Source organism: Paracoccus fistulariae (assembly GCF_028553785.1).
Lineage (GTDB): Bacteria > Pseudomonadota > Alphaproteobacteria > Rhodobacterales > Rhodobacteraceae > Paracoccus > Paracoccus fistulariae.
The window spans coordinates 2,462,422-2,574,349 of the sequence record NZ_CP067136.1; the positions used below are offsets into that span (position 1 = coordinate 2,462,422).

107 protein-coding genes, 1 pseudogene and 1 riboswitch (1 of these 109 cut by a window edge) are annotated in these 111,928 nt (G+C 61.6%); of the genes and pseudogenes, 54 read left to right on the forward strand and 54 right to left on the reverse strand.

Annotation, left to right across the window (positions count from 1 at the left end):
- The 4 genes from JHX87_RS12140 to JHX87_RS12155 form a co-directional block, all read left to right on the forward strand.
- Window positions 1-271, forward strand: partial view of a TRAP transporter substrate-binding protein gene (locus JHX87_RS12140; RefSeq protein WP_271883954.1) — the final stretch only. The gene continues 698 nt to the left of window position 1, outside the view; 271 of the gene's 969 nt are visible here — the last part of the coding sequence; its start codon lies off the left edge, out of view; its stop codon occupies window positions 269-271.
- Between the two features lie 7 nt (window positions 272-278).
- Window positions 279-773 carry a TRAP transporter small permease gene (locus JHX87_RS12145; protein ID WP_271883955.1) on the forward strand — a complete coding sequence of 165 codons (495 nt, stop codon included), beginning with the start codon at window positions 279-281 and terminating at the stop codon, window positions 771-773.
- A complete protein-coding gene (locus JHX87_RS12150; protein WP_271883956.1) occupies window positions 766-2,055 on the forward strand; it encodes a TRAP transporter large permease in 1,290 nt (429 codons plus the stop codon). Before JHX87_RS12145 ends, JHX87_RS12150 begins: the two co-directional genes overlap by 8 nt.
- A 90-nt stretch (window positions 2,056-2,145) precedes the next feature.
- Window positions 2,146-2,487 (forward strand): DUF2853 family protein, encoded by a 342-nt coding sequence (locus JHX87_RS12155; RefSeq protein ID WP_271883957.1) that lies wholly within the window; start codon window positions 2,146-2,148, stop codon window positions 2,485-2,487.
- On the opposite strand, the gene JHX87_RS12160 is transcribed toward JHX87_RS12155, so the two are convergent.
- A complete protein-coding gene (locus tag JHX87_RS12160) occupies window positions 2,478-3,098 on the reverse strand; it encodes an enoyl-CoA hydratase/isomerase family protein (protein WP_271883958.1) in 621 nt (206 codons plus the stop codon). The two genes, JHX87_RS12155 and JHX87_RS12160, sit on opposite strands and share 10 nt — an antisense overlap.
- Window positions 3,099-3,174: 76 nt before the next feature.
- On the opposite strand from JHX87_RS12160, the gene JHX87_RS12165 reads away from it, so the two are divergent.
- From JHX87_RS12165 to JHX87_RS12175, 3 genes are all read left to right on the forward strand, one after another.
- Window positions 3,175-4,818, forward strand: a complete 1,644-nt coding sequence (locus tag JHX87_RS12165; protein WP_271883959.1) for a hypothetical protein — start codon at window positions 3,175-3,177, stop codon at window positions 4,816-4,818.
- Window positions 4,819-4,956: 138 nt separating this feature from the next.
- The gene (locus tag JHX87_RS12170) at window positions 4,957-6,285 is read left to right on the forward strand and encodes a TldD/PmbA family protein (protein ID WP_377776081.1); all 1,329 of its coding nucleotides are present in this window, start codon (window positions 4,957-4,959) and stop codon (window positions 6,283-6,285) included.
- The gene (locus JHX87_RS12175; RefSeq protein WP_271883961.1) at window positions 6,272-7,066 is read left to right on the forward strand and encodes an inositol monophosphatase family protein; all 795 of its coding nucleotides are present in this window, start codon (window positions 6,272-6,274) and stop codon (window positions 7,064-7,066) included. Before JHX87_RS12170 ends, JHX87_RS12175 begins: the two co-directional genes overlap by 14 nt.
- On the opposite strand, the gene JHX87_RS12180 is transcribed toward JHX87_RS12175, so the two are convergent.
- From JHX87_RS12180 to JHX87_RS12210, 7 genes are all read right to left on the reverse strand, one after another.
- Window positions 7,063-7,701: a PqiC family protein gene (locus JHX87_RS12180; RefSeq protein WP_271883962.1), complete on the reverse strand. Its 639-nt coding sequence runs from the start codon at window positions 7,699-7,701 to the stop codon at window positions 7,063-7,065. The two genes, JHX87_RS12175 and JHX87_RS12180, sit on opposite strands and share 4 nt — an antisense overlap.
- Before the next feature lie 12 nt (window positions 7,702-7,713).
- Window positions 7,714-9,783, reverse strand: coding sequence for a PqiB family protein (locus tag JHX87_RS12185; RefSeq protein WP_271883963.1), 2,070 nt, complete (start codon window positions 9,781-9,783; stop codon window positions 7,714-7,716).
- A gap of 6 nt (window positions 9,784-9,789) precedes the next feature.
- On the reverse strand, window positions 9,790-10,458 hold the full coding sequence (locus tag JHX87_RS12190; protein ID WP_271883964.1) for a paraquat-inducible protein A: 669 nt from the start codon (window positions 10,456-10,458) through the stop codon (window positions 9,790-9,792).
- Entirely contained in the window at window positions 10,458-11,135 is a 678-nt protein-coding gene (locus tag JHX87_RS12195; RefSeq protein WP_271883965.1) for a paraquat-inducible protein A, read from the reverse strand. Before JHX87_RS12195 ends, JHX87_RS12190 begins: the two co-directional genes overlap by 1 nt.
- A 57-nt stretch (window positions 11,136-11,192) precedes the next feature.
- Entirely contained in the window at window positions 11,193-12,983 is a 1,791-nt protein-coding gene (locus JHX87_RS12200) for a sensor histidine kinase (protein WP_271883966.1), read from the reverse strand.
- Between the two features lie 8 nt (window positions 12,984-12,991).
- On the reverse strand, window positions 12,992-13,543 hold the full coding sequence (locus JHX87_RS12205; protein WP_271883967.1) for an RNA polymerase sigma factor: 552 nt from the start codon (window positions 13,541-13,543) through the stop codon (window positions 12,992-12,994).
- Window positions 13,544-13,604: 61 nt separating this feature from the next.
- Window positions 13,605-13,751, reverse strand: a complete 147-nt coding sequence (locus JHX87_RS12210) for a NepR family anti-sigma factor (protein WP_271883968.1) — start codon at window positions 13,749-13,751, stop codon at window positions 13,605-13,607.
- 106 nt (window positions 13,752-13,857) lie between these two features.
- On the opposite strand from JHX87_RS12210, the gene JHX87_RS12215 reads away from it, so the two are divergent.
- Window positions 13,858-14,661, forward strand: a complete 804-nt coding sequence (locus JHX87_RS12215) for a response regulator (RefSeq protein ID WP_271883969.1) — start codon at window positions 13,858-13,860, stop codon at window positions 14,659-14,661.
- A gap of 34 nt (window positions 14,662-14,695) precedes the next feature.
- Here the strand turns inward: JHX87_RS12215 and JHX87_RS12220 are convergent, their stop codons facing one another.
- From JHX87_RS12220 to JHX87_RS12235, 4 genes are read right to left on the reverse strand one after another with little or no spacing between them, the layout of a single operon-like run.
- Window positions 14,696-15,577 (reverse strand): YihY/virulence factor BrkB family protein, encoded by an 882-nt coding sequence (locus JHX87_RS12220; protein WP_271883970.1) that lies wholly within the window; start codon window positions 15,575-15,577, stop codon window positions 14,696-14,698.
- A gap of 45 nt (window positions 15,578-15,622) precedes the next feature.
- A complete protein-coding gene (gene dnaQ / locus JHX87_RS12225) occupies window positions 15,623-16,324 on the reverse strand; it encodes a DNA polymerase III subunit epsilon (RefSeq protein ID WP_271883971.1) in 702 nt (233 codons plus the stop codon).
- Window positions 16,317-16,904: a dephospho-CoA kinase gene (gene coaE / locus JHX87_RS12230; protein ID WP_271883972.1), complete on the reverse strand. Its 588-nt coding sequence runs from the start codon at window positions 16,902-16,904 to the stop codon at window positions 16,317-16,319. Before coaE ends, dnaQ begins: the two co-directional genes overlap by 8 nt.
- Window positions 16,901-17,755 carry a shikimate dehydrogenase gene (locus JHX87_RS12235; RefSeq protein ID WP_271883973.1) on the reverse strand — a complete coding sequence of 285 codons (855 nt, stop codon included), beginning with the start codon at window positions 17,753-17,755 and terminating at the stop codon, window positions 16,901-16,903. The genes coaE and JHX87_RS12235 overlap by 4 nt, the downstream gene beginning before the upstream one ends.
- 481 nt (window positions 17,756-18,236) lie before the next feature.
- On the opposite strand from JHX87_RS12235, the gene JHX87_RS12240 reads away from it, so the two are divergent.
- The 7 genes from JHX87_RS12240 (at window position 18,237) to JHX87_RS12270 (ending at window position 25,498) form a co-directional block, all read left to right on the forward strand.
- Window positions 18,237-18,683: a CopD family protein gene (locus JHX87_RS12240; protein ID WP_271883974.1), complete on the forward strand. Its 447-nt coding sequence runs from the start codon at window positions 18,237-18,239 to the stop codon at window positions 18,681-18,683.
- Between the two features lie 128 nt (window positions 18,684-18,811).
- Entirely contained in the window at window positions 18,812-20,083 is a 1,272-nt protein-coding gene (rho, locus tag JHX87_RS12245) for a transcription termination factor Rho (RefSeq protein WP_271883975.1), read from the forward strand.
- 9 nt (window positions 20,084-20,092) lie between these two features.
- Window positions 20,093-21,355 (forward strand): tRNA uridine-5-carboxymethylaminomethyl(34) synthesis GTPase MnmE, encoded by a 1,263-nt coding sequence (gene mnmE / locus JHX87_RS12250; protein ID WP_271883976.1) that lies wholly within the window; start codon window positions 20,093-20,095, stop codon window positions 21,353-21,355.
- A 10-nt stretch (window positions 21,356-21,365) separates the two neighbouring features.
- Entirely contained in the window at window positions 21,366-23,225 is a 1,860-nt protein-coding gene (gene mnmG / locus JHX87_RS12255) for a tRNA uridine-5-carboxymethylaminomethyl(34) synthesis enzyme MnmG (protein ID WP_271883977.1), read from the forward strand.
- Entirely contained in the window at window positions 23,225-23,818 is a 594-nt protein-coding gene (gene rsmG, locus JHX87_RS12260; RefSeq protein WP_271883978.1) for a 16S rRNA (guanine(527)-N(7))-methyltransferase RsmG, read from the forward strand. The genes mnmG and rsmG overlap by 1 nt, the downstream gene beginning before the upstream one ends.
- A complete protein-coding gene (locus tag JHX87_RS12265) occupies window positions 23,811-24,596 on the forward strand; it encodes a ParA family protein (protein WP_271883979.1) in 786 nt (261 codons plus the stop codon). The genes rsmG and JHX87_RS12265 overlap by 8 nt, the downstream gene beginning before the upstream one ends.
- On the forward strand, window positions 24,596-25,498 hold the full coding sequence (locus JHX87_RS12270; protein ID WP_271883980.1) for a ParB/RepB/Spo0J family partition protein: 903 nt from the start codon (window positions 24,596-24,598) through the stop codon (window positions 25,496-25,498). Before JHX87_RS12265 ends, JHX87_RS12270 begins: the two co-directional genes overlap by 1 nt.
- A gap of 50 nt (window positions 25,499-25,548) precedes the next feature.
- On the opposite strand, the gene JHX87_RS12275 is transcribed toward JHX87_RS12270, so the two are convergent.
- From JHX87_RS12275 to rph, 5 genes are read right to left on the reverse strand one after another with little or no spacing between them, the layout of a single operon-like run.
- Entirely contained in the window at window positions 25,549-25,902 is a 354-nt protein-coding gene (locus tag JHX87_RS12275; protein WP_271883981.1) for a YbaN family protein, read from the reverse strand.
- Window position 25,903: 1 nt separating this feature from the next.
- The gene (gene hemW, locus JHX87_RS12280; RefSeq protein ID WP_271883982.1) at window positions 25,904-27,091 is read right to left on the reverse strand and encodes a radical SAM family heme chaperone HemW; all 1,188 of its coding nucleotides are present in this window, start codon (window positions 27,089-27,091) and stop codon (window positions 25,904-25,906) included.
- A complete protein-coding gene (locus JHX87_RS12285) occupies window positions 27,088-27,462 on the reverse strand; it encodes a RidA family protein (RefSeq protein WP_271883983.1) in 375 nt (124 codons plus the stop codon). Before JHX87_RS12285 ends, hemW begins: the two co-directional genes overlap by 4 nt.
- A complete protein-coding gene (gene rdgB, locus JHX87_RS12290; RefSeq protein ID WP_271883984.1) occupies window positions 27,455-28,063 on the reverse strand; it encodes an RdgB/HAM1 family non-canonical purine NTP pyrophosphatase in 609 nt (202 codons plus the stop codon). The genes JHX87_RS12285 and rdgB overlap by 8 nt, the downstream gene beginning before the upstream one ends.
- On the reverse strand, window positions 28,060-28,773 hold the full coding sequence (gene rph / locus JHX87_RS12295; RefSeq protein WP_271883985.1) for a ribonuclease PH: 714 nt from the start codon (window positions 28,771-28,773) through the stop codon (window positions 28,060-28,062). Before rph ends, rdgB begins: the two co-directional genes overlap by 4 nt.
- A 75-nt stretch (window positions 28,774-28,848) precedes the next feature.
- Here rph and hrcA point away from each other — a divergent pair, with 75 nt between their 5' ends.
- The 6 genes from hrcA (at window position 28,849) to fghA (ending at window position 33,841) form a co-directional block, all read left to right on the forward strand.
- A complete protein-coding gene (hrcA, locus tag JHX87_RS12300) occupies window positions 28,849-29,904 on the forward strand; it encodes a heat-inducible transcriptional repressor HrcA (protein WP_271883986.1) in 1,056 nt (351 codons plus the stop codon).
- A 5-nt stretch (window positions 29,905-29,909) separates the two neighbouring features.
- A complete protein-coding gene (locus JHX87_RS12305) occupies window positions 29,910-30,440 on the forward strand; it encodes a nucleotide exchange factor GrpE (RefSeq protein ID WP_271883987.1) in 531 nt (176 codons plus the stop codon).
- A gap of 215 nt (window positions 30,441-30,655) precedes the next feature.
- A complete protein-coding gene (locus JHX87_RS12310) occupies window positions 30,656-31,783 on the forward strand; it encodes an S-(hydroxymethyl)glutathione dehydrogenase/class III alcohol dehydrogenase (RefSeq protein WP_271883988.1) in 1,128 nt (375 codons plus the stop codon).
- Between the two features lie 84 nt (window positions 31,784-31,867).
- A complete protein-coding gene (locus tag JHX87_RS12315; protein WP_271883989.1) occupies window positions 31,868-32,500 on the forward strand; it encodes an ATP-dependent Clp protease proteolytic subunit in 633 nt (210 codons plus the stop codon).
- Window positions 32,497-33,003: a GNAT family N-acetyltransferase gene (locus tag JHX87_RS12320; protein ID WP_271883990.1), complete on the forward strand. Its 507-nt coding sequence runs from the start codon at window positions 32,497-32,499 to the stop codon at window positions 33,001-33,003. Before JHX87_RS12315 ends, JHX87_RS12320 begins: the two co-directional genes overlap by 4 nt.
- Window positions 33,004-33,007: 4 nt before the next feature.
- A complete protein-coding gene (gene fghA / locus JHX87_RS12325; RefSeq protein WP_271883991.1) occupies window positions 33,008-33,841 on the forward strand; it encodes an S-formylglutathione hydrolase in 834 nt (277 codons plus the stop codon).
- 51 nt (window positions 33,842-33,892) lie between these two features.
- On the opposite strand, the gene glf is transcribed toward fghA, so the two are convergent.
- Both glf and JHX87_RS12335 read right to left on the reverse strand, forming a co-directional pair.
- Window positions 33,893-35,038 (reverse strand): UDP-galactopyranose mutase, encoded by a 1,146-nt coding sequence (gene glf, locus JHX87_RS12330; protein ID WP_271883992.1) that lies wholly within the window; start codon window positions 35,036-35,038, stop codon window positions 33,893-33,895.
- A gap of 42 nt (window positions 35,039-35,080) precedes the next feature.
- Window positions 35,081-36,100: a glycosyltransferase gene (locus tag JHX87_RS12335; protein WP_271883993.1), complete on the reverse strand. Its 1,020-nt coding sequence runs from the start codon at window positions 36,098-36,100 to the stop codon at window positions 35,081-35,083.
- Between the two features lie 139 nt (window positions 36,101-36,239).
- Here JHX87_RS12335 and JHX87_RS12340 point away from each other — a divergent pair, with 139 nt between their 5' ends.
- Entirely contained in the window at window positions 36,240-37,421 is a 1,182-nt protein-coding gene (locus tag JHX87_RS12340; RefSeq protein ID WP_271883994.1) for a hypothetical protein, read from the forward strand.
- Between the two features lie 81 nt (window positions 37,422-37,502).
- Entirely contained in the window at window positions 37,503-39,344 is a 1,842-nt protein-coding gene (locus JHX87_RS12345; RefSeq protein WP_272833685.1) for a glycosyltransferase family 2 protein, read from the forward strand.
- Between the two features lie 24 nt (window positions 39,345-39,368).
- Here the strand turns inward: JHX87_RS12345 and JHX87_RS12350 are convergent, their stop codons facing one another.
- Complete coding sequence (locus tag JHX87_RS12350) at window positions 39,369-41,708, reverse strand: hypothetical protein (protein WP_271883996.1); 2,340 nt, start codon at window positions 41,706-41,708, stop codon at window positions 39,369-39,371.
- Between the two features lie 157 nt (window positions 41,709-41,865).
- Between JHX87_RS12350 and JHX87_RS12355 the strand changes: the two genes are divergently transcribed.
- Complete coding sequence (locus tag JHX87_RS12355) at window positions 41,866-42,774, forward strand: ornithine cyclodeaminase family protein (RefSeq protein ID WP_271884292.1); 909 nt, start codon at window positions 41,866-41,868, stop codon at window positions 42,772-42,774.
- On the opposite strand, the gene JHX87_RS12360 is transcribed toward JHX87_RS12355, so the two are convergent.
- From JHX87_RS12360 to JHX87_RS12375, 4 genes are all read right to left on the reverse strand, one after another.
- Window positions 42,771-44,399, reverse strand: coding sequence for a Na/Pi cotransporter family protein (locus JHX87_RS12360; protein WP_271883997.1), 1,629 nt, complete (start codon window positions 44,397-44,399; stop codon window positions 42,771-42,773). The two genes, JHX87_RS12355 and JHX87_RS12360, sit on opposite strands and share 4 nt — an antisense overlap.
- Before the next feature lie 96 nt (window positions 44,400-44,495).
- The gene (locus JHX87_RS12365; protein ID WP_271883998.1) at window positions 44,496-45,173 is read right to left on the reverse strand and encodes a 5'-nucleotidase, lipoprotein e(P4) family; all 678 of its coding nucleotides are present in this window, start codon (window positions 45,171-45,173) and stop codon (window positions 44,496-44,498) included.
- 71 nt (window positions 45,174-45,244) lie between these two features.
- On the reverse strand, window positions 45,245-46,489 hold the full coding sequence (locus JHX87_RS12370) for an MFS transporter (protein WP_271883999.1): 1,245 nt from the start codon (window positions 46,487-46,489) through the stop codon (window positions 45,245-45,247).
- A gap of 139 nt (window positions 46,490-46,628) precedes the next feature.
- Complete coding sequence (locus JHX87_RS12375) at window positions 46,629-47,222, reverse strand: LolA family protein (protein WP_271884000.1); 594 nt, start codon at window positions 47,220-47,222, stop codon at window positions 46,629-46,631.
- Between the two features lie 212 nt (window positions 47,223-47,434).
- Here JHX87_RS12375 and JHX87_RS12380 point away from each other — a divergent pair, with 212 nt between their 5' ends.
- Complete coding sequence (locus JHX87_RS12380; RefSeq protein WP_271884001.1) at window positions 47,435-48,034, forward strand: YceI family protein; 600 nt, start codon at window positions 47,435-47,437, stop codon at window positions 48,032-48,034.
- A 42-nt stretch (window positions 48,035-48,076) separates the two neighbouring features.
- On the opposite strand, the gene JHX87_RS12385 is transcribed toward JHX87_RS12380, so the two are convergent.
- Together JHX87_RS12385 and JHX87_RS12390 are read right to left on the reverse strand one after the other, a co-directional pair.
- On the reverse strand, window positions 48,077-49,306 hold the full coding sequence (locus tag JHX87_RS12385; RefSeq protein ID WP_271884002.1) for a UbiH/UbiF/VisC/COQ6 family ubiquinone biosynthesis hydroxylase: 1,230 nt from the start codon (window positions 49,304-49,306) through the stop codon (window positions 48,077-48,079).
- A gap of 49 nt (window positions 49,307-49,355) precedes the next feature.
- Window positions 49,356-50,210, reverse strand: coding sequence for an SDR family oxidoreductase (locus JHX87_RS12390; RefSeq protein WP_271884003.1), 855 nt, complete (start codon window positions 50,208-50,210; stop codon window positions 49,356-49,358).
- A gap of 95 nt (window positions 50,211-50,305) precedes the next feature.
- On the opposite strand from JHX87_RS12390, the gene JHX87_RS12395 reads away from it, so the two are divergent.
- From JHX87_RS12395 to JHX87_RS12405, 3 genes are all read left to right on the forward strand, one after another.
- Window positions 50,306-51,793, forward strand: coding sequence for an AMP nucleosidase (locus tag JHX87_RS12395; protein ID WP_271884004.1), 1,488 nt, complete (start codon window positions 50,306-50,308; stop codon window positions 51,791-51,793).
- 149 nt (window positions 51,794-51,942) lie between these two features.
- Window positions 51,943-52,242, forward strand: coding sequence for an HU family DNA-binding protein (locus JHX87_RS12400; protein WP_271884005.1), 300 nt, complete (start codon window positions 51,943-51,945; stop codon window positions 52,240-52,242).
- Window positions 52,243-52,486: 244 nt separating this feature from the next.
- Window positions 52,487-53,392 carry a DMT family transporter gene (locus JHX87_RS12405; protein ID WP_271884006.1) on the forward strand — a complete coding sequence of 302 codons (906 nt, stop codon included), beginning with the start codon at window positions 52,487-52,489 and terminating at the stop codon, window positions 53,390-53,392.
- Here the strand turns inward: JHX87_RS12405 and JHX87_RS12410 are convergent, their stop codons facing one another.
- The gene (locus JHX87_RS12410; RefSeq protein WP_271884007.1) at window positions 53,393-53,989 is read right to left on the reverse strand and encodes a glutathione S-transferase family protein; all 597 of its coding nucleotides are present in this window, start codon (window positions 53,987-53,989) and stop codon (window positions 53,393-53,395) included.
- Window positions 53,990-54,054: 65 nt separating this feature from the next.
- Here JHX87_RS12410 and JHX87_RS12415 point away from each other — a divergent pair, with 65 nt between their 5' ends.
- Window positions 54,055-54,798, forward strand: coding sequence for a helix-turn-helix transcriptional regulator (locus JHX87_RS12415; protein ID WP_271884008.1), 744 nt, complete (start codon window positions 54,055-54,057; stop codon window positions 54,796-54,798).
- Here JHX87_RS12415 and JHX87_RS12420 read toward each other — a convergent pair.
- Window positions 54,750-56,141 (reverse strand): aminotransferase class V-fold PLP-dependent enzyme, encoded by a 1,392-nt coding sequence (locus tag JHX87_RS12420; RefSeq protein ID WP_271884009.1) that lies wholly within the window; start codon window positions 56,139-56,141, stop codon window positions 54,750-54,752. The two genes, JHX87_RS12415 and JHX87_RS12420, sit on opposite strands and share 49 nt — an antisense overlap.
- Before the next feature lie 91 nt (window positions 56,142-56,232).
- Between JHX87_RS12420 and JHX87_RS12425 the strand changes: the two genes are divergently transcribed.
- The 3 genes from JHX87_RS12425 to JHX87_RS12435 are packed head-to-tail and all read left to right on the forward strand — an operon-like array spanning window position 56,233 to window position 59,291.
- A complete protein-coding gene (locus tag JHX87_RS12425) occupies window positions 56,233-56,709 on the forward strand; it encodes an Lrp/AsnC family transcriptional regulator (RefSeq protein WP_271884010.1) in 477 nt (158 codons plus the stop codon).
- A 30-nt stretch (window positions 56,710-56,739) separates the two neighbouring features.
- On the forward strand, window positions 56,740-57,732 hold the full coding sequence (locus JHX87_RS12430) for a ligase-associated DNA damage response exonuclease (protein WP_271884011.1): 993 nt from the start codon (window positions 56,740-56,742) through the stop codon (window positions 57,730-57,732).
- Window positions 57,729-59,291: a cisplatin damage response ATP-dependent DNA ligase gene (locus JHX87_RS12435; protein WP_271884012.1), complete on the forward strand. Its 1,563-nt coding sequence runs from the start codon at window positions 57,729-57,731 to the stop codon at window positions 59,289-59,291. Before JHX87_RS12430 ends, JHX87_RS12435 begins: the two co-directional genes overlap by 4 nt.
- Before the next feature lie 74 nt (window positions 59,292-59,365).
- On the opposite strand, the gene JHX87_RS12440 is transcribed toward JHX87_RS12435, so the two are convergent.
- Window positions 59,366-60,370: a leishmanolysin-related zinc metalloendopeptidase gene (locus JHX87_RS12440; protein ID WP_271884013.1), complete on the reverse strand. Its 1,005-nt coding sequence runs from the start codon at window positions 60,368-60,370 to the stop codon at window positions 59,366-59,368.
- Between the two features lie 311 nt (window positions 60,371-60,681).
- Here JHX87_RS12440 and JHX87_RS12445 point away from each other — a divergent pair, with 311 nt between their 5' ends.
- Both JHX87_RS12445 and pdeM read left to right on the forward strand, forming a co-directional pair.
- The gene (locus JHX87_RS12445; protein WP_271884014.1) at window positions 60,682-63,057 is read left to right on the forward strand and encodes a ligase-associated DNA damage response DEXH box helicase; all 2,376 of its coding nucleotides are present in this window, start codon (window positions 60,682-60,684) and stop codon (window positions 63,055-63,057) included.
- On the forward strand, window positions 63,054-63,749 hold the full coding sequence (gene pdeM / locus JHX87_RS12450) for a ligase-associated DNA damage response endonuclease PdeM (protein WP_271884015.1): 696 nt from the start codon (window positions 63,054-63,056) through the stop codon (window positions 63,747-63,749). Before JHX87_RS12445 ends, pdeM begins: the two co-directional genes overlap by 4 nt.
- A 12-nt stretch (window positions 63,750-63,761) precedes the next feature.
- Here the strand turns inward: pdeM and JHX87_RS12455 are convergent, their stop codons facing one another.
- Entirely contained in the window at window positions 63,762-64,523 is a 762-nt protein-coding gene (locus JHX87_RS12455; RefSeq protein WP_271884016.1) for an outer membrane protein, read from the reverse strand.
- 311 nt (window positions 64,524-64,834) lie between these two features.
- Between JHX87_RS12455 and uraH the strand changes: the two genes are divergently transcribed.
- Window positions 64,835-65,224, forward strand: coding sequence for a hydroxyisourate hydrolase (gene uraH, locus JHX87_RS12460; RefSeq protein ID WP_271884017.1), 390 nt, complete (start codon window positions 64,835-64,837; stop codon window positions 65,222-65,224).
- A gap of 58 nt (window positions 65,225-65,282) precedes the next feature.
- On the opposite strand, the gene JHX87_RS12465 is transcribed toward uraH, so the two are convergent.
- Window positions 65,283-66,926 (reverse strand): serine hydrolase, encoded by a 1,644-nt coding sequence (locus JHX87_RS12465; protein WP_271884018.1) that lies wholly within the window; start codon window positions 66,924-66,926, stop codon window positions 65,283-65,285.
- Between the two features lie 370 nt (window positions 66,927-67,296).
- Window positions 67,297-69,732, reverse strand: a complete 2,436-nt coding sequence (gene gyrB / locus JHX87_RS12470; protein WP_271884019.1) for a DNA topoisomerase (ATP-hydrolyzing) subunit B — start codon at window positions 69,730-69,732, stop codon at window positions 67,297-67,299.
- A gap of 157 nt (window positions 69,733-69,889) precedes the next feature.
- Between gyrB and JHX87_RS12475 the strand changes: the two genes are divergently transcribed.
- The gene (locus JHX87_RS12475; protein ID WP_271884020.1) at window positions 69,890-71,428 is read left to right on the forward strand and encodes a phospholipase D family protein; all 1,539 of its coding nucleotides are present in this window, start codon (window positions 69,890-69,892) and stop codon (window positions 71,426-71,428) included.
- On the opposite strand, the gene JHX87_RS12480 is transcribed toward JHX87_RS12475, so the two are convergent.
- The 7 genes from JHX87_RS12480 to mutM form a co-directional block, all read right to left on the reverse strand.
- Window positions 71,425-72,060: a LysE family translocator gene (locus JHX87_RS12480; protein WP_271884021.1), complete on the reverse strand. Its 636-nt coding sequence runs from the start codon at window positions 72,058-72,060 to the stop codon at window positions 71,425-71,427. The two genes, JHX87_RS12475 and JHX87_RS12480, sit on opposite strands and share 4 nt — an antisense overlap.
- The gene (gene recF / locus JHX87_RS12485; RefSeq protein ID WP_271884022.1) at window positions 72,057-73,130 is read right to left on the reverse strand and encodes a DNA replication/repair protein RecF; all 1,074 of its coding nucleotides are present in this window, start codon (window positions 73,128-73,130) and stop codon (window positions 72,057-72,059) included. The genes JHX87_RS12480 and recF overlap by 4 nt, the downstream gene beginning before the upstream one ends.
- Complete coding sequence (gene dnaN / locus JHX87_RS12490) at window positions 73,127-74,245, reverse strand: DNA polymerase III subunit beta (RefSeq protein ID WP_271884023.1); 1,119 nt, start codon at window positions 74,243-74,245, stop codon at window positions 73,127-73,129. The genes recF and dnaN overlap by 4 nt, the downstream gene beginning before the upstream one ends.
- A 101-nt stretch (window positions 74,246-74,346) precedes the next feature.
- Window positions 74,347-75,747 carry a chromosomal replication initiator protein DnaA gene (dnaA, locus tag JHX87_RS12495; protein WP_271884024.1) on the reverse strand — a complete coding sequence of 467 codons (1,401 nt, stop codon included), beginning with the start codon at window positions 75,745-75,747 and terminating at the stop codon, window positions 74,347-74,349.
- A gap of 562 nt (window positions 75,748-76,309) precedes the next feature.
- Window positions 76,310-76,579, reverse strand: a complete 270-nt coding sequence (rpsT, locus tag JHX87_RS12500; protein WP_271884025.1) for a 30S ribosomal protein S20 — start codon at window positions 76,577-76,579, stop codon at window positions 76,310-76,312.
- Between the two features lie 165 nt (window positions 76,580-76,744).
- On the reverse strand, window positions 76,745-77,521 hold the full coding sequence (locus JHX87_RS12505; protein WP_271884026.1) for an enoyl-CoA hydratase: 777 nt from the start codon (window positions 77,519-77,521) through the stop codon (window positions 76,745-76,747).
- A gap of 74 nt (window positions 77,522-77,595) precedes the next feature.
- Complete coding sequence (gene mutM / locus JHX87_RS12510) at window positions 77,596-78,441, reverse strand: bifunctional DNA-formamidopyrimidine glycosylase/DNA-(apurinic or apyrimidinic site) lyase (protein ID WP_271884027.1); 846 nt, start codon at window positions 78,439-78,441, stop codon at window positions 77,596-77,598.
- Between the two features lie 102 nt (window positions 78,442-78,543).
- Between mutM and ubiE the strand changes: the two genes are divergently transcribed.
- Complete coding sequence (gene ubiE, locus JHX87_RS12515) at window positions 78,544-79,290, forward strand: bifunctional demethylmenaquinone methyltransferase/2-methoxy-6-polyprenyl-1,4-benzoquinol methylase UbiE (protein WP_271884028.1); 747 nt, start codon at window positions 78,544-78,546, stop codon at window positions 79,288-79,290.
- Window positions 79,291-80,826 (forward strand): 2-polyprenylphenol 6-hydroxylase, encoded by a 1,536-nt coding sequence (gene ubiB / locus JHX87_RS12520; RefSeq protein WP_271884029.1) that lies wholly within the window; start codon window positions 79,291-79,293, stop codon window positions 80,824-80,826.
- Between the two features lie 84 nt (window positions 80,827-80,910).
- Here the strand turns inward: ubiB and pqqE are convergent, their stop codons facing one another.
- The 5 genes from pqqE to pqqA form a co-directional block, all read right to left on the reverse strand.
- On the reverse strand, window positions 80,911-82,038 hold the full coding sequence (gene pqqE / locus JHX87_RS12525) for a pyrroloquinoline quinone biosynthesis protein PqqE (protein ID WP_271884030.1): 1,128 nt from the start codon (window positions 82,036-82,038) through the stop codon (window positions 80,911-80,913).
- Window positions 82,035-82,328: a pyrroloquinoline quinone biosynthesis peptide chaperone PqqD gene (gene pqqD, locus JHX87_RS12530; protein WP_271884031.1), complete on the reverse strand. Its 294-nt coding sequence runs from the start codon at window positions 82,326-82,328 to the stop codon at window positions 82,035-82,037. The genes pqqE and pqqD overlap by 4 nt, the downstream gene beginning before the upstream one ends.
- Window positions 82,316-83,068, reverse strand: a complete 753-nt coding sequence (gene pqqC, locus JHX87_RS12535; protein ID WP_271884032.1) for a pyrroloquinoline-quinone synthase PqqC — start codon at window positions 83,066-83,068, stop codon at window positions 82,316-82,318. The genes pqqD and pqqC overlap by 13 nt, the downstream gene beginning before the upstream one ends.
- On the reverse strand, window positions 83,065-83,946 hold the full coding sequence (pqqB, locus tag JHX87_RS12540; RefSeq protein WP_271884033.1) for a pyrroloquinoline quinone biosynthesis protein PqqB: 882 nt from the start codon (window positions 83,944-83,946) through the stop codon (window positions 83,065-83,067). The genes pqqC and pqqB overlap by 4 nt, the downstream gene beginning before the upstream one ends.
- Window positions 83,947-84,040: 94 nt before the next feature.
- Complete coding sequence (gene pqqA, locus JHX87_RS12545) at window positions 84,041-84,133, reverse strand: pyrroloquinoline quinone precursor peptide PqqA (RefSeq protein ID WP_043131127.1); 93 nt, start codon at window positions 84,131-84,133, stop codon at window positions 84,041-84,043.
- Window positions 84,134-84,375: 242 nt separating this feature from the next.
- Here pqqA and JHX87_RS12550 point away from each other — a divergent pair, with 242 nt between their 5' ends.
- A complete protein-coding gene (locus JHX87_RS12550) occupies window positions 84,376-85,926 on the forward strand; it encodes an alpha-amylase family glycosyl hydrolase (RefSeq protein ID WP_271884034.1) in 1,551 nt (516 codons plus the stop codon).
- 48 nt (window positions 85,927-85,974) lie between these two features.
- Here the strand turns inward: JHX87_RS12550 and JHX87_RS12555 are convergent, their stop codons facing one another.
- Window positions 85,975-86,166, reverse strand: coding sequence for a hypothetical protein (locus JHX87_RS12555; RefSeq protein WP_271884035.1), 192 nt, complete (start codon window positions 86,164-86,166; stop codon window positions 85,975-85,977).
- Between JHX87_RS12555 and JHX87_RS12560 the strand changes: the two genes are divergently transcribed.
- From JHX87_RS12560 to adhP, 4 genes are all read left to right on the forward strand, one after another.
- Entirely contained in the window at window positions 86,165-88,564 is a 2,400-nt protein-coding gene (locus JHX87_RS12560) for a membrane-bound PQQ-dependent dehydrogenase, glucose/quinate/shikimate family (RefSeq protein ID WP_271884036.1), read from the forward strand. The genes JHX87_RS12555 and JHX87_RS12560 overlap by 2 nt on opposite strands.
- Before the next feature lie 82 nt (window positions 88,565-88,646).
- Complete coding sequence (locus JHX87_RS12565) at window positions 88,647-89,594, forward strand: GAF domain-containing protein (RefSeq protein ID WP_271884037.1); 948 nt, start codon at window positions 88,647-88,649, stop codon at window positions 89,592-89,594.
- A gap of 132 nt (window positions 89,595-89,726) precedes the next feature.
- Complete coding sequence (adh, locus tag JHX87_RS12570) at window positions 89,727-91,253, forward strand: aldehyde dehydrogenase (RefSeq protein ID WP_271884038.1); 1,527 nt, start codon at window positions 89,727-89,729, stop codon at window positions 91,251-91,253.
- A gap of 85 nt (window positions 91,254-91,338) precedes the next feature.
- Complete coding sequence (gene adhP / locus JHX87_RS12575) at window positions 91,339-92,364, forward strand: alcohol dehydrogenase AdhP (RefSeq protein ID WP_271884039.1); 1,026 nt, start codon at window positions 91,339-91,341, stop codon at window positions 92,362-92,364.
- Window positions 92,365-92,442: 78 nt separating this feature from the next.
- On the opposite strand, the gene JHX87_RS12580 is transcribed toward adhP, so the two are convergent.
- Entirely contained in the window at window positions 92,443-93,618 is a 1,176-nt protein-coding gene (locus tag JHX87_RS12580) for a Hint domain-containing protein (RefSeq protein ID WP_271884040.1), read from the reverse strand.
- A gap of 227 nt (window positions 93,619-93,845) precedes the next feature.
- Here JHX87_RS12580 and JHX87_RS12585 point away from each other — a divergent pair, with 227 nt between their 5' ends.
- The 4 genes from JHX87_RS12585 to JHX87_RS12600 all read left to right on the forward strand — a co-directional run bounded on the left by JHX87_RS12585 (window position 93,846) and on the right by JHX87_RS12600 (window position 98,467).
- Window positions 93,846-94,175, forward strand: a complete 330-nt coding sequence (locus tag JHX87_RS12585; RefSeq protein ID WP_271884041.1) for a DUF779 domain-containing protein — start codon at window positions 93,846-93,848, stop codon at window positions 94,173-94,175.
- Between the two features lie 70 nt (window positions 94,176-94,245).
- Entirely contained in the window at window positions 94,246-95,172 is a 927-nt protein-coding gene (gene argC, locus JHX87_RS12590; RefSeq protein ID WP_271884042.1) for an N-acetyl-gamma-glutamyl-phosphate reductase, read from the forward strand.
- A 142-nt stretch (window positions 95,173-95,314) separates the two neighbouring features.
- The gene (locus tag JHX87_RS12595; protein ID WP_271884043.1) at window positions 95,315-96,988 is read left to right on the forward strand and encodes a hypothetical protein; all 1,674 of its coding nucleotides are present in this window, start codon (window positions 95,315-95,317) and stop codon (window positions 96,986-96,988) included.
- A gap of 222 nt (window positions 96,989-97,210) precedes the next feature.
- Window positions 97,211-98,467: a calcium-binding protein gene (locus JHX87_RS12600; RefSeq protein ID WP_271884044.1), complete on the forward strand. Its 1,257-nt coding sequence runs from the start codon at window positions 97,211-97,213 to the stop codon at window positions 98,465-98,467.
- Window positions 98,468-98,531: 64 nt separating this feature from the next.
- On the opposite strand, the gene gcvP is transcribed toward JHX87_RS12600, so the two are convergent.
- The 3 genes from gcvP to gcvT form a co-directional block, all read right to left on the reverse strand.
- On the reverse strand, window positions 98,532-101,369 hold the full coding sequence (gene gcvP / locus JHX87_RS12605) for an aminomethyl-transferring glycine dehydrogenase (protein ID WP_271884045.1): 2,838 nt from the start codon (window positions 101,367-101,369) through the stop codon (window positions 98,532-98,534).
- Window positions 101,370-101,456: 87 nt separating this feature from the next.
- Window positions 101,457-101,816: a glycine cleavage system protein GcvH gene (gcvH, locus tag JHX87_RS12610; protein ID WP_271884046.1), complete on the reverse strand. Its 360-nt coding sequence runs from the start codon at window positions 101,814-101,816 to the stop codon at window positions 101,457-101,459.
- A 12-nt stretch (window positions 101,817-101,828) separates the two neighbouring features.
- A complete protein-coding gene (gcvT, locus tag JHX87_RS12615) occupies window positions 101,829-102,953 on the reverse strand; it encodes a glycine cleavage system aminomethyltransferase GcvT (RefSeq protein ID WP_271884047.1) in 1,125 nt (374 codons plus the stop codon).
- A gap of 146 nt (window positions 102,954-103,099) precedes the next feature.
- Window positions 103,100-103,187, reverse strand: a riboswitch (glycine riboswitch).
- A gap of 147 nt (window positions 103,188-103,334) precedes the next feature.
- Between gcvT and JHX87_RS12620 the strand changes: the two genes are divergently transcribed.
- Entirely contained in the window at window positions 103,335-104,774 is a 1,440-nt protein-coding gene (locus tag JHX87_RS12620) for a glycosyl transferase family 90 (protein ID WP_271884048.1), read from the forward strand.
- A gap of 8 nt (window positions 104,775-104,782) precedes the next feature.
- Here the strand turns inward: JHX87_RS12620 and JHX87_RS12625 are convergent, their stop codons facing one another.
- From JHX87_RS12625 to fliK, 4 genes are all read right to left on the reverse strand, one after another.
- Window positions 104,783-105,562, reverse strand: a complete 780-nt coding sequence (locus tag JHX87_RS12625; protein ID WP_271884049.1) for an SDR family oxidoreductase — start codon at window positions 105,560-105,562, stop codon at window positions 104,783-104,785.
- Between the two features lie 54 nt (window positions 105,563-105,616).
- Window positions 105,617-106,303 carry a ribulose-phosphate 3-epimerase gene (gene rpe, locus JHX87_RS12630; protein ID WP_271884050.1) on the reverse strand — a complete coding sequence of 229 codons (687 nt, stop codon included), beginning with the start codon at window positions 106,301-106,303 and terminating at the stop codon, window positions 105,617-105,619.
- A gap of 103 nt (window positions 106,304-106,406) precedes the next feature.
- Window positions 106,407-107,084, reverse strand: coding sequence for a flagellar hook capping FlgD N-terminal domain-containing protein (locus JHX87_RS12635; RefSeq protein WP_271884051.1), 678 nt, complete (start codon window positions 107,082-107,084; stop codon window positions 106,407-106,409).
- A 9-nt stretch (window positions 107,085-107,093) separates the two neighbouring features.
- Complete coding sequence (fliK, locus tag JHX87_RS12640; protein ID WP_271884052.1) at window positions 107,094-108,341, reverse strand: flagellar hook-length control protein FliK; 1,248 nt, start codon at window positions 108,339-108,341, stop codon at window positions 107,094-107,096.
- A 102-nt stretch (window positions 108,342-108,443) separates the two neighbouring features.
- Here fliK and JHX87_RS12645 point away from each other — a divergent pair, with 102 nt between their 5' ends.
- From JHX87_RS12645 to JHX87_RS12670, 6 genes are all read left to right on the forward strand, one after another.
- On the forward strand, window positions 108,444-108,686 hold the full coding sequence (locus JHX87_RS12645) for a flagellar biosynthesis protein FlgJ (RefSeq protein WP_271884053.1): 243 nt from the start codon (window positions 108,444-108,446) through the stop codon (window positions 108,684-108,686).
- Window positions 108,683-109,000: a hypothetical protein gene (locus JHX87_RS12650; RefSeq protein WP_271884054.1), complete on the forward strand. Its 318-nt coding sequence runs from the start codon at window positions 108,683-108,685 to the stop codon at window positions 108,998-109,000. Before JHX87_RS12645 ends, JHX87_RS12650 begins: the two co-directional genes overlap by 4 nt.
- A 172-nt stretch (window positions 109,001-109,172) precedes the next feature.
- The gene (locus JHX87_RS12655) at window positions 109,173-110,015 is read left to right on the forward strand and encodes a flagellin N-terminal helical domain-containing protein (protein ID WP_271884055.1); all 843 of its coding nucleotides are present in this window, start codon (window positions 109,173-109,175) and stop codon (window positions 110,013-110,015) included.
- A 159-nt stretch (window positions 110,016-110,174) separates the two neighbouring features.
- Window positions 110,175-110,441, forward strand: coding sequence for a flagellar biosynthesis regulator FlaF (locus JHX87_RS12660; protein WP_272833686.1), 267 nt, complete (start codon window positions 110,175-110,177; stop codon window positions 110,439-110,441).
- On the forward strand, window positions 110,438-110,842 hold the full coding sequence (gene flbT / locus JHX87_RS12665) for a flagellar biosynthesis repressor FlbT (RefSeq protein ID WP_271884057.1): 405 nt from the start codon (window positions 110,438-110,440) through the stop codon (window positions 110,840-110,842). Before JHX87_RS12660 ends, flbT begins: the two co-directional genes overlap by 4 nt.
- A gap of 7 nt (window positions 110,843-110,849) precedes the next feature.
- Window positions 110,850-111,629 (forward strand): DUF1217 domain-containing protein, encoded by a 780-nt coding sequence (locus JHX87_RS12670; RefSeq protein WP_271884058.1) that lies wholly within the window; start codon window positions 110,850-110,852, stop codon window positions 111,627-111,629.
- 19 nt (window positions 111,630-111,648) lie between these two features.
- Here the strand turns inward: JHX87_RS12670 and JHX87_RS12675 are convergent.
- A pseudogene (locus JHX87_RS12675) lies at window positions 111,649-111,916 on the reverse strand (transposase); the annotation flags it as partial.
- Window positions 111,917-111,928 lie beyond the last annotated feature (12 nt).

A 111,928-nucleotide genomic window follows, 5' to 3' on the forward strand; every position in this document is an offset into this window, starting at 1 on the left:
GCTGATCTCGCCGCAATTCTGGGGCGGGCTGGATGACGACCAGAAGGCGGCGTTTGAAAAGGCGGCGGCGGCCTCGGTTCAGGCGATGCGCGATTATGTCGATGAGGTGGACGAGTCCGGCGTTGCCGCGCTGAAAGAGGCGGGCATGCAGGTCAATGAACTGACGGATGAAGAAAAGGCCGCCTTCCGCGCCGCGCTGGACGAACCCTATGCCGAATATGAGGCGCAATTCGGCAAAGAGCTGCTGGATCGCATTCAGGCGGCCCAGTAAGCCCCGCATGCGCCGGATCGAAAACGCCTTTGTCACGCTGAATGGCGCCGTCCTTGTTCTGGGGCTGGCCTTCATGTCGGTGGTGGTCGGGTGGAACGTCTTTGCCCGCTATGCGCTGCCCAGCGCGCCGCCCTGGGCGGATGAGGTGGCGCGCTATACGATGATCTGGATCACCTTCCTTGGCGCGGGGCTTGCCCTGCGCGAAGGGGCGCATGCCGCCATCGCCAATGCGCAAGAGGCGCTTCCCGGTCCGGCGCAACGGGGCATCCGCATTCTTATCCTACTGATCATGTTCGGCTTTTTCGCCTATATGGTCTGGGTCGGCATCGATTACATGAACCGCATGTCGGTGCAGAAATCGGCGGCGCTGCGGGTGCCGATGAAATGGGTCTATGCCGCGATCCCGGTGGGCTTCGTGCTGATGATCATTCATCTTGCGCTGATCGCGCCGCGCTATCTGCGCGCGGGGTTCCAATATTCGGACGAGGCCCATCTTGGCTGAAATCCTGATCATCGCCTTCTTTCTGCTGCTTGTGCTGGGCGTTCCGGTGGCCTTCTCGCTGGCCATTGCGGCCTTTGCGGCGGTTGGGCTGTCGGGCCGTTATCCGCCCGTGGTCGTGGTGAAAGAGATGTTCACCGGGCTGGACAGCTTTCCGCTGCTGGCGGTCCCGTTTTTCATTCTGGCCGCGGAAATCATGTCGGCGGGCGCGATTTCGCGAATGCTGCTGCGCTTTGCCTCGCAATTCGTGGGGCATCTGCGGGGAGGGCTGGGCTATGCGAATGTGCTGACCGCGACGATGTTCGCAGGTATCTCTGGCTCGGCCTTGGCAGCGGCGGCGGGGCCGGGGGCGATGATGGCCAGGATGATGGAGCGCAGCGGCTATTCCAGGTCCTATGCCGGGGCGCTGACGGTCTCGGTCTCGGTCGTGGATCCGATCATTCCGCCTTCGATCACGATGATCATCTATGCGCTGCAGGATCGGAATGTCTCGGTCGGGTCGCTGTTCATGGCGGGTATCCTGCCGGGCGTTCTGATTTCCGGCGCGATGGCCGGCGTGAACTGGTGGATCAGCCGCAAGCGCGACTATCGCAGCGACGAGGTTCGGCCCGGCGCGCATGAAATGCTGGTCAACACGGTCAAGGCCCTGCCCGCGCTGGCGCTGATCGTGCTGATCATCGGCGGCATTCGCGGCGGTATCTTTACCCCGACCGAAGCCTCGGTCATCGCTGTGTTCTACGCCATCATCGTCAGCGTGGTCATCTATCGCAGCTTCACCTTTGCCGAACTTTGGGCGGCCTTTCTGCGCTCGGCCATCATGTCGGTGGCGGTGCTGATGATCCTGGCCGCCGCGCGGGCCTTTGCCTGGGTGCTGATCATCGAGGGCGTGCCGCAGGCCATGGCGGATGCGGTGATCGCGATGAACCTGTCGCCCATCGCCTTTCTTCTGATGGTGAATGTACTGCTGCTGATCTTCGGCATGTTCATGGATCCGCTGCCGGGGGTGATGATCCTGGTGCCGATCCTGGCGCCCATCGCGCATGGGTTGGGCATTGCGCCCGATCACTTTGCCATCGTGATGATCGTCAACCTGACCTTCGGCCTGATGACGCCGCCCGTGGGCGGTCTGATCTTTGTCGTGGCCACTGCGACGCGCCAGAAGCCTGCGGATATCATTCGCGAATTGCCGCCCTTTTTCCTGGCCGCGATCCTGTGCCTGCTGATCCTGACCTTCGTGCCGGCACTGTCGACCTGGCTGCCCGGTCTGACCCGCTTTACGCCCTGAACGGGCCGCGTCTGCCAAAAAGCTTGATATTGAACCGTTGTGACAGCATCCTTTCGGCGCCAACACCCACGAACAGGGAGCGAGGGAAGAATGAGCAAACGCGAAGAATTGATCGCGAAATACGCGGCGGATATCAAAGACAAGCTGGGCGAGACGGCCGATATGGACCTGCTGACCAAGGTCACCATCGGCTGCGGCCCCTCGATCTACAGCGCCGATTCCGAGACCGTCGCCGCAAGCGATAACGCAGAGTTGGAGCGCGTTCGCGACAATTACCTGATCAAGAAGCTGGGCCTGCCCGAAGGCCCGAACCTGATGGAGGCGATCAATGCCTGCATCGACAAATACGGTCGTTCAAACCGCAACAAATACCGCGCGGTGCTGTATTACATGCTGACGCGGCATTTCGGCAAGGAAGCCGTCTACGGCTGATCCAGCATCGTCTTGATCGCGGCCTGATGATCCGGCGCGGCGGACAGACAATCCGTAGCCAGATCGCGGGCTGCGGCCATCAGGTCACCGCCGGGCACGATCCGGTCGATCAGCCCCCAGGCCAGCGCCTCGGTGGCCTCGATCTTCTGCCCCGCCATCAGGATCATCTTTGCCCGCGCCGGACCGACCAGTGCCGTCAGGCGCGGCGGATCGGCAGGCTGCGGCAGGAAGCCCAGCCTCATCACCGGATAGAAGAACCTGGCCTCGGGCACCGCGATCCGCAGATCGCAGGCCAGCGCCATGCCAAAGGCACCCCCTGCCAGCGTCCCGTTCAGCGCCGCGATGGTCAGGCAGGGCATTGCGGCAATCTGTCGCGACAGGCGATCCCAGACAGCCGAGGTCGCCAGACCTGCCCGCGCCTCCTCCAGATCCGCGCCGGCCGAAAAAACCTTGCCCGCGCCGGTCAGGATCACCGCCCGGCAGTCCTGCCCTGACAGGCCCGACAGACGCTCGGTCAGCTCTGTCAGCATCGCTTCGGTCAGCGAATTGGCTTTTTCTGGCCGATTGATCGTCAGAATCGCCAACCCGTCCTTCAGATCACACAAGATCACGGAATGTTCCCTTTCCCTTGCAGTTCGGCTGTGTCAGACATTCAGCAACCAAACGCATTTTCGAAAGGTATCTTGTATGATCCGCTCGCTTGCAACCTCGGCCATCGCTTTAATCGCAGGCGCGGCACCTGTTCTGGCCGACATGACCCCCGCCGAAGCCTGGGAAAGCCTGATCCAGAATTACACCCGCTACGGTTATGAAGTGACGACCGGTAATATCGAGGATACGGGCAACAGCCTGACCGTGACCGACGCCGTGTTTTCGACCCAGAGCGAACAGGCCCGGACAAACATCTCGATCCCGAAATTCGTCCTCAGCCAGACCGGCGATGCCAAGGTCCGCGGCGTGCTTGAGGGCGATGTCAAACTGACCTCGACCTATCAGGTGCCCGATGAGGAGGCGATGAAAGAGGCGGTTGACGCCACCATCCAGAAACGGCTGAGCAACCCCGCTGAGACGACAGATGAAGAAGGCTCGACCACGATGAAGATGGTCGATCTGGAAATGACCGGCACGATCGCCGCACCCGGGAACGAATTGCTGATTTCGGGCTCGGCCGAGGATGTGCTGTACGAATACAACTATCCAAGCGTGACCCTGGACATGCAGGTTCCGCTTGCGCAGGACGCGAAGGCGACGATGCCGATCAGTGCCGAACTGACCGGTCTGAAGGGGACGCAGCGCAACGTCCAGGATAACGCATCAGAGCAAAGCTTCGACATTGCAGCCGAAACCGCGACCATCAGCACCGATACGACCTTCCCCGAAGACGAGAATGGCGGTTCGGGCAGCCTGAAATATCAGGTCACGCTGAACAATCTCGGCAGTGAGGGCCGCGGCGCCATGCCGGCCGGTGAGTTCGACATGAGCACTCAGATGGCGGAAGCGCTGGCCGCAGGCTTGCAATTCGACGGGACGGTGCTGTTTGACTCGATGGCTGCCAGCTTCAACGTGCAGACGACGGTGAAGGACGGCCCGGAGATGCGGGATCAGAATATCAATGCCGAGATCAAGTCCGGCGCAGGCAATCTTGACTTCAGGATTGCCGAAGACGGCATGAACTATGCTGCGAAATTGATGAACAGCGACGCCAGCATCGAAAATTCCAATCTGCCCTTCCCGATGAATTACGCGGCAGAGGAAACTTCGGTCGATATCCTGTTCCCGGTGCAAAAGGCCGAAGAGGCGCAGCCCTTCAAGCTGGCCTATGCCCTGAACGGGGTGACGCTGGGCGAAGAGATCTGGGCACTGTTCGATCCCAACAACAACCTGCCGCGCGATCCCGCCAGCCTGTCGATGGATGTCGAGGGCGATGCGGTGGTCAGCGAAAACATCTTCGATCCCGCATTCGGCCAGCCGAAACTGGATGCCGATGGCGCCTTCACCGAACAGGATACACCGTTCGAACCCAAGAGCCTGAAGATCAACGGCGTCTCTCTGGAAGCTATCGGGGCCAAGGCCGACGTAACCGGCGAGATCGACTTTGCCGAAAACCCGATGGATCCGACCGGCCAGATGGACGGCACCTTCGTGGGCGTGAATGCGCTGCTGGAAAACCTGGGCAAGACGGGTCTGGTGCCGCAGGATCAGCTGATGGGGTTGCGCATGATGATGGGTCTTTTTGCCAAGCCGGTCGAGGGCAGCGAAGACACGCTGGAAACCGAACTTGTGTTCAAGTCCGGCGGCCAGATCTTTGCCAACGGTCAGCGCATCAAGTGATCTGAGCACTTCCGAATTCAGGGCCGGGGCTGATGCTCCGGCCCTTTTCATTTGCGAAACCCGCCGTGGCGCGACAAAAGAGGCAACAAATAGGAGAGCCGGATGAGCAGTGACGCCAACACGCCCGCAAATCTTCAAATGCTTGCTGAAACCATGATTGCCGCTGCCCGTCGCGCGGGTGCCGATCAGGCCGATGCGCTGACCGTGCGTGGCCAGTCGGTCAGCATCGACATGCGCAACCGCACGCTGGAACATGCCGAACGCGCCGAGGGCGTCGAAATCGGGCTGCGCGTGCTGATCGGCGGGCGGCAGGCCTGTGTCTCGACCTCGGAACACAGCCCGGCGACCATCGCAGACATGGCCGAACGCGCGGTGGCCATGGCCAAAGAGGCGCCTGTCGATGACACCTTGGGGCTGGCCGATCCGGATCAGCTGGCCTCGATGCGCGAGGCCACATCGCTGCAGATTGCGGATGACCGCCCCGATCCGCAGCCGGACCACCTGCAACAGCTGGCCCTGCGTGCCGAAGCCGCCGCGTTGGACCAGCCGGGGATCACCCAGGTCGAATCCGCCAATGCCGCCTTCAGCCGCCGCGAAGTCTGGCTTGCGACCTCGAACGGGTTTTCGGGCGGGTACGGTCGCAGCACGCATGTGATCTCGGCTGTGGCGATCACTGGCGAGGGTCTGGGGATGGAGCGTGACTATGCCGCCGAATCCCGCATCTGGGCCGATGATCTGCCTGAACCCGAAGAAATCGGCCGGCTGGCCGCCCGGCGAACGCTGGAACGGGCGGGTTCGCGGAAACCGCCGACCGGGGCCTTTCCGATCCTCTATGATCGCCGGGTTGCCGCGTCGCTGATCGGACATCTGCTGTCGGCGGTGAATGGCGCGGCTGTGGCCCGCGGCTCAAGCTGGCTGCGCGATGCCCTTGGAACGGCGGTGCTGCCCAAGGGCATGGATCTGGTCGAGGATCCGCACCGGCTGCGCTATCCTTCCTCGCGCCCCTTCGACGCAGAGGGGCTGGCCACGGCGAAACGCAGCATCGTTGCGGATGGCATCCTGCAGGGCTGGACGCTGGATCTGGCAACGGGGCGCAAGCTGGGGATGGACAGCACAGCCTCGGCCGCGCGCGGGATATCCTCGCCGCCTTCGCCCAGCATCAGCAATGTGATCCTGACGCCGGGCGGCCAAAGCCGCGATCAGCTGATCGCCGATATGGGGCGCGGTCTGGTCGTGACCTCGATGCTGGGCTCTTCGATCAACGGGACGACGGGGGATTATTCGCGCGGCGCGGCGGGCTTCTGGGTGGAAAACGGCCAGATCGCCTATCCAGTCAATGAATGCACCATCGCCGGAAATCTGCGGGATATGCTGATGACCCTGATTGCGGCCAATGACGCATTGCCCTGGCGCGGGTCAGAGGTTCCCAGCCTGCTTGTCGAGGGGATGACCGTTGCCGGGGCCTGAGGACGATCTGGCGCTGCTGACCGAGGCCGCGCGCGAAGCGGGGCAGATCGCCCTGCGCTATTGGAAACAGGATCCCGAGACCTGGGAAAAGGCGGATGATGCAGGCCCCGTGACCGAGGCCGATCTGGCGGTGAATGACGCGCTGGCGCGAAAACTGCAGGCGGCGCGGCCCGATTACGGCTGGCTGTCAGAGGAAAGCGAGGCCGATCCTTCGCGGCTGGATGCCGATCATTGCTTCATCATCGACCCGATCGACGGCACCCGCGCCTTTATTGCCGGGCAGGAGGGCTTTTCCCATTCGCTGGCTATCGCGCAGGGCGATGACATTATCGCCGCCGTGGTCTACCTGCCCGCGCGGGATATCCTTTACACCGCCAGCAAGGACGGTCCTGCCTTGCGCAACGGAGATCCCATCGCGCCCTGCGATGCCGATATCGACGGCGCATCCGTGCTGACCTATCGCGCGGCGTCAGAGCCGGGATACTGGCGCGGCGGCACCACGCCGCCCTTTCGGCGCGAGTTCCGGCCCTCGCTGGCCTGGCGCCTGTGCCTTGCTGCGGAAGGGCGCTTTGACGCGGCGCTGTCGCTGCGTGCGGCATGGGAATGGGACATCGCCGCAGGCAGCCTGATCGCGGAACGGGCAGGGGCGCTGGCAACCGACCGCAGGGGCGGACGGATGCGGTTCAACAGCCCGAAGGCGATGGTGGATGGTCTGATCGTCGCCGGGCCGCGCCTGCATCGCCAGATCCTCGACGCGCTGGCCCCGGCGGGACAAGGTTAGAAGATCGGGTCCAGATTGACCGCGAAGGGATCGGGCTGCGATTTGGTCGCAATGCTGCGGCCCGGACCGGACAGGGTCGCGATCTGCTGGGCCAGAATGGAAATCGCCTCTGACGCGGCTGCCGCCGTATAGGCGGGCGACGACCCCTGCATCTGCACCAGAATGTCAAAGCTGCGCGCATGGTTCGCGCCACCGCTGCGATCATCCGCGACGAAATAGCGCCCCGACAGCCGATAGGTGTTATTGGCCTGCGCCAGCGCACGTTCCACCCGCACCTCCAGCACGCGCTGCGGCGGCTCGGCCAGGGGCCACGGCTCTCCGATCACGGTCGCGCCGGACACGTCCGAGATGGCCCGCGCCAGCGACAGCGTGAAGGCGCGTTCGGGATTGTCGGCCCAGAGGTTGTCGGGCGAGGACCGCACCGCGCCATCGGCCGTCTGAAAGGCCAGCTCTTCGTCCGAGGCATATTCCGGCAATGAGACGTCTTTCAGCTCTGCCGTGCCAAGACGGTTCGGAACCTGTGCTGCCACCGGCGGCGGATCAAGCAGATAGCGGGCCGTCTTTTCGGGGTTGGAACAACCGGCAAGGGTCAGAAGCCCGGTCCCGGTCAGCGTTGCAAGACGCAGATGTTTCATCAGCATTGTCGTTTACCGTCCCAGAATGAAGGCTTGCGGATTGCGTTCGATCATCCGCGCCAGTGAACCAAAGGCGGAGGTCGCACGGCGAATTTCACGCAGCATGCCAATCGCTTCGTTGTTGAAGGCCGAGCGGTCGCCATAAGAGGCCAGAACAGCATCCGCCCGCACCGCCGTCGCCTGCAGGCGCTGGATCAACTGCGGCAGATCCTGCACCGCCCGTGCGATCTCATCCGCCGCCGTACTGGCGGAATCCAGTGCGTTATTCAGACTGCCCGCCGCATTGCCGTCCCGCAGATCGTTCAGCAGCCCGGATGCCGCCTCCAGCGTGTCCGAGAGGTTGCGCGGCAGCTGTTCGGCATCCTCGGTCCCCAGCATGGCGCGGATATCGGAAAGAATGCCCTGGGCCTGTTCACCCACCTCGGCGAAACCGAATTCGTCCAGCGAGGTGGCCACGGAATCGATACGCTCGATCAGCGCCGGCGTATCGACAGCGGCCAGTCGGATCGATTCCACGGCAAGCACCGCGCCTTCCAGCAGCAGCGCGGCCTTGGCGGCGGCATTCTTGTCGCGCAGCTCCTGGGCCATGCCGTTGATATCGGTCACCGCGGCCTGCGCCTGATCCAGCGTCGCGCGCAGGCTGCCGGGGATGGCGCGGGTATCCTGCGAGCTGGCAATCGCCGTCACGCTGTCCATCATATCGGTCGCGGATTTCAGCACATCCTCGATCGGCAGGTTGCCGATGCGGTTCAGGACACCTTCGGCGGTGGCGGTGAAATCTTCAAGATTGCCTTCGACCGAGGGGATGACCGGATTGGGATCTCCGGCAAGATCAAGGCTGGCAGGCGCGGCATCGGGGATCTCGACCAGCTCGACCTTCAGGGACAGGCCCAGAAGACCGGCGCTGGCGACGCGGGCGCGCAGCCCGCCCTGCACCGCCTGTTCCAGAAAACGAAGTGCATCGTCGCGGGTGGCGCCCGGCTCTAACCCCAGCCTGCCCGATGAGACGGCCAGCACCACCTGCTGCTTCACCTCGGGCTCGCCATCGGGGTCATCGGAATTCCGGATCACGACCGACAGGCTGCTGACCTGACCGACATTCAGACCCTGGAATTCGACATCCGCGCCCTTCTCCAACCCCTCAAGTGAATCGTCCACATACATGGTCAGTTGCAGGACATCGCCGGGGCTGCCGGCAAAGACGTCGTTGCGGGCGGTCTCTTCGTCCGGCTGGACATAGAAGGTATATCCCGGCTCGATCGTCTGGCCTCCGCTGACCAGCGTGTCAAAGGCGACACCGCCTGTCAGCAGCGATGACAAAGAGCTTACGTTCAGCGACACGCCGCGCAAACCCAGAGAAACCGAAAAGCCAGAGCTGTTCCAGAACACCGTCGAGGTCGTCAGCCGCCCGTCATGAGGTGCTTCGATAAACGCGTCCGTAATGACGGTATCCTCATTCGGCGACAGGCGGACATTTTCCAACCGGCCGACCTGGATACCGCGATACAGGATCGGCGAGCCTTCGGTGACCCCGTCCGCGCTGTCCATCGCCAGCGTCACCCAGGTTCCCTTGGCGTCTTCCCGGATCAGCGGCGGACGGTTCAGTCCGACGAAATTCTTCTGCGGCTCGGTCACCTCCGCGTCCCAGTAGCCTTCGATAAAGGATCCGCTCAGCACGGTATCAAGTCGGGTCACGCCCCGCGCGGTCACCTCGGGACGCACGATCCAGAAGGCGGCATCGGAATCGATATATTCCGCGACATCCTTTTCGACCCGGATCTTGACAATGACCCGCGACAGATCAGAGCTGAAGCTGACCGTTTCGACCTGACCGACGGTGATTTCGCGGAAGCGCAGAACAGTTTCGCCCGGGATCACGCCGGTCGCGTCGGCGAATTCGACCTCGATCAGCGGGCCGCGATTGCTATAGGCGTTCAACCCGATCCCAAGCGTGACGACCAATGCCAGAATGGGCACCAGCCAGATGATGCCAAGCCCTGCCTGAGCGGCGCGTTTGGCAGTCTTGCGAACCGGGCTGGCAGGTTTCAGCGGCTGAGGATCCTGCGCGGACTCGTTACTCATGGGGTCTTATCCTGTCCCTTCATCATCCGTCCGGCTTCGAAGCGGCAGGCCGCGCCAGATCAATCTTGGGTCGAAGCTTTGCGCCGAAAGCATTGTGAACGCAACCGATAGCGCGAAAGAGACCGCCGCCGGACCAGGGTGGATCGAGGCGACAAAGCCCAGTTGGACCAGCGCCGACAGGATCGCCACCACGAAGACGTCGATCATCGACCAGCGGCCGATAAATTCAACGACCTCATAGACATGAAGCCTGCGATGCGCCTGATGGACCGAGGCAGGTCGACCAGCCGCCAGCGCCAGCCAGGCAATCGCGATGAACTTGCCGATCGGCACCACGATCGAGGCGACGAAGACGATCGCGGCAATGTCGTAGCTGCCGTGATGGATCAGCTGCAACACGCCCTCCATGATCGTCGCTTCGCTGTTGCCGGCCAGACCGCCCAGGCTGCGCGTGCTCATCATCGGAAAGATATTGGCGGGGATATAGGTGATCAGCCCGGCCAGCCACCAGGCCCAGACCGCCTGCAACGACCGGCGATCCGGCGGCACCAGCGTCGCGCCGCAGCGCGCGCAATTCGTCTGGGATTCCGGCCAGACGCGCCCACAACTGCGGCATCCCAGCAGGCCAGCGCGGTGCGCGGTCAGCACCGGACGGGTGGTCTTGCCCTCATCCATCAATTCCGGCCTTCAACCATTTCGCGCCCATCGGTGGTCACGCCCGCATCCTCGATCGCGTCCCAGATCGTGGTCTGGCACATGAACCCGCGCGAGGCGAGGTTGACCAGCACGAGGATGCAGAAGGCCCAGAAGGCGGGCCCCAGATGGACCGTCGCCAATCCGGCGACCTTTACCAGCGCCACGGCGGTGCCGATGATGAAGATCTCGGCCATGGACCAGGGGCGCAGCTTTTCGGACAGGCGGAATGCGTTGGCGGCGTGTTTATAGGGGGCAGAGCCCTGTGCCAGTGGGATCAGCGTGTAAAGCAGCAGCGCCGAGCGGAAGATGGGCAGGCCGATCACCAGCAGCAGCAGCACCAGAACCAGCGGCAGCAGAAAGCCCTCGGCAAAGGCCATCGCCACGCCGAAAAGCGAGGTCGTATTGCCGAAACCCATGCGCGAGATTTCCAGGAAGGGGAAAAAGATCGCGCCCATCAGCAGGATGATCGAGGTAAAGGCCAGCGCGATCAACTGGGTAAAGGCGCCGCCCTGCGGCTTGGCCAGCAGGCCGTCGCAGCGCGTGCATTTGGCGGTTTCGCCCGAATGCAATTCGACCTCGACATGCAGGGTGTCGCATCGGGGGCAGGCCAAAAGCCCCTCTCCCGTGGTCAGATTATAGCTTCCTGGCTGAGTCATAGCGATAAGATAAAGCCGATCCGGGCCTGCGCAAGTCCCTTGAGCAAGGCCGTCACGTCAATGTTGCGCGCCCTCGCGCGCGGCTGAGGTCAACACCACGTTGCGCGGATCATTGGCGCTGCCGAAAACGCCGCTGTCAATCGAGAAATCAAGCCGCAGGGTGAAGCTTTCATCATTGGATTCGGTGACGGCCTCACCCTCTAGCTGCGTGGCAAAAGCCTCGATCAGCTGGCCGCCAAGGCCGGTGCCTTCGCTGTGATGGACCCGCGCGCCCACGGAATTGGAAATCTCCAGCGTCGCGCGGCCGGGCTTGTCCGAGGTAAGGCTGACGCGAACCCATGCCCGGTCGGCCCCTTCGGGCACGCCGGCATATTTGATGGCATTGGTAACGGCCTCGGTCGCCAGCAGCGACAGCGGCACGGCCTGATCCGGCAACAGGATAAGCGGCTGGATATCGGTCACGATCCGCAGATCATTCGAGGAATTGATCGAGGCATTGATCATCTGATTGATAATGTCGTCGATCAGCCGGCCGGCCTCGACCGCGTCCAGATGCTCGGCCTGATAGAGGTTGCGATAGATCGTTGCCAGCGCCGCCACCCGGTCCTGCACCGACCGCAGCACCCGCTTGGCATCGGGATCGTCGATCATGCGGCCCTGCATGTTGATGATCGAGGCGATCAGTTGCAGGTTGTTCTTGACCCGGTGATGCACTTCTTTCAGCAGGACGGTCTTTTCATTCACCGCCTCTTCCATCGCCTCTTCATCGCGGATCAGGATGCGGGCCATATTGTGGAAAGTCTGGCTGACATCCGAGATCTCGGACGGGGCGTGGTGCAGCACGGGGGGCGGCTCTGACCGGTTGCCGATGGCGAAGCGGCGCATCTGACCGCGCAACACGTTGATATGGCGTAGGACCATGCGGAACACCGCGAAATAGGCCACAGCCAGCGAGACCAGCCACAAGGCCGCCGGAATGGTGACCGCGCCGAAACGGGACAGCTGGAACAGGCCGGCGCCGGCGGTATTGGGGCTCCAACTGCCCAGGGCATAGACCAGCCCGGGCACAATCGGCACCACGGTAAAGACCCGCATCGCGCCGCCATTGTCACGGGCGCGGAAGGTCGTGTCGCTGCTGCTGAGCAGATTCACCAATTCGGTATTCTGGGGCAGGATCGTGCGGTTCAGCTCTTTGTCATTGCCGTCCAGCGACAGCACCTGACCGCGATGGTTGAAGGTCACGATCCGCGCGCCCTGCGTCCCCAGCGACATGTCATGGGTCGAGCGCAGCAATTCATAGGTCAGCGACAGCGTGACATAGCCCAGCAATTCACGATCCCGGTAAAGCGGCTGCACCACGGCAATGACGGGGCGCCCGCTGAGAGGCCCGTTCTTCAATGAGGTGACCAGCGTGCCGGGTTCGGAAATAAACTCCCGGTAGGCGTCGGAATCGCGAAAATCTATCGGCGTACCCGCCGCCCGGGATGTGCAGTTGCTGATCCCATCCATCGGCACGAAAGCCGCCGCCACATAGGTCGCGCTGCGCTGGATGAAGCTGCGCATCAGTTCCGAACAGAGTTCCGGTTGCTCCATCAGGTCCAGAACGCCGGGGCCAAGCGCATCTGCGGAACCAAGCGCGCTGTGCAGCAGGGCGCGTTCCCCCGCCGCGGCCGAGGTTGTCCGGCCCAGCAGCGCGATTTCGACGCTGCGTTCGGCCGAGCGGACAAGATTGAAGTTCTGAACAAGAGAGATCAGCGCCAGCGGCAGGATGGCCACTGACAGCAACGCGCCCAGACGAAAGCCCAGTTTGCGCGTGAAAGACAGCCTATCGCCAAACCGCCGGAGCACCGGCGACCTTAGCGTGACAGTGATTGATTGGCGGCCATCACGGCAAGCGTGGACGGATCGGTCATTTCCATTTCCTCGCCATCTTCAAGATGCAGAAGCTCGGCCAGTTTCCGGCGGCCACGATTGGCGCGCGATTTGACGGTGCCGATGGCTACACCGGTCATCTCGGCAGCTTCTTCATAAGAGAAACCCGATGCGCCGACCAGTATCAAAGCCTCGCGCTGTTCGTCGGGCAATTGCTCAAAGGCGGCGCGAAAGTCCTTCATCGCCAGCCGCCCGTCATGTTCCGGGCGCGTCGCCTGCCGCGCGGCATGGATGCCATCGGTATCGCTGACCTCGCGCTTGGTCTTGCGGCGGGCCGAATAAAACGTATTTCGCAAAATGGTGAACAGCCAGGCGCGCAGATTCGTGCCGACCTGAAACTTGTCCATATTGGTCCAGGCCTTGACGATCGTATCCTGCACAAGATCGTCGGCCGAAGCCCCCTCGCGCGTCAGGGACAGCGCAAAGGCCCGCAGCGCCGGCAGATGTTCGACCAGCTCGTCCCGAGGATCAATCATATTGGATTTATTCATATTTTCACCATAGCCGAACCGTCCATGCCGTCAGCGGCAAAGGATTTCATTTCTGCTCTTTCAGCTTGTTGAGCAGTTCGAGGAAACGATCCGGTATTTCCTCTGTGATGTCCTGTTCGTAGACACGCCTCAGATTTTCGTCGATTTGCTGCTCGACGGCTTCTTTTCGGCGTTCTTCTCGCTGTGGTGTCATTCTATTGTTAGTCCCGGAAATCTTGTGCGCACCCTTACCAACATGTAGGGGTGAATTATAGTTCCTCGCAATACAGGAATAATACCGGAACAAGGACAAGAAAGAAATGTCTTCTGCCGATCTCGCGAATTCCATCGGACGCGATCTTCCTTATCTGCGTCGTTACGCGCGCGCGCTGACAGGCAGCCAGAGCGCCGGCGACAATTATGCCGCCGCAACCCTTGAAGCAATTCTGACCGACCGTTCGATCCTGGACGGTGAAGAAGATACCCGCCTGGGGCTGTTCCGGGCGTTTCATGCCATCTGGCAAAGCTCGGGCCAGCCGGTTGCCGAGGCCGATCTGTCGGTCCGTGAACAGCGTGCGCAGCAGCATCTCAGCAAGCTGACACCGAATTCACGTGAAGCGCTGTTGCTGCGCACCATCGAGGATCTGCGTAACGACCAGATCGCCCGCGTGATGCAAATCGACGAGGCCGAGGCCGCGCAACTGGTTCAGATCGCTCTGGACGAGATGAGCGAGGCCGTCTGCGGCAAGATCATGGTGATCGAGGATGAGATGATCATCGCCATGGATCTGAAGGGCATCGCCCAGGCGCTGGGCCATGAGGTTACCGGCGTGGCGCGGACCCATACCGCCGCCATCGAACTGGCGGCCAAGGATCGCCCAGATCTGATCCTGGCCGATATCCAGCTTGCCGATGGTTCGTCGGGGGTCGAGGCCGTGAACGAGTTGCTGCAAAAGCTGGGCGATGTGCCGGTGATCTTCATCACCGCCTTCCCCGAGCGGCTGCTGACGGGCGACCGGCCCGAGCCGGCCTTCCTGATCTCGAAGCCCTATAGCGAAGAACAGGTTCGTTCCGCCGTGTCGCAGGCGATGTTCTTTGCCTCGACCGAGGGCATGGAAGCCTGAGGTTTTGCGAAAAACCTGACCGTGAAGGCGCCGGTTATCCGGCGCTTTCCTTTTTCAGCGACTCGCGCGCAGATCTGGCGGCCTTCAGCCGCCGCCTGCGGGCCAGTTCCACATTGATCAACGCGCCCAGAAGCACCGAAAAACCGGCCAGATAGAACCACATCAGCAGCGCGACCACCGTTCCGATTGACCCGTAGATCCGGTTATAGCTGTTGAAACTGCTGAGATAGGCCGAAAACCCGACCGACGCCGCCGCCCACAGCATTGCAGCGAACAGCGCGCCCCAGGTGAAGATCGGCGTGCGCGGGGTTTTGACATTCGGGCCATAGCGATAGATCACTCCGATCCCCAGAATGACGATGGCGAACATGCCGGCCCAGGGCAGCGCGGTCAGCAGCCTTGCCGTGGCCGAGCCCAAAGGCAGGAAGTTCAGGATCAGCGGCACGATCACGATGGTCGCCAGCCCGGCAATGCTGATCCCGACAATGGCGATGGTCAGGATATAGGCCAGAACGAAGCCGAACACGGTGGAATAGCCCCGGACGCCATAGGCCGCGTTAAGGCCACGGATCAGCGCGCCGACACCGGCCCGCGCCGATATTGTCGCAATAAAGAAGGACACGAAGGACGCCCACCCGATCGAGGTGCGGCCGGCGGCGGTCAGGGATCTGATCTGCCCGTCGATGATTTTCGCCGATCCTTCGGGCAGGAATTCATTGGCGACTTCGACATAGGCCATGATGGCCTCGGGATCGAACCACAGGCTCCATAAGGCGATAATTGCTGCGAGGCCGGGAAAAACCGCGAACATTGCGTAAAACGCAACCCCGGCAGCAATCAGCCCCATATGGGTTTTATCCATCCGGTCGAAAATCGCGGACCAGAAAGACCAGAAATCACGAAGCCAGACGATCATGAATCCCACAATTACAGATATATATCGTCTTCGTAATATCGCGGATCAGTGGGAATATCTTGCCCAGATCGCATCTGTGCCCAATTTGGCGACAAATTCCGCATGTGCTGTGGCTTCTTCGTCAGTCATGCGTGGCTTCAGCGGCACAGGACGCTGCGCCCGCGGGCCGCTTTGCCCGGTCTGCTGGACATCCGTCTTTTCCTGACCGGGCTGGTCCAGCACGAAATCGGGCTGCCTGCCACCGATCAGTTCCAGATAGACCTCGGCCAGCAATTCGCTGTCCAGCAACGCGCCGTGCAGTTCACGAGACGAGTTATCCACCCCGAAGCGTCGGCAGAGCGCATCCAGCGAGGCGGGTGAGCCCGGAAATTTCTCGCGCGCGACGGCCAGCGTATCCAGCGCCCGCGCCCAGGGAATTGTGGGAAATCCCGCGCGTTTCAGTTCGGCATTCAGGAATTTCATGTCGAAGCTGGCATTGTGGATCACTAGCTTGGCGTCATCGGCAATGAAATCGATAAATTGCTGCGCTACTTCTGCAAATTTCGGCTTGTCCCGCAGGAAGTCGTCGCCCAATCCGTGCACCTCTAACGCCTCTTGCGGCATCGAACGCTCTGGATTGATGTAAAGATGCAATGTGCGCCCGGTGGGCAGGTGATTGATCAGCTCCAAAGCGCCGATTTCCACGATCCGGTCTGCACCTTCCGCATCAAAACCCGTGGTTTCGGTATCCAGAACGATCTCACGCATCTGATGTGATTTCCTTGATGATCCCGGTGACGGCGGCCTTTGCCCCGTCTAGCGTATCGGTGGGGATGATCCAATCGGCGCGTTCACGCTTTTCGGCATCGGGCATCTGCCGGGACAGGATCAGCGCCAGCGTCTCTGATGTCATGCCCGGCCGGGCCATGACACGCCGCCGCTGAGTCTCGGCGTCGGTCGAGGCCACCGCCACGCCATCCATTTGTGTCTGATAGCTGTTTTCGAAAAGAAGCGGGATATCCAGCAGGATCAGCGGCGCGTCGGCATGATTTTCGATAAAGCTCTCGCGGTCGGCGGCGACCAGCGGATGTACGATGGCCTCCAACCGGTCCAGCGCCGCCGGATCGCGGGCGAGGATGTCGCGCAATGCGTTCCGGTCGATGGCCTGATCGCGCAAGGCGGCTGGAAAGATCTTGCTGACAGGATCGACCGCCGCACCACCGGGCGCGTAAAGACGATGCACCGCCGCATCCGCATCCCAGACCGGCACGCCCCGGTCACGAAACATCTGCGCAGTGGTGGATTTCCCCATGCCGATGCTTCCGGTGAGGCCAAGCAGAAAGCTCATGCCAGGACAGCCTTGCGCAGATCCTCATCAATCTCAGGCCGTTGACCGAACCAGCGCTCGAACCCGGGCGCCGCCTGATGCAGCAACATGCCCAGACCGTCCACGATCTTGCAGCCACGGTCCTGCGCCTCGGACAGAAGGGGGGTCATCAGCGGCGCATAGACCAGATCGGTCACCAGAGTTTGCGGGCTCAGCGCATCCAGCGGCACGCGCAGCGGCTGTTTGCCATCCATGCCCAGCGAGGTCGCATTCACCACCGTCGCCGCGCCGTCCAGCATGTTTCCGGCCTGCGCCCAGTCATAGACGACAAGCCGGGCGCCGAATTCGGCCTTGATCTGTTCGGAACGGATCCGGGTGCGATTGGTGATCCGCAGCTCTTTCACGCCGCTGTCCAGCAGAGAGGCCACAACGGCCCGCGCCGCACCCCCGGCACCGATGATCGCCGCCGGTCCGGCATCGGGCTGCCAGTCAGGCACGGTCTGCCGGATATTCGCGATGAAGCCGTAACCATCTGTATTATCTGCATGAATCTTGCCGTCTGGGCGGAAAATCAGCGTATTCGCGGCGCCGATCAGCGCGGCGCGGTCGGTGATGAAGTCGGCAAGGGCCAGCACGGCCTCTTTATGCGGGATGGTGACATTCACGCCCACAAAGCCCGCGCGGGGCAGCACCCGCAAAACCTCGGCCAGATGTTCGGGCATGACGGGCAGGGGGACGTAATGCCCCTTGATCCCGTAACGCTTCAACCAATGTCCGTGCAGCTGGGGCGAACGGGAATGCGCGATGGGCATACCGATCACGCCGGCAAGCGGAACATTAGGAACAGGCTGCGGGATCGTATCGTCAGGCATGGGCTATCACTCTTGGAGCATCGCCAAAGCATAAGCGCTTGTCCGGGCGGACAAAAGGGTTCGATACAGCTTTGGTTATCGCTTTCAGGCTGTCTGTTTCGGCGTGTGGATAACTTGTCGGAGGAATCGGTCTGTAAGTTGTGTGAATCCGTGGGGACAGTTCGGCACCCGCAAATTCCATCTGGAACCTATCGCGAACGAGTGCCGACTGTCCACAGAGGGACAAACGCAATCGCAAAATTCAGCCTGCTGTGGGTAACCTTCTTTGCCGGATGTTGAGATGAAAGTTATCCATAGATCAAGACTTTGAAATTATTTAAGTATTTTGACATTTCAGGAACTGTACACATAGTTATACACAGGCGATAATTCGTGGATGATCCTGTGCGTTTCTGCTTTATCCGACTGTCCACAGGCCCTACATCAACAACATCCTTTTCTTCTTTTCCTTTTATATATGAAGATTGGGACAGAGGAGCGAATGACTGATCTGCTGAGCCTGCTTTACCCCTACGTGAAATCGCTTCACGTGATGGCCGTGATCTCCTGGATGGCCGGGCTGTTCTATCTGCCCAGATTGTTCGTCTATCACGCGGAACGGGCTGCGGTGGCCGGTGAACCAACGGCCAGCTTCGTCATCATGGAACAGAAGCTGCTGAAGCTGATCATGAACCCTGCCATGATCGTCACCTGGTTGACCGGGCTTTGTCTGGTGCTGACGCCGGGTGTTGTCTCCTGGTCGATGATCTGGCCGTGGAGCAAGGCTGTGGCTGTTCTGGCGATGACCTGGTTTCACATGTGGTGCGCCCGTCAGCGGCGCTTGCTGAAAGCCGGAGAGGCATTGAGCGGACGACGCTATCGAATGATGAATGAGGTTCCGACACTGCTGATGTTCGTGATCGTCCTTTCGGTAATCGTGAAATTCTGACCGGTCGATTGACTTTCACGCGTTCGCGCCTTATCTGCGCCGCAAGCCCTGCCGTCCGGTAAGGGAATTCCCATTGCATGAAGTGACAGACCGGCTGCTCCCGCGCAGCGTGGCCTCAGGTGAATGATATGACCGAAGAACGTTTGAACCTTTCCGATCTCAAGGCGAAGAGCCCGGCCGATCTGCTGTCCATGGCAGAGGAATGGGAAGTCGAAAACGCCTCGACCATGCGCAAGGGCGAGATGATGTTCTCGATCCTGAAAGAGCATGCCGAAGAGGGCTGGGATATTGGTGGCGAGGGCGTTCTGGAAGTTGTCCAGGACGGTTTCGGCTTCCTGCGCTCGACCGAGGCGAACTATCTGCCGGGTCCGGACGACATCTATGTCAGCCCCGAGATGATCCGTCAGCATGCGCTGCGGACTGGCGATACGGTGGAGGGTGTCATTCGCGCGCCTGGCGAGAATGAGCGTTACTTCGCGCTGACCAAGGTGGAGCGGATCAATTTCGAAGAGCCAGAGCGCGCCCGTCACAAGGTCGCCTTCGACAACCTGACGCCGCTTTATCCGAACCAGCGACTGAACATGGAAATCGAAGATCCAACGATCAAGGATCGCTCGGCCCGGATCATCGATCTGGTTGCGCCGATCGGGAAGGGGCAGCGGTCGCTGATCGTGGCGCCGCCGCGTACGGGTAAGACCGTCTTGCTGCAGAACATCGCCCATTCGATCGAGCGGAACCATCCCGAATGCTATCTGATCGTGCTGCTGATTGACGAACGCCCAGAGGAGGTCACCGATATGCAGCGCAGCGTGCGCGGTGAAGTGATTTCTTCGACCTTTGACGAACCGGCCAGCCGTCACGTCGCAGTGTCGGAGATGGTGATCGAAAAGGCCAAGCGCCTGGTCGAGCATAAGCGAGATGTTGTTATTCTGCTGGACTCGATCACAAGACTTGGTAGGGCGTTCAACACTGTCGTGCCGAGTTCGGGCAAGGTTCTGACCGGCGGTGTCGATGCGAATGCGTTGCAGCGGCCGAAGCGGTTCTTTGGTGCGGCGCGGAATATCGAAGAGGGTGGTTCGCTGACGATCATTGCGACGGCGCTGATCGATACGGGGTCTCGGATGGATGAGGTGATCTTTGAAGAATTCAAAGGCACCGGCAACAGCGAGATCGTGCTTGATCGCAAGGTGGCTGACAAGCGCGTCTTCCCGGCCATGGATATTCTGAAATCCGGTACCCGGAAGGAAGAGTTGCTGGTCGATGCGAAGGATCTGCAGAAGACCTATCTGCTGCGTCGGATCCTGAACCCGATGGGGACCACCGATGCCATCGAATTCCTGATTTCGAAGCTGAAACAGACCAAGACCAACTCTGAATTCTTCGATTCAATGAACGCCTGACGAGGCATCATGGATGTGATTTTTGCTGAAGCCACCCCGTCCGGACGGGGTGGCGTTTCCATTATCAGACTTAGCGGTTCCGGGTCGCGGAGCGCTGTTGAAGCGCTGGCAGGCAGCCTGCCACAACCCCGGCAGGTCTACATGCGCGCGCTGAGGGATCACGATGATCTTCTGGATCACGCGTTGGTTCTTTGGTTTGAATCGGGACATAGTTTCACCGGAGAAGAGGTTGCGGAGCTGCAGCTTCACGGCGCGCCGGTTATTGTTCGCCGCGTCCTTCGTTTCTTCGCCGAGCAGGGGATGCGCCCCGCCGAAGCAGGGGAATTTACCCGTCGGGCCTTTCTGAACGGTAAAATGGATCTGGCCGAGGTTGAAGGGCTTGGTGATCTGTTGGAGGCAGAGACCGAAGCGCAGCGCCGGATGGCACTACGTCTGTCGGGCGGCGAATTGGGACGCCGGAGCGAGGATTGGCGCTCGATGCTGATTCGGGCGGGTGCGTTGGTGGAATCCAGCGTGGATTTCGCGGATGAGGAGGTGCCGGAAGATGTGCCTGACGAGGTATTCCGCATTCTGGCCGATTTGCACCAGCAGTTGACGACCCAGATCTCTGGCTTTGCCGCCGCAGAACGCATTCGAGCTGGTTTTGAGGTGGCGGTTATCGGGCCGCCGAATGCTGGTAAATCCAGCCTGATCAATCGCATCGCGAAACGAGATGTCGCTTTGGTGTCGGATATCGCGGGGACGACACGCGATATCATCGAATTACGGATAGACTTGAAGGGTTTAGCCGTGACATTGCTTGACACTGCCGGGCTGCGGGAGAGTTCGGACCATGTCGAGAGAATGGGTGTTGATCGCGCAAGACAACGCGCGATGGCTGCCGACCTGCGATTACATCTGTCGGAGACGGGGGAGTGTGATCCGTCGCTCTGGCAAGAGGGGGATATCCTGGTAAGGAGCAAGGCCGATCTAGACTCAGGGCGGGGTGACGCCATCTCAAGCGTGACTGGTCAGGGGATTGACCAGCTTTTGGAGCAACTACACCTGATCCTATCCGATCGTATATCCGGTGCAGGTCTGGTCAGTCACGAACGGCAACTTCTGTCATTGATGGATGCGAGATTGGCAATTTCCGAGATCGAGGGCCTGCCGCCAGAGCTTTTGGCGGAAGCAATTCGTCGCGCTGCAAATTCACTTGATCGTTTACTTGGCAGAATCGGTGCGGAAGAGTATCTGGATGTCATCTTCACCTCATTCTGTATCGGGAAATAGGGTGTTTCACGTGAAACATTACGATGTGATTGTCATTGGCGGTGGTCATGCCGGCTTGGAAGCTGCCGCAGCCTCAGCGAGGTTGGGCGCGGCGACTGCGCTGGTAACGATGCGGCCCGAGGATATTGGCACCCTTTCCTGCAACCCCGCGATTGGCGGTTTGGGAAAGGGGCATCTGGTACGTGAGATTGACGCGCTGGATGGCTTAATGGGTCGTATCGCAGATCGCGCAGGTATTCAGTTCCGGCTTCTCAATCGCCGCAAGGGGCCAGCGGTGCAGGGTCCGCGTGCGCAGATGGATCGCGCCTTGTACCGGCAGGAAGCCATGTTGGCCGCGGAATCCACCGATGGCCTGTCGCTGATCTATGGTGAAGTGTCCGATCTCATCTCTGACGGCCGTTCCGTGTCAGGTGTCGTTTTGGCTGACGGCACGCAAATCTCGGCCAGTGCGGTCGTCTTGACAACAGGCACTTTCCTGAATGGCGTGATCCATATCGGGGATGTCAGCCGCGCCGCTGGAAGATGGGGGGGTAAGGCATCTAACGGTCTGGCGGACAGGATACGTCAGTTCAATCTGCCTCTTGGCCGACTGAAAACCGGGACACCGCCGCGTCTGGACGGACGGACAATTGACTGGGACGTGCTGGAGCAACAGCCTGGCGACGACGCCCCGACAGTCTTTTCCTATCTGAGCGTCGGGCCAAGCGCGGGTCAGATCTCTTGCGGTATCACCCACACGAATGTCGAAACCCATAGAATTATCAGCGAAAATATTTCTCGCTCGGCGATGTATGGCGGGCATATTTCGGGGCGTGGCCCCCGCTATTGCCCATCAATTGAGGACAAGGTCATCCGCTTTGCCGATAAGGATTCCCATCAGATTTTTTTGGAGCCTGAAGGTCTGGACGATCCGACTGTCTATCCGAATGGTATATCGACCTCACTGCCGGAAGACGTGCAGCAGGCCTATGTCCGAACGATCAAAGGCTTGGAGCATGCCGAAATTTTGCAGCCCGGCTATGCGGTGGAATATGACTATGTCGACCCACGTGCATTGAATGCGGATTTGCGATTGAAAGATGTCCAGGGACTATATCTTGCAGGTCAGATCAATGGGACCACTGGATATGAAGAAGCCGGAGCGCAAGGATTGGTCGCCGGGTTGAATGCTGCGCTGGCGGCGCAAGGACGTGAACCTGCGGTATTCAGCCGCGCAGACAGCTATATCGGCGTCATGATTGACGATCTGACGACGCGCGGCGTGACCGAACCATACCGCATGTTCACCTCACGCGCTGAATTCCGCCTGACACTGCGGGCCGATAACGCGGATCAGCGCTTGACGCCCTTTGGCATCAAGCTGGGATGCGTCGGGGAAAGACGGCGGCAGTATTTCGAGGAACGGCAGCAGCATTATTGCGCCGCCAGAAAAACGGCAGAGGAGGCGGTTTTTTCTCCGACTGAACTCCAGCGTCACGGTCTGAAGGTTCGCCAGGACGGTCAGATGCGTTCAGTTTTTGCGCTGCTCGGGGTGGCGGATGTTGATCCAGATGCGGCTTTGGCGCTTGAGCCAAAGCTTTCTCTGGTGCCGAAAGGGACTATCGAACAGCTGCGAAATGATGCGCTGTACCATCAATACACGGATCGGCAGCAAAAGGATGCGCAGGCGTTGCGCGCAGATGAGGCAGTGCAACTTCCCGATTGGATGGATTACGAGAATATCTCCGGGCTTTCGAGCGAATTGCGCAGCAAGCTGCAGCAGGCGCGGCCACAGACCCTGGCAGCGGCTGCAAAAATCGAAGGGATGACACCGGCAGCTTTGACGTTGATCCTTGCCATTGCGCGCAGCGGGCGTCGCCGGGAAGCGTGATGGACGGTGTTTCACGTGAAACAATGGCCCGCCTGGAGGGCTATGAGGACCTTATCAGGCGTTGGAATCCGCGTATCAATCTGGTCGCGCCTTCCTCGCTGCCGCACCTTCGGCAACGACATATCGAAGATTGCCTTCAAATCACGCAACATATAGCGCCCAGTGGTGGTCTATGGGCTGACCTCGGCAGTGGAGGCGGACTACCAGGTCTGGTCATTGCGATTGTCAATGCGGATCAGGACACGCGATTTCTTCTTGTCGAAAGCGATCAGCGCAAATCCGTGTTTTTGCGCACGGTGATCCGCGAGTTGGGGCTGAAAAACGCCTCTGTCAAAACGGCTCGGATTGAGGAAATAGACCCGCTGAATGCCGCTTATATCAGTGCAAGAGCACTTGCCCCGCTGCCCCGCCTCATGCCATATCTTCAACGTCATCTGGCGCCAGACGGCCAAGCTTGGCTGATGAAGGGCCAGCAATGGCAGTCGGAACTGGCGGAAGCGGGCCAAAACTGGCGATTCAACGTCAATGCCCATCCCAGTTCGACGCAGGACGGGGCAGCAATTTTGGAAATCAGCAGGATTAGCTATGTCTGAGAGCAGTATCGTTGCGATCGCCAACCAAAAAGGCGGGGTCGGCAAGACCACCACGGCGATCAACCTGGGCGCCGCACTCGCAATTTCTGGCCATAAAACGATCCTGATTGACCTTGATCCGCAAGGGAATGCGTCAACAGGTCTGGGAATCGAGGCAGATCAGCGCAAACGGACCGTCTATGATCTTCTGGCAGGTCCGGAAACCCTGCAAGATTGCGCTCAGCCGACCTCGATCAAAAACCTGCTTATCGTGCCGGCGACTTCTGACCTTTCGTCGGCGGATGTTGAATTGGCACAGGCTGAAAATCGGACCCGCCTTCTGCGGCAGAAATTGTCACAGGCCGAGGCTGGCACAATCATCCTGATCGATTGCCCACCCGCGCTCGGTCTTTTGACGCTGAACGCGATGGTTGCCTCGGATGCCGTTCTTGTACCTCTGCAGGCAGAATTTTACGCCCTCGAAGGTCTTTCGCAGCTTCTGACGACGGTGAAGCATGTTCGGCAGACAGGCAATCCGAACCTCAGGATCAACGGGATCCTTCTGACCATGTCGGATAACCGTAATAACCTGTCTCAGCAGGTCGAGGCTGACGCGCGCGCGACCTTGGGTGATCTGGTCTTCCCGACCGTCATCCCCCGCAATGTACGCGTGTCCGAGGCGCCCTCGCATTCCAAACCGGTTATTCTCTACGATCCCAGTTCAAAGGGCAGCGCAGCCTATGAACAGTTCGCAAAAGAATTTGCCCAACGCCTGAAACTCGTGCCGGAGAACGCCTGATGTCTGAGAATAAAGCCGCAAAACGGGGTCTGGGTCGCGGGCTTTCCGCCTTGATGGCGGATATGGATATCGACACCCCGGCCAATGCGCCGGAACAAACCCGCGACCGGACGATGATCCCGATCGAGCAAATCACTGCGAACCCGGATCAGCCGCGCCGTCAATTTGACCCGGATGCACTGCAAGAGCTGGCAGACTCGCTCAGGCAGCACGGCGTCCTGCAGCCTTTGATCGTCCGGCCGCATCCGCGCGATGAGGGCCTTTATCAGATCGTCGCCGGAGAGCGTCGCTGGCGTGCCGCGCAGATGGCGCAGTTGCATGAACTGCCCGTCATCATCCGCCAGTTCTCGGATACCGAAGTTCTGGAAGTCGCCATTATCGAGAATATTCAGCGGGCCGATCTGAATGCCATCGAAGAAGCGGCGTCCTTCCGACAGCTGATGGACCGCTTTGGCCATACGCAGGAAAAGCTGGCGGAAGCGCTGAACAAAAGCCGCAGCCATATTGCCAACCTGTTGCGCCTGCTGAATCTGCCGGATTCGGTGCAGGATTTCGTGAAGGAGGGCAAGTTATCCGCAGGTCACGCGCGCGCGCTGATCACCGCGGAAAACCCCGCGGCGCTTGCGCGTCAGGTGATCGACAAGGGCCTCTCTGTTCGTGAGACGGAAAATCTGGTGCGCAAGAAGTCAGAGCCCAGCGTTGCGAAATCCGCGACCTCAAATCCCCGCCCGGCCGCCGAGAAAGACGCAGATACCCGCGCGCTCGAAGCCGATCTTTCGGCTCATCTGAAGATGAAAGTCGTGATCAATCATGTCGGGCTGGATGGCGGCACCATCTCGATCACCTATCGCGATCTCGACCAGCTTGATCTTCTGTGTCAGGCGCTCGGTGGGGATCGATAGGGCCACATGTAGGGGTATCGAAACCTGTATACCCCTACATATCCGAATTCTTAATGTTCGGGACGCGTAACGACATAGGCGCCGACAGCGGTGCATATGCCCAGTTGCGTCGCAACCCACCAGATCGGCAAGCCGATGAAGAAAGCGATGAAGACGCCGACCGTCATTGCGACGACGGCCCAGATCTTGGCCCAGCGCCCAATCGCGCGGTGGTCTTCCCAGGCACGGATCGGCGGACCGTATTTCGGATGAGACAGGATTTTTTGCCTCAGCCGGGGTGAACTGCGGGCAAAGGCCCAGACTGCCACCAGCAGGAAGGGGACCGTCGGCACAATCGGCAGCAGGATCCCGATAATTCCTGCCAACAGGGCGATGGCGCCAATCGTAAACCACAAAATCCGCATCTTAATCCGCCAACTCTCGCAGGATTGCGTTCAATACCGGACGACCATCCTTGCTTGCCCGCAAACGACCTTGGCCCCGTTCGACCATTCCAAGGTCGATTAACTGCTGAATCCTGTTTTCGTTCAATGGCTTTCCGGCAAGATTTGCATAGCGCGCCTCATCCAGACCTTCGACCAATCTCATCGACATCAGCAGATATTCCGTCGCCTGCTCTTCGTATGACAGCGCCTCGCGAAGGGACTCGGCGTTTCCGTCGCGCTCGACCGCGTTCAGCCATTCGCCGGGCGCCATGAATGCCTCGCTCGCGTAGCGCGTGCCATTCACCGTGATGCGGCCATGCGCGCCTGGGCCAACCGCTGCCCAGTCCCCTTGACGCCAGTAGACAAGGTTATGCCTGCTTTCGGCGCCTGGCCGGGCATGGTTGGAGGTCTCATAGCCGTCCATACCGGAGGCGGCGCAAATATCCTGCGTTTCCAGATACATATCTGCCGACAGATCGTCATCCGGCAGATCGCGCAACTTCCCGGCCGCGGCGCGCGCGCCAAAGGCTGTGCCGGGCTCGATGGTCAGCTGGTAAAGCGACAGGTGGTCGACCGCCATCGACAGCGCCTCTTGCAACTCCGCCCGCCATTCTTGCCGGGTCTGCTGCTGCCGCGCATAGATCAGATCGAAGCTCACACGGTCAAAGGTCGCCCGCGCGACCTCAAAAGCGGCCTTTGCCTCTGCCACGGAATGCATCCGCCCCAGCCGACGCAGATCCACGTCATTCAGCGCCTGAATCCCCATCGACAAGCGATTGACGCCCGCCTCGGCAAAGCCCGCGAAGTGGGTCTTTTCGACGCTGGTGGGGTTCGCCTCCAGCGAAATCTCGATATCGTTGCGAAACCCCCATGCCGCCCGCGCGGCCTGCAGAACCGTATCGACCGTCTCGGGTGCCATCAAAGAGGGCGTCCCGCCGCCAAAGAAGATACTGCCCAGCACGCGCCCCGGCATGTCTTGGCCAAGACGCGCGATCTCGCGGGCCAAAGCATCGCCCCAACGGCGCTGATCGACCGACGCCACCACATGGCTGTTGAAATCGCAATAGGGGCATTTCGCGGCGCAAAAGGGCCAATGGACATACAGCCCGAAACCACCCGCCCGCCAATCCTCGTCGGGCGCGGCGCTATGTGCGGCGGTGACGCTCATCCCCGAAACGCGGTCACTTCGATCTCGACCTTCATTTCCGGCTTGATCAGCCCCGCGATTACCATGGTTGCTGCTGGCCGGATCTGGTCCAGCGCCTCGGACAGGGCGGGGGCGATCCGATCCACCAGATCCGCATCAGTGACGGTATATTGCACCCGCACAATGTCTTCGGCGCCGAAACCGGCCTCTTCCAGAACCTGAAAGATGGTCCTGAAACAATTCCGGGCTTGCGCCGCCGGATCATCGGGCATGGTCATGTTGGCATAATCATATCCGGTTACGCCCGAGACAAAACACCAGTCGCCCTTCACCACGGCCCGGCTATAGGCCATACGTTCTTCGAAGGGCGACCCGGTCGAGATCCTACGCAAAGCTGCCCTCCAGCATCTTGCTGACAGCGCGGGCACGGTGGCTGAGGCTGTTCTTGCGCTCTGCCGACATTTCGCCCAGCGTGACCTCTTCGCCATCGGGCATGAAGATCGGATCATAGCCGTGACCTTCGGCGCCGCGCGGCGGCCAGACCACCTGACCCGGCAGAACGCCCTCGAATACCTCGTCATGCCCATCGGGCCACATCAGCACCAGCGTGCAGCGGAACTGCGCCTTTCGCGGGGCAGGGGCGTCGATCGCTTCCAACTCGTCCCAGGTGCGCTGCATCGCCATGGCGAAATCGCGGCCATTGCCGGTTTCGGCCCAATCGGCGGTATAGACGCCCGGCGCGCCGTTCAGCGCATCGACGCTGATGCCGCTGTCATCGGACAGGGCCGGAAGGCCGGTGGCCTCCACCGCCGAGCGCGCCTTGATCCGGGCGTTGCCGACGAAATTATCCTCGGTCTCGACCGGCTCGCTCAGACCCATTTCGGCGGCGCCGACAACCTCGATTCCGCGCGGCGCCAGCAGTGCGCGCATCTCGGCCAGCTTGCCGGCGTTATGGGTCGCCACCAGCAGCTTCTGCTCGGTGAACTTCCTCATGCAATCGCGGCCTTTTGCGCGGCGACCAGCTCGGCCATGCCGACCTCGGCCAGATCCAGAAGCTGCGTCATCTCATCACGAGAGAAGGTGGCCCCCTCGGCCGACATCTGCACCTCGATCAGGCGGCCACCGCCGGTCAGCACGAAATTGCCGTCGGTGCCGGCTTCGCTATCCTCGGCATAGTCCAGATCCAGAACCGGCTGGCCGGCGTAGATTCCGCAGCTGACAGCGGCAACGTGATCGATGATCGGATCGCTGCTGATCGCGCCGGAAGCCAGCAGCTTGTTCACCGCCAGACGCAGCGCGACCCACCCCCCGGTGATCGAGGCGCAGCGCGTTCCGCCATCAGCCTGGATCACGTCGCAATCCACGGTGATCTGCCGCTCGCCAAGCGCCACCCGATCCACGCCTGCGCGCAGGCTGCGACCGATAAGGCGCTGAATTTCCTGCGTTCTGCCAGACTGTTTCCCTTGCGCGGCCTCGCGCCGGTTGCGGGTATTGGTCGCGCGGGGCAGCATGCCATATTCCGCCGTGACCCAGCCCAGCCCGGTGCCCTTCAGGAACCGGGGCGGGTTCTCTTCCAGTGAGGCCGTGCACAGCACATGGGTGTTGCCGCAACGGATCAGGCATGACCCTTCGGCATGCCGCATCACCCCGGTTTCAATTGAAATCGGGCGCATTTGGCTTAGATTCCGTCCAGAAGGGCGCATGAGGGTTGTCCTTTTTCGTGAAGATTGGCAGCCCAATACCGTCCTGCAACCCTATGACGCAAGCCCGATGGGGAAATGAGCCAAGAAACGCTGCTGAATGAGTTGAACGACAGGTCCCGCGAAGTCTTTCGCCGGGTCGTCGAAAGCTATCTGGACACGGGTGAGCCGGTCGGCTCGCGCACCCTGACCCGCACCCTGTCGGAAAAGGTCAGCGCCGCGACGATTCGCAATGTCATGCAGGATCTGGAGCTGATGGGCCTGCTGAACAGTCCGCATACATCGGCCGGGCGCTTGCCCTCGCATCTGGGCCTGCGGCTTTTTGTCGACAGCATGATGGAGGTGGACAAGGTCGCCCCCACAGACCGCGCCGCCATCGAACAGACGCTGGGCAATGACGATCCGGAAACGGGCGTCCTGCTGGACCGGGTCAGTTCGGCGCTCAGCCTGATCACGGGCGGGGCGTCGCTGGTCCTGATGCCCAAGCATGAGGCGCCGATCCGTCATATCGAATTTGTCAGCCTTGGGTCTGATCGCGCGCTGGTGGTGCTGGTCTTCGATGACGGCCATGTCGAGAATCGCATCTTTACCCCGCCGCCCGGCCAGACGCCTTCCTCGATGCGCGAGGCCGGCAATTTCCTCAACGCCATGGCAGCGGGCAAGACATTGGCAGAGCTGCGCGGTCAGATTGCCCGCGAAATTGCGACGCGGCGGCGCGAACTGGACGTTTTGGCCGCTGAACTGGTCGAATCCGGTCTGGCGCTTTGGAATACCGAAACCACGGATCCGCGCCTGATCGTGCGGGGGCGCGCAAATCTTCTGGACAGCGAAGTGGCCGATCTGGACCGCATCCGCGTGCTGTTCGACGATCTGGAACGCAAGCGCGACATCGTGGAATTCCTGGAACTGACCGAGCAGGGCGAAGGCGTCCGCATCTTCATCGGATCCGAGAACAAGCTTTTTTCACTTTCGGGTTCCGCTTTGGTGGTTTCCCCCTATATGAATTCCGACCGAAAGATTGTAGGCGCCGTAGGCGTCATTGGGCCGACCCGTCTGAACTATGGGCGGATCGTGCCAATCGTTGATTATACGGCGCAGCTGGTGGGGCGTGTGCTGTCCGGCCGGAAAGGATAAATGAGATGACCGATCAGAACGATCAACCGAACGACGATTTTCTGGAAGATCCGCTGGCCGACCCGATGGATGAGGTCGAGCAGATGAAAGCGCAGCGCGATGAGTTCCGCGACAAGTTCATGCGCGCCCTGGCCGATGCCGAAAACTCGCGCAAGCGCGCCGACAGAGAGCGTCGCGACGCTGAACAATATGGCGGCACCCGTCTGGCCCGCGATCTTCTGCCGGTCTATGATGCGCTGCACCGCGCGCTGGATTCCGCGACCGAAGAGCAGCGCAATTCCGCCTCGGCCCTGATCGAGGGGGTCGAACTGACCCTGCGGGAACTGTCGAACGTCTTCTCGAAGCATGGCATCACCGTGATTACGCCAAAGATCGGCGATAAATTCGATCCGACCTTCCATGAGGCCATGTTCGAGGCTGCCGTGCCCGGCACCACCGCCGGCGAGATCATTCAGGTCATGGATAACGGCTTCCGCCTGCATGACCGTCTGCTGCGCCCGGCCAAGGTCGGCGTTTCCTCGACGCCTGCAAGCTGATCCGTACCGCAAGCCCAACCGATCCGCGCCCCGGGATGTCCCGGGGCGTTTTCATGTGAAACGGGCGGGCTGTCGCGCTTCTTTTAGCGCGGTACGTGTCGTTTCCCGGACATGATCCTTCGCTGATCGGCTTGACGTTCCCCCGCATCTGTTCAGAAATACCCGCAAGTCAGGCTGGCAGAACCGGCCCAAATCTGGATGGACAGGAGTTGCAGATGAAAACCCGCGCCGCCGTGGCTTTGGAAGCCGGAAAACCGCTGGAAGTGATGGAGGTCAATCTTGAAGGCCCCAAGGCCGGAGAGGTCCTGATCGAAATCAAGGCCACGGGCATCTGTCACACCGACGAATTCACCCGCTCTGGCGCCGATCCGGAAGGGATTTTCCCCGCCATCCTTGGCCATGAAGGCGCGGGTGTCGTGGTCGAGGTTGGCCCCGGTGTCACCAGCCTGAAGCCCGGCGATCATGTGATCCCGCTATACACGCCGGAATGCCGCGAATGCGCCTCTTGCCTGTCGGGCAAGACCAATCTCTGCACCCGGATCCGGGCAACGCAGGGGCAGGGGCTGATGCCCGATGGCACCAGCCGCTTCAGCATGCCCGACGGCACGCCGATCTACCACTATATGGGCTGCTCGACCTTCTCGAACTATACCGTCCTGCCCGAGATTGCGGTCGCCAAAGTCCGTGAGGACGCGCCTTTCGACAAGATCTGCTATATCGGCTGCGGCGTTACCACCGGCATTGGCGCTGTCATCAACACCGCCAAGGTCGAGATCGGCGCCAAGGCCGTGGTCTTCGGTCTGGGCGGCATCGGGCTGAACGTGATTCAGGGTCTGCGTCTGGCCGGGGCCGATATGATCATCGGCGTCGATCTGAATGACGACAAGAAAGACATGGCCGAGCGTTTCGGCATGACCCATTTCGTCAATCCGAAGAATGTCGAAAACGTCGTTCAGGAAATCGTCGAAATAACCAAGACGCCTTTCGATCAGATCGGCGGCGCCGATTACAGCTTTGACGCGACGGGCAATGTCAAGGTGATGCGCGACGCCCTGGAATGCACGCATCGCGGCTGGGGTCAGTCGGTGATCATCGGTGTGGCACCGGCCGGCGCCGAGATCAGCACCCGCCCGTTCCAGCTGGTGACCGGCCGCGTCTGGAAGGGCACGGCCTTTGGTGGCGCCCGCGGTCGCACCGATGTGCCCAAGATCGTGGACTGGTACATGGACGGCAAGATCGAGATCGACCCGATGATCACCCACACCATGCCACTGGAGGATATCAACAAGGGTTTCGACCTGATGCATTCGGGTGAATCCATTCGCTCGGTCGTCCTTTACTGATCCTTCATGTCTGCTTAGGTAAATGAAGCGGTTGGGGCGCCTGCGCGGCGCCCCGGCCGAAATGACAGAAAAAGGAGCAGGCGGATGCGTCACCAGTGGCTGCATAACGATGATGAGGACGACGACGATGATCGTCCGCAACAAGACGAGGACAAAGGTCTGGGCCTGCCCGAAGGCGACAAGATCGGTAAACTCTATTTCAAATCGCGCACGGTGATCGTCGCAGGCGGCATCACCGACAAGCTGGCGCAGCGCACCGTTGCCCATCTGCTGGCGCTGGCCGAAGAAAGCGATGATCCCATCAATATGCTGATCAGCTCGCCCGGCGGTCACGTCGAATCCGGCGACATGATCCATGATGTGATGAAGTTCATCCGTCCGACCGTGCGGACCATCGGCTCGGGCTGGGTGGCTTCGGCCGGGGCGCTGATCTTTGTCGGCGCGGCAAAGGAAAACCGCTACTGCCTGCCCAATACGCGCTTCCTGATCCACCAGCCCTCGGGCGGAATCGGCGGCACGACCTCGGACATGATGATCCAGGCCGAACAGATCCGTCAGATGCGCGACCGTCTGAACCACATCTTTGCCGATGCAACGGGCCAGCCGGTCGAGAAGATCGAAAAGGATACGCAGCGCGATCTGTGGCTGAACACCAAAGAGGCGCTGGATTACGGTCTGCTGAACAAGGTGATCCATTCCGTGGATGAGCTAAAATGAAACCTCGCGGGGAGGTCTCGGTCCGCCCCGCGACAGAGGCTGATCAGGACGCGATCTGGTCCATTCTGAAACCGGTCTATCGCGCGGGGGAAACCTATTGTGTCCCGCGCGATATCACCCGCGATGAGGCGCTGGCGGATTGGTATGCCAGGCCCTTTTCCGCCTTCGTGGCAGAACATCGCGGTCGCATCGTCGGCACCAGCCATATCGGCCCAAACCGTCCTGCCGGCGGCTCTCATGTCGCCAATGCATCCTTTGCGACCCATGCCGAGGCGCGGGGCAAGGGCGTGGCACGTGCCCTGGCCGAACATGCGAAATCATGGGCGCAATCGAATGGCTTTTCCGCGATGCAGTTCAATTTCGTGGTGTCGACCAATGAGGATGCCGTGCATCTGTGGCAAAAGACCGGCTTTCAGATTGCGGGCCGGCTTCCCGGCGCATTCATGCATCCGACACGGGGCATGGTCGATGCGCTGGTCATGTATTCAACATTGAAGGAGTAGGTGGATGAGCCTTGAAACCTTGTCGGAAAACCGCAGTTTCGGCGGCACGCAGGGCGTCTATCGCCATAAATCGCAGGCCACCGGCACCGATATGACCTTTGCGGTGTTCATGCCCGAGATCGCCGATCATACCCGCGTGCCGGTGCTGTGGTATCTGTCCGGCCTGACCTGCACCCATGAAAACGCCATGACCAAGGCCGGCGCCCAGCAATTTTGCGCAGATGCGGGCATCGCCATGGTTTTTCCAGACACCTCGCCCCGTGGCGAAGGCGTGGCGGATGATGAGGCTTATGATCTGGGTCAGGGCGCGGGTTTCTATGTCAATGCGACGCAGGATCCCTGGAAGCCGCATTTCCAGATGTGGCATTACATCACCCATGAACTGCCCGAATTGATCGGTGATAATTTCGCCGTGGATCGCGACCGCATGGGGATCACCGGCCATTCCATGGGCGGCCACGGCGCGCTGACCATCGCGATGACCCTGCCCGAGCGTTACAAATCCGTGTCAGCCTTCGCGCCCATCGCCAATCCCACGCAGTCGGATTGGGGCCAGAAACAGCTGACCGCCTATCTGGGCAAGGATCAGCAGGCCTGGCAGGCGCATGATGCGACCGTGCTGATGACGGAACGCGGCTTTCCGGGCGACGTGCTGATCGATCAGGGCACCTCGGATCAGTTTCTGGACAAGCTGAAGCCAGAGGCACTGGCCCATGCCATGATGGCGCGTCGGCAGCCCGGCCAGTTCCGCATGCAGCCGGGTTATGATCACAGCTATTTCTTCGTGCAAAGCTTCATGGCCGATCACGTCTACTGGCACGCCGAACGGCTGCTGTGACAAAAAAAGGCGCCCGGTCAGGGGCGCCTTTCCACCTGCGATCTGCGCCTGTCAGCGCGGCGATTTCACGAAAGCGGGCATACGGGCATCCCGCGCCGTATTGCCCAGAAAGACATCGGCGGTATCCAGCGCCTCGCGAATGGTGACATCCATATCCAGATAGCGGTAGGTGCCCAGACGCCCGACAAAGGTGACCTTCGGCGTGTCCTCGGCCAGCGCGATATAATCCTCCAGCAGGGCTTTCTCCTCGACCAGACGGATCGGATAATAGGGGATATCCTCTGGCTCGGCGGCACGGCTGAACTCGCGATAGCAGACGCTGCCCTCGTGGCTTTCCCAGGGCGCGAAATGCTTGTGCTCGGTGATGCGGGTATAGGGCACGTCGCGGTCGCCGTAGTTCATCACCGCGCAGCCCTGATAATCGCCGTCATAGGTGAAGCGTTCGAAATCAAGCGTGCGATAGCCCAGTCGGCCCAGGCGATAATCGAAATAGCCATCCAGCGGACCGGACCAGAAGACGTGATCGGCCTGTTCCGCCATATCAGCGGTGAAGGGCGTCGACAGCTCGACCGTGATATTCGGATGATCCAGAATGGCTTCGATCAGCGGGGTATAGCCCTCGCGCGGCATGCCCTGGAATTTGTGGAAGAAATAATTGTCATCGTAATTGAAGCGCACCGGCAGGCGCTTCAGGATCGAGGCCGGCAGCTCGGTCGGAGAGCAGCCCCATTGCTTTTCGGTATAGCCCTTGAAAAACGCCTCATAAAGATCGCGCCCGACGAAACGCAGGGCCTGTTCCTCGAAGGTCTGCGGATCCGCGATCGAGGTGTCGGCCTGATCGGCGATAAAGGCTTTGGCCTCGTCCGGGCCCATGGTCTTGTCAAAGAACTGGTTAATGGTCAGCAGATTCACCGGCAGCGAATAGACCGCGCCCTGCGTCGTGGATTTCACCCGGTTCTGGAACGGCATGAATTCGGTGAAGCCGTTGACGTAGTTCCAGACTTCTTCATCATCGGTGTGAAAGATATGCGGGCCATAGACATGCATCATCACGCCGGTATCGGCGTCGCGTTCGGTGTAGCAATTCCCGCCGATATGATCGCGGGCGTCGATGATGCGGCAGCTATGCCCGGTCTCGGCCAGCTTGCGACCGATGACGGCGCCGGAAAGGCCTGCCCCGACAAGAAGAATATGCATGCGCGTTATCCGTTCCATCTGGATTGATGTTTGGCCACACCTCTACAGGTTGCGGGTTTGATCCGCCAGCGCCTCTATCTGACGATGCGGCCGGTCCAGCTTGCCCGTCAGCCCGTCGCGCAGCGCCAGATTGAGGATGCGGCGGAACTGCTGTCGCTGATCGCCATAGTCGCGCGCCTTGCGATGCCATTTCGCCACCAGCAGCGGTACCAGCGGCCAGAACAGCGCCCCCGCTGCCACGCGATAGGCGATCAGCGCGTTGCGATACATGTAATAGACCTTCCAGATCGGGCTCAGGACCAGCCCGGTCGATCCCTGCTTTGCCTCGGTATCATGTTCGAACCGGACCTGCGGGGCAAAGCCGATGCGCAGCCCCTTGCGGCGCATGGTCAGGGTGTAAAGCTGATCGTCGCCATAGATGAACAGGCGCGGATCGGGCAGGCCCGCGCGGGCGATCACGTCGCGTGACAGGAACAGCCCGACGAAAGAGGACATGTCGACCTCGACCACCGGGGCATCGGCGGCATAGGACGGATCCTGCAGGTGAAAGCCGTGCCGCCCCTTGCCGCCAAGGGTGCGCAGAAATTCCTGCCGCCGCCAGAACGGGTTGCGATAGGGTCGGTTCATCTCGCAGACATCGCCATTGGGGTGAAAGACCGCCGCGCCGATGGCGTCCCAGCCATTGCGATCCATGGCGCGAAAATCTGCAATCGCACCCGCAGCGGGTCGGCCATCATCATCCATGACCACGATCCAGTCCGGGTCCACTTGCCGCGCCACCTGATCCATCGCCAGCGAAAACCCACCGGCGCCGCCCAGATTTTCGGGGCTTTCATGGATCGTCAGCCGTGGATCATCCAGCGATGCCAGCCATTCCGCCGTGCCATCCTGCGATGCATTGTCGAAGATCAGAATGTGGTCCAGCGGTTCTGCCAGCAGCCGGGCCACCGTGTCGCGCAGTTTGGCCAGTCGCGAATGGGTCACGACCACCGCCGCGATGGTGACGTCATCATCGCGTCCGGCCGGGGAAGTCGCACTGTCAAGGGGCGTGGTTCGCTGCATCAATCCCCCTTACCAACGCGGCCCTGAAGCGGCAACTGACCATTCGGCGATTTGGAAAAAACACCGGAATTGCCGCTTTTGCCGCTGTTGCTGACCTGCTAAGCACGCGGCAAAACGGATTACCGAAGAAGGCTCTAACATGAGGGTCACCTGCCATATCGGTCACCACAAGACCGGTACGACGTCACTTCAGGCATATCTTTCGCAGAATTCCAACGCGCTTCTGCGCGCAGGAATTCTGTATCCGTGGGTCGAGTCGCAGGGTGCCTCGATCGCGCTGGCCAAGGCCACGGCCGCCCGCCCGGTCGAGCGCCGCTTTCTGCTGTCGAAAATCACCGAGAAGGTGCACGGCGCCGATGATGCCAAGATCCTGCCAATCAATTTCCGCGAGGCGCATAACGCGCTGGCCTTTCGCATGCTGGCCGATTTTCAAGAGCCCTGGCGCGTTCCGCATTATCACGCGCATCTGCCACATTCGAACCAGATGCTGGTCGCGATCAGGAACCAGATCAAGCAGCTTCAGCCGGAAGAGGTCGTGCTCTGTTCCGAGGTCATGTCGCATTTCGGCCGCGCAAACCCGGAGCTGATCGAAAAGCTGCACAAGCCGATGGCCGAGGCGAAGGATTTCGTCGTCTGGTGCACCTTGCGCCGCCCGGATGAGCAGGCCGTGTCCTGGCACGGTCAGCAGATCAGGTTCGGGCAATCGCCAAAACCGCTGTCCGACCCGAAGGGCATGGATCTGAAATCGATCCATTTCGATTATGAAAAAGTGGTCGAACCCTGGTTGGCGCGCATCCCGAATGTTCAGCTGATGCTGCGCCCCTATGACCTGGTGATGAGAGAGGGCGGCTCGGTTCAGGATCTGGTCCAGCATTCCGGAATCCGCTTTCCGCAAGGTTTGCTGCCCGCACCGAAAATGAATGTCAGCAGGCCGCCGGCCGTTGCCGGGCTGATCCGGATCGCCAATGGCGCGCTGCCCAAGGATCTGGCCAATGCGTTCAGCGACCAGATCGTAAAAATCTGCGAGAATATCCCGCAGCCTTCCCCGAAGGATGTGGAATATTTCGGCGCGGCGAATCGGCAGAAACTGATGACCAGCTTTGCGCCGATTCATCAGAAACTTGGCCAGATCAGCGGAAGACAGCCATTTTTCGCCGATATCGACCAGATGCTGATTTGCAAACCGATCCCCGAGGCACAGGCAATCCGTCAATTACTTGATCAGCTTGCGGGAAAAGAGACCCTGCTGGAGCAGCCGGAATTGCAGGATTTCCTGCGGGCGCAAATTCAAACCTACGGGTTGGGTCGGGGCGCGGTTTAAGATAGACCGCCTCAATTGCCACGGATGGCAATTGTCATCCGAACACAGATCCGGGTTAATCAGATGAACCAGATATCGACCGTGACTGACAGCATTCAGACGACCGCCCCTGTCACGCTTCAGGGCATGCTGTGGCCAGAGCGGGGAATTTCGACCGAAGGCAAGATCTATTTCCGGCTGACCGGCGCGGCGGGTCTGTCGCAACGTCAGGGAAAGATTATCACTGGGCCGGGCGGAAAGATCGGTTTCGATACGGCGTTCAATCTGTTCAATTACGGCAAATTCCGCAAATTCTGCGGTATCGAAGATATTCTTCTGTCGCTGAAAGGTCGTGGCCGGTTCGAACTGGTGGTTTATCAGGCGCAGCGCGAAAAATCCGCGGACCGGATTTATAACGAGATATTCAGCTTTGACGAAAACGGCGCATTTTCAGTCGATCTGAATGAGATTATCGACCGTCAGCGCGGCGGCATTCTCTATTTCGAATTGACGAGTCTGGAAGAGGGCGAATTGCGCGACGCCCTCTGGCAGACCCGGCAACAGCCGCTGCGACAGCCCCGGATCGCCTTGTCGATCACCACCTTCAAGCGGGAAGAGGCCGTCCGCGAAAGTGCGCGGCGCTTTGATGAATTCGTCAGAACCTCGGCCCTTGCGCCGTTCCTGCAGCTGATCGTCGTCGATAACGGCCAAAGCGCCGAGATCCCGAATTCGGACAAGGTCAGGGTCATCGAGAACGAAAACCTCGGCGGCTCGGGCGGGTTCGCGCGCGGGCTGATCGAGGCGGAAAGCCTTGGCGTGACCCATTGCCTGTTCATGGATGACGATGCCGCAATCCATATGCCGGTGCTGGAACGCGTCTGGACCTTCCTTGCCTATGCGCTGGACGAAAACGCGGCGGTGGCCGGCGGGCTGACCATGGCCAACCATCGCTGGGCGATGTGGGAAAACGGCGCGCATTTCCGCCTCAGCTGCAAGCCGCGCCATCTGGGAACCGATCTGCGCGACTTTTCCCAGGTGCTGAAGATGGAACATGAATCGACCGTCGATGCCGCCACGAACTTCTATGGCGGCTGGTGGTTCTTTGCCTTTCCCATCGCCGCGGCCGGGCACCGTCCTTTCCCGTTCTTCGTGCGCGGCGATGACATCAGCTTCTCGATCGCGAATGACTTCAATATCGTCACGCTGCCGGGGGTGGTCTGTTTTCAGGACGCGGATTTCTCGGATAAGGAATCGCTGCAGACCCTGTATCTGGACCTGCGCAGCCATGTGATTCACCATCTGGCGCTGCCCAATATGGAAATTGGCCGTGTGGCGCTGCTGTCGCTGCCGCCGCGCTTCTTTGTCCGCAGCTTCCTGCAACTGCATTACGAGACGCTGGAGGCGCTGAATATCTCGTTCGAGGATGTGATGCGCGGGCCTGACTTCTTTGCCGAGAACGCCGATATGTCGGCGCGCCGGGCCGATCTGAACAAGATCCGCAAGGATGAGGCCTGGAAGGATCTGGAAGGTCCGGTCCCGGCAGAGAAGATCCGTTTCAACCCGAACAGCGGCTGGGTGCGGCTGCTGATGAAGCTGACGCTGAACGGGCACTTGCTGCCGTTTTTCAGCCATTACGGCAATCGCCGCGTCCTGCGCGCGGGCGAGCGGGGCCGCATCCGTGAAACATGGGCGGCGGCACAGATCACCTATCTGGACGGGTCGGGGAAATATTTCACCGTCCGCCATTCCAAGCGCAAGGCCTTCCGTCAGGGATGGCGCATGGCGCGAAATCTGTTCCGCTTCAATGGCCGGATGGACGATCTGAAAACCCAGTGGCGCGAAGGCTATAACCGTTTGGCAACGGATGATTTCTGGCGTGATCGCCTGAATCTGGATCAGCCTTCCGCGACGGCGGCGGATCACAGGCAGGCAAGCGCGGACTGATCGGCGCGGCCAGCGCGGCGGCGGTCAGATCTTGCTTTGCTTCATCCCGCTTTTGGGGAACAGCCAGTCATATGCGACCTTGATCGGCAGCCTGCGCAGTTTCGCCAGATCTGCCGTGGCTGACAGCAGCGCCTGATCGACCCACCATTGCGGCGCGCCCGCATCCCTGGTCAGTCCCGCATAAAGCCGCCCGAAGATCCGCAGATATTGCTGCGCGCCCTGGCTGGGATTGGCAATCAGAACGCCGCCCATGACATGTCGCCACGGCACCGCCGCCAGATAGCCGCGCTGATTGTCCCGACCCTTTGTCGCCGTCAGCACGATATCGGCCCCTCTGCCGGCCGCGAATGCAGATGCCGGGCTGCCGTGGAAAAACGCATCGGCGTCCGAGGTCATCAGCGGCATCCCGTAACGGTCCAGCAAGGCAGGCAGGCGTAAAAACCGGCTGATCGCGTAATAGCCATTGGTGGCATCTGGCGCATCTTCCGTCGAATAGCGGATGTTGGGGGCGTCGATCAGCTGTGCATCGCCCGCGTTGATGACGTGGAAATGCAGATTGCTGCGCCCGGCAGAGGTCTCGATCAACCTGCGCCCGTAGCGGCTGAAATAGCCGCCATCCAGCCCGATGACGGTGATCGGCAAGGCCGTGTCAAAGGGCTTGTCGCTGGTGAATTGCATGGCGGGCAGGACCGGATCGGGGCCTTCATCCGCCCAGCGGGCAAGGCAGTCCAGATCGCGCAGCGCCAGAAGGCCCCGATTGTGATGGCGCAGGTTTCCCTGCTGCAGCAGAAGCTGCCGCGCCCGGTCAAATTCAGCATAGGCGGGCTTCAATTGGCCGCGCAGGTAATATTCACCGGCGGTCAGCAGGTGGGGCGCGATCCCCGGATCTGCCGACAGATATTCGACCATGCGGCCAACCGCCGGATCAGATTTCGCGATGTCGCGAAGGGTTCTGTTGCGCAAAAGGCGAGGCGTCAGGGTTTTGGCGTGCTGATGGAAAAACAGTTGCACCAGAAATTCGTTCAGCACATCGCGCATCTGCGGCGTTGCCTGATCCATGCGGTCCAGCACCTGATCCAGCGTCAGATCGACATTGGCCGGTTTGACGTTCAGAAAGGCATTGTTCAGCCGCCGAGAGATATTGTTCAGCCGCTGGGGGTCGTCGTCGCGCATGGCGACGGCATTGTCGATCATCTGGACGCTGACGGTGTTCTGCGGCTTGTCTGCCGGTTCCTTTGTCGCGGCTGGTTGCGGGCCATCGCCCTTTGCATCCTCATGCAGCGCGTTCAACCGTCGTTGCATCAAAAATCCGCCCCAATTGCTTTTGCCATTATCCAGCATCGCCTCGGTCAGCCGCGCCATGGTGTTGATCGCGCGCAGCGCCTGACCCGAGAAATAATCCTTCGGATCATAGGATTGCGCCTTTGGTATCGCCTGATCGACCGAGCTTTCAAGATCGCGAAGCAGGACCGGCCGACCGCCAAAGAATTCCGCGTCCATCCACCGGGCATCGTCGTGATAGTCGCGCGAAATCTGCTGTGCAAGCGCCTTGTGCAGCGCGGGCTTGGTCCGTTGTGCCGTCAGGCCTTCATCGGCGGCAAGCCGGGCGACCTCCCAGCCGATATTGTGGCGGATCCATTGCGTGCGGTCGCGCAACTGCCGATGCACCAGCTTCAGCAGCATCAGATCTTCGATGCACAGCGACTCATTCGATGCTGTCAGCGGCAGCAGGCGGATGTTGTCTGCGTCGTCGCCAAAGGTCTGGGCGATGAAATCCTCGACCGCGGATTTATTGCGCAGCTCATCGCGGATCATCGGCCTGACGCGGAAATTCTGGCCAAAGGTCCGGGTCCAGGGGGTCAGTTTTCTTTGATAGAGCAGCCGCCCCTCGCGCAGCATTTTCTGATGATACCGCTCGGGCGTGTCGGCAAAGCGGCCGATCTTGATGTCCTCCGCGAATGTCGAGAGCGTCCGTCCAGCATGCGGCCGGACATAGCAGATCACCAGATGGTCGCTGATGTGAGGTTGCCAGAAATGTTGAATTGTCTGCTGCAACTCGGCGGGTTTCGCGCCCTCGAATTCTTCGCCCGAAATGACCGCGTAATCCCAGGCGCCGTCCTGCAGCATCTGCCCGATCCGCGCGGGTCCCGGCTTTTCCGCATTGCCGGGCATGACCTTGCCGTCACGTGCAAAAGCATCGACCTGCGGCCGAAGGTAATTGTGGTTCAGCCGCGTCGGGTACAGGATCTGCTTGCCGGGAAGATGGATCTTGCCGGTCGCAAATGCCTCTTGGATCGACGTCGAGCCGGTCTTGTGATGCCCGATATGAAAGATCAGTTTCGGTTTCGTGGCTGTCCGGGGCATGTCGCTTCCATTTCCGATGGCCGCGTTGCGCGGGGGCGCTGCAACCTCAATTCGCTGCTGTTTATCCAGCTTTTGCCAGCGCCGCCAGCATCGGTGCGGCCGCTTGCGCAGATGGCTTGCGGCTCCTAGCATGACGGTCACACAGCAAGAGGTTCCCATGACGCCCCTGATGATCGGACCCGAGGCGGAAAGCCGCCTTGACTGGCTGGCCTTGACCGACGCGATCGAGGCCGGGCACAGCCTGCCGCGCGCAGAGATTGCGGACAGCTTTCTGTATCGCGGGGATGATACCTTGCTGACGCGCTCGGCCTGGATTGACGGGCTGGGTCTGGCGGTCAAGCCGGCGACGATCTTTCCGGGCAATCCGGGGCGGGGAATGCCGATGGTCAATGGGTCTGTAAATCTTCTGGATGATGCGGATGGCAGGCTGCGGGCGATTGTCGATTTTCATCTGGTCACGAAGTGGAAGACCGCCGGGGACAGCCTGTTATCCGCGCGCAAGCTGGCCCGCAAGGATGCGCGACGGGTCTTGATCGTCGGTGCGGGCAATGTCGCGGGCAGCATGATCGAGGCCTATCGCGCATTGATCCCGAATGCCGAGGTGCTGATCTGGAACCGCACTGCCGCAAGCGCCGAAAAGCTGGCCGCGCAGCACGGCGCAGAGGTCGCGCCGGATCTGCAGCAGGCGGTTCAGCAGGCCGAGATCATCGCCACAACCACCATGTCCGATCAACCTGTCGTCCTGGGCGAGTGGCTTTCCCCCGGCACCCATCTGGACCTGATCGGCGCCTATCGACCCGATCTGCGAGAGGTTGACGACACCGCGATCCGGCGTGCGCGGCTGTTCGTGGACAGTCGCGATACGACAATCGGGCATATCGGAGAGATCCAGATCCCGCTGGATAACGGGGTGATCCGCGAAAGCGATATCATCGCCGATTTCTATGACCTGCCCAGCGGCGATTACGCCCGGCGATCTGATGATGAGATTACCATCGCCAAGAATGGGGGCGGTGCGCATCTGGATCTGATGACCGCGCGCTATATCCTGGACGCCGCAGGCTAGCCCGACCGCAGGCGCGATTCAACCAGCAGCCCTTCCTCATCCAGAATCGGATGCGCGACCGAGACGATATGTGCGTTGATCCGCTTCAGATCGCGCAGGATATCCAGATGCAGCGAGGAGGTTTCCCGGCTTTCCGCCTTGCCCTCGCGCAGCCTTATCAGGTGGCGTTGCGAGGATTGCCGCTCATGCCGGCGTATCGCGACCTTCACCTCCATCAGTTGCCGGGCCAGATCGCGGTCGCGGGTCATGAACACCGTCTGGGCCATGCGCAGATTTTCCTGCGTCATCAGGAACAGCGCATCCAACTCGCTGTAACCTTCATCCGAAAACCACAGCCCAAGGCCGATTTTCTTGCGCACTTCGGGGGCCAGGCCCTTGTCGATAATGTCGCCGACATGTTCCAGGTTGATCACGTAATCCAGAATGGTGATGGATCTGCGCCGGTCCTCTTCGCTGGCATTGCTGCCCAGACGCGAGAGATAGGCTTTGACCTCTTGCTGGCGGCGATCCACGCGCTTTTCCAGAACGGTTACCTCGGCCAGCGGGGCGTGATCATTGTCGTGAAACGCCTTGCGCGTCTGATCCAGCATGCGTTCGATGGTGTCGCCGATGCCCAGTGCTTCGCGACTGGCACCCGCCAGCGCCAGCGGCGGGGCGTCCAGCTCATCCTCATTCAGCCAGCGGGGCGCAAGTTCGGCTGCGGGATCCTCATCCGGGATCAAGCGATTGACCATGGCGGTGATCAGCCCGGTAAAGGGCCAGATGGCTGCGGCCAGCAGCAGGTTAAAGGCCAGATGCGCCTCAACCGCCAAACCGGCCGTTTGCAGGGGCAAGCGGGTCAGCATCGCGCCGATCTGGGCGGCGAAAGGCATGGCGATCAGGCAGCCGATGCCGCGCACCAGAAGATTGCCGACCGTCAGTCGCCGCGCCGCGACCGGCCCGTTCAGCGTGGCCAGAACCGGCGCCAAGGCACCGCCAAGGTTCGCGCCCAGCACCAGCACGACGGTCAGCGCGGGATCAAGGTTCAGCGACAGGACCAGCAGCACCGCCGCAAGCGAGGATGAACACAGCAGCGCAATCCCCGCCGCAAAGGCAAAGGCCACTGGCCATGCCCCATCCAGCAGCGCGATAAAGGCCGCCATCGCCGGGGATTCGCGCAAGGGTTCTGTCGCCTGTGACAGCAGCGTCAGCGACAGCAGCATCAGCCCGATGCCAATCAGCGCCCGACCGCTGCCCGCGACGGGCGTGCGGGCCTGCCGCGACATCACATAGCCGGTCAGCAGCAGGAAGGGGGCGACCGCCTCAATCCCCGTTGCGACCAGCCAGGCAGTCAGGGCGGTGCCGACATTCGCGCCCAGAAGCACGATCTGCGCCATCTTGCCGTCGATCAGTTTCCGTTCGGCAAAGCCGGCGGTCATCAGGGCAGTTGCGGTCGAACTTTGCAGGCCCAGCGTGGCGACAAGGCCGGACAGAAAGGCCCGCGGGCCGGTGCCTGTGCCAAGGCCAAGCGCGGTTTTCAGCTTGATCCCGAACGCGTCGGTCATGCCATCGCGGATCAGCCGCAACGCAAACAGCAGCAGCGCGACCGCACCGCCAAGCTGGATTATGACCGTCAGCGATGACACCTGTTGCCGGACCCCTTCCTTTGAACTCTTTGTAATCACGGAGTCTTAGGAAAGGATGAAGCGAAACGGCCCGAAGTCAAGCCGCTGCCCGGCGTGCTATTTGTCCCAGGACCGGATTTCGGCCTCCATCCATGTGCCATGGGCGGCATTGGGAAAGACGATCCAGTCATCGCCAAAGCGGTCGGCGTGATCATGGGTCAACTCGTGCTGCCGCTCTAACGGGACATTGGCGAAGGCGCCGTGGAAATCGTGCAGCGTATCGCCCAGTTGCAGGACGATCCTGTGATCGCGTTCGATGGCCGCGCGACGCTCGGCCTTGGGGGGGCCGAAAAGCTGGACGTGATCGGCATGGACCTGTGGCAGGCCAAGCCGGGACAGGGTGGCGATGGTGGCCAGCTTGTTTTCGTTGAACCGGTCCGAGACGTAGAAGATCGTCACGCCCAGCCGGTCGGCCAGATGAAAGAAATCGGCGGCACCCGGGATCAGATGGGGCTGCCCCTCTCTTTCCCAGGTCTTCCAGACCTCGACATGATCATGCTTGCCGTCCAGCGTCATCGCATGGGCCATGACGGCGGTATTATCCAGAATCGTTTCGTCAATATCCGAGACGACGGCCAGACCCTGTCCCGTCCCATGTTCCTCGACTGCCGCCTTCAGGCGCAGCGTTGCCAGCGCGTAGCATTGGCGTTGCAGGGCCTTCACCTCGGCCGAGCGCTGCTGATAGCGGATCGCCATCGCATGTTCGCGCGGATTTCGCCTGGTCTGGTCGGTCATGGAGGATCCCCTTCGGTTGCGCGGCGGAGGCTAGGGCCGCCGCGCCGGAAGGTCAAATCACCCTTGCGGGCTCAGGCGGGCGCCGGTGCCAGACGGGCCGGGGCCTCGCGGATCGGCAGGTGGATCAGCGCGCTGAAGGCGCCGACGCCGACGCCGATCCACCAGACCAGGGTGTAATCGCCATAGACATCATACAGCATCCCGCCCAGCCAGACGCCAAGGAAGGCACCAAGCTGGTGGGACAGGAAGACGAAGCCGTAAAGCGTTCCCATATAGCGCAGGCCATAGATATAGGCGACCAGCCCCGAAGTCAGCGGCACCGTTGCCAGCCACAGCCCGCCCATGACCAGCGAGAAGATGATGACGCTGGTCGGGGTAATGGGCATCAGGATAAAGGTCGCGGCGGCGATGGTGCGCAGCGTATAGACACCCGCTAGCAGGTATTTCTTCGAATAGCGCTTGCCCAGCCAGCCCGCCAGGATCGAGCCCGCGACATTGGCCATCCCGATCAGCGAGATCGCCACCGCGCCAAGGGCCGAGGTGCTGGTGATGCCGATGCTGGCCAGCGTGCCCAGCGGGCTGATCGGGCCGCACATCTCGGTGATCATGGCGGGGAAATGCGCGGTGATGAAGCCAAGCTGATAGCCGCAGGAAAAGAAGCCCGCGAAGATCATCATGTAGGACGGATCGCGAAAGGCGCGGTTCAGCACGCTGCCCATGCTTTCTTCCAGCTCTGACCGGGTGGCGGGTTTGCCATCGCCCAGCATCGGCAGGAAGAACAGGCAGCTGAGGACGATGACGCCGAAGATGATGAAGACAGCCTGCCATGTGTAAAAGGCCAGCAGGATCTCGGCCAGAGGCGCGCCGAAGACCTGCCCGGCAGAACCTGCGGCGGTGGCGATGCCCAGGGCAAGGCTGCGGTTCTCATCACTTGCCGCGCGTCCGACGATGGCCAGAATGACCCCGAACCCGGTCCCGGCGACGCCAAAGCCGACCATGATTTCCAAGAGCTGCATTCCGGCGGGCGTATTGGCATAGGCCGTCAGGATCAGGCCGCTGGAATACAGCAGCGCCCCCAGAATGATGGCCCAGCGATCCCCCCACTTTTCCGCCAGCGCCCCGAAGATGGGCTGCCCGATCCCCCAGGCCAGGTTCTGGATCGCAATTGCCAGCGAAAATTCTGCCCGAGGCCAGGCGAATTCTTCGGCAATCGGGATCTGGAACACGCCAAAGCTGGCGCGCAGGGCGAAGTTGATCAGAAGGATGAAACAGCCGCCGATCAGGACAGGCGTGAAGATACGTGATTGAGATGACATGATACACCAGCTCGGCAAAATCAGAGCCTGCAGCGTTGACCCGTCATCTCGGGAAGATCAAGCCAGATATCGTGATGCGACAGATCAGCCGGGATGATGGATCGCGGCTGATCGTGCAAATTATGCGATGTATTCCGGCCTATCTGCGGCGTTCGATCTCATTGCCGATATTGAAGCGCGAGGCAGGGATCGAACCGACCGCGTTCAGCTCGCCCAGAATGACCGTGGTTTTCTTGCCCGCATCGTCGGTGACGACCCATTGGCGCAGCTGGGTCGGGCTGGAAAAGACCATCTGGATATTTCCGTATTCGGGATGCTCGGGGTCCTGCGCGGTCACGACGGTCGCGTTTTTCGCCTCGGTATAGCCGGTGACCATATTCGCGCGGCCCAGATTCACATTCGCGTCCAGAATGATCGACAGCGGCGTTTTCGCCAGCGGATATTGCTGTGGCCCGCCCGAGGATTTCGGATCGAAGATCGCCACATTGCCGCCCGAGGCCAGCATCAGCGTATTGTCGTTATTATATTCGAACCGGGCGCGGCCCGGGCGCTGCAGATAGACCGTGCCGGTCGAAATCGTGCCGTCCGGGTTCACCTGGGTGAACTCCGACGTGACGGTGCGCAAGCTGTTGAGATAGCGTGAGATCTCGTTCAGCGGGATACGTTCTGCCAATGCCGGAAAGGCAAGAGCAAGGACAAGGGCGGGCGCAAGGGCGAGCGATCTGATGTTCATGCGGCAGATCATATCCTTTTCGTTTCGTTATGCACATCACGATGCACGGATGGATGCAGGCCCGAACACTCGCGGATCTGTGACGGTTCCCGTGAACACGGCGGCTTGAATTCTGTTTCAGCCCGGCGGCGGTCCGGGACGGTTCAGGAACCCCTTTGAAACAGCCTGCGTTGGTCAGGCAACTATCCCTGTTTCAGAAGATGAGGAATGTCATGAAATCTGGATTTATCGTTATGGCGGCTGTGGCAGGCATTGTTGCAACACCGGTCCTGGCGCAAAACAGCATGCCGGTTTCTGGCACCTATGAGTTCGATCCCGAACACAGCTCGATCACTTTCTCTTACCAGCACAATAACGGCATCGCAGAAAGCTATGGTCTGGTGCGCGAGATCCAGGGCAGGATCGTGCTTGATACGGAAAACCTGTCCAATTCCAGCGTCGAGGCCAGTTTTCCGCTGTCCAACTTGATGACCGTGGCACCTGCGCTGGACGAACACCTTCGCAGCGACGATTTCTTCAGTTCGCCGGATGGCTCCTCCATGATCAGCTTCACCTCGACCGAGGTGATCCCGGATGGCGATCACGAGGCGGATGTGAAGGGCGATCTGACCATCAATGGCATCACCAGACCGGTGACGCTTGAGGCAGAGTTCAACAGCTATGGCGAAGGTGTCCCGACCGGCCGGATGACGGTGGGCTTTGACGGCGAGACGACGATCAAACGCACGGACTTCGACCTTGGCATGTTCGCGCCGGTCGTTGCCGATGAGGTCGAAATCAAGATCTCAGTCGAAGCGATGGCCGCAGAATAAGGCGCGACGGCAGGCAGCGGGCGGCGGCGCTTGCCCCTTTCGTCACAGCGCGCGGCCCGTCAGCAGGCGCGGCATCGGCTCGACCGACAGGCCAGCCGCCTGCCGCATGAAGCCGCGACGCAGTGCCGGTATGGCGGTGACAAGGCCCATGCCGATGCCGCGCGCGGCTGACAGGATGGGGTTGTCGCTGCCAAACAGCCGGTTCACGCTGTCCATGCCAAGCGCAAGGCTGGTCGCGTCAAAGCGCCGCCAGGACTGATAGCGTTCCAGCACCAGTTCCGATCCGATATCCTCACCGCGCCTTGCGGCCTCGACCAGAACCTCGGCCAGGGCGGCGACATCGCGCAGGCCAAGGTTCAGCCCCTGACCCGCGACCGGATGCACACCATGCGCCGCATCGCCAACCAATGCGACACGCGGCGCGGCGTAGCGTTCGGCCAGCGACAGGCTGAGCGGATAGGTGAAACGCGTCCCGGCCAACGAAATCTGCCCCAGATAGTCACCAAAGCGGGGCCGCAGGACGGTCAGGAAATCCTCGTCATTCAGCGCGGCGATGGCTTTGGCATTGCGGTTGGTCTCGGACCAGACGACGCTGCTGCGGTTTCCGGGCAGGGGCAGGATCGCCAGCGGCCCGGTGGCCATGAAATATTGCTGCGCGATGCCGTGATGCGGTTCCTCATGCTCGATCGCCGTGACCAGCGCGGTCTGGCCGTAATCCCAGCCTTTGCGGGTGATCCCGGCTCGCCGGGCGACGGATGAGCCGCGCCCATCCGCGCCGATCAGCGCCCGCGCCGTCATCTGCCGCCCATCGGACAGATCGACGGTGACATGGGTTGCATAGACCTGATGCCCGGTGACGGCCAGACCCGGCAGATGGGTCACGGCATCGGACGCGGCCATGGCCGTCAGCAGCCTGCGATACAGAAAGCGATCTTCCAGCATATAGCCGACCGGGCCTTCTTCGATCTCGGCGCTGTCGAAATGCAGAAAGAAGGGCGCGGCACCCTGACCGGGCAGGCCCTGCGAGGCCTTGACCTGCAGGATCGGCTGCGAGGTGGGCGCGAGTTCCGGCCACAGCCCAAGCGCCGTCAGCAGCCGTTGCGAGGCGATGGCCAGCGCATAGGCGCGCCCGTCGAAATCATCGCCCGCCCGCGCATCCGCCGGGCGCGGATCGACCACGGCCACCGAAAGCCCGGCACCCGCCAGCGCCAGCGCCAGCGTCGGACCGTTCAGCCCGCCGCCCGCGATCAGAATATCGACATCGGTTTTCATGGTCGCGATCATGCATGTGCAGCCGCCAAAGGCAATGCGGCGCGAAGCCTCAGCCCTCGGCTTTCAGAATGGCCTGCAATCCGCTGCGATAGTCGGGATAGCGCAGCGTGACCCCCAGATCCTGCCGGATGCGCCGGTTCGAGACGCGCTTGCTGTCCTGATAAAAGGACCGCGCCATGGCCGACATATCGGCGTCGTCGAAATCGACCGCCGGGGGGATCGGCAGGCCCAGCAATTCGGCGGCATAGGCGATCACGTCCTGCGGCGGCGCAGGATCATTGTCGCAGAGGTTATAGGCGGTGCCGGGCGCGGGCGCCTTGATCGAGGCCAGCAGAACCTGCGCAATATCCTCGGCATGAATACGGGAAAAGACCTGACCCGGCTTGATGATCCGGCGGGCTGTGCCCTTGCGGACCTTTTCAAAGGGACCGCGACCGGGGCCATAGATCCCGGCAAGGCGAAAGATATGCAGCGGCAGACCGGCCTTATCGGCCAGGGCGCGCCAGTCGGCCTCGGCCCGGATGCGGGCCTGTCCACGCGGTCCGGACCCGTCCAGCACGCTGTCCTCATCGACCCAACCCCCATCGCGGTCGCCATAAACGCCGGTGGTGGACAGATAGCCCAGCCAGCGCGGCGTGGCCTGTGCCAGCGCATCGCGGAAATCGGCAAGCACCGGATCTCCACGTTCCAAATCAGGCGCGGCTGAGATCAGGATGCCATCCGCCCGCGCGATGGCCTGGCGCAGGCGATCCTCTGACCCCGGCCACAGCAGCGGCGTGGCCCCCGCCGCCGCAACGCGATCCGGATCGCTGCGGGTCGTGCCCGTGACATGCCATCCCTCTGCCCGCAGCAAGGGGGTCAGAAAACCTGCGCTATAGCCGTGACCGAAAACAAGAAATTCCATGACGGCACGGTAACGAAATCAGCCTGCCTGCACCAGACGCTTGCTTGCCTTCGCCGGTGCTGGCAGTTTCACGTCAATCAGAAGGAAGATCATTGATGGATACGGATTCCCGTTTTCTGCCGGTCAAGACGCCCGAACCGGTCGCCCGCGAACAATTCACCGATCCCCGTGCCGCCGTGAAGCGCCTGCAAGAGCTGTATTCAGAGGCGACCGAATTTCTGGTCACCCGCTTTGTCAGCATGATCGAGGGGCAGCAGCCCACGGCGCGCTATCGCGCCTTTTACCCGGAAATTCGCCTGACGGTGAACACGCATCCGAACGTGGATTCGCGCCTGTCTTTCGGCCATGTGGTCGAGCCGGGCAGCTATGTCGCGACCATCACCCGCCCGGATCTGTTTCAGCATTACCTGATCGAGCAGATCGGCCTGCTGATCAAGAATCACGGCGTTCCGGTGACGGTCAGTTTCAGCGACACCCCGATGCCGGTCCATTTCGCCGTGGCCGCCCAGACCGATGAGCTGGCCGTGCCGCAGGAAGGCGTGCTGGAATTTTCGCTGCGCGATGTCTTTGACGTTCCGGACCTGCGGACCATGAACGACGATATCGTCAATGGCGTGGCCGAGGATCTGGCCGATGGCGCGCAATATCTGTCGGCTTTCACGGCGCAGCGGATCGACTATTCGCTGGCGCGGCTGCAGCATTACACGGCCACCGCGGCCGAGCATTTCCAGAATTTCGTGCTGTTCACGAACTATCAGTTTTATGTCGACGAATTCGAAGCCTATGCCCGCCGCATGCTGGCCGATCCGGACAGCGGCTATACCGGCTTTGTCGCGCCCGGAAATCAAGAGATTACCGGACCCGATCAGGAATTGCCGGTTCTGGCAAAGATGCCGCAAATGCCGACCTATCACCTCAAGCGCAAGGACGGGCAGGGGATCACGCTGGTCAATATCGGCGTCGGCCCCTCGAATGCGAAAACCGCGACCGATCACATCGCGGTGCTGCGTCCCCATGCCTGGTTGATGGTTGGCCATTGCGCCGGTCTGCGCAACAGTCAGCGGCTTGGCGATTTCGTGCTGGCCCATGCCTATCTGCGCGAGGATCACGTGCTGGACGACGATCTGCCGGTTTGGGTGCCAATCCCGCCCCTGGCCGAGGTGCAGGTGGCGCTGGAAGAGGCGGTTGCCGAAGTCACCAAGCTGGAAGGCTTCGAACTGAAGCGCATCATGCGCACGGGCACCGTCGCCACGATCGACAACCGCAACTGGGAGTTGCGCGACCATTCCGGCCCGGTGCACCGCCTGTCGCTGTCGCGCGCCGTCGCGCTGGATATGGAAAGCGCCACCATCGCCGCGAATGGCTTCCGTTTCCGCGTGCCCTATGGCACCTTGCTTTGCGTCAGCGACAAGCCCCTGCATGGCGAATTGAAGCTGCCCGGCATGGCCACGGATTTCTATCGTACACAGGTCGCGAACCATCTGTTGATCGGGATCCGGGCGATGGAAAAACTGCGCGAAATGCCGCTTGAACGCATCCATTCGCGAAAATTGCGCTCATTCAGCGAAACAGCATTTCTTTGACCTAGCGTCACCCGGCATGCAAAACGCAGGAATTCGCTGGAAAGGCGAAAAATGCTTGATCTGCCGGGCAAAACCGTGTGTAGCAGGCCCTATGCCGCAAACGGCGCTATTTGTGGGCCCACGAAAACAGGGCAAGAGGAGACAGATATATGGCTACGCCTTCCGCAAAACCGATGACCAAGACTCAACTGGTCGCGACCCTGGCCGAGGAAATGGGCTCGGACAAGAAAACCGCAACTGCCGCGCTGGACGCTATCGCAGCGGTTGTAACCCGTGAAGTCGCCGGTGGTGGCGCAGTGACCCTGCCGGGCATCGGCAAAGTCGCTTGCCGCGCACGCCCCGAGCGTCAGGTCCGCAACCCGCAGACCCAGGAAATGATGACCAAGCCGGCTGACAAGCAGGTGAAGGTGACTGTTGCGAAGGCTCTGAAAGACAGCGTCAACAGCTGATCGCCCAGCACCATCGCATGGATCAGGCCGTACCATCTGGTGCGGCCTTTTTCTGTTGGCGCGGATGGCGTCGCACGACCTGCCCGGCACCGCAGCGCCATCAGCCGCGTCCGATGAACGGCGCCCCCGCAGCCTGATCCGGCAAGGCCGCTTTCCTGCATGGCTGGCTTTCGCCTTTTGCGCCTTTAAGCCGCCAGACCTCTCTGCTAGCCATATCGTATCTTTCGAAAAAAAAGGGGCGGAGATGGATATTCGCGCGATCCTGATGGGTCTGGTCTTTGCGATCATGTGGGCCTCTGCCTTTACCTCGACCCGGATGATCGTGACCGAAATCCCGCCGCTGATGGCGCTGGCGCTGCGATTTGCACTGTCTGGCGGGATCGCGGTGTTGATCGCGCTGGCCTTGGGACAGACCTGGCGCAGCATGACGCGCAATCAATGGCGCGCGGTGATCGTCCTGGGCCTGTGCCAAAACGCGCTTTATCTGGGGTTGAACTGGATCGCGATGCAATGGATCGAGGCCGGGCTCGCCTCGATCATCGCGGCGACGATGCCGTTGATGGTGGCCTTTATCGGCTGGGTCGCGATGGGCGAGCGGCTGCGGCCCCTGGGCGTCGCCGGTCTGTCATTGGGGCTGATCGGCGTCGCGATCATCATGGGCGCGCGCCTGCAAGGGGGCAGTGATCCGGTGGGGATCGCGCTGTGCTTCCTTGCCGCGCTGGCGCTGGCCGTGGCGACGCTCAGCGTGCGGGGGGCCAGTGCGGGCGGCAATGTGATGATGATCGTCGGCCTGCAGATGCTGGTCGGGGCGGTGACGCTGGCCATCATCTCTCCGCTGGTCGAGACATGGTATATCAGCCTTGAGCCGGGACTGGTGCTGGCCTTCCTGTACACCGTGCTGGTTCCCGGACTTGCGGCCACATGGGTCTGGTTCCTGCTGGTCGAACGGATCGGGGCCGTGCGTGCCGCCACCTTCCATTTCCTGACGCCCTTCTTCGGGGTGGCCATCGGCGCCGCGCTGTTGGGGGAACAGCTGGGCGCCGGTGACGTGCTTGGCGTCGGGATCATCATGGTCGGTATTCTGGCGGTTCAGCTGTCCAAGGCCCCCACGGCAAAGGTGCCGCCGGTCAAGCGCCCGCCACCCAGCTGATCAGGGATTATCGGCTGCCGCTGCTGCCCGCGCCGCGTCGCGATCCTGACAGCGCGCCACCCAGTCCCTGATCGCGGGCGTGACGGGCATCTGATCGCCAAACCACGCAAAGGGGCTGGCGCAGAGCAGATCGGCCGCGCTGAACGCATCGCCCAGCAGATAGGGCTGCGCCGACAGCACCTGATCCAGCCGCGCAATGGCCGCGTCATAATCGCGAAATGTCGCCCTCAGCGCCGGGTGATCCAGTTGCGCCCAACGCAGGATGGTCACCGGCTCGAACACGCCCTGATACCAGCCAAGCCAGGACAGATAGCGCCCCCGTCGCGGATCGCCCACCACCGGACCCAGTCCCGCATCGGGAAACCGGTCGGTCAGATACAGCGTGATCGCGCCACGCTCGTGAACGTAATCCTCGCCATCCGTCAGATAGGGGACCTTCCCCTCGGGGTGCGGATTGGCGGGATCTGTCCCGCCAGACCCATCCTGTCGCTGGATGTTCACCGTTCTGATCGCGACCTGATCGGTGGCGCCCAACTCGTCAATCAACTGCAGAATACTGGTCGAGCGGCTGTTGGGGGCATGGTAAAGTGTCAGCATTGGCGTGGCTCCTGTTTCAGTGCTATCCAGACACTAGACCGGCCCTGCTGACAGAAAGAGGCAGCATGCCCCGCACCGACCGATTGATGCGCCTGATGGACGTGATGCGCCGCCTGCCCGCGCCGGTCACCGCCGCACGGCTGGCCCAGGAAACCGGCGTGTCACCCCGGCAGCTTTACCGCGACATCGCCACCTTGCGTGCGGGCGGTGCCCTGATCGATGGTGAGGCCGGGCTGGGCTATACCCTGACCGAGGATCCCGCCCTGCCGCCGCAAAGCTTTTCACGGCTGGAGATCGAGGCCCTGCGGCTGGCCGTCGATGCGCTGTCCGGGATCGGGGATGCGGAACTGACGGATGCGGCGCAAAGCGCGCTGTCGCGGATCATCGCGACGCTTCCCGAACGGCAGGCGCAACAGGCGCTTCACGCCATCACGCGCAGCTTTGCCAGCGCGCCCGACCGCGACCCGCCGCAGGTGGATCTGGCGCTGCTTCGCCATGCCTGCTGGAACGAACTGGCGCTGCGGATCGACTATCGCGACCTGCAAGGCGCGGCCACGACGCGCGAGATCTGGCCGCTGGGACTGTCCTATTCACAACGCACGCTGATGCTGCTGGCCCAGTGCCGGCTGCGCATGGATTTCCGCGTCTTCCACGTCAACCGCATTCAGAAGATGGATCTGACCGGCGACAGCTTTCGCCCCCGCCGTGTGGCGCTGGTCCGCGACTATTCCCGCAAGATGGCCGCCTGCCGCCGCGACGCCTATGCCGCCCGCGGTGAAAAGATCGCCGTCGCGCTGTCGCAGGAATAGCGGCCGCAATAGCGCGGGGCGTGTTTCGCCAGATCGGCAATGGCCGACAAGATCGCGTCGATCTCTGCCTCGGGCGCTGCCCAGCACAGGTTCAGCCGGACAAAACCGGGCTTCTCGATCTCTTCCCCGCGCAGGATCGCGGCACGCAATGCCTCTGACGCCTCATCCCCGATCCCCAGCAGACGATGGACATAGGGCCCCGCGCAGGCGCAGCCGCCCCGGGCCTGAACGCCGTAGAGATCCGACAGCATCCGGGTCGCCAATTGCTGATGGATAAAGCCGCCCTGACCATCGCCAATGCGAAAGGACAGGATCGGCAGGCGCGGCGCCGAAGGGTGCCCCAGCAGCGTCAGGCCCGGCACATTGCGCAGCGATGCCGCCTTGTCCAGCCAGCGGGCATGGGTCGCATCAATCCGTGCCTGCCCCATCCGGTCCTTCAGCGCAAAGACCAGGGCGGCCCGGATATCGCCGATGACATTGGGGGTGCCGGCCTCCTCCCGCGCTTCGACGGCGGTCGCATAATCATGCCCATGCCGGTTCACGAATTTCACTGTGCCACCGCCGGGCAGGCTGGGCCGCGCCGCCACCACCGCATCGCGCCGCAACAGCAGCACACCCGACGCGCCGGGCCCGCCGATGAACTTATGCGGAGAGACGACAACCGCATCCATCCCCAAAGACAGGTCAATCGGCAGATAGGGCGCCCCGCCCGCATAATCCCAGACAACCCTCGCGCCAGCGGCTTTCATCACGCGGGTGATGCCCGCCACATCCGAAATCGCCCCGGTCACATTCGAGGCCGCCGAAAACGCCCCGATCACGTGACCCGAGGCCATTTCCAACGCCGCCGCCAGCGCCGCCATATCGACGCCCCCCTCTTCGGCCTCTGGCAGCTCGATCACCTGCGCGCCGCTTTCGCGCCAGGGCAGGATATTCGAATGATGCTCATAAGGCCCGATCAGAACCGTCGTGCCCGGACCCACATCCAGCAGATGTACCACCCGGTTGATCCCCGCGGTCGCCCCCGATCCGGCAAAGATCACCGCGTGATCGGCCCCGCCACCCGTACAGCGCAGGATCTCGGCCCGGGCGGCACGCCGCATCCGCGTCATCATGCCGCCGCAATGGCTGGCCTCGGTATGGCTGTTGGCATACCAGGGCAGCACCTCTTCCATCACAAAGCGCTCGACCTGCCGCAATGCCCGGCCCGAGGCGACATAATCGGCATAGATCATCGGTTTCGGCCCGAACGGCCCGTCGATGACCGCATCGCGGCCGATCAACCCCTCATGCAGATCCTCTATGGAACCCAGTCCGGCGCGAAACTTGTCAAAAATATCCATGGGGCGACCTCTTTCTTTGATCAGAGAATCGCACAGAGCAGCATAGATTTTGATTTCTTCTTTGCTTAAATATCCATAAAGCCCGGGTCAAATGAACGAGCAACGCTTGCAAATCGACGAAACTGACCACCGCATCCTGTCCGCACTGCAACAGGATGCCTCGCTGTCGCAGCGCCAGCTTGCCGAACGGATCGGCCTGTCGCAAAACGCCTGCTGGCGTCGCCTGCAACGGCTGACAGATGCGGGGCTGCTGAAGGGCAGCCGTGCGCTGATCGATGCGGACAAGGCCGGGCTGCACCTGACGGTCTTCGTGATGATCCGCACCCGCCACCATGACGATGCCTGGGCGCGCCGCTTTCGTGCCCGTGTCGAATCCATTCCCGAAATCACCGAATTCCACCGCATCGGCGGCGAATGGGACTATATGGCAAAACTGGTGACGACCTCGATGGCGGGCTACGATCACTGCTACAAGGCGCTGATCACGGATATGGATCTTGAGCGCGTCACCGGCGTCTTTTCGATGGAAACCATCTTCGAAGGCAGGCCGCTGAATCTGCCACGTTGATTTTCACGAAATGTTCGCCATCTTGGTGCCATGCGTGCCGATCAGATCCTGCAACCGACACATGAGGGGCTCTATTGCATCCCCGGCGATTTCCATATCGACCCGCTGCGTCCGGTGCATCGGGCGCTGATCACGCATGGGCATGGCGACCATGCGCGCGCCGGTCACGGATCGGTTCTGGCCACGGCGCAGACCCTGGACATCATGGCCATCCGCTATGGCGAGGATTTCACCGCCAGCCGACAGATCGCCGACGGGCCGGTCAGGATCGGGACAACGACGGTCAGCTTTCACCCTGCGGGCCATATCCTCGGCTCGGCCCAGATCGCGATCCAGCCGGATAAAGGGCCGAAAATCGTGGTCTCGGGCGATTATTGCCGCCGCGCGAACCCGGTCTGCGCGCCCTACGAGCCCGTTTCCTGCGATGTGTTCGTGACCGAGGCGACCTTTGGCCTGCCGGTCTTTCGCCATCCCGATCCCATGCAGGAAATGTCGCGCCTGCTGGCCAGCATGGCTGAATTTCCCGACCGCCCGCATCTGATCGGCGCTTATGCCCTGGGCAAGGCGCAGCATGTGATCGCGCTGGCCCGGCGGGCGGGAATCGACGGCCCGATTGCCATTCACGGTGCCTTGCAACGGCTTTGCGATTACCATCAGGCGCAGGGTATCGACTTGGGGCCGCTGATCCCGGCGACGGCGGCAGACATGCCCTCGCAGCTTGTCGTCGCCCCGCCCTCGGCCTTTTCCAGCCCCTGGGTGCAGCGTTTTCGCGATCCGGTGATCGGTTTTGCCTCCGGCTGGATGCAGGTTCGCGCCCGCGCCCGCCAGCGTGGTGTGGAACTGCCGCTGGTGATCAGCGATCATGTCGACTGGCCGCAGGTGACGCAGACCATCCGGCAGTTGAACCCGTCCGAGGTCTGGATCACCCACGGCGCCGAAGAGGGCCTGATGCGCTGGTGCGCGCTGAACGGTTTCGCCGCACGGCCGCTGCGACTGGTCGGCTATGAGGAAGAGCCGGAATGAAGGCCTTCGCTCATCTTCTGGAACGTCTGGCCTTCACCGCCGCGCGAAATGCCAAGCTGCAATTGCTGCGCCATTACCTGCAGGCAACGCCTGATCCCGATCGCGGCTATGCACTGGCTGCGCTGACCGGCGATCTGAAATTGCGGGCGGTGACGCCGGGGCTGCTGCGCGGATTGATGGCCGAACGCCTGGACGAAGAACTGTTCAGCCTGTCCTATGATTTCGTTGGCGATCTGGCCGAAACCATCGCGCTGCTCTGGGAGTCCGAGGGGGATGAGGATGTGCCGCTGCATCAGGCGGTGGATCTGTTGTCCCAGACCGGCAAGGCGGCTTTGCCCGCCGCCATTGCCGCGATGCTGGATCGGCTGGGCCCCTCGGAACGGCTGGCCTTTCTGAAGCTGGCCACCGGAAATATGCGGGTCGGGCTGTCCGCACGCATGGCGCGGATGGCGCTGGCACAGATGGGCGCGCCAGAGGTCGCGGATATCGAAGAGATCTGGCACGGGCTGACCCCGCCCTATCAGCCCCTGTTCGACTGGATCGAGGGCGGCCCGCGCCCCGAACAGGCCGCCAAGGCGCCCTTCCGGCCCGTCATGCTGTCGACGCCGGTGGATCTGGACCAGCTGCGCGCCTTCGACCCCTCGGACTATCTTGCAGAATGGAAATGGGACGGCATTCGTGTGCAGGCCGTCAATGACGATGGCATCCGCAGGCTGTATTCGCGCACGGGAGAGGATATCAGCGGATCATTTCCCGATGTGATCGAGGCGCTGAATTTCGATGGCGCGGTGGATGGCGAGCTTCTGGTCCGGCGTGGCACGGATGTCGCCCCCTTTGGCGATCTGCAAAAACGGCTGGGCCGCAAGACGGTCAGCCGCGCCATGCTGGACAGCCACCCGGCGGGCCTGCGGGTCTATGATGTGATGCTGTGGCAGGACAACGATCTGCGCAGCCTGCCCCTGACCGAGCGCAGGGCGTGGCTGCAGCGGGCCGATTTCGGCAGCGATCGCATCGATCTGTCACCGCTGCTGTCCTTTGAAAACTGGGACGATCTGGCGGCGCTGCGCGCCGATCCGCCGTCATCGGTCATCGAAGGCGTGATGATCAAACGCCGCGACAGCAGCTATGTCGCCGGTCGGCCGCGCGGCCCGTGGTTCAAATGGAAGCGCGATCCGATGATTGTCGATGCCGTGCTGCTCTATGCCCAGCGTGGGCACGGCAAGCGGTCAGGCTTCTACAGCGATTTCACCTTTGGTCTGTGGGACGGCGATCAGCTTGTGACGGTGGGCAAGGCCTATTTCGGCTTTACGGATGAAGAGTTGCGCAAGCTGGACCGTTTCGTGCGCACCAACACCGTGGATCGCTTTGGCCCGGTGCGCGCGGTCGAGCCGAAACTGGTGCTGGAGATTGCGTTCGAGGGGCTGAACGCCTCGGCCCGGCACAAATCCGGCGTGGCCATGCGCTTTCCCCGGATCAGCCGCATCCGCTGGGACAAGCCCGCGGATGAGGCCGATCATCTGTCGGCCCTGACTGCCATGCTGCCGCGTGAGGGCGCATGACGGGCCCGACCGTGATCAAAGGCGGCCCCGGCCGCGTCGGGGAGGAAGCGCGCTTCGCCGGGGCCGCCGCCGAGCTAGGCGAGCAGCAACTGATCGCCCAGCGTCGGCATGGAGGCACCCGGATTCGCGGGATCGAAGATCGTGTCGTATCCCATGTCCTCAAGCGCGGCAGCGGTCATGCCCGAAAAGAAGTTGCTCTGATCGATATAGCCGGTCATCACCTCGTCCTGGAACGTGTCCTCGTCCCAATGCCCGCCGGCCGTTCCCGGTTGCCCGTCGGTTTCAATCGGCACGCCCCGATCCGAGGACGGGTCATTGCCCGCAATCTCGGGGAACACCGCCTCATAGGCCGCCTTGGCGTTTTCGCCGGTAAAGCGCATGTCGCCCGACGCGACCGAGCCTTCGGTCAGGCTGTCCCACAAGGTGCCGATGCCGACGCAATGCATCATCTCATGCAGGACCAGATCGTCGAAAGTTCCGTTGCTGCTGATGGATTGCGCATCGGCGCTGTCAAAGACCATCTGCCCTTCCGAACTCAGCCCGTTGCCACGGGTCGAGGTCGGACCGGCATAGGCCAGCGTGCCGTTCTGGCCGTCGATCGACTGCAGCTCGGCCGAGATGCGCAGATCGTCCACATCGCCGACATCGGCCAGATCGCCCTGGATGATGCTGCTGATGTAATCCGCAGCGCGCTGGAAATCGGCGCGCAACTCATCGGGCCAGTCGCCCTTGAAGACCAGCTCGATATTATATTCGCCGCTGGCATCGACATTCTGACCGCTGCTGCTGACATAGCGGTCGGTCGGCGCGGCTGCGGCGCTGATATCGGCCGAAAGGCCGGGCTTGTCGAAGATATCATCCCCAAGCGGAATGGCATCGCCGCCGGGATCGATCTTGCGCCCCTCCATCACCGCCTCGGCGGCGCGGGCGGATTGCTCGCTCAGTTGCGACAGGGTGCTGACCGACCGGCTGGTCAGGGCGGCGCTGTCCGCGCGCTGGGCCGATTGATCCGACCGGATGCCCCAGCCGTCGAAATCGAACTGATCGATCTCTTCTTCCAAAACCAAGTCTCTTGCCATCTCGGGTCTCCTTCGTTTTTCAGGAACAAGGCAACAGCCGACCGTTGGGTGAATCGGGACGATTCCCCTTCATGGTCCCGGCCTGCCAGCCGGAAAGATGTGCTGCCTTGTCGAAGTTGGCAGGCGCAACCTAAGGGCGGGGTTTTCGATCTGGCAACGCCCCTGTCCGCCGTCGCGAACAATCCCGCCGAATTGCAGAAACATGCCGGGCAAAAGGTTGCTGTCGGTAAGGATCCGACCATGAATCTGGCCATAAGGCCGGTTTATGACAGAAATTTGAGAATTTTCCCGCATGATTACAGTGTGCTGAGATGAACCTGCCGCCACGCTTTCACGATTGGTTCAGTCGGCAGGGCTGGCAGCCGCACCCGCATCAGATCGCCCTGCTGGATGCGCAAGAGGACAGCCTGCTGATTGCGCCGACGGGCGGGGGCAAGACGCTGGCGGGGTTCCTGCCCGCGCTGGTTGATCTGCAGACACCGCAGGGCGGGCTGCACACGCTTTATGTCTCGCCATTGAAGGCGCTGACTTCGGATATCGCGCGCAACCTGTCGCGACCGGTGGCCGATCTGGACCTGCAGATCCGGATCGAGGATCGCACCGGCGACACCCGCGCCAGCCAGCGCGCCCGGCAAAAGGTGGATCCGCCCGATATCCTGCTGACCACGCCGGAATCTCTGGCGCTGATGCTGTCCTATGAACAGGCGCCCAAGATCTTTGGTGGCGTGAAGCGCGTGGTCCTGGATGAGCTTCACGCCCTCGCCGAAAGCAAGCGCGGCGATCAGTTGATGCTGTGTCTGGCCCGGCTGCGCAGCCTGGCACCGGATCTGATCGCGACCGGCCTTTCGGCCACGGTCGAGGATCCGCAGGCTCTGGCCGATTTCATGGGCGGCGCACGGATCATTCACGCCGATCCCGGCCCCGAGCCGGATATCGCCATGCTGGCCACGGAACGCCCCGCGCCCTGGGCCGGCGGCGGCGGTCACTATGCCATCCCCGAGGTTCTGGCCGAGGTCCGGCAGGCCAATACCACCATCATCTTCATCAACACCCGCGCGCAGGCCGAGCTGTTCTTTCAGGCGCTTTGGGCTGCGAATGACGACAACCTGCCCATCGGCCTGCATCACGGCAGCCTGTCACGAGAGTCGCGCCGACGGGTCGAGGCGGCCATGGCGGCGGGCGAATTGCGGGCCGTGGTGGCGACGGGAAGTCTGGATCTGGGCATCGATTGGGGCGCCGTGGATCTGGTGATCCAGATCGGCGCGCCCAGAAATATCAAGCGGCTGGTCCAGCGTATCGGCCGGGCGAACCATCGCTATAATGCCCCCTCGCGCGCCCGGATCGTGCCCGCCAACCGGTTTGAGGTGATCGAATGCGTCGCCGCGCTGGAGGCCGTGCAGGACCGCGATCTGGACGGCGATCCGCGTCCGCCCGGTCCGCTGGACGTGCTGTGCCAGCATATCCTGCTGACGGCCTGCGCCGGGCCGTTCGACGCGGATCGCCTGTACCGGGAAGTGCGTGGTGCAGGCCCTTATCGCGATCTGTCCCGCGCGGATTTCGATGCCTGTCTGGATTTCGCGGCGACCGGCGGCTATGCGCTGCGGGCCTATGACCGCTGGCAACGGCTGATGCAGCGTGACGGGCTGTGGCGGCTGCGCGATCCGCGCGCCACCCGCGACCTGCGCATGAATATCGGCACCATTGTCGAGGCCGAGATGCTGAAGGTGCGCATGCGTGGCCGCGGCGGTGTGCCCCTGGGCGAAGTCGAAGAGGCTTTTGCCGCCAGTCTTGAGCCGGGCGATACCTTCCTGATCGGCGGCCAGACGGTGCGCTATGAAGGGCTGCGCGAAATGGTCGTCGAGGTCACGAAGCAACCGACGAAACAGCCCAAGATCGCGGTGTTTTCGGGGGTGAAGCTGGCGACCTCGACCCAATTGTCGCATCGGGTGCTGGATCTGATCGGCGATCCCGCGCGCCACACCGTCCTGCCGCCCGACACCGGCGACTGGCTGGCGCTGCAATCCCGGGTCAGCCTGCTGCCCCGGCCCGGCCTGCTGCTGAGCGAAAGCTTTCCCCATCACGGGCGCTGGCATTTCGCGCTTTACGGCTTTGCCGGTCGGAATGCCCTGCAGACGCTGGGCCTGCTGATGACGCGAATGATGGAAGAGGCGGGGCTTGGTCCGCTGGGCTTTCTGTCGACCGATTATGCGTTGCTGATCTGGTCGCTGGACCCGGTCAGCGATCCCGCGCCTCTTCTGGACCCAGAGGGGTTGCGCGCGGGTCTGGGCGACTGGCTGGCGGGGAATGCGGTGATGAAGCGGACCTTTCGCGGCGTCGCCACGATTGCCGGTCTGATCCACCGCAATATGCCCGGACAGCGCAAGACGGGCAGGCAGGCGACCTTTTCCAGCGATATCCTTTACGACACCTTGCGCAAATACGATCCCGATCACCTGATGCTGCGGATCACGGCGGATGAGGCCCGTCGCGGGCTGGTCGATTTCGATCGCATCGAAGAGATGCTGGCCCGCACCGACCGGCAAGAGCACCGGGTGCTGGATCGCGTCACCCCGCTGGCCGCGCCGCTGCTGCTGGAGGTCGGAAAGGTGCCGATTGCCGGGCAGGGGCGCGAGAGGCTGGCCGAGGAAGAGGCTGCGGCGCTGATGGCCGAGGCAGGGCTGGAATGAGCGGATTTCCCTTCGATTTCAATGGGCAGAAGTTGCTGGCCCGACCCTCGGGCGCGCTTTACTGGCCCGCGCGCCGCTGGCTGATCGTCGCGGACCTGCATCTGGGAAAATCCGAGCGGATGGCGCGGCGCGGTGGCGCGCTGCTGCCGCCCTATGAGGTCAGCGACACGCTGGAGCGGCTGGCGGCCGAGATTGCAGCGACCGATCCGGCCTGCGTGATCAGCCTGGGCGACGGTTTCGATGACAGTCAGGCCGGTCACAGCCTGCCCGTAAACACGCGTGAACAGATCCGGGCTATGGCGACGGGCCGCGACTGGATCTGGGTCAGCGGTAACCACGACCCGGATCCGGTCTCACCCGATCTTCCGGGCCGCGATCTGCCCATGCTGGATGACGGGCTGTGCTTTCGACACGAGGCCGGGCAGGGGCCGGATATTTCGGGTCACTACCACCCCTGCATCCGTCTGGCGGGGCAGCGGCGGCGATGCTTTCTGATCGGGCGTGACCACCTGATCCTGCCCGCCTTCGGAACCTATACGGGGGGGCTTTCGGCGGATGATCCGGTGCTGACGGCGCTTGTCCCGCAGGGGATCGCGGTCGCTTGCGGCCGAAAGGCGTTGGGCGTGCCCCTGATCCCGTCGCGGGGCATGAAAAAGGCCGACGCGCCCGCTGGCGGTCGGCCCCGATCATGATGAGCTCGTCGATCAGAACTGGAAATTCACGCCCAGCTTGAAGTTGTGATGTTCCGGGGTCGCACGGGTCAGCTTGCTGCCATCTTCGTAAGCATAGCTGATATTCGTCTTGCCGAAATTGCGGTACTGCCACTCGCCGAAGATCGACCATTTTTCGCTCAGCTTGCGCTCGACGCCAAGACCAAGGGAATAACCGTCAGCATTATAACCCTTTGTCTCATCGATGATGGTATCGCCGAGATCTGTCTCGAACCAATCATAGTCGAAGTCTCCGCGAACATAGCCGACGCTGCCATAAAGCAGCGTGCCGGACGCGAATGCGAAACCGCCCTTGAACTGCAAGCCAGCGACATAGTTTACCTTCGAGATAAGCGTCGCCCCGTTCTCATGATCGCCGGAGTAGCTGAGCTCATCGTCGATATTGCCGCGTTCATAGAAGAGTTCGGGACCGAAAACCCAGTTATCGATTTGCCAGCGATAGCCGATATTCAGACCGGCGTTTACGCCTCTTACATCGAGATCGAGTTCCGGCCTGAGGGAACTTTCAAGTTCGCCATTCAGATCGAACTCATCAACTCCGACCCTGTCATCTGCGCCGGTGGCATAGCCGATCCAGCCACCGACATAGGCGCCGCCCCAATCCGTGGCCGTATTTTCGACAGGCACAGCCACCACGTCAGTTTGTACGACCGGAGCAATCGCACCGCCGGCATGGGCAGCGGTCGTCATCGCAGTAAGCAGACAGGTGGCGATAAAACTGGATTTGAAGGACATGCGAAAGCTCCTGTGCGTGCGATAGCGCGATCAAGCGTGGTTTTCGGGCGGCTAACGTTTTTATAGCGGCTGGGCAATCATGATGGAAAATCCTTCCCAAAGCACCGGATTTTTTTGTGCATTTTGCGGCAAATACAACACATTGCATTGGTAATGATCGCCTGATTGCGCCGAAGACGGGCTTGCGGGCAGTAAATCCGGCCAAGCGATTGCTGGACAGGCGGATAGCCCGACTGCCTTCACCCTGTCGTGAAGAAACGAAAACCAGCCTTTCCTCGTTGGCCCGCCATTCAAGGAATGAAAGTGAGTTCATGATTTATAAAGCGCTTCTTGCTACCGCCGCAGTGATCTTTGTCGCCTCGCCGCTATGGGCCGAGGATATCTCGACACATGTTCTGAACACCGCGACGGGTCAGGGCGGCGGCGGTGTGCCGGTCACCCTGGAGATCAATCGCGACGGCGAATGGAGCGAGATCGCCACCGCAACGACCGAGGAAAATGGGCGCGTCGAGGCATTCGGCATCGAGGCCGAGGTCGCGACCTACCGTCTCAGCTTTGACATGACGGCCTATGACGGGTTCGAAAAGCCCGCCTTCTTCCCCGAGATTTCGGTGGTCTTCGCCGTTCAGGACAGCGGGCGGCATCATCATGTGCCCGTACTGGTCAGCCCGTTCGGCTATTCGACCTATCTGGGCAACTGATCCCGCCGTACCTGTAGGGGCTGCCAGACCCGGCGGCCCCTGATCGCCGTTCCGCAGATTACCCCTGTCGGGCCAGGATCTGCCGGTTATCATTGGTATAAAGGATCAGCCCGCCATCCGGCGACAGGCGCCATCCTGTGATCTGGCCCAGCAGGTCCAGAAGCAGGCGTTCCTGGGCCATCAGCGCCTCGGGGCAGGCCTTCCGTGTGGTGCCAAGCTGCTGCAGCGTCAGGCTGTCGCCATCGACCTGATAGCTGCCCATCAGGCGGTTGCAGCTGGCATTGCCCGACAGCTTGCCATCGGCACCGAATGTCAGCCGGGCCGGAGAGTAGTCGATGACGCCGCGCCCATCGATATCCTCGATCCGCCATTCCAGATCCTGCAGCTGCGCAAAGCCATCTTTCGCCATCAGGTAATCCGCCACCGCGCGGTAGGCGGGCAGCGATGTCGGGTCATTCGCCGCATTTGCCGCCACCGGGTTCGAGGCGACCCGTGCGATCACCATCTGCGCTGCAGGGTCGATCCAGATCGTTTGCCCGTGAACGCCGCGCGCGGCAAAGGCACCGTGATCGTCATTGCTGACCCACCACATGCCACGATAGCTCCACCCCGGCAGGGTGTCATATCCGGCGCGGGCGAAGGCCTGCGGATCGCCGCCCTGCCGAATGCGGTCAATGGCCTGCGCCGGAAGGATCTGTTGCCCCTGCCAATTGCCGCGATCCAGCACCAGCTGACCCAGCCGGGCCAGATCGCGCAGCGTGACATTGAAGCCGCCCCCCGCAAAGGGCGTACCAATGGAATCGACGGTAAAGAACGCCTCTCTCTCCGCTCCGATATGGGACCAGATATTCTGCGACACCCAATCTGCCACATCCAGTCCGCTGACCCGCGCAATCAGCCAGCCGACCGCATCGGCATTGATGGTGCGATAGGCGAAGGCCTCGCCATGCGCGCCGGATTTCCTGACCGTCTGCAGATAGCCGAAATAGCTGCGCGGACCGTCATAGCCTTCGGGCGCTGGCAGCGGACTGCTGGCCCGCGAATAGGTCCAGACATCCGAATTCGGATCGGCGTAATCCTCGGAATAATCCAGCGCGGTCGTCATCTCCAGCACCTGCCGGACGGTCGCATCGCCAAAGCCGCTGCCATCCAGCTCCGGGATCACATCGCGCATCAGCGCCGTTTCGTCCAGCGCGCCTTCGGCGACCAGCGTTTCCGCGACAAGGCCTGTCAGGGATTTCGACACCGACATGACGCCGTGCAGGCTGTTTTCATCCATGCAGCCGCCATAGCGTTCGTAGACGATCCGACCGCGATGCAGCACCAGGATTCCGTCCGTGTAATTTACATCGAAGGCCTGATCCCAGGTCATTTTCCGGTCGCTGCCCATCGGGGGGAAGCTGACTGCATCAAGGCCGGGATCCAATGCAACCGGCAGCGCGTCAGCACCATCCGTGCCATTCCTGACGGCCTTCGTCGGCGTCAACTCGCGGAAATTGCACATCGTCCAGCGCAATTTCGGAAAGGTGAAGGCATCGGCATCGGTCATGCGGATAATGCGATCGGCGGGCGGTGGAAATCCCTGCATCCAGCCAAGCGTTTCAGGATCGGATTGCGCCGACGAAAGGGGCGTATCCTGAGATAAGGCGGGGCTGGTGGCCATCAGGCCAAGGCAGAAAAGCGATATGAGCAAGCGTGTCACGGGTAATTTCCTTTGCTGTCCATCACAACCGATAAGGGCGCGTCTGTCTGCTATCCGATCAGCCCCATGCAGACCCGAAATATTGGGAGTAATACATCTTTCCGGCTCTCCTCGCCATCTGATCTGACGGCGGCGAAGGAGGCCCCTGACATGATGCGATTGCGTTTGGACTGTTGGCCGACAACCAATTCTTCTGCGCGGATCATGGGCCGGATATTAGCATAGAGGCGGCCATCTGCGCTAAAGGATTTCAAAGGCCGCCGGGACCATATGTCGCATCCGGCGATGCCCGCATGTGCGAACGGCCTGCGCGGGTCAGGCGCAGGCCGTATCATGGCGACTTCAGACAGATGGCCGAAACATCAGCCGATCATATATCCAGATTTTCGACGCTGAGCGCGTTTTGCTGAATAAATTCGCGGCGCGGTTCGACCACGTCGCCCATCAGCTTGGTGAACAGATCCTCGGCCTCGGTCAGATCCTCGATGCGAACCTGCAGCATGGTGCGGGCAGCCGGGTCCAGCGTCGTTTCCCACAGCTGTTCGGGGTTCATCTCGCCCAGACCCTTGTAGCGCTGCAGCGACAGACCCTTTTCGCCTTCCAGGAAGATCGCCTGCAGCAGGCCCAGCGGGCCATAGATCGGCACGTCGCGATCCTTGCGCACCAGATAGGCGGGCTGGCTGTAGATATCCTGCAGCGCCTGCGTCATTTCGGCCAGGCGACGGCTTTCGCCGCTGCGCAGCATCTGCCCGTCCAGATTGCGGTTTTCCTCGACACCCCGCAGGGTGCGGGTCAGACGGATGCCGGCATCCTGCGTCGGTCGGCCCTGCCAGCCGCGCTCATATTCCTCGGCGATCATGTCCAGACGCTGCGCCACGGCATCGGCGACACCTTGCGGATCATCGTCGATACGGCCCGGCACCAGCGCCCCCGCAATCGCGGCCTGCTCGGTGATATGGGGCGTGTAATGCGTCGGATAGGCGCGCAGGATGCGGCGCACGGTGCGCGCCTCTTCGACCACGCGCATCAGGTCATTGCCGGTGATATGCTCACCCGAACCAAGCCGCAGCGCCGCGCCATCGACGCCTTGCTGGATCAGGTAGTCTTCCAGCGCCGCTTCGTTCTTCAGATAGACCTCGGACCGGCCGCGGCCCACCTTATAAAGCGGTGGCTGCGCGATATAGAGATGGCCATGCTCGATCAGTTCCGGCATCTGGCGGAAGAAGAAGGTCAGCAGCAAGGTGCGGATATGCGCGCCGTCCACATCGGCATCGGTCATGATGACGATCTTGTGGTAGCGCAGCTTTTTCAGGTCGAATTCATCGCGCCCGATCCCGGTGCCAAGCGCGGTGATCAGCGTGCCGATCTGATCCGAGGAGAGCATCCGGTCGAACCGGGCACGTTCCACGTTCAGGATTTTCCCGCGCAAAGGCAGCACGGCCTGATTCTGGCGAGAACGTCCCTGTTTGGCGGATCCACCGGCCGAGTCCCCCTCGACGATGAACAATTCCGCAAGGGCCGGATCCTTTTCCTGACAATCCGCCAGCTTTCCGGGCAATGAGGCCACATCCATCGCCGTCTTGCGCCGCGTCAGTTCGCGCGCCTTGCGGGCAGCTTCGCGGGCAAGGGCGGCTTCGATGATCTTGCCGACAATCGCCTTGGCCTCGTTCGGGTTTTCCTCGAACCACTCGGCCAGCTTTTCGCTGACCAGACCTTCAACGGCGGGACGAACCTCGGAACTGACCAGCTTGTCCTTGGTCTGGCTGGAGAATTTCGGATCGGGCACCTTGACCGACAAAACGCAGGTCAGCCCCTCGCGGGCGTCGTCGCCGGTGAAATCGACCTTTTCGCGTTTGGCGATGCCGCTGTCCTGGGCGTATTTCTGAATCACCCGGGTCAGCGCGCCTCGGAACCCTGCCAGATGGGTGCCGCCATCGCGCTGCGGGATGTTGTTGGTAAAGGGCAGCACGGTTTCGTGGTAGCTGTCATTCCACCACATCGCCACCTCGACCCCGATGCCGTTCTTTTCGCCGGTCATGAAGATCGGCTCGGGCATGACAGAGGTTTTCGAGCGGTCCAGGAATTTCACGAATTCGCGGACGCCGCCTTCATAGAACAGTTCGGTTTTCAACGGTTCCGCCGGGCGCTCATCCTCCAGCAGGATGCGGACGCCGCTGTTCAGAAAGGCCAGTTCGCGCAGGCGGTTTTCCAGCGTCTTGTAGACGTAATCCAGATTGCTGAACGTGCCATTGGGGTTGGTCAGCTTGTTCGAGGCCAGAAAGCGCACCTCGGTCCCGCTTTGATCGGGCGCATCGCCGACCACGCGCAGATGCTCGACCGTTTCGCCATGTTCGAAGCGGGCGACATATTCCTTGCCATTGCGCCAGATGCGCAGTTCCAGCCAGTCCGACAGCGCGTTGACGACCGAAACGCCGACGCCATGCAGACCGCCCGACACCTTGTAGCTGTTCTGATCGAACTTCCCGCCGGCATGAAGCTGGGTCATGATCACCTCGGCCGCGCTGACGCCTTCGGTCGGGTGCATGTCCACCGGAATGCCGCGGCCATTGTCGCGCACGCTGACGCTGTTATCGGCGTGGATTTTGACCTGCACGTAATCCGCGTGACCGGCCAGCGCCTCATCAATGCCGTTATCGACCACCTCATAGACCATGTGGTGCAGGCCCGACCCGTCATCGGTGTCGCCGATATACATGCCGGGGCGTTTGCGAACAGCCTCTAGCCCTTTGAGAACCTTGATGGAATCGGCGCCATATTCGGCGGGCTGCGTGCTGGTATCGGACATTGATCAGACTTCCTGTTCTTGCCCCTCCGATATAGGTGTTCAGGCAGGTAAAGTCACGGCTTTTACGGGGTTTTTCCGCCGTTTACGGCGCTTTGGGGGCAATGCGCTGGCCGCCGCCGGAAAAGCTTGTCACAATGGGCGAAAATCGGAGTTCCGGATGAAGTTCTTGCAGTGGTTTCTGGGCATCGTCGTCATTCTGGGCGTCTGCTGGGTCGCGGGACGGATGATCTTTCCGGTGCCCTCGACCGAAGGCCGCGCGCCGGAACTGGCCATTCCCTTTGACCCCGACACGCCGCTGGGCGTCGGAGCGGCGCAGGCGCAGGCCGCTCATCCCGGGAAATCCGGTGTGATGCCGCTGGGCGAACCGGTCCCGGCCTTTACCAGCCGGGTCTATCTGGCTCAGGGGGCGCAAAGCTCTCTCGATGTGATGTATTATATCTGGCACGATGACCTGTCCGGCCTGCTGCTGCTGGAGGCGCTGCGCGATGCCGCCAATCGCGGCGTGCGGGTGCGGCTGCTGCTGGATGACAACGGCATTGGCGGGCTGGACCCGATCCTTGCGGCGATGAACCAGCTGCCGAATTTCAGCGTGCGGCTGTTCAACCCCTCGACCATTCGCAGCCCGAAAATGGCGGGCTATGCGCTGACCCCGATCCGGATCAATCGCCGGATGCATAACAAGGCCTTTATCGCCGACAGCGCGGCGGCCATCGTGGGCGGGCGCAATATCGGTGATGAGTATTTCGCGCTTGGCGATGTGCCCGCCTATCTGGATCTTGACGTGCTGGGCGTGGGCAAGGTCGTCAGCGATACCAGCCGGATCTTTGACAGCTATTGGAACAGCCAGCCGGTGATCGCGCTGGAACAGGTCATCAAGGGCCCCGGCGATATGGCGCTGTTTGACGAAAAGCTGGCGAAAGCAAAGGCCGAGCCGGATGCCGAGACCCTTGCCGCCGATGCGCAAAGCCCCACGGAATGGATGCGCGATGCCGGGGCGCGGCTGGAATGGACGGATGTTCAGGTCGTGGCCGATGATCCGATCAAGGGCACCGGCGGTGCGAGGCGTCAGGATCTGATGATCTCGCAGCTTGGCAGCATTCTGGGTGAGGTGACGCAGAATGTTGACCTGATTTCGGCCTATTTCGTGCCGGGCAAGCAGGGCACGGCCTATTTCGCCGATCTGGCCCGCAAGGGCCACCGGGTCGAGATCCTGACCAATTCCTGGGAGGCGACGGATGTGCCGACGGTGCATGCGGGCTATATCAAATACCGCCGGGAATTGCTGGAGGCCGGGGTGACCCTGCTGGAGCTGCGTCAGGTCGATGGCCAGCCGCAGGGCCGCGATGAGCTTGGCCCGATCGGGTCCAACGGCGCCTCGCTTCACGCCAAGACTTTCAGCATCGACGACCGGCGGGTCTTTATCGGCTCGTTCAACTTCGATCCGCGCTCGGCCCGGCTGAATTGCGAAATGGGTTTCCTGATCGACAGCCCCGCGCTGGCGCAATCGGGGCGCGGCACCCTGCAGGATCTGGCACGGCGCAGCTATCAGCCAAAGCTGGATGGCAAGGATATGGTCTGGCAGGTGGTCGACGCTGATGGATCGATCAGCATGGTGGATCGCGAACCCGGACTGGGCACCTGGGACCGGATCATGGTCTATGTGCTGAATGTGCTGCCGATCGAGTGGCTGCTTTAGGTGGCCAGAAGCTGACCAAGGCCGATCACGCAGCCAACCAGGATCAGCAAGCCGCCTGACAGCAGGTTCATCCGTCGCAGCCCGGTCGGCGTGGCAAGTTTCGCGCGGGCCGCGGCGACGGCGCCGCCCATGATCAGGTTCAGGCCAAAGGGGATCAGCCCCGACATGGCCGCAATCACCGCCACATCCCAGCCGGTCAACTGCCGCACATCGAAAAAGCCGGGCAGCACGGTGACATAGAACAGCGCCGCCTTGGGGTTGCCCGCGATGGCCAGAAGGCCCGCCGAAAACCCGGCCCAACGGCCGCGCTGTGTCAGCCTTGCGTCACGCTCGACCGGTTTTTTCGCCTGTCGCAGCAGCGCAATTCCCATGCCGACAAAGACGATGGCCGCGATCCAGCGCAGCCAGACCAGCAATTCCGCGCTTTGGCTGACCACCACCGCCAGCCCGAAGATCGCGATCAGCGGCCACAGCACATCGCCGATGGCCACGCCCACTGCCAGCGGCCAGACCCCGCGAAAGCCCGAGGCCAGCGCCCGTGCCATGATCGCCACCCAGACCGGGCCGGGCGTCAGCCAGATCGCCACCATCGCGCCCGCATAAAGCCACAGGGAATTGGCATCCAGCGTCATGTGACCCCCTCTGCGACCGAGATGCCCTCGGCCTTGGTGACGGAGAATTGCCGCGCGCGCGCGCCGAAACTGTCGAACAATTCAGGGCCGGTGCCGGTCAGAAAGGACTGCGCGGGCAGGGCGGCAATGCGATCATAAAGCGCCGCGCGCCGATCCGCGTCCAGATGCGCGGCAACTTCATCCAGCAGCAGCAGAACCGGCTGATCGGACAGCGCGCGCGCATTGGCCAGGATCATCGACAAGAGCAGCGCCTTTTGTTCGCCGGTCGAGGACAGCGCGGCCGGCATGTTCTGCGGCCCCCAACAGGCGCCAAGATCCGCGCGATGGGGACCAGACAGGCTGCGCCCGGCGGCCAGATCGCGTGGCCGCATCTGCGACAGCCGTGCGGAAATGCTGTCGGGATCGGGATCGTCGGCAAAGCCCTCGCCCGGCAGCAGGGTCAGCATGGCGGCGGGGAAATCGCCGCCCTCCTGCGCGGCCATGATCGCGTCAAGCGCGGCCAGCCGGTTGCGGGTCAGCGCCGCGCCGCTTTCGCCCATCTGGCTTTCCAGCGCGCGATACCAGCCGGGATCGCTGATCTGGTCCTTCAGCAGGCGGTTGCGTTCCCGCATCGCCTTGTCATAGCCAAGCGCCAGATCGGCGTGATCGGGAAACAGGCTCAGCGTCATGCGGTCCAGAAAACGGCGGCGTGTTTCGGGCGAATCCATCCACAGCCGGTCCATCGCGGGCACCAGCCAGACCACGCGCAGCAGGCGCGCCAGCGCGGTCTGCGGCACGGGTTTGTCGTCGATGGCCACACTGCGCGGCTGTCCCGGCGGCGCGGTGATCTGGATGGGTCGCGACCCGATCTGCGCCTGAATGCGCCAGCCCGCGTCACGCCCCTGTCGCGCCTGATCGGGCGCGGCGGCACCACGCAGGCCACGGCCGGGGGCCAGCATGGACAGTGCTTCAAGGATATTCGTCTTGCCGGACCCGTTCGGGCCGAAAATGGCCACCGGGCGGCGATCCAGCGTCAGATCCAGCCGGGGCCAGGATCTGAACTGGGCCAGCGACAGGTGGTCTAATGTCACACGCGCATCGGCATGACGACATAGACCGCCGTCTGGTCGCTGCCTTCGCGGATCAGCGCCGCATCGCCCGAGCCGTTGAACATGAAGACCGCATTGTCGCGATCCACCTGACTGGCGATTTCCTGCAGATATTTGGCATTGAAGCCGATTTCCAGCGGGTCATCGGCATAGGCGACGATCAGTTCCTCATCCGCAGCACCGGCATCGGGTGCATTGACCGACAGGATCAGCCGGTCCGCATCCAGTGCCAGCTTGACCGCGCGCGACCGTTCGCTGCTGACCGTGGCGACGCGGTCCACGGCGCGGGCGAAATCGCTGGCATCGACTTCCAGCTTGCGGGCATTATTGGCGGGGATGACGCGCGAGTAATCGGGGAAGGTCCCGTCGATCACCTTCGAGGTCAGGGTGATGGTCGGCGTTGCAAAACGCACCTTGGTTTCGCTGACCGAGACGGCGATATCCGCATCATCCTCGTCCAGCAGCTTGCGCAATTCGGCCACGGTCTTGCGCGGAACGATCACGCCCGGCATCTCATCGGCGCCCTGGGGAAGCGGCGCGTCGATCCGGGCCAGCCGGTGCCCGTCAGTGGCGACGCAGCGCAGCACCGGGCCGTCCTCGCTTTGGGCGACATGCATATAGACGCCATTGAGGTAATACCGTGTCTCTTCGGTCGAGATGGCGAATTTCGACTTGTCGAACAAGCGGCGCAACACGCTGGCCTTGGCGCTGAAATTGGCACCATATTCGGTGCTGGCCATGACCGGGAAATCCTCGCGGGGCAGGGTGGCCAGGCTGAAATTCGACCGGCCCGCCTGAACCGACAGGCGACCTGCGGCATCGTCGCTGGTGATATTGACCAAAGCCCCGTCGGGCAGCTTGCGGGCGATTTCATTCAGCATCACGGCGCTGACGGTGGTAGCGCCGGGCCGTTCGACCTGGGCTGCGGCCTTGTCCACGACCTCGGTATCCAGATCGGTGGCGCGGAAGCTGACGCCCTCGGGCGTCGCTTCGATCAGAACATTGGCCAGAATCGGGATGGTGTTGCGGCGTTCGACAACGGATTGCGCCTGAGCAACGGCTTTCACCAGAACGGCGCGTTCGATCGAGAATTTCATCGCTTGTCCCTGTCCCTATGGCCGGTTCGGCCCCCATGTACCGGCGTAGTTTGTAACCGCCCCGAAGGACGGTCACAAGGTTTTCATGCGCGGCAGGGGCGTCAGGCTTCCAGCAGCCGTTTAAGCATGGTGACATCCTCGGCAAGGGCGTGATCATCGGCCACAAGCTCTTCGATCTTGCGGACGCCATGCATGATCGTGGTGTGGTCGCGCCCGCCAAAGCGGCGACCGATTTCGGGCAGGCTGCGGCTGGTCAATTGCTTTGACAGATACATGGCGATCTGGCGCGGACGGGCGACGTTGCGGGCGCGCTTTGGCCCCATCATGTCCGACAGGCGGATATTGTAATGCTCGGCCACCTTGCGCTGGATATCGTCGATGCTGATCTTGCGGTCATTGGTGCGCAGGATATCGGCCAGACAGTCCTGCGCGACCTCCAGCGTGATCTCACGGCGCAACAGGCTGGCATGGGCGAACAGACGCTGCAGCGCGCCCTCCAGAACGCGGACATTGGTGCTGATCCGATGGGCAAGGAATTCCAGCACGCCATCGCCGATTTCCAGATCCGGCTGCTGGCGTCGGAAGGATTCGGTCTTGGACTGCAGGATGCCCAGACGCAACTCGTAGGTGGTCGGGTGCAGATCCACGATCAGCCCGCAGGAGAGGCGCGATTTGATACGCTCTTCCAGGCCCTTGATCTCGGCCGGGGCGCGGTCGGCGGAAATGACGATCTGCTTGCCCTGATCGACCAGCGCATTGAAGGTGTGGAAGAATTCTTCCTGCGTGCTATCCTTGCCGGCGATGAATTGCACATCATCGACCATCAGCATGTTCACATTGCGGAACATACCCTTGAAATCCATGATCGTGCTTTCCCGCAACGCCTGGACGAAGCGATACATGAACTGTTCCGCAGACAGGTACAGCACCTGCGAATTCGGGTGGCGGGTCTGATAGTCATGGGCGATGGCATGCATCAGATGGGTCTTGCCCAGACCGACGCCGCCATAAAGAAACAGCGGGTTGAAGCCTACGGGACCGCCTTCTGCCACGCGGCGGGCGGCGGCATGGGCCAGCTCGTTCGGCTTGCCGACGACGAAATTGCTGAAGGTGAAGCGCGGATCCAGCGGCGCACCCAGATCCGGTTTCGGCGCCAGACGGGTCGTGGACGGGGCGGCGGCACGTGCGACGGGCTGAGCCGCCCCCGTTTGGCCCGAAACCTGGGCCGCCGCTGCCGAACGCGCGGCGCGGGCCGCGCCCTGCGCAGGCACCACGGCAAAGCGCAGGCGGTCAACCTCGTAACCAAGCCCGTTCAGTTCGGCCGTGATCTTGTCTGCGAAGTGCCGGTTGACCCAATCCGAGATGAACCGGGTCGGGCTTTCAAAATATGCGATGCCAGCTTCCAGGGTGCTGAGACGCAGAGGCTTGATCCAGTGATTGAAATTGTTCTGACCGACATTCCGTTCCAGATTCACGCATGCCTGTCTCCAAAGGTCTTCCATAGTCTCGTTGCCCTATATTCCTGTCCCCAGCCCTCGCCAGTTGATGGCGAAGAAGAATTCACGGCACGCAGGCAGCGTTCGGCAACACGAAAACCGGCACCAAGAATACGGTGCGTAAATGGGCATCCTGCCCGAACGAACGAACTTAAGACAGGGCCCGTCAAAAGCCGGTGGCAGCCGACCTTTAAAGGACCCCAAGGACGAATCCAGAATCGCTTCTGCTTCATTCCCTGACCTGACCCGTCGAAAGCGCTTATTTACCGCTGTTTGGGCGAGGTCTGTCCCCCTGTCGCGACGTGAATCGCTGGATGAACCTAGCAACAGCCGCTTGAGGCGTGCAACTGAACTATGCGCTTGACACAGGCTTTCCGTGATCGAATCTCCGATGCCATTGACTCACAAGCAAATTTTCCAGATGGCATTGAAAAGTAACAATATTATCCAACAAACATTCCGCAAGAAATGAAATGGGGCATGAACCGGAAGGTTCATACCCCATCTTGCGAATCCGCCTAAACAGGCCGGATCTTTATCTATTTCAGCGCCCGCGAGCGGGCCGAAATCAGGCTGCCGACAGCGCCTTGACCCGGGCCGAGAGGCGCGAAATCTTGCGGGCTGCGGTGTTCTTGTGAACGACGCCTTTGGTCACACCGCGCATCAGTTCGGGCTGGGCGGCTTTCAGCGCATCACGGGCCGCATCGGCATTGCCGCTGGCGATGGCTTCTTCGACTTTGCGCAGGAAGGTGCGGATGCGCGAGCGGCGGGCTTTGTTGATGTCGGTGCGACGCTCGGTCTGGCGGGCGCGCTTTTTCGACTGCAGGGTATTGGCCATATTTCGGGTCCTATCGGGTCTTTAGCGTTTCTGTCGCGCAAAAGACCCAAGGCACCGTCTTCCGAAAAGACGGTCATGATTCTTGCCTAAGCGGGCCCACGCGCATGTAAGCGAAGGCCTATAGGGGATATTCCGCCGGATGGGAACCCCGAATCAACGCCCGGCTTACTTGTCGCGGAATTGCGGTTCGCGCTTTTCCAGGAAAGCGGCCATGCCTTCCTTCTGATCCTCGGTGCCGAAGAGCGAATGGAAGGCGCGACGTTCAAAGCGGATGCCCTCGGACAGCGTCGTCTCGTAGGAACGGTTGACGGCTTCCTTGATCGTCTTGACGGTGATCTGGGATTTCTCGGCGATCTTGCGGGCGGCGGCCAGCGCTTCGGGGATCAGCTTGGCGGTCGGCACGACGCGGCTGACAAGGCCCGCGCGCTCGGCTTCGGCTGCATCCATGAAGCGGCCGGTCAGATGCATGTCCATGGCCTTGGACTTGCCGATGATGCGGGTCATCCGCTGCGTGCCGCCAATGCCTGCGACCACGCCCAGATTGACTTCGGGCTGTCCGAATTTCGCGTTTTCAGCCGCGATGACGAAATCGCAGATCATCGCCAATTCGCAGCCGCCACCCAAGGCATAGCCGCTGACCGCCGCAATGATCGGCTTGCGAATACGCTCGATCACCTGAACCTGCGCGCCGAAGAGGTCTTCGTTATAGACATCGACAAAGGACTTTTCCGCCATCTCCTTGATGTCGGCACCCGCGGCAAAGGCCTTTTCGCTGCCGGTGATGACGATGCAGCGCACCTTGTCGTTATTGTCGGCTTCGGTCAGAGCCTCGGCAAGTTCAGAGATCAGGCTCGAGTTCAGGGCATTCAGCGCCTCGGGTCGGTTGAGACGGATCAGAGCGACATCATCTTCGTTTTCGACGATGATCGTTTCATAAGCCATGAGCTATGTCCTTATTGGCATAAGTTATCGCCGGGAACCTATCAGCACCTGCCGGGGGATTCCAAGCACCTGACTTAGCGTTGACAAACAGGACAGTAGAAGCTTGAACGCCCGGACTGCACCACCCGTCTGACAGTCCCGCCGCATTCCGGGCTCTGGCAGGGCTGACCCTCGCGGTCGTAAACGCGAAAACTGTGCTGGAAATACCCCAACTCGCCAGTGGCTTGCCGGTGATCGCGTAACGATGACCCGCCTGCCGCGATGGCATCGGTCAGCACGGCGCGGATCTGCGCGATCAACAATTCAAGACGCTTTGCAGAAATACGTCCCGCCGCCCGTCTGGGATCGATTCGCGCCCGGTAAAGCGCCTCGCTGACATAGATATTGCCCAGCCCCGCGACGATTTTCTGATCCAGAAGCGCCTGCTTCACCGGGCTGCGCCGATTGCGGAAGGCGGCTGACAGATAGGCGGTATCGAAAACCGCATCGAAAGGTTCTGGCCCCAGATGGGCCAGCAGCGGGTGCTCGGCCCCCTCGCGGATCAGATCGACCATGCCAAAGCGCCGCGCATCGTTGAAGGTGATGGTTGTGCCGGCCTCGGTCGTCAGCACGACGTGATCGTGCCGCGGCAGGATCGCCGGATCGCGGTGATAATCGGCGGTGGCGGCACCCTCGATCAGCATCCGGCCGGACATGCCCAGATGCATCAGCAATATGCCCCCGCGATCAAGATCGGCCAGCAGATATTTCGACCGCCGCCGCAGCGCGGTCACGGTCGCCCCGGTCAGCACCTGCACCAGATCGACCGGCAGCGGCCAGCGCAGATCGGGCCTGCGCGCGTCGGCTCGGGCGATGCGCTGACCTTCAAGATGCGGCTGCAATCCGCGCCGGACGGTTTCGACCTCTGGCAGTTCTGGCACCTGAATTCCCTTTCGTCGCATTGCACCGCTGGCCCATCCCGGTCATTGTGCCCGCGACGCGCCGGTCTTATCTGGTGCGCAAAGACAAGAACGGCAAGCGCGATGACCCAGAACAAGAAAACCCATTTCGGCTTTCAGACCGTGGATGAGGACGCCAAGGCGGGCATGGTCCATGGCGTGTTTTCCAGCGTTGCCTCGCGCTATGACGTGATGAACGACCTGATGAGCGCGGGCATTCACCGGATCTGGAAGAATGCGATGATGGACTGGCTGGCCCCGCGCAACGGGCAGGAGCTGCTGGATGTCGCGGGCGGCACTGGCGATATCGCCTTCCGGTTTCTGGATCGCGCACCTCAGGCGCGTGTGACGGTTTGCGACATGACCGAATCCATGCTGGTCGAGGGCCGCAAGCGCGGCGAGGCCGCCGCCAGGGCCGACCGCCTGTCCTGGGTCACCGGCGATGCCATGGCGCTGCCCTTTGCCGATAACAGCTTCGACCGCTACACGATCAGCTTTGGCATCCGCAACGTGACCCGCATCGGCGATGCTTTGGCCGAAGCCTATCGCGTGCTGCGTCCGGGCGGCCGCCTGATGGTGCTGGAATTCAGCCAGATCCCGGTGCCCGCGATGCAATGGGCCTATGACCGCTACAGCTTCAATGTGATTCCGGCGATGGGTCAGGCCGTGACCGGGGATCGCGACAGCTATCAATATCTGGTCGAATCGATCCGCAAATTTCCCGATCAGGACAGTTTCGCCGCCATGATCCGCGAGGAGGGCTTTGGCCGCGTGCAATGGCGCAACCTGTCCATGGGCATTGCCGCGCTGCATTCGGGGTGGAAGCTGTAAATGCGCGGTCCGCACAATATCCTGCGCCTGATCCGCACGGGCGCCACCTTCGAACGCACGGGTGCCATGGGCGCCGTGCTGGACGCGATGGAGGCGCCGCCGCGCCTGCGTGCCGCAGCCCGGATCATGGGCTGGCCGTTCCGCTGGCTGGGCTATAAGGGCGATCCGAACCTGCCGCCGATCACCCGCGCGATCACCGCGCTTGGTCCGGCCTATATCAAGTTCGGCCAGATCCTCTCGACACGTGCCGATGTAGTCGGGCCTGAAATGGCCGATCAGCTGCGCATGTTGCAGGACCGTTTGCCGCCCTTTCCCACCGATGTCGCGATGGAGATCGTCGAAGGCGATCTGGGCCGGCCCGTCGATGAGATGTTCGTCGAATTCTCGGACCCGGTCGCCGCCGCCTCGATCGCGCAGGTTCACCGCGCGCGTCTGCGCGACAGCGGGCAAGAGGTCGCGGTCAAGGTCGTTCGCCCCGGCATCGGTGCCGCCTTCCGCCGCGATATCGACGCCTTCCACTTCGCCGCCCGGCTGATCGAATTCCTGTCACCCTCGACCCGCCGCCTGCGCCCGCGCGATGTGGTCAGCCATTTCGAATCCGTGGTGACGGGCGAACAGGATATGCGGCTGGAATCGGCCTCGGCTTCGGAATTCGCGGAAAATACCAAGGATGATGACGGTTTTCGCGTGCCGCGTCCGCATTGGTCGGTCTCTTCCCGTCGCGTGATGACCGCGGATTGGGCCGAGGGGCTGCCCATGGGCGATCCCGCCGAATTGGCCGCTGCGGGCCATGATGTCAGCCAGATCGCCACCCGCGTGATCCAGCTTTTCCTGCAGCACGCATTGCGGGACGGCTTTTTCCATGCCGACATGCATCACGGCAATCTGAAGGTGGCCAGCAATGGCGATATCATCGCCTATGATTTCGGCATCATGGGCGAGATCGACGAATATACCCGCCGCGTCTATGCCGAGATCCTGTTCGGCTTCATCCAGCGCGATTATCGCCGCGTGGCCCGCGTGCATTTCGAGGCAGGCTATGTTCCCCGCGATCGGGATGAGGCAGCCTTTGCCCGCGCGCTGCGCGCCGTCGGAGAGCCGATTTTCGGCGCCGATGCCAGCCGCATCTCGATGGCCAATCTGCTGGCCTATCTGTTCGAGGTGACCGAGCGTTTCGGCATGCGCACCCAGACCCAGCTGATCCTGCTGCAGCGGACCATGGTGGTGGTCGAAGGCGTGGCGCGATCCGTCGATCCGCAACTGAACATCTGGGACGCGGCCAAGCCGGTGGTGTCGGATTACATCAGATCGAATATCGGTCCGCAGGCTTTGGCCCGCGATCTGGCAAAGACGGCGCAAACCGTCGGGCGCTTTGGCCCATTGCTGCCGCAGATGGTCGAACAGGCACTGTGGGACCGCGCCCACCCCGAGGAAGCGCAGCTGAAGCTGGTCGTTCCAAAACCGATGGTGCCCAGCTGGCTGATCGCCGCCGCCTTTGCCGGGATTGGTCTGGCGATCGGGCTGGCGCTAAGCTGAGGCTGCGGGGGCAGGGCCTCTTCCCCCGGCGCAGCCGGTGTGAACGTCGCAGGCCCTTGGGTTGCCTGCCGGACGCGCATCGTCTCAGCCGCCGCGCTGCATCCGACGATAGGTAAAATCGCCCGGCGTGCTCAGTGCGTCGGCCTGCGCCTTCGCGGCCAGATCTGCATGCAGCGGTGATTTCGAACAGACCGGATCAGTGGCGCGGGCATCGCCTGCCAGCGCCATGGCCTGACAGCGGCAGCCGCCGAAATCGACGGTCTTGCGGTCGCAGGACTGGCAGGGCTCGGGCATCCAGTCGGTGCCGCGAAAGGCATTGAAGGCCTGCGACTGTACCCAGATATCGCGCAGCGGACGGTCGCGGATATTGTCGAAACGCAGGCCGGGGATGGTCTGCGCGGCATGGCAGGGCAGGACCGTGCCATCTGGCGCGATGTTCAGCCCAAGCGTGCCCCAGCCCCCCATGCAGGCCTTGGGATAGGCGGCGTGGTGATCTGCGGGCACGTAATCGATGACCATCCGCCCGCGCAGGTGTAGGCGTGCCGCGTCGACGATCCGCCGCGCGGTGGCGGCCTGTTCGCGGCTTGGCATCAGCGCGGCGCGGTTCAGATTGGCCCAGCCGTGAAACTGCACCGTCGCGACCTCGATCCGCCGCGCGTCCAGCGTTTCGGCCAAAGCGATCATGTCGGGCAGGCGGTCCATGTTCTGACGATGGACGACCGCGTTGACGGTCAGCGGAAAGCCGATCTCATTCAACCAGCGGGCGAATTGCATCTTCTTGTCCCATGATCCGGGATGCCCGCTGATGCGGTCGGCCATGTCGGGGCGGATGCCCTGCAGCGACAGTTGCACGTGATCGACCCCGGCGCGGTCCAGTTCCTGCAGGCGCGCCTGCGTGATGCCGATGCCCGAGGTGATCAGGTTCACATAAAGCCCGGCGTCCCGCGCGCTGGCGACAATCTGTGCCAGATCGCGGCGGGCGCCCGGCTCTCCGCCAGAGATATGGACCTGCAGCACGCCCAGATCGGCGGCCTGACGAAAGGCGCGGGCCCAATCCTCGGGCGGCATTTCCTGCGCCGCGCGGGTCAGCTCAATGGGGTTCGAGCAATAGGGGCAGGCCAGCGGGCAGCGATGTGTGATCTCGGCCAGCAGGGCGATGGGCAGGTTGGGGGTGACGGGGTTGCCATCGATATCTTTTAGGTGGTCGGTCATGGGGTGGGCCGGACAAAGACCATGCGCCGCTGGATCAGCCCGGTCAGAAAGTCGCTCATATCGGTCATGACCTCGGCCTGCGGCGCCTCATAGCGTTTGGCCAGATCTGTGGCGATCTGCTGCAGGCTGCGCTGCCCGTCCAGCTCCACCAGAATGGCGTGGCCGATGGGATCCAATTGCAAGGCCCGCTCTGGCGCCAGAAGCACGGGCATGCCCCTGACCCTGTCTTCGGCCAGCCGCACGCCGCGCGGCAGATAGGGAATATCGCCCGGTGCGATCAGTGGGTCCATAACGCCATCCCCTCACCCGGCCGCCAGGCGCCGGGCGGGATATGGCCATCGACATAGCCATGCCACAGCGCATCAAGCTGCGCCCAAAGCACATCCGTCTTGAAGATCAGCGCCGCCGCCGCCGCATCCTGCTTTTCCCGCGTATCGGCATGGGTCAGCACGTAATCCAGCCCGAAGGCCACATCCTCGGGCGCCTCGGTCAGGCGGGTGCGGAAATAGGACAGGCTGCTGTCATCGGCGAAATCGTAATGGGCCAGCAGCCCCTCGATCCGCTGGGCGTGGATTTTGGGGGCGAAAAGCTCGGTCAGGCTGGCCGCCACGGCATCCAGCAGGGGCATGTCGCGGACGAAGCGCAGATAGGCATCGACGGCAAAGCGGGTCGCGGGCATGACGCCCACGCTACTGGCGACGTAATCGGGGTTCAGGCCGACCGCGCGGGCCAAAGCCAGCCATCGGCGCAGGCCGCCACCCTCATCCCGGCCGCCATCGTGATCCTCGATCCGCTTGCGCCAGATGCGGCGCAGGTCGGGATCTGTGACGCGCGACAGAAAGGCCGCATCCTTCATCGGGATCCGGGATTGGTATTGCCAGCGGTTGATGACCCAGGCCCGGACCTCATCCGGGGTGCAGTGCCCGCCATGCAGACGCACGTGAAAGGGGTGGCGGTCGTGATAGCGTTCGGCGCCGATGGCCCGCAGCCGGGCTTCGAAATCGGCGCGCGATTGCGCGGGTTCGGTCATAGCGTGATCCTTGTTCCGTCGCGGCCGACCTGCCAGCCTTGGGCCGTGGCAAGGGCGGTTTCCGCGCTGCCCGGATCGGTCAGCGGATTGGAGTTGTTCAGATGCACCAACAGGCGGCGGGTAATGGTGGTTCCGGCAAGGGCGGGCATGGTCTGGGTGACCGGCATATGGCCCATGCGGCGCCCGGTTTTCTGGCCAAGGCCCGCCCGGATCATCTCATCATCCTGCCACAAGGTGCCGTCGAACATCAGCAGATCGGCGCCCTCGATCCGATCGCGCAGCCAGTCGGGCAGATCCGCGCAGCCGGGAATATAAAGCGCGCGGCGCCCGTTGGCGGTCAGTTCCACGCCCACGGTGTTTTCGCCGATCAGCCCGGTCTCGACCATCTCGCCTTCCTGATACAGCGGCACCTTGCCCGGCACGGCGAACAGCGTCGCCGTCAGACCGCCGACCAGCGCAAAGGGGTGGTCCAGCCGGATCGCGCGACGCGGCACCAGATCGCGGCGCAGCGCGCCGAAGATCGGGTTATCGGCCAGTGCCTGATGAATGGTGGCGGTGGCAAACAGGTCAAAGGGCTGGCTTTCGCGCAGGGTCAGCAGCCCGGCCACATGGTCGATATCGCCATTGGTCAACAGGACCGAACGCAGCGGCATCTGTCGCAGCCCGGTCGGGTGCAGTTCCGGCGTCGCGGCCAGTTGCGCGCGGATATCGGGCGAGGCGTTCAGGATTGCCCAGTCCCGGCCATCCGCGCTGACCGCGACCGAGCTTTGGGTCATCGGCGCGATTCGCCCGGCCCGCGCGGCATCGCAATTGGCGCAGCCGCAATTCCATTGCGGCAGACCGCCACCCGCGCCTGCGCCAAGAAGAATGATCTGCATCGCAATGCCCCTTTGCCGCAATGATCAGCCCCGCCCGAGCGTTCGGGCGGGGCTGAAGACCTCCTGTCCGATCCGCATGGATCAGGGCAGGGGATCAGAACAAGACGGGCTCATCCTCGGCCGGGGCATACATGTTGATCTCCATGCCGCAGGCGATCTCTTTCAGAATCGGTTTGGTCCAAGCCATGCGAAGTCTCCTCAGTCTGCTCCGCCATCGGGCGGGCAGGTCATGGTAAGTCCGGCACGGGTCCGCACACAAGCCCCGATCCCCGTGTCCAGAGGGGCATTGACGCAGAAGCACCTTGCCATGAAGGGCAAAGAACCGCGGCAGAAATTTTACCGCTAACAGTTCAAGCATTGTTGTGTTTCGCCTTGTGCACGCATATGGGGCGCAGGATTGACCTCACCCCGCGATGAAAGGTGACTGCATTGACCCAGACGGCGACGAATTGGTGGAAGGGCGGCGTGATCTATCAGATCTATCCGCGCAGTTTTCAGGATACGACAGGCGACGGGATCGGCGATCTGGCCGGGATTACGCAGCGGTTGCCCTATGTCGCCTCGCTGGGGGTGGATGCGATCTGGATATCGCCTTTCTTCACCTCTCCGATGAAGGATTTCGGTTACGATGTCAGCGACTATCGCGGCATCGACCCGCTGTTCGGCGCGATGGACGATTTCGACCGTCTGGTGGCCCGCGCGCATGAGCTGGGGCTGAAAGTGGTAATCGATCTGGTGCTGTCACACAGTTCGGACCAGCATCCCTGGTTTGCCGAAAGCCGGGCCAGCCGCGACAATGACAAGGCGGATTGGTATGTCTGGGCGGATCCCAAGCCCGATGGAACCGTGCCCAATAACTGGCTGTCGATCTTTGGCGGCAGCGCCTGGCAATGGGATGCGCGGCGCGAACAATATTACCTGCACAACTTCCTGGCCTCTCAGCCGGATCTGAATTTCCACAATCCCGATGTACAAGAGGCGATCCTGGATGTGGCCCGGTTCTGGCTGGAAAAGGGCGTGGACGGCTTCCGTCTGGATACGGTGAATTTCTATGTCCATGACAAGCAATTGCGCGACAACCCGCCGCTGCCGCCCGAGCAGCGCAAATCCGATACCGCGCCCGCGGTGAACCCCTATAACCACCAAAGCCACCGTTTCGACAAATCGCAGCCCGAGAATCTGGCCTTTCTGGAACGGTTCAACGCGCTGCTGGCGCCCTATGGCGCGGCCTCGGTCGGGGAGATCGGCGATAGCGAACGGGCGCTGGAATTGCTGGAGGAATATACCGGCGCGCCCGAAGGTGGCGACAGCAAGCGGTTGCAGATGTCCTATGTCTTCGACTTCCTGTCGGGCGACGATCTGAAAGCGCAGCGCGTGGTCGATGTGTTTGCCGATCTGGACCGGGTGGCGCCGAATTCCTGGCCCTGCTGGGCGATGTCGAACCATGATGTCGTCCGCCATGCCTCGCGCTGGAACCTCTCGGATGAGGCGATCAAGGCCTATTGCACGGTGATGATGTGCCTGCGCGGCTCGGTCTGTCTGTATCAGGGCGAAGAGTTGGGCCTGCCCGAGGCGGAATTGCAGTTCGAGGATCTGCAGGACCCCTATGGCATCGAATTCTGGCCGGAATTCAAGGGCCGCGACGGGTGCCGCACGCCGATGGTCTGGGATCTGGGCGTGAATGGCGGCTTTTCGACCGCAAAGCCCTGGCTGCCCGTCCCGCATGAGCATCTGCTGCGCACCCCGGCCTCGCAGGAAGAGGATGAGAATTCGGTCCTGCACCATTATCGCAAGGCCATCGCCCTGCGCGACCGCCATGCGGCGCTGAAACATGGTCGGCAATTCGATATGCGGGCGGATGGCCCCGTGCTGTCCTTCACGCGCGAAGCAGAGGGGAAAAGCGTGCATCTGCGGGCCAATCTGTCCGATGCGGCGGCGGGGGATCTGCAGCCCTGGCAGGTTGAACTGACCTATTCCTGAGCGCGCAATCATCCTGCCCCGGCCTGTCCGGGGCAGGATTGCGCAATGTTAGAACGCAATTTCCAGAATCGGGGTTGCCGTTCCCCGAAATTGCGCGGAACCTGTTTTCTGCAACATTTCAAAAGGTGGCGCGGCGTCGGGATGCTGTCCTGAGTCCTTGTTTTCATGTTGAAGTTCCGGGCGTTTTTCGCGCTTGGACCGCGCCTTTGCCGCCAGAGCTTGTCGAAAGGAAAACGACATGCGAATTCTGCTTTCGCTTCTTTTTGCGGTGATCGGGGCCGTGCTGGCCGTGGGCGGGGTGCGCCTGGCCATGCTGGGCGGCAGCCCGTATTTCATCGTCTTTGGCGTCGTCATGGTGGTGACGGCCATCCTGATCCTGAATCGCAGCATCGCCGCACGCTGGCTTTATGCCCTGCTGCTGATCGGGCTGGCCGTGTGGTCATGGTCCGAGGTGGGCTATGACTGGTGGCCGCTGGCGTCCCGGATGGGGATGTTCCTGATTCTGGGGCTGCTTTTGCTGCTGCCCTATGGCGTTCGGGAACCGCGTTTCGAACGCGCCTGGCTGCCGCTGTTTCTTGTGACGGCTGTGATCGGGCTGGGCACGCTTGGCGCGCTGACGCAGGATAAATATGCGATCACGGGCGATCTGCCGACCGAAATTGCGAATGCCGATCCCGATATGGGTCCGGTGGCCGGGGATGAGGACTGGATCGCCTATGGCCGCACGCAATACGGTCAGCGCTTCTCTCCGATAGATCAGATCACGCCGGAAAACGTCACCCGGCTGGAGGCCGCCTGGAGCTATCAGACCGGCGATCTGAAACAGCCCGGCGATTCGGGTGAGTTCACCTATCAGGCGACCCCGATCAAGATCGGCAATACGCTGTATCTGTGTACGCCGCATAACTGGGCGATTGCGCTGGATGCGGATAGCGGGGCGGAAAAATGGGTCTACAAGGCCAATATCCAGCCCGATGCCAACCGTCAGCATCAGACCTGCCGTGGTGTCAGCTACTGGCCCGGCGATGACAGCAGGGCAGTCGCCGAAACCCCGGCCGCCATTCCCGATGCGCGGGTGCAGCATCCGGCCCGTCCGGCGCTCAGCAACGTCACAGGCACGACCGGCAGTTGCGAAACGCGGATTTTCATGCCGACCTCGGACGCGCATCTTCTGGCCCTTGACCCTGAAACGGGCGCGCTGTGTCAGGACTTTGCCGATAACGGCGCGCTGAACCTGATGCATAACATGCCCTACAAGCAGGACGGCTATTACTATTCGACCTCTCCGCCGGTGATCGTCGGCAACACGCTGGTGATCGCGGGTGCGGTGAATGACAATTACAATGTCGATGAACCCTCGGGTGTCGTGCGCGCCTATGACACGCGCGACGGTCGGCTGCTGTGGAACTGGGATTCGGGCAATCCAACCGAAACCGCGCCCTTTGACGTGAATGATCCCGATCAGGTCTATGCGACCTCTTCGCCCAACAGCTGGGCCCCGCTGAGCGCGGATCCCACGCTGGGCATGGTCTATCTGCCGATGGGGAACCGCACGCCCGACCAGCTGGGCATGTATCGCAGCGAGGCCGAGGAAACCTATGCCACCTCGGTCACCGCGCTGGATCTGGAAACGGGTCAGGTCCGCTGGGTGCACCAATTCGTACATCACGATCTGTGGGACATGGACACCCCGGCACAGCCGACGCTGATCGACCTTGATCTGCCTCAGGGGCGTGTGCCCGCGCTGGTGCAACCGACCAAGCAGGGCGATGTCTATGTGCTGAACCGCGAGACGGGCGAGGCGATCCTGCCGGTGTCCGAGGTCAGCGTCTCGACCGACACCATCCCCGAGGATTTCGCCTCGCCCACGCAGCCGGTATCGGCGCTGAGCTTCAATCCCGAGCCGCTGACCGAGGAACGGATGTGGGGTGCCACGGCAATCGACCAGATGATGTGCCGGATCGCCTTCCGCCAGCTTCGCTATGATGGCCGCTATACGCCGCCATCCCTGCAGGGCTCGATCGTCTATCCGGGGAATTTCGGGGTGTTCAACTGGGGCGGCATCGCGGTCGATCCACGCCGTCAGGTGATGTTCGGGATGCCATTGCAGCTGGCCTTCACCTCGAAGCTGATCCCGCAAGAGGAACTGGGCGATGTCGAAACCAATGTCGGCGAACAGGGCGTGAATTCCAACGAAGGCGCCCCCTATGCGGTCGAGATGGGCCCGTTCCTGTCGCCGCTGGGCATTCCCTGCCAGGCGCCGCCATGGGGATTCGTGGCGGGGGCCGATCTGCGCACGGGCAAGATCGCGTGGAAGCACAAGAACGGCACGACCCGCGACATGACGCCAGTTCCGCTGCCGCTGCCCTTGGGCATGCCGGGCATCGGCGGGCCGATCATCACCGGAGGCGGGGTGGCGTTCATGGCCGCTGCGACCGACGATGTTCTGCGCGCCTATGATCTGACCAGCGGCGAAGAGCTGTGGCAGACGGACCTGCCCGCAGGTGGTCAGGCCACGCCGATGACCTATCTGGACAGTCAGGGCCGGCAGATGATCGTGCAGGTCGCGGGCGGGCATGGCTCGATCGGGACGAAACAGGGCGATTATGTCCAGGCATGGCGGTTGCCCGCCGAATAAGGCCGTGGCCGGATTGGCTATAGCCTAATTTGCGCGGCGGCGCTTATAGTGATGCATACCCACGGATGAGGAGCCGTCAGGTATGCGTCACGCAGATTTCGTCGCCGCGCAATCGCGATCCAAGACCGCCTCATCGGCGCTGACGGCGTCATGGCGCAGGTCGATGGTGAAACACGGGCTTGATCCCGCCGATTGCCGGGCGCCCGAACGGCTGAGCGATGCGGAACTTGTGCTGCGTCGTGAAATGCTTGACCCGTTCCTGCGCGTGGCCGGCCCCCAGCTTGATCACCTTTACAGCCTGATCGGTGCCTCTGGCTGCATGGTCCTGCTGACCGACAGCGATGGGCTGGTGTTGGAGCACAGGGCCAGCGATGCCGATGTCAGACAGTTTCAGGACTGGGGGTTGAGCAAGGGCACCGATTGGTCCGAAGCGGCGCAGGGAACCAATGGCATCGGCACCTGCATCGTGGAAAAGCGGCAGGTGACCATCCATCGCGACGAACATTTCCGCACCCGGCATACGGGCCTGTCCTGCATGGATGCGCCGATCTGGGGGCCTGATGGGAAGCTGCTGGCGGCGCTGGATGTCAGCTCTGCCCGCTCCGATCAGAATGAGCGGTTCAATCGCCTGATCGCCGCGCAGGTGATGCAGACGGCCAAGGCCATCGAAACGGTATTCTTCAAGGCCAGCTTTCCGGATGCGCGCATCGTGGTCGCGCCGGATGAAGCCTCGGATGCAGCCGTGCTGCTGGCGGTCGATAAGCATGACATCGCCATCGGCGCGACCCGCGCGGCGCGGCGCGCCTATGGTCTGGCGCGCGAGGGGGATTTCAGACCGCAGCCGGCGGCGGATCTGCTGGGCTGGCAGGACGATCTGAGCGGCTTCGACAAGGCCGAACGCGCCGCCGTGATCAGGGCGCTGGCCCGCGCGGATGGCAATGTCTCGGCGGCGGCGCGCGCCCTGGGCATCGGTCGCGCCACCATGTATCGCCGCATGTCGCGGCTGGGCGTGACCGAAAAGGACGTATGACTGTCTCACCCGTGAGACAGCTTTGCCGATCCACCATCCCGCAGCCGTTGATTCGCAGCCCGCAGATGTCACCCTGTAAGAGAAGTCCGGAAAGGGGAGATCCGGACAAGGACGACCACAGGAGGAGACATCATGCCGAACGATCAGACACATGACTTCAAGGGCATTCAGGTATCGCCCTTTGCCAAACGGTACGACAATTTCATTGGCGGCGACTGGGTCGCGCCGAAATCCGGAAAGTACTTCACCAACACGACGCCCATTACCGGCGCCGAGATCGGAGAGATTGCCCGGTCGAACGCAGAGGATATCGAACTGGCGCTGGATGCTGCCCATGCCGCCAAGGACAAATGGGCCGCGACCTCGCCCACCGAGCGGGGGAATATCCTGCTGAAGATCGCGGACCGCATGGAAAGCAATCTGGAATTGCTGGCCGCTGCCGAGACCTGGGATAATGGCAAGCCGGTGCGAGAGACGATGGCGGCTGATGTGCCGCTGGCCATCGACCATTTCCGCTATTTCGCCGGTGTGCTGCGGGCGCAGGAAGGTTCGATCTCGCAGATCGACAGTGACACGGTCGCCTATCACTTTCAGGAGCCCCTGGGCGTGGTCGGGCAGATCATCCCGTGGAACTTTCCGCTGCTGATGGCCTGCTGGAAGCTGGCGCCCGCGCTGGCCGCCGGCAACTGCGTGGTCATCAAGCCCGCCGAACAGACCCCGGCCAGCATCATGGTCTGGGCCGGCCTGATCGGTGATCTGCTGCCGCCAGGCGTGCTGAATGTGGTCAATGGTTTCGGCCTTGAGGCCGGCAAGCCGCTGGCCAGCAATCCCCGCATCGCCAAGATCGCCTTTACCGGCGAGACGACGACCGGCCGCCTGATCATGCAATATGCGGCCGAGAACCTGATTCCGGTGACGCTGGAACTGGGGGGCAAATCGCCCAATATCTTCTTTGCCGATGTGGCGAATGAGGATGACGATTTCTTTGACAAGGCGCTGGAAGGTTTCAGCATGTTCGCGCTGAACCAGGGCGAGGTCTGCACCTGTCCGTCCCGCGTGCTGATCCAGGAATCGATCTATGACCGTTTCATGGAACGTGCGGTCAAGCGCGTGCAGGCGATCACGCAGGGCGATCCGCGCGATGCGGCGACGATGATCGGTGCGCAGGCCTCCAGCGAGCAGAAAGAGAAGATCATGTCCTATCTGGACATCGGTCGTCAGGAGGGGGCCGAGGTGCTGACCGGCGGCAAGGCGGCCGATCTGGGCGGCGATCTGTCGGGTGGCTATTACATCGAGCCGACGATTTTCCGCGGCAATAACAAGATGCGGATCTTTCAGGAAGAGATCTTTGGTCCCGTCGTGTCGGTCACGACCTTCAAGACCGAAGACGAGGCGCTGGAGATCGCGAACGACACGCTATACGGCCTTGGCGCCGGCGTGTGGAGCCGCGAGGCCAATACCTGCTACCGCATGGGGCGCGGGATCAAGGCGGGGCGTGTCTGGACCAATTGCTACCACGCCTATCCGGCCCATGCGGCCTTTGGTGGCTACAAGCAATCCGGCATCGGGCGCGAAACCCACAAGATGATGCTGGATCACTATCAGCAGACCAAGAACCTGCTGGTCAGCTACAGCCCCAAGAAGCTTGGCTTCTTCTAGGGCGGCCAACGCGACCGCGACGGGATGGGCCGCAAGGCCCATCCGCTGAAAACCTATCACATCAAAAATCATTGAGGAAAGTCCCATGGCCAAAACCATGAAAGCTGCCGTTGTGCGTGAATTTGGGAAACCGCTGACGATTGATGAAGTGCCGGTTCCCGAACCCGGCCCCGGCCAGATTCAGGTCGCGATCAAGGCATCCGGCGTCTGCCATACCGACCTGCACGCCGCCGAGGGCGATTGGCCGGTCAAGCCGAACCCGCCTTTCATCCCCGGACACGAGGGCGTCGGCATCGTCTCTGCCGTCGGGCAGGGCGTGAAGAATGTGAAAGAGGGCGACCGCGTCGGCGTGCCGTGGCTCTATAGTGCCTGCGGCTGCTGCAAACATTGTCTCGGCGGATGGGAAACCCTGTGCGAAAGCCAGCAGAACACCGGCTATTCGGTGAATGGCGGCTTTGCGGAATATGTCGTCGCCGATCCCAACTATGTCGGCCACCTGCCCGCCAATGTCGGCTTCGCCGAGATCGCCCCGGTGCTTTGTGCCGGTGTCACGGTCTATAAGGGTCTGAAGATGACCGATACCAAGCCGGGTGACTGGGTGGTGATTTCGGGCGTGGGCGGTTTGGGTCATATGGCGGTTCAATATGCCAAGGCGATGGGCCTGAACGTGGCCGCCGTCGACATCGACGAAACCAAGCTGGATCTGGCCCGCAAGCTGGGCGCGACGCTGACGGCCAATGCCATGACCGAAGATCCGATTGCCAAGATCCGCAAGGAAACCGATGGCGGCGCGCAGGGCGTGCTGGTGACGGCGGTCAGTCCCAAGGCGTTTCAGCAGGCCGTCGGCATGGTCGGGCGCGGCGGGACCGTGGCGCTGAACGGCCTGCCGCCCGGAGATTTCCCGCTGGATATCTTTGGCATGGTGCTGAACGGGGTGACCGTGCGCGGCTCGATCGTGGGCACGCGTCTCGACCTGCAGGAATCGCTGGATTTCGCGGGCGATGGCAAGGTCAAGGCCACGATTCACAAGGCCAAGCTGGAGGATGTGAACGACATCTTCGCCAGAATGCACAAGGGTCAGATCGAAGGCCGGATGGTGATGGAGATCTGAGTGCCCGCGCCTGTCCTGTGACAGCAAGGACGCCGGGGTGATGGCCCCGGCGTTGCTTTTTGGTCTGTGCGTTCGGTGTCAGGCGACGAGGCGCTTGGCATTCCTCTGATGCCGCTGCACCAGGCGTCGGCCCTGCCGCCCGCTGGCAAGTGTTCGCGCCGATGGCGGCTGGTGCTGATGCGCCAGTTCGGGGAACAATGTCAGCACCTCGTCACGCTGTTCCTGCGACAGGGCGCGCATCGCCTCGGGCCCGGTGAACAGGCTTTCCGAGGGCGCGCCGTTGGACATGACGACCTGATGCTCCTCGAACAGCAGGTGGAAATATTCCACCCCTTCGGCGGGCAGGACGTAATCGATTCCCGCATAGCCGATCAGATGCTTGGCAGCGATCAGAATCTCAGAGGTCTCGAACATGCGCCGAACGATCGGAGAGCGCAGCAGGATCCGGTGCTGCGGCGATACGGTCAGCGCCTCGCGCGGCAGTTGATCGCCCAGGGCGCCTGCCGGGATGCGCACCGGACGCAGATTGGGCGCCAGCATCAGCTGCGCGGCGGACAATTTGCGCCTGCCGACCCAACGCAGGGGCTGCGGGCCGTGGTCCAGCGTCGTGACGATATCGCCGATGCCAAGATCCTGCACCGCGACCTCGCCATCCGGCGTGCTGATCATCGTATCGCGGGCAAAGCAGAAGGTGACGCTAAGCTGTAGATTGTCGACGGCAAAATGCGCGCCGCTGCCATATTTGGTAAATTCGACCGAGATCGGTTTTCCAGCCAGTGCAGCCTGCTGCGCTGGGGTCAGCGAAATTGTCCCGCTATAGGTGCGGTACACTCCCTCTGGGGCCGCCGCGACGCCGAAGTTAGAGTTCAGGCCATAGCTGCCAAGAACGGTATCCCCGTTCGTATATTGGCCGTCGCCATTCGTATCGACGAAAATTTCGAACCTGTTATAGCCGGCCATGCCGCCAAGTCTGGCGATATCCACCGAAAAGTCGATCTGATACCAGCTCGTTTCGCCAAGCTCGTCCGAACTGTGACCCAGCCTGACGATCTCGCCCGTGGTCGAGATTTCGCCGGCGGCATTCACCGAACCCGTCGCGGAATTCGCATCGACCACGCCGACGCTGCTGGCCGAGCCCGAGCTGGTATAGACATACCAGCCAAGCGGATCGGTATTGCTACGCCCGTTATCGGGGACGCTATTCAGCCCGAAATCGCTGTTGAGATAGGTCAGGATTAGCGTCTGCGGGGCCATGTCTTGATCCGTTCAGAAAAACATCACTGTGAAGCTGCGAACAAATATCTGCAGGATCTGCATTTTTGCAATGATCGATTATCTTTTAGCCTAAAAGAGATGCGGATTTCTTCGTTTTTGTGGTGTTTATGACGGAACGTCACATATTTTTGACTGCAGTTGGTCGATTGCCGCTATGATGGCAGCACAGTCTTTTCCTTTTTCCGCAATCCAGAAGAGGTCACAGCATGTCAAAGGTTACCGCCACAGCCGAGGCGCTGGAACTGCTGTCCGAAATCACCGCCGATCATGGCCCCGTCCTGTTCCACCAATCGGGGGGATGCTGCGACGGGTCCAGCCCGATGTGCTATCCGCAGGACGACTTCAAGCTCAGCGACCGCGATGTGAAACTGGGCGAGATCGGCGGCGCGCCCTTCTATATCTCGGCCAGCCAATATGAGGCCTGGAAACATACCGATCTGATCATCGATGTCGTGCCGGGCAGGGGCGGTATGTTCAGTCTGGATAACGGTCGCGAAAAGAGGTTCCTGACACGGTCCGAGATTTGCAACATCTGATATCAGTGCCGTTGTGACCGCGCCGTCACTCGCCTATACATAGCACAACTTTCTCCAGAGGTTGGGTCACATGGCACATAAGATTTTCATCGATGGCGAGGCAGGCACAACGGGTCTTCAGATCCGCGACCGTCTTCAGCTGCGCGATGATATCCGCCTGATCCAGCTTGACGCCGATCGGCGCAAGGATCCCACCGCCCGGCGCGAGGCCTTTGCCCAGGCGGATATCGGCATCCTTTGCCTGCCCGATGAGGCCGCGAAAGAGGCGGTCGCGCTGACGGCGGGGATGGATGTGCGGTTGATCGACGCCTCTTCCGCGCATCGGGTCGATGATCGCTGGGTCTTCGGTTTCGCCGAACTGTCCAGCGATTTGCGCGACCAGATCGCTGAGGCGAGATATGTCAGCAATCCCGGCTGCTATGCCAGCGGCGCCATCGCGATCCTTTCGCCGCTGGTCGATGCGGGCCTGATCTATGATGATGAGGCTTTGTCGATCAACGCCGTCAGCGGCTATACCGGCGGCGGCAAGGCGCTGATCGCGGAGTATGAGGATGAGGGCGCTCCGGCGCATTTCCTGTATGCGCTGAACCAGCATCACAAGCATATCCCGGAAATCATGGTGCAAAGCGGCCTGACCACGCGGCCGATCTTTTCGCCGGCGGTGGGGAATTTCGCCCAGGGCATGGCGGTACAGATCCCGCTGCGTCTGGACGATGACCGCCGGATCGACAGCCTTCACGATGCGCTGTCCGACCATTACAGCGGTCAGAACTTCGTCCGGGTCGTCACGGCAGAACAGATCGGATCGCGGATCGTTCCGACCGACGTGAACGGCACCAATGTCCTGCGCATCAGTGTTCATGGCGATGAGGCGAATGGCTGTGCCACCGTCGTGGCGGTGCTGGACAACCTGGGCAAGGGTGCATCCGGCGCAGCGGTTCAGAACATGAATATCATGCTGGATCTGGACGAGACAGCGGGGCTTTCCGCCGACTGACACAGCGCCGCTGGATTTCGCGGCGCGTTATTCCTAGAAATGTATCAGCGAACCGGCGCAGGGTTGCGCCGGTCCGGTGTTGTTTTTGTCATGTGCTCTGTTTTTTGGAGAAATTGGCACGATGCTGCCACAGAACTGTTTTGTGCTTACCAGAGCACAAGTCCTTGAGCTGTCCAAATCACAGCTTTTTGGCTACGGCCTGACCGACAAGGCGATCATTTTCGGGCAGAAGGGTCTGGACGCCTATCTGGCTGCCGGGAATAACGAGCTTCCGCAAGAAGGCCGCTTTTGCGGGATCTTCCATCAGGATCAGCACATCCTCATCCGCACGGATCTGACCGGGCAAGAGATCATCTATCTGTTTCGCGATGGCGAGGACTGGGCGATCTCCAATTCCTTCGCGCTGTTGGTGCAGCAGATGGCGACGCGGCGCCGACTGGATTTCTATGCTCCGGCGGCACTGGTGTTTCACCTGAAGGATGGCCGTCAGATCGGTGAACAGCTTATCTCGCACAAGACGATGGTCCGGCAAATCTCGGTCCTGCCGGTCACCTCCCATCTGAAAGTCGACCGCAGGACCGGTGCCCTGTCCGAGGTCACGCGCCCCTATTCGCAGCTGTTCCACCTGCAGCCCGGCGACAGCTATGAGGCCAGGATGCTGGACACGCTGGAGCGCGGCAGCGGCATCATGGCGGCCCTGGTCGAGACCGGGTTGCCGATGAACCTGTTCCTGTCGGGTGGTTATGACAGCAGGCTGGTCCTGGCCATGCTCTTGATGTCAGGCACGGTGCCCGATCGCCTGCGGGTGACAAGCCACCCCCATCTGAAAGCCGATTTCAAGGTCGCCTCCGCGCTGACATCGCGTTTCGACCTGCCGCTGAACAAGGGTGGTCCCGCGCGCCGCGCCGAACTTGGCGGCAGCGAAGCGATCCGCCTGTATCTGCTGTCCAGCGCGGGAACCTATCTGCCCTTTCGCTTGATTCACAGTCGCCGCCTGGAGCCGGGCGCGGAACTGCGCCTCACCGGCGATCAACCGACCGGGTGGAGCTTTTATGCCGGAACCGGGCTGTTCAATGGAACTGCACCGAAGATCGCCGACGATATCGCGCGCGGCTTGGCCGATTTCGCGGATGGCGATGCGGTCAGGCAGGACTTCTTCTCGGTCTTTCAGGAAATAGACGTCGATCCGGCAGATCCGATCGCGATGCTGGCGCAGTATAACGTGATCCGCTCGCGCCATCACTGCGGTCGGCAATGGACCCGCGCGATCGGGCATGAGGTGGCGTTCACGCCGCTGATGCAAAGCAGTTTCGTCGCGCTCGACATCGTCAACCGCAGCGCGAAGGCCCATCCGACCAAGTTCTTTGCCGATGCCTATAGCGCGATCGGCGGCTGGCCGTTGGAGGAGCCTTTCGAAACCCCGGAACGCGCCTTCCCACAAGAGATGCTGGACAGCTCACCCTTCCGTGGTGGCGTTCAGATCAGCCCGCGACCTTTCACCGTCTTCGGCGATCTGGCGCCGGATGCGGCCTATGATCAGCCCGACCTTCTGTCGATGCCCGCGCAGCTGGATCGGGGGCCGGACCCGATCCGGCACGATCTGGCCACGATGATGTTCCGCGCCAATCATGCGCGCGACAGCGGGCTTTTCCGCGAGCAGGATTTCGTGACCGCCAATCGAGAGATCGCGGCGCGGGGCACGATCAGCGACGGTTATCGCAAGACATGTCAGATCATCGCAGCCGATACGATCTTGCGGCTGCTGGCCACAGACCCGGTCAGCGAGGGCAAAACCCCGCCCGCGATGCCGACATGACGATGGGTATTTTAGACGAATTCTATCTTTCTTTCGCTGGCTCGATAGCGCCGTTCTTTTATGGTGGAGGGCCGTAACGCTCGGCCCTCTGGTCGGCCTCTCTGCTGCATGACCTTGCGGCATGGTCGGCATCCTCGCACCGCATGCCGCTTTTGTGGCCGCGGTTAACTCGAAGGTAAGTGTTCTTCATTTACAACACAGATATTCAAACCGGGACAGGAAATGGCAAATCTCTTCGCTTATGGCAGGTTCGATCAAAATGCCCTGAACTTTCATCGCCTCAACAGCGGCGATTCCGAAAAGGAGCTGTTGAAAGACGCCAATGTCAGGGAAGGGGGGTTGTTCTTTGAGGACATGTATGTCGTCTCATGGAGCTATAATGGCGACAATTACGGCAGTGCTTTTCTGGGACGCGATTTTTCGGTGGATTCCAACTCCGATCCGGATGGCGGTATTTTCGAGGGATATGTCGAATTGCAAAGCAACGGCACCCGGTTTGTGCCGCTCTGGACATTGACGGGCACCTCGCTGTCGCTGACCGAGGTTTACGCGGTCACGCAAACGCCGGGCCGCGCCGATGACCTCAAATTCGTCAACGAGGCTTTGGCCGGTGACGACATCATGTATCTGAACCGCGGTAACGATCGCGCAAATGGCCTGGACGGCAACGATCTTTTGCGGGGTGGCGCGGGCCGCGACTCTCTGACGGGCGGCAACGGCGACGATAAGCTGTTTGGCCAGGGCGGGAGCGATCACCTTTATCTGGATAAGGGGAATGACCTGCTGAATGGCGGGATCGGCAGGGACTGGGTCCATGCCCGTGGCGGGCGCGATGTCCAGCTGGACCTGCTGAAAAGCGGAGAGCAGAGCACCGGCTTCGGCACGGATCTGCTTGTCAGCATCGAGAATGCATCGGGTGCCGGTGGCGACGATGTGCTGAAGGGGACGGGCGGGCGCAATATCCTTGCCGGCAAGAATGGCGATGACCGCCTGTTCGGGCGCAATGGCAACGATCTGCTGCAGGGGCAGAACGGCTCTGACTTTCTGCATGGCGGCGGCGGTCGCGATAACCTGCAGGGCGGCGCGGGCGAGGATGTGCTGATCGGCTTCCGCGGGCGCGACGTTCTTGTCGGCGGCGCCGACGCGGATCGTTTTGTCTTTCGGGCTCTGAACGATACCAGCGCGCGGTTGGGACAGTCGGACATCATCCGCGACTTCACTCCGGGGGAAGACGTGATTGACCTGCGCGGGATCGATGCCAGCAGGCAGTTCGCGGGCAATAACGCCTTCACCTTCACCGATAGCGGCCGGATCGGCCGGTCAGCCGAGGGTGAGGTGACCTATCGCCATCTGGATCGGCCGGGGGTCGCGAATGATCTTACCGTGGTGATGATAGACACTGACGGCGATCGCGGGGTCGAGGCGCAGATCCGCCTGCGCGGGATCCTGGACCTTGGGGCGGATGATTTCCTGCTGTGACCGGGTCACTGACGAAATGATCTGCCTGTGAAAAAGGGGCGCCGTGTCAGCGCCCCTTTCGTCGTCATTCTGCCGCTTCGGCATAGGCCTCCAGCGGCGGGCAGGTACAGATCAGGTTGCGGTCGCCATAGGCATTATCGACCCGGCCAACCGGCGGCCAGTATTTGTCGACCCGGAACGCGCCAGCAGGGAAGCAGCCCTGTTCGCGGCTATAGGGGCGGTCCCAATCCGCAACCAGATCCTCGACCGTATGCGGGGCATGGTGCAGCGGGCTTTGATCCACGCTGATACGTTCTTCCGCGATGTCCGTGATCTCTTCACGAATCGCCAGAAGCGCGGTGATGAAGCGGTCGATCTCGGCCTTGGTCTCCGATTCGGTCGGCTCGACCATCAGCGTGCCTGAAACCGGCCAGCTCATCGTCGGCGCATGGAAACCGTTATCGACCAGGCGTTTGGCGATATCGTCCACGGTGACGCCATGTTCGGCAAAGGGGCGCGTATCCAGAATGCACTCATGCGCGACGCGGCCACGATTGCCCATGAACAGGATCGGATAGGCCCCTGCCAGACGGCTGGCGATATAGTTCGCATTCAGGATCGCCACCCGCGTCGCCTGGGTCAGCCCTTCGCCACCCATCATCAGGATATAGGCCCAGGAGATCAGCAGGATCGAGGCCGAGCCATATTGCGCCGCGCTGACCGCGCCTTCGCCCGTTTGCGGATCGCCCGGCAGGTAGGGCGCCAGATGCGCCTTCACACCGATCGGACCCATGCCCGGCCCGCCGCCGCCATGTGGGATGGCGAAGGTCTTGTGCAGGTTCAGGTGGCTGACATCGCCGCCGATCTCACCGGGTTTCACCAAACCGACCAGCGCATTCATATTGGCCCCGTCGATATAGACCTGGCCGCCATGATCATGCGTGATCTTGCAGACCTCGCGCACGGTATCCTCGAACACGCCATGCGTCGACGGATAGGTGATCATGACCGCCGCCAGCTTGTCGCCCGCGGCCCTGGCCTTGTCGGCGAAATCCTCAAGATCGATATCGCCATTCGGCGCCGATTTCACCACCACGACCTTCATCCCGCACATCTGCGCCGAGGCCGGATTCGTCCCATGCGCGCTGGACGGCACCAGACAGACATCGCGCTGATCATCGCCATTGGCGCGGTGATAGGCCTGAATGGTCAGCAGCCCGGCATATTCGCCCTGCGCACCGCTGTTCGGCTGCATGGAAAAGGCGTCATAGCCGGTGATTTCGCACAGTTTCTGGTCCAGATCGGCAATCGCCTCGGCATAGCCCGCGGCCTGATGGCGGGGCGCAAAGGGATGCAGCGCGCCGAATTCGGGCCAGGTGATCGGCATCATCTCGGCCGCCGCGTTCAGCTTCATCGTGCAGGAGCCCAGCGGAATCATCGCCCGGTCCAGCGCCAGATCGCGATCCGACAGGCGACGCATATAGCGCATCATCTCGGATTCGGCGCGGTTCATGTGGAAGACAGGATGGGTAAGGTAATCGCTGTCGCGCAGCAGATCCTCGGGGATCGCGGGCGCATCGGCCCGCGGCGCCGGATCGGTGATGCCAAAAGCGTCCAGCAGCCGTGTGATCACAGCGGCATCGGTGGTTTCATCGACGCTGATGCCGACACGGTCGCGCCCGACCTTGCGCAGATTGATGCCGCGCTGCTCGGCGGCGGCCAGAATGCCCGCCTGCCCGACGCCGACCTTAACCGTGATCGTGTCAAAGAACTGATCGGGCGCCACATCCGCCCCCGCCGCGCGCAGCGCATTGGCCAGCGTCACCGCGTTCAGATGCACCCGCTGCGCAATCGCGCGCAGCCCCATCGGCCCATGAAACACGGCATAGAACGACGCCATCACCGCCAGCAGGGCCTGCGCGGTACAGACATTCGAGGTCGCTTTTTCGCGACGGATATGCTGTTCGCGCGTCTGCAGCGACAGGCGATAGGCCTGATTGCCCTTGGCATCGACCGAGACACCGACGATGCGGCCTGGCATGGCGCGCTTCAACTCATCACGGCAGGACATGAAGGCGGCATGCGGGCCGCCATAGCCCATCGGGACGCCGAACCGCTGGGCCGAGCCGACGGCGATATCCGCCCCCATCTCACCCGGCGCCTTCAGCAGGCACAGCGCCAGCAGATCGGTGGCCACGACGGCAAGGGCCTTGGCGGCATGCAGGGCCTTTATCTCGGGCGTCAGGTCGCGGATGTGACCGTATGTGCCGGGATATTGAAAGATCGCGCCGAAAACCTCTTCCGGGTTCAGATCGTCGATCGAGCCGGTGATGATCCGGATCCCCAGCGGCGCGGCGCGGGTCTCGATCACCGAAATCGTCTGCGGATGGAGGTCATGGGCGACGAAAAACGCATCGGCCTTGGACTTTGCCTGCCGACGGGCCATCGCCATCGCTTCGGCTGCGGCGGTCGCCTCGTCCAGAAGGCTGGCATTGGCGACGGGCAGCGCGGTCAGATCGGCCACCATGGTCTGATAATTCAGCAGCGCCTCTAACCGGCCCTGCGCGATTTCGGGCTGATAGGGGGTATAGGCCGTATACCAGGCCGGATTTTCAAAGATATTGCGCTGGATCGCGGGCGGCGTGACCGTGCCGTAATAGCCCTGACCGATCAGGCTGGTCATGACCTTGTTCTTCTTCGCAACCTCTTCCATCCGGGCCAGAAGCGCGGCTTCCGACAGCGCCGGCCAGTCCAGCGGCTTGTCCTGCCGGATCGCCCTGGGCACCGTCTGTTCGATCAGCGCATCCAGACTGTCGGCGCCGACCGCCTGCAGCATTTCGGACATTTCTGCGGGCGAAGGGCCGATATGACGGCGGTTCGCGAAATCATCGGGATTATAGTCGGTGGGGTTCCAGCGGGTCATAGGGGCCATCCATAAACTGGGTCAGACAGGGCCGGGACCGGCCCTTTCTTCTTTGTTCAAATATCCATCTGGCCGAAGGCCAAAAGCTCAGCCGATCAATTCCTGATAGGCGGCTTCATCCATGAAACCTTCCATGGCCGAGGCATCGCTGGGCTTGATCCTGAAGAACCAGCTGGCCATCGCATCGGAATTCACATTGCCCGGATTATCTGCCAGATCGCCATTCACGGCGGTGATCACGCCAGCGACCGGCGCGGTGATGTCGGATGCGGCCTTCACCGATTCGATGACCACGATTTCCTCACCGGCCTCGACCTCGCGGCCTTCTTCGGGCAGTTCGATGAACACCACATCGCCCAGCTGCTCGCTGGCATGGGCGGTGATGCCGACCACGATTTCGTCACCCTCGGCGCGCAGCCATTCGTGGTCTTCGGTATATTTCAGCATAGGTCAGGCTCCTCAGCGTTTGTAGGATGGTGTGACAAAGGGCAGTTCGGACAGGATGACGGGAACACGCTTGCCGCGCAACTCGGCCCAAAGCTTGGCGCCGTCGGGCATGGACGCGTCCAGAATGGCCATCGCGACGGGCCCGCCAACCGAGGGGCCGAAACTGCCGGAACAGACCTGGCCAAGGGCCTCTCCGCCGGTTTCCTCGGCAAAGATCTGAACCCCTTCGCGAATGGGCGCACGCCCTTCGGGGCGCAGGCCGCGGCGGGTTTTCGCGGGCCCGTCGGCCAGTTCCTTCAGCACGGTCTCGGCACCGGGGAAGCCACCGGCACGGGCGCCACCATCGCGGCGCGGTTTCGGGATCGACCAGCCAAGCGCGGCCTGGGCAGGCGTCACCCCGACCGTCATGTCATGGCCGTAAAGCGGCATCCCGGCCTCCAGCCGCAGGCTGTCGCGGGCGCCAAGACCGATCGGCGCGACATCAGGATTTTCCAGCAATGACCGGGCGAAATCACGCAGAACCGCATCGGGAACCGAGATTTCGAACCCGTCCTCACCCGTATATCCCGAACGCGAGATCCACAGCTCTGCCCCGCTCCAGTCATGGATCTGGCTGTCCATGAACTTCATCTCGCGCACGGCGGGCACCAGTGCCGCCAGTGCATCTTCGGCACGCGGACCCTGCAGCGCCACAAGGCCGCGATCGGTCACCGGCGTCACCTCGACCGCATCCAGCGTCTGCAGATGGGCGATATCCTGTTCGGCGCAACCGGCATTCACCACCAGAAGAAAATGATCGCCGCGATTGGCGAACATCAGATCGTCCAGAATGCCGCCGCTGTCATTGGTAAAGATGCCATAGCGCTGCCGCCCCTGTGCCAACCCCAGAACCGAGGCCGGGATCAGCGTTTCCAGCGCCAGTGCCGCGCTTTCCATATCGCCATCCTTCGGCGTGATCAGCACCTGACCCATATGCCCGACGTCGAACAGACCGGCCTTGTCACGGGTGTGCAGATGTTCGTTCATCACGCCCATCGGATATTGCACCGGCATTTCCCAGCCGGCAAAGGGCACCATTCGCGCGCCCCGTTCCACATGCAGATCGTATAAACCGGTCCGGCGCAGTGTTTCGGCCATCTGGGCCTCCTCTGATAAACGCCGGGCAACCGGCATCGAAAATCGGGCGCTTTGGCCCGGGTGACGATGCCCCCTCTGTCCTTGCCCCGTGGGGGGCGCCTGAGATCGTTATCCCTTCGGCGGACCTGCGGTCCTCTCCAGAGTTCTGCGGAAAGACGGTCCTTTTGCCTGAGAGTTCGCCGGGGCGGCTGCTCCTTCGGCACTGGCGTCGCCAGCTTCTCCCGAATTTCTGCGGTGACTGCTAGCCGCAGCGCCGCCACAACGCAAGAGAATTGTGGCAAGTGGCTGCGCGGCGGCGGTTCCCGTCCCGGCGGTTGCGGAATTGACAGGATCGCGCACATCACCGACAGCTAGGGCGCAGATGCGCAACCGGGGTAGGGTTTGACCAGAAAGTTCTTCCAGATCGGCTTCAACAAATGCGGCACGACCTTCATCGCCAAGCTGTTTCAGATGAACGGTATCCCGACGCTGCACTGGCTTGAGGGGCGTCTGGCCGAGGATATCGCCTATTCCAAGCTGGTCGGACGGCGGCCGTTGATGCCCTGGGCGGACAGCGTCACCGCCTTCACCGATATGGAATCGGTGCGCTATCTGAACATGCCGGTGGTCGAGGCGTTCAAAGAGTTCGAATTCCTTGACCAAAGCTATCCGGGCTCGGTCTTTCTGCTGAACACCCGCAATGTCGAGGATTGGGTGATCAGCCGCTATATGCATCGCGATGGCACCTATGCGCGGGCCTATGCGCAGATCCTGGGGGTTCAGACCGGCGATCTTGCCGATATCTGGGCGGATGCCTGGCAGGATCATCTGGCGACATGCCGCGCCTATTTCGCGGATCGCCCGGAATTCATCGAAATCGACATCGACGACGCCCAGCCCGGCGATTACCGCGAGGCTCTGGCGCCCTGGTTCGATCTGCCTGACTGTCCCAAGCCTCCGGGGCGGCGGCGCAAGCAGGTGCGGCGGGGTTATCTGATGCGACTGGACCGGATGCTGACACCCTCAACGCGGGCGGATGGGATCACTGAGGCCGATCGCGACCGGGTTGCAGAGATGCTGGCCATGGCCGCGCGGCCCGCGACCGTGTCATGCGGCGCGAGGTCCGGTGGTGCTGCCAGCTTCGATGCCGCATCCGGTCAGGTCACGGATTGCGATGGAACCCCGCTGCCGCTGATGCGCGCGGGTGATGGCTGGTATCATCTTGATCCGGCGCGGCTGGACCTGCTGCCGCTGGCCAATGCGGTGAACGATATTGCGCAAATCACGGATCGCGGGGTCTATTGCCTTGATCCGAGGGCGGACCGGCAAGAGGCCGATTATCCCGTCCTGGCGCCGACTCGCAAACGGGGCGCGCGGAATGTCTTTCTCTGGCCAATGGCCTGGTCGCATCGCTTGGGCAATAACGGCTATCTGGGCAACCCGGATCGCGCCGAGTCGTCATGGGCGGATAAGCTGGATCAGCCGATCGACTCTGATGCATCGCAGGATGAGGTGCTGTCGCATCGTTTCATCGTCAGCCGGGGCGCAGACCCGAATTTTCTGGCCTGCGCCAATAGCGATTCGGTCATTCTGCGGCAGGATGACTGGGTCGAGGACGCGCTCTCGATCATCTTTCAGCCCTGGCAGCATGTGATCCCGTTGTCGGGTGAAGCTGGGAGCCTTCAGGCGCAGCTGGGTTGGGCCCGCGCGAATCCGTCAAAATCTCAACAAATCGCTGCGAATGCGCGGCGCCTTTGCATGATTCTGGCGGATCCGCAGGTCCGGCGCCGCCAGTTGAGTCAGGTTTTACGCGATTACCGCATTGCCACGGGGCAGGAATAGCGTCCCGATCACATGGTCGCGTTGAACGCCCCGCCATCCAGCAGGATATTCTGCCCGATGATGAAGCGCGCATGCTGGCTGCACAGGAATGCGCAGGTCGCGCCGAAATCCTCTGCCGTGCCATAAGTGTTGGCAGGAATCCCGGCCTCGCGTTGCTTCCGGGCCTCTTCCATGCTGATGCCCTGCTGCTGGGCGACGCCGCGATCCAGACCGTCGGCGCGGTCTGTGGCGTGGATGCCCGGAAGGATATTGTTCACGCAGACGCCCTGACTGGCGACCTGCCGCGACATGCCGGCCACGAAACCGGTCAGCCCGGCGCGCGCCGTGTTCGACAGGCCCAGAACCGGGATCGGAGAGCGCACGGATTGCGAGGTAATGTTCACCACGCGCCCCCAGCCGCGCTGCATCATGCCGGGAACCAGCGCCTGCATCAGCGCAATCGCAGACAACATGTTGGAATCAATCGCCTTGATGAAGTCGTCGCGGTTCCAGTCCGTCCATTGGCCGGGGGGCGGGCCGCCTGCATTGCTGACCAGAATATCGGCCTCGCCCACGGCAGCCAGCACCTTGCTGCGCCCTTCATCGGTGGTGATATCGGCGGCGACCGGGGTGACATCGACGCCATATTCTGCGGCGATTTCCTGTGCGGTGCGGGTGATATCAGCCTCGGTCCGGCTGTTGATCACCAGGTTGACGCCGGCCTCGGCCAATGCCTCGGCGCAGCCGCGTCCCAAACCTTTGGAGGCGGCGCAAACCAATCCCCGCTTTCCCTTGATGCCCAGATCCATCGGCTTTTCCCCCTGTTCAATCTGGCGCCATGGAACAGTCAGGCCGCGCGGTTGTCAAACGGCTTCGGCAGCCTGCCGGATGGCGCGGATATTTTCGCCGTAAACCTGCGGATCCTGAACCGAGCCGCCCTTGAACACGGCCGAGCCCGCCACCAGCACATCCGCCCCTGCCTTGGCCACAAGAGGAGCCGTTGTCGGATCGATCCCGCCATCGACCTGGATATGGATCGGGCGATCGCCGATCATGGCGCGCAGCCGCGCGACCTTATCCACTTGATTATGGATGAATTTCTGCCCGCCAAATCCGGGATTGACAGTCATCACCAGCACCATATCGGCCAGATCCAGAAGATAATCGACAGCCTCAAGCGGTGTCCCGGGGTTCAGCGCAATCCCGGCTTTCTTGCCCGTCGCGCGAATGGCCTGCAATGTGCGGTGCGGATGCGGCCCGGCCTCGACATGGGCGGTGATCATGTCGGCCCCGGCTTCGGCATAGGCGTCGATATAGGGATCGACCGGCGCGATCATCAGGTGAACATCCATGAAGCTTTTCACATGGGGCCGAAATGCCTTTACCGCCGGAGGGCCAAAGGTCAGGTTGGGAACGAAATGACCGTCCATCACATCGACATGGACCCAATCGGCGCCCTGCGCCTCGATCGCCTGTATCTCCTGACCGAAATTCGCGAAATCGGCAGAAAGGATCGAGGGTGCAATTCTGATCTTGCGGTCAAAACTCATGGCAAAGCTCCTTTAGCGGGCGAACGGTCCGGTCCGAACCCTTGTCGCCCGGATAGAAAGAAACCGATGCCAAGGTCAACTGCGCATGGCCCTTGACGTGGCCCTAACCGGGGTCGCGCAATGCCGTGATCGTGTCTGCCGGGGCCGAGCCGCCATGTTCGAACATGAGCTCGATCCCCTCTTTCCCCATCGCCGTTTCGACGACGCGGGCATAGGCGCCAACGCTATCCTCTGCGATCACCTCGCCCGCGCGGCTGCTTTCGGTGACAAAGGAATAAAGCCCGTCTGGCAGCTTTTGCCCGAGATCGTCACGCCCCAGCCATTCGATCTGTCCGCTGCCCGGACCGATTTCCTCTCGTGAAACCTCTCGGCCCTGTGCGTTCAGCGCGATCAAAGTCACGCTATCGGCCGCAGAATCGGGGTTCACATCAAGGGTCAGCGCCGTATCGCCGAACCAGACGGGTTCGGTTGTGCGAGCCTCTTTCCCGATCCAGTTCGCGGTCTGACCAAGCCCGCCGCCATTGCCCAGCTGCGTCACAAGCCGGTTAAGCAGCTTGTTGGTCTGCGTCTGCTGTTCAACGCCCGAGAATGTTGCCAGCTGTACGGCAAAATCGGTGCCCTCCATCGGGTTGAGAGGATCCTGATTCTTCAACTGCGCGGTCAGCATTTTCAGGAAGGTATCGAACTCTGCCCCCGTGCTTGTACTTGTGTCCGAATTTGTGGCGGCAGAGATGGTGGTCGTGGCGTTCGCGACCGTGGCGTTCGTACTTTGAGAGATCATTCTGTCATCCTAGATTCTGATATCGATACGCGAGCCCAACGGCGTCCAACCACCGCCCGACAGCGATTGCTGTGCAATATGAGCGGGCGCCTCTATTTCGATCACCGAGGTTTGGGATGCGCCCCAGTCCGGCAGGTTTTCCTGCTGCTCAAAGCCTTCATCGCGAAACTCGAAAGTGGCGTTTTCCAGCCCGGCATCGACGAAATTTTGAAGCAATGAGGCAGCGTTGCGACGAAGCTGGTCCAGGATTTCGGGACGCTCTGCCCAGATGGCCAGATGCGGAGCATGCTCGCGACCGGAAAGAATCAGGCGGACGCGCCCCAGCTCTTCTGGCGACAGCGTAATCTCGACCTGTTCGTCGCTGACCGTGATAGAGGCGTCGACGATCTGCCGGATGATGGTCTGCATTTGGCCGGGTGCTGGCCTGTTTGGTGCCGAAAAGCCGGTGCCCTGCACCAGGCCATGATCGCGGCCCCTCAACTGCGTCGCTGCTTCGAGCGCTACTTCAAGCTCTATCCTGCCGTCAGAATCAGTTGTCAGCGCGGTTTGATCGACCATGCTTTGCGCCTCGCCCGCTTGCGCCAAATTCAGCGCGGCAGGCTCTGTCCCCGTTCCTTTGGGCAGCTGACAGGCACTGTGCCAGGCATGAGCTGTCGTGTCACGCGACATCTCTGGCTCGTCCATTCCCTCGTCGTGACCAATCAAGTCTTTCAGCGTCACGACGGATTCTTCCGCCACTTCACCGTCAGAATTTTCGGCGTCGATTTGTTGATATACGGCGACCCAGGCCGTGCGGTCGGCTTTCTGCGTCGGGGAAGAGAGCGCACCGCTGGTGCCGTTCCACTGTTCGATAATACTCTCCAGCGCGGACGGATCCGGATCATTGTCCTCTGCCATCTCCTCCTCCGCATCCAGGTGAGGAATATCCTTTGTCTCCGCATTATCCTCGGCCTTGCGTGGATTGGCCTGTATGTCCGTTTTTCCTTCAGTCTTGCGAGGAATTTCTGTCGTTTCCAATTCCTCGTCGGCCTTGCGAGAGCTCGTCTCTGCGTCCCGACTGCCCTCGGCCTTTTGAGAGAACACCTCGGCGTCTGGCTCTCCCTCGGGCTTGATCCGCGGTGTCGCCTTCGTCGGCTCCGCCTCGTCCGTATCAAGTGTAAAATGACTTTCCTGAGTTAATTGTACGGTAGAATCGCGTCGTGCTTTGTCCTGCGTATTCAAACGCAGGTCGGAAATAATTGCTGCAATATTTTCCATCGTGCAACCTTTGTTTTTTTCGATAGATACCCGCAAAGGATTACCAATTATTTACCTGGCTCATGTAAATCATGGCGAAGATGTCATTTTTGGAGTAAATCCATGCAAATTGTAGCTACTGCAAACGATGTGGGCGCGCGACCTGCTCAAAGGTCTGCTGCGGATCAACTGGAGGCGGCGTTTCTTGAAGAAATGCTTAAATATTGCGGGCCTTCCGCGCGAAGCGGTGCATTTGGTGGTGGTGCCGGGGAAGAGCAGTTCTCAAGCTATCTGACTCAGGAATATGCCGCGATTCTCGCGGCGAAGCTGGATCTGGGCCTGTCCTCGCTGGATGACGAATCATGAATCAGCGGATGATACGGATGTTGAAGGGTGCGAAAGCAGCAGTGATTGCCGGAGATGCCCACGAAGCCCTTAGAATTATAGAAGGTTTTTCGCAACTTGCCGAAAGGATCGGGGTACCTGAAGAGGATCGGGAGTTTCTGGAACGGCAGTTGGGTGAGCTTCGCTACCTGGCAGAGGCATCTGTTAGCGGCGCCAAGCGCGCGATCGAGCAAGTTGCGGCGATCATGCAGGCCGCCCGCAGTCTACAGACCTATGATGAGACGGGACGAAAGCAGTCCACGACGACAGCTGCACCTTCGGCGCAGCGGTTTTGATAAAATGCTATCAGAACTTTGTTTGAGGGCGGGGACCGAGTTCACTAATTATAAATAGTCGCTGAATAGAACAGTGAACGTACCGCAGAGGTTGCGGGTTTAGAAATACACTGGTCAGAAGGCCGATCAACTCTACATCGGGTGCAAAGCGCCCTTTATATAGGAGGACAACATGTCCAGCATTCTGACCAATAATGGCGCTATCGTTGCTCTGCAGACCCTGAAGAGCATCAATTCGGGTTTGAATAAAGCTCAGTCCGAAATTTCGACCGGCAAGTCGATCAACAGCGCACAGGACAATTCGGCAATCTGGGCCATTTCGAAAGTGATGGAAACCGACCAGTCGGCCTTCAAAACCATGCAAAGCAGCCTGAACGTCGCAGAGGCAACCGTTTCGACGGCTGTGGCGGGTGCCGATCAGGTGACCAACCTGCTGACGGAGATGAAGAATCTCGCCGTCAACGCGGGAACGGATGGTTTTGAATTCGACAAGGTGCAGACCGACATCGCTGCCAAGATGGCGCAGATCACGTCGATCGTCTCGGGTACGCAGATGAATGGTGTCAACCTGCTGTCGACCAACGGTGTCGGCGGTGGTGCAACCTTCACCGTTCTGGCCTCGCTTGACCGTACCGTCGGTACCGCGACAACTGCGGCGAACACCATTGTCGTGAACTCCGTCGACTTCGAAGCAAACATCGTTGGCGGGACGCTGACGGCCATCACGGATCGTGCATCCGCGGAAACGGCTGTCGGACAACTCGAAACCCTGCTTGAAGTGGCGATCAATGGTGGCGCCGCGCTGGGCTCGTCTGCCAAGCGGATCGCTGATCAGTCGAACTTTGTGGGCAAGCTGGCCGACTCTTTGACCAAGGGTATCGGTTCGCTGGTTGACGCTGACATGGAAGAGGCGTCGGCCCGTTTGCAGGCGCTGCAAACGCAGCAGCAGTTGGGTATCCAGGCGCTGTCGATTGCGAACCAGGCTCCGTCGGCAATCCTGTCGCTCTTCCGCTGATAAAAACTCGGGGCGCTGCAAGGCGCCCCGATTCTTGAAATTCAAGTCGGGAACGAAACATTGAACGCGGTTACGCCTCGGTCTCAGCATGGTTATGGCACGAATGCGGTTCGTACCGCTCGTGATGCGGAATATGACGTTATCTCTCGGGTAACACGCATGCTTCGGCAGGCAAGCAATTTAGGCCGATCCATCGAGATGGTTCAGGCCGTACACAAGAATAATGAACTCTGGACATTGCTGGCAACCGATCTCTCTGATCCGGGCAATAGCCTGCCGTCCGAGACAAAGGCGGGATTGCTTTCCTTGGCGGCGTTTTCGCTGCGCCAGGGCCATCAGATCCTGGCGGGGCAAGGTGATATCGCAGCCCTGATCGATATCAACATGTCTGTTATGAAAGGCTTGCGTGGCGAGGTGGGTGTATGACTGGTCTGGTACTGAAGCTGGCTCCGAATGAGCGTGTGTTGATCAATGGCGCTGTCATCGAAAACGGTGAACGCCGGTCGAAAATTTCGATTCGAACACCGAATGTGAATGTGCTGCGCTTGAAAGACGCGATTCATCCTGACGAGGCCAAGACACCTGTAACGCGAGCCTGCTACATCGCTCAGCTTATCCTGTCCGGCGACGTGGATGCAGAGGAAGGTCGACATCAGTTGATTGTTGCCATTGAACAACTGAGCCAGGTGTTCGATGACCGCGACAGCCGGATCATACTGGCCGATGCAAGTTGCCATGCCGTATCGGGCGCGATCTATCCTGCGATGCGCAAATTGCGTGAACTGGTTCCGCGTGAAGCAAGGCTTTTCGCGATGCGGTCGCAGTGAGTTTCATATGACGATGTCCTTATCAGTTGGTCTCGGCGGAATTGCAGGTTGGAAAATCTTGCAAAGGACCGAAGCGCGACAGCTTGAGCGTATTGCGAATGATCCAGTCGTTCAGCGAGACACGACCTACTTCCGCGACAAAATTTCCGGCGGCATCAGCGCGGCGGACATCGTGAATGATTACCGGATGCTAAGCGTTGCACTGGGTGCCTTCGGTCTGGAAGATGATATAGCGAACAAAGCGTTTATCAGAAAGGTTCTGGAATCAGACCTCTCTGACGAAAAATCTCTTGTGAACCGTTTGAGTGACAAGCGATATCTGCGCCTGGCCCAGGCGTTTCAGTTGGGTAATCCCGATACTGACAAGACGGCGCTGGGCGCGAGTATCTCTGACGCCTACCTGCAGCGGGAATATGAGCGACGAGTCGGCGAAAGTGACGAAAGCCTGAGGTTGGCGCTGAACGCGCGCCGAGAATTGCAGCAATTTTCCGGTCGCGATTCCAGCAGCAAGACGCTTTGGTTTGAAGTGCTTGGCAATCCGCCGTTGCGTGAAGTTTTCGAAGGCGCGTTCGGTTTTGGTGACAGTTACGGTAAACTTTCTATCGATAGACAGCTCGAAGAGTTCACCAAAGGATCGGAGCGCTATCTGGGGAGCAGCGAATTTGCCGATATAACCAACGAGATAAGCATCGATAAAATAATCTCAAATTATCTGGCCCGCAGCCAAATTTCATCAGGGACGGTGCAAAATCGCTATAGTTCCGCCTTGGCGTTGTTGACCACGTAGGCTCCAGACTCGTTAACTTTCATAGCCAGAACAGAAAAGTTGCGGCGAGAGCGATGGCGGAGAAGAAGGTTTCCGGGAATCTTTCGTAATGGGTTGCGACCCTCCTCCAGTCCGAACATGATTTCGATACGGTTGCGGCGTTTGTATCGGCGCTTGTCGTATTTGACGGGTTTCTTGCGCAACTTCCGGCCGGGGCTGCAGACCTTTATCCCCTTGTCTTTCAATGCTTCTTGGAACCAATCGGCATCATAACCCCGATCTGCCAGCAGCCAGTCTGCCTTCGGCAGGTGACGTCCCGT

Excerpts from the sequence above, each read along its gene's own strand:
- JHX87_RS12145 (WP_271883955.1), top strand. The coding sequence starts at position 279 with ATGCGCCGGATCGAAAACGCCTTTGTCACGCTGAATGGCGCCGTCCTT.
- JHX87_RS12155 (WP_271883957.1), top strand. The coding sequence starts at position 2,146 with ATGAGCAAACGCGAAGAATTGATCGCGAAATACGCGGCGGATATCAAA.
- JHX87_RS12165 (WP_271883959.1), top strand. The coding sequence starts at position 3,175 with ATGATCCGCTCGCTTGCAACCTCGGCCATCGCTTTAATCGCAGGCGCG.
- JHX87_RS12170 (WP_377776081.1), top strand. The coding sequence starts at position 4,957 with ATGCTTGCTGAAACCATGATTGCCGCTGCCCGTCGCGCGGGTGCCGAT.
- JHX87_RS12180 (WP_271883962.1), bottom strand. The coding sequence starts at position 7,701 with ATGAAACATCTGCGTCTTGCAACGCTGACCGGGACCGGGCTTCTGACC.
- JHX87_RS12185 (WP_271883963.1), bottom strand. The coding sequence starts at position 9,783 with ATGAGTAACGAGTCCGCGCAGGATCCTCAGCCGCTGAAACCTGCCAGC.
- JHX87_RS12190 (WP_271883964.1), bottom strand. The coding sequence starts at position 10,458 with ATGGATGAGGGCAAGACCACCCGTCCGGTGCTGACCGCGCACCGCGCT.
- JHX87_RS12195 (WP_271883965.1), bottom strand. The coding sequence starts at position 11,135 with ATGACTCAGCCAGGAAGCTATAATCTGACCACGGGAGAGGGGCTTTTG.
- JHX87_RS12205 (WP_271883967.1), bottom strand. The coding sequence starts at position 13,543 with ATGATTGATCCTCGGGACGAGCTGGTCGAACATCTGCCGGCGCTGCGG.
- JHX87_RS12210 (WP_271883968.1), bottom strand. The coding sequence starts at position 13,751 with ATGACACCACAGCGAGAAGAACGCCGAAAAGAAGCCGTCGAGCAGCAA.
- JHX87_RS12215 (WP_271883969.1), top strand. The coding sequence starts at position 13,858 with ATGTCTTCTGCCGATCTCGCGAATTCCATCGGACGCGATCTTCCTTAT.
- JHX87_RS12220 (WP_271883970.1), bottom strand. The coding sequence starts at position 15,577 with ATGATCGTCTGGCTTCGTGATTTCTGGTCTTTCTGGTCCGCGATTTTC.
- dnaQ (WP_271883971.1), bottom strand. The coding sequence starts at position 16,324 with ATGCGTGAGATCGTTCTGGATACCGAAACCACGGGTTTTGATGCGGAA.
- coaE (WP_271883972.1), bottom strand. The coding sequence starts at position 16,904 with ATGAGCTTTCTGCTTGGCCTCACCGGAAGCATCGGCATGGGGAAATCC.
- JHX87_RS12235 (WP_271883973.1), bottom strand. The coding sequence starts at position 17,755 with ATGCCTGACGATACGATCCCGCAGCCTGTTCCTAATGTTCCGCTTGCC.
- JHX87_RS12240 (WP_271883974.1), top strand. The coding sequence starts at position 18,237 with ATGACTGATCTGCTGAGCCTGCTTTACCCCTACGTGAAATCGCTTCAC.
- rho (WP_271883975.1), top strand. The coding sequence starts at position 18,812 with ATGACCGAAGAACGTTTGAACCTTTCCGATCTCAAGGCGAAGAGCCCG.
- mnmE (WP_271883976.1), top strand. The coding sequence starts at position 20,093 with ATGGATGTGATTTTTGCTGAAGCCACCCCGTCCGGACGGGGTGGCGTT.
- rsmG (WP_271883978.1), top strand. The coding sequence starts at position 23,225 with ATGGACGGTGTTTCACGTGAAACAATGGCCCGCCTGGAGGGCTATGAG.
- JHX87_RS12265 (WP_271883979.1), top strand. The coding sequence starts at position 23,811 with ATGTCTGAGAGCAGTATCGTTGCGATCGCCAACCAAAAAGGCGGGGTC.
- JHX87_RS12270 (WP_271883980.1), top strand. The coding sequence starts at position 24,596 with ATGTCTGAGAATAAAGCCGCAAAACGGGGTCTGGGTCGCGGGCTTTCC.
- JHX87_RS12275 (WP_271883981.1), bottom strand. The coding sequence starts at position 25,902 with ATGCGGATTTTGTGGTTTACGATTGGCGCCATCGCCCTGTTGGCAGGA.
- hemW (WP_271883982.1), bottom strand. The coding sequence starts at position 27,091 with ATGAGCGTCACCGCCGCACATAGCGCCGCGCCCGACGAGGATTGGCGG.
- rdgB (WP_271883984.1), bottom strand. The coding sequence starts at position 28,063 with ATGAGGAAGTTCACCGAGCAGAAGCTGCTGGTGGCGACCCATAACGCC.
- rph (WP_271883985.1), bottom strand. The coding sequence starts at position 28,773 with ATGCGCCCTTCTGGACGGAATCTAAGCCAAATGCGCCCGATTTCAATT.
- hrcA (WP_271883986.1), top strand. The coding sequence starts at position 28,849 with ATGAGCCAAGAAACGCTGCTGAATGAGTTGAACGACAGGTCCCGCGAA.
- JHX87_RS12305 (WP_271883987.1), top strand. The coding sequence starts at position 29,910 with ATGACCGATCAGAACGATCAACCGAACGACGATTTTCTGGAAGATCCG.
- JHX87_RS12310 (WP_271883988.1), top strand. The coding sequence starts at position 30,656 with ATGAAAACCCGCGCCGCCGTGGCTTTGGAAGCCGGAAAACCGCTGGAA.
- JHX87_RS12315 (WP_271883989.1), top strand. The coding sequence starts at position 31,868 with ATGCGTCACCAGTGGCTGCATAACGATGATGAGGACGACGACGATGAT.
- JHX87_RS12320 (WP_271883990.1), top strand. The coding sequence starts at position 32,497 with ATGAAACCTCGCGGGGAGGTCTCGGTCCGCCCCGCGACAGAGGCTGAT.
- fghA (WP_271883991.1), top strand. The coding sequence starts at position 33,008 with ATGAGCCTTGAAACCTTGTCGGAAAACCGCAGTTTCGGCGGCACGCAG.
- glf (WP_271883992.1), bottom strand. The coding sequence starts at position 35,038 with ATGCATATTCTTCTTGTCGGGGCAGGCCTTTCCGGCGCCGTCATCGGT.
- JHX87_RS12335 (WP_271883993.1), bottom strand. The coding sequence starts at position 36,100 with ATGCAGCGAACCACGCCCCTTGACAGTGCGACTTCCCCGGCCGGACGC.
- JHX87_RS12340 (WP_271883994.1), top strand. The coding sequence starts at position 36,240 with ATGAGGGTCACCTGCCATATCGGTCACCACAAGACCGGTACGACGTCA.
- JHX87_RS12350 (WP_271883996.1), bottom strand. The coding sequence starts at position 41,708 with ATGCCCCGGACAGCCACGAAACCGAAACTGATCTTTCATATCGGGCAT.
- JHX87_RS12355 (WP_271884292.1), top strand. The coding sequence starts at position 41,866 with ATGACGCCCCTGATGATCGGACCCGAGGCGGAAAGCCGCCTTGACTGG.
- JHX87_RS12365 (WP_271883998.1), bottom strand. The coding sequence starts at position 45,173 with ATGACCGACCAGACCAGGCGAAATCCGCGCGAACATGCGATGGCGATC.
- JHX87_RS12370 (WP_271883999.1), bottom strand. The coding sequence starts at position 46,489 with ATGTCATCTCAATCACGTATCTTCACGCCTGTCCTGATCGGCGGCTGT.
- JHX87_RS12375 (WP_271884000.1), bottom strand. The coding sequence starts at position 47,222 with ATGAACATCAGATCGCTCGCCCTTGCGCCCGCCCTTGTCCTTGCTCTT.
- JHX87_RS12380 (WP_271884001.1), top strand. The coding sequence starts at position 47,435 with ATGAAATCTGGATTTATCGTTATGGCGGCTGTGGCAGGCATTGTTGCA.
- JHX87_RS12385 (WP_271884002.1), bottom strand. The coding sequence starts at position 49,306 with ATGAAAACCGATGTCGATATTCTGATCGCGGGCGGCGGGCTGAACGGT.
- JHX87_RS12390 (WP_271884003.1), bottom strand. The coding sequence starts at position 50,210 with ATGGAATTTCTTGTTTTCGGTCACGGCTATAGCGCAGGTTTTCTGACC.
- JHX87_RS12395 (WP_271884004.1), top strand. The coding sequence starts at position 50,306 with ATGGATACGGATTCCCGTTTTCTGCCGGTCAAGACGCCCGAACCGGTC.
- JHX87_RS12400 (WP_271884005.1), top strand. The coding sequence starts at position 51,943 with ATGGCTACGCCTTCCGCAAAACCGATGACCAAGACTCAACTGGTCGCG.
- JHX87_RS12405 (WP_271884006.1), top strand. The coding sequence starts at position 52,487 with ATGGATATTCGCGCGATCCTGATGGGTCTGGTCTTTGCGATCATGTGG.
- JHX87_RS12410 (WP_271884007.1), bottom strand. The coding sequence starts at position 53,989 with ATGCTGACACTTTACCATGCCCCCAACAGCCGCTCGACCAGTATTCTG.
- JHX87_RS12415 (WP_271884008.1), top strand. The coding sequence starts at position 54,055 with ATGCCCCGCACCGACCGATTGATGCGCCTGATGGACGTGATGCGCCGC.
- JHX87_RS12420 (WP_271884009.1), bottom strand. The coding sequence starts at position 56,141 with ATGGATATTTTTGACAAGTTTCGCGCCGGACTGGGTTCCATAGAGGAT.
- JHX87_RS12425 (WP_271884010.1), top strand. The coding sequence starts at position 56,233 with ATGAACGAGCAACGCTTGCAAATCGACGAAACTGACCACCGCATCCTG.
- JHX87_RS12430 (WP_271884011.1), top strand. The coding sequence starts at position 56,740 with ATGCGTGCCGATCAGATCCTGCAACCGACACATGAGGGGCTCTATTGC.
- JHX87_RS12435 (WP_271884012.1), top strand. The coding sequence starts at position 57,729 with ATGAAGGCCTTCGCTCATCTTCTGGAACGTCTGGCCTTCACCGCCGCG.
- JHX87_RS12440 (WP_271884013.1), bottom strand. The coding sequence starts at position 60,370 with ATGGCAAGAGACTTGGTTTTGGAAGAAGAGATCGATCAGTTCGATTTC.
- JHX87_RS12445 (WP_271884014.1), top strand. The coding sequence starts at position 60,682 with ATGAACCTGCCGCCACGCTTTCACGATTGGTTCAGTCGGCAGGGCTGG.
- pdeM (WP_271884015.1), top strand. The coding sequence starts at position 63,054 with ATGAGCGGATTTCCCTTCGATTTCAATGGGCAGAAGTTGCTGGCCCGA.
- JHX87_RS12455 (WP_271884016.1), bottom strand. The coding sequence starts at position 64,523 with ATGTCCTTCAAATCCAGTTTTATCGCCACCTGTCTGCTTACTGCGATG.
- uraH (WP_271884017.1), top strand. The coding sequence starts at position 64,835 with ATGATTTATAAAGCGCTTCTTGCTACCGCCGCAGTGATCTTTGTCGCC.
- gyrB (WP_271884019.1), bottom strand. The coding sequence starts at position 69,732 with ATGTCCGATACCAGCACGCAGCCCGCCGAATATGGCGCCGATTCCATC.
- JHX87_RS12475 (WP_271884020.1), top strand. The coding sequence starts at position 69,890 with ATGAAGTTCTTGCAGTGGTTTCTGGGCATCGTCGTCATTCTGGGCGTC.
- JHX87_RS12480 (WP_271884021.1), bottom strand. The coding sequence starts at position 72,060 with ATGACGCTGGATGCCAATTCCCTGTGGCTTTATGCGGGCGCGATGGTG.
- dnaN (WP_271884023.1), bottom strand. The coding sequence starts at position 74,245 with ATGAAATTCTCGATCGAACGCGCCGTTCTGGTGAAAGCCGTTGCTCAG.
- dnaA (WP_271884024.1), bottom strand. The coding sequence starts at position 75,747 with ATGGAAGACCTTTGGAGACAGGCATGCGTGAATCTGGAACGGAATGTC.
- rpsT (WP_271884025.1), bottom strand. The coding sequence starts at position 76,579 with ATGGCCAATACCCTGCAGTCGAAAAAGCGCGCCCGCCAGACCGAGCGT.
- JHX87_RS12505 (WP_271884026.1), bottom strand. The coding sequence starts at position 77,521 with ATGGCTTATGAAACGATCATCGTCGAAAACGAAGATGATGTCGCTCTG.
- ubiE (WP_271884028.1), top strand. The coding sequence starts at position 78,544 with ATGACCCAGAACAAGAAAACCCATTTCGGCTTTCAGACCGTGGATGAG.
- ubiB (WP_271884029.1), top strand. The coding sequence starts at position 79,291 with ATGCGCGGTCCGCACAATATCCTGCGCCTGATCCGCACGGGCGCCACC.
- pqqE (WP_271884030.1), bottom strand. The coding sequence starts at position 82,038 with ATGACCGACCACCTAAAAGATATCGATGGCAACCCCGTCACCCCCAAC.
- pqqD (WP_271884031.1), bottom strand. The coding sequence starts at position 82,328 with ATGGACCCACTGATCGCACCGGGCGATATTCCCTATCTGCCGCGCGGC.
- pqqC (WP_271884032.1), bottom strand. The coding sequence starts at position 83,068 with ATGACCGAACCCGCGCAATCGCGCGCCGATTTCGAAGCCCGGCTGCGG.
- pqqB (WP_271884033.1), bottom strand. The coding sequence starts at position 83,946 with ATGCAGATCATTCTTCTTGGCGCAGGCGCGGGTGGCGGTCTGCCGCAA.
- pqqA (WP_043131127.1), bottom strand. The coding sequence starts at position 84,133 with ATGGCTTGGACCAAACCGATTCTGAAAGAGATCGCCTGCGGCATGGAG.
- JHX87_RS12560 (WP_271884036.1), top strand. The coding sequence starts at position 86,165 with ATGCGAATTCTGCTTTCGCTTCTTTTTGCGGTGATCGGGGCCGTGCTG.
- JHX87_RS12555 (WP_271884035.1), bottom strand. The coding sequence starts at position 86,166 with ATGTCGTTTTCCTTTCGACAAGCTCTGGCGGCAAAGGCGCGGTCCAAG.
- JHX87_RS12565 (WP_271884037.1), top strand. The coding sequence starts at position 88,647 with ATGCGTCACGCAGATTTCGTCGCCGCGCAATCGCGATCCAAGACCGCC.
- adh (WP_271884038.1), top strand. The coding sequence starts at position 89,727 with ATGCCGAACGATCAGACACATGACTTCAAGGGCATTCAGGTATCGCCC.
- adhP (WP_271884039.1), top strand. The coding sequence starts at position 91,339 with ATGGCCAAAACCATGAAAGCTGCCGTTGTGCGTGAATTTGGGAAACCG.
- JHX87_RS12580 (WP_271884040.1), bottom strand. The coding sequence starts at position 93,618 with ATGGCCCCGCAGACGCTAATCCTGACCTATCTCAACAGCGATTTCGGG.
- JHX87_RS12585 (WP_271884041.1), top strand. The coding sequence starts at position 93,846 with ATGTCAAAGGTTACCGCCACAGCCGAGGCGCTGGAACTGCTGTCCGAA.
- argC (WP_271884042.1), top strand. The coding sequence starts at position 94,246 with ATGGCACATAAGATTTTCATCGATGGCGAGGCAGGCACAACGGGTCTT.
- JHX87_RS12600 (WP_271884044.1), top strand. The coding sequence starts at position 97,211 with ATGGCAAATCTCTTCGCTTATGGCAGGTTCGATCAAAATGCCCTGAAC.
- gcvP (WP_271884045.1), bottom strand. The coding sequence starts at position 101,369 with ATGACCCGCTGGAACCCCACCGACTATAATCCCGATGATTTCGCGAAC.
- gcvH (WP_271884046.1), bottom strand. The coding sequence starts at position 101,816 with ATGCTGAAATATACCGAAGACCACGAATGGCTGCGCGCCGAGGGTGAC.
- gcvT (WP_271884047.1), bottom strand. The coding sequence starts at position 102,953 with ATGGCCGAAACACTGCGCCGGACCGGTTTATACGATCTGCATGTGGAA.
- JHX87_RS12625 (WP_271884049.1), bottom strand. The coding sequence starts at position 105,562 with ATGGATCTGGGCATCAAGGGAAAGCGGGGATTGGTTTGCGCCGCCTCC.
- rpe (WP_271884050.1), bottom strand. The coding sequence starts at position 106,303 with ATGAGTTTTGACCGCAAGATCAGAATTGCACCCTCGATCCTTTCTGCC.
- JHX87_RS12635 (WP_271884051.1), bottom strand. The coding sequence starts at position 107,084 with ATGATCTCTCAAAGTACGAACGCCACGGTCGCGAACGCCACGACCACC.
- fliK (WP_271884052.1), bottom strand. The coding sequence starts at position 108,341 with ATGGAAAATATTGCAGCAATTATTTCCGACCTGCGTTTGAATACGCAG.
- JHX87_RS12645 (WP_271884053.1), top strand. The coding sequence starts at position 108,444 with ATGCAAATTGTAGCTACTGCAAACGATGTGGGCGCGCGACCTGCTCAA.
- JHX87_RS12650 (WP_271884054.1), top strand. The coding sequence starts at position 108,683 with ATGAATCAGCGGATGATACGGATGTTGAAGGGTGCGAAAGCAGCAGTG.
- JHX87_RS12655 (WP_271884055.1), top strand. The coding sequence starts at position 109,173 with ATGTCCAGCATTCTGACCAATAATGGCGCTATCGTTGCTCTGCAGACC.
- JHX87_RS12660 (WP_272833686.1), top strand. The coding sequence starts at position 110,175 with ATGCTTCGGCAGGCAAGCAATTTAGGCCGATCCATCGAGATGGTTCAG.
- flbT (WP_271884057.1), top strand. The coding sequence starts at position 110,438 with ATGACTGGTCTGGTACTGAAGCTGGCTCCGAATGAGCGTGTGTTGATC.
- JHX87_RS12670 (WP_271884058.1), top strand. The coding sequence starts at position 110,850 with ATGACGATGTCCTTATCAGTTGGTCTCGGCGGAATTGCAGGTTGGAAA.